This is a genomic window from Kitasatospora sp. NPDC015121 (assembly GCF_055562955.1).
The window spans coordinates 57,672-167,629 of the sequence record NZ_JBVHEH010000016.1 but is presented as its reverse complement, the minus strand read 5'-3'; the positions used below and the strand labels follow the sequence as shown (position 1 = coordinate 167,629).

The window sequence follows — 109,958 nt, the reverse complement described above, 5'->3', positions numbered from 1 at the left end:
AGAGGTGGATCGGATGGCGCAGCTGGTTCGAAAGCCGGTTCGGGCACCGGCTCGAAGGGCGGTCATACCCGGACCGGTTCGGGCCCAAACCGGGCGGTCGCCGGTGGCGCTGCTCACAGGGCATTTCCGACATACGACCCGGGATAGGAGGTTTGGGACGCGAAAAGCCTCGCCGCCCGAGGCCTCGGGGTGGCCTAGCACCCGCTCCACGCACTATCGGCCGTCGTAGGTCACACTCTTGGGCCTTCGCATCCGGGTCGTTTACACCGGAGTCGTTCACCAGTGCGGCGGGCCCTCACCGGCCCGGCCCCGCTCTGGCCCCGTCCGTGAGGTACCGACTCCCGATGCGTTCTCTCCCCGCCACCGGCCGCCGGCTTCTCCAGGCGATCAGCACTCGCCACGTCCGTTCGGTCCTGGCGGCCGGCCCGCACACCACGGCCCGGCTGGCCCCCGCCAAGGCGCTCGCCTCGGGCGCCGCGGTGGTCGCCGCCGGCGCGCTGCTGATCCCGACCGGACAGGCCATCGCGCAGACCGCCCACCCGGACGCCCCGGTCGCCGTCACGGCCACCGCCGAGGGCGCCCCCGCCGAGGTCTCCGGCTTCCACCTGCCGGACCCGGCCGCGCACCAGGGCGAGCGGGCCGAGGCCGCCAAGGCGGCGCTGGTCGCCTCGCTGGAGCAGGTTGGCCAGGCCCAGCCCCAGGCCCCGGAGCAGGACCAGCACCAGGACGAGCAGGCCTCCCGCGGCGAGGAGCGCGTCGAGCTGCGGGCCGACGAGCAGCAGCAGCAGGACGACGGGCAGCAGCAGGCGGACGCCGAGCGGGCCGCCGCCGAGCAGCAGGCCGCCGCCGAGAAGGCCGCCGCCGACCAGCAGGCCGCCGCCGAGAAGGCCGCTGCCGAGAAGGCGGCCGCCGAGCAGCAGGCCGCCGCCGCCGCTGCCGCCGCCGCCGCGCAGGCGAAGCCGGACTGGTCCTCGCCCGCGCCGGGCGCGACGATCAGCAACCCGTACCACAAGACCAACGCGGCGTACGCGGCCGGCTACCACACCGGCACCGACTTCGCGGTCTCGGTCGGCACCCCGGTGCTGGCGGTCGGCGACGCGACCGTGGTGTCCTCCGGCTACGCGGGCGCCTACGGCAACCAGATCGTGCTGAAGCTCGCCGACGGCCGCTTCGCCCAGTACGCGCACCTGTCGCAGCTGGGCGTGAAGGCCGGGCAGCACGTGGACGCGGGCCAGCAGGTCGGCAAGTCCGGCAACACCGGCAACTCGCACGGCCCGCACCTGCACTTCGAGATCCGCACCGCCAACCAGTACGCGAAGGTGATCGACCCGGTCGGCTACCTGAAGCAGCACGGCGCGACCAACTTCTGATCCGCCGCTCCCCCGCTCCGCCCCGAGCCGTCCGCGCCTACCGCGCGGGCGGCTCGATGCGTGCCGCGACCTCCAGGGCGACCTCCAGGGCGGCCTCCATGGCCTCCTCGACCGTGGTGGGGGCGGGCTCGCCCGGGGTGCCGGGCTCGCAGAAGTCGGTCTTGAGCAGGAACATCGCCGAGTGCACGGAGGTCAGCGCCACGGTGGCGCGCAGCCGGTCGCGGAAGGTCGGCTCCGGCCCGTGCAGCAGGCGGATCATCCGGATCATCCGCTCCTTGAACGCCAGCCCGGCGGCGGACTCCCGCAGCGCGGGCTGGTTCTCGTGGAAGAAGCGCAGCAGCGGGGCCCGCTCGCCCATCCCGGCCGCGAACCGGCGCAGCAGTTCGTCGCGCAGCTCGGGCGACCAGGGCCGGTCCTCGCCGTAGGCGATGGCGTCGTCGAGCGGGGCGGCCATCTTCTCGACGATGCCGCGGACGATGTCGTCCTTGGTCTTGAAGTGGTAGTAGAGGGCGGCCTTGGTGACGCCGAGCCGGTCGGCGATCTCCCGCAGCGAGGTCTTCTCGTAGCCGTTCTCGGCGAACAGCTCCAGCGCCACGTCGATGATCCGCGCTCTGGTGTCGCTGCGGGGGCTCTGGGTGGTGGTCATCGCTGGCGGCCTGCCTCGGGGAGCGGGTGCGGAGGGGTGTCAAGATCCGGTTCTGCTGGCATTGTCCCTGCCCAGCGGGGCTGCATCGAAACTGGCTTGACGACCGGCTAGTGAACAACCTACCGTGCCGGACGGCGATTAACTAGCCGGTCGTCAAGTAAGTACCGCCGCGGCACCCCGCGGCACCTGCGCCCCGGGAGAGACGCACCATGACAACCCAGCAGTCAGCGGCGGTTCCGGAGGAACCCGTCGTCGCACTCGGGAAGCCCGACGAGTTCGAGCAGCGCCCGCACCGCGAGATCCGCCTGGTGATGATCGGCCTGGTCATCACCATGCTGCTCGCCATGCTCGACAACCTGATCGTCGGCACCGCGATGCCCACCATCGTCGGCGAGCTGCACGGCGCCGAGCACATGTCCTGGGTGGTGACCTCCTACACCCTGGCCACCGCCGCCTCCACCCCGATCTGGGGCAAGGTCGGCGACCTGTACGGCCGCAAGGGCTCGTTCCTGGTCTCGATCGCGATCTTCCTGCTCGGTTCGGCGCTGTCCGGCCTGTCGCAGAGCATGACCCAGCTGATCGCCTTCCGCGCCGTCCAGGGCCTGGGCGCCGGCGGCCTGATGGTCGGCGTGATGTCGATCATGGGCGCGCTGGTGCTGCCCCGCGACCGCGGCAAGTACCAGGGCATGTTCGCCGCCGTGATGGCGCTGGCCACCGTCGGCGGCCCGCTGATCGGCGGCTTCATCACCGACCACCTGAACTGGCGCTGGACGTTCTACGTCAACCTGCCGCTGGGCGCGATCGCGCTGGCCTTCATCGTCGTCGTGCTGAAGCTGCCCAAGGTCCGCTCCGACGCGAAGATCGACTACTTCGGCGCGGTCCTGCTCACCGTCGGCATCGTCTCGGCCGTGCTGGTCACCACCTGGGGCGGCCACGAGTACGCCTGGGGCTCGAAGCAGATCCTCGGCCTGGGCGCGCTCGGCGCGGCCTCGCTGATCGGCTTCTGCTACGTCGAGCAGCGGGTCGCCGAGCCGATCATCCCGCTCCAGCTGTTCCGCAACCGGAACTTCACCATGGTCTCGATCATCGGCTTCATCGTCGGTTTCGCCATGTTCGGCGCGGTGACCTTCCTGCCCACCTACCAGCAGATCGTGCAGGGCGCCTCGGCGACCAACTCCGGCCTGCTGCTGATGCCGATGATGTTCGGCATGCTGGTGATCTCGCTGGTGGTCGGCCAGGCCATCACCAAGACCGGCAAGTACCGGATCTACCCGATCATCGGCACCGCGGTGATGGCCGGCGGCTCGCTGCTGCTGTCCACCCTCGCCGTGGACACCAAGAGCTTCACCTCCTCCTGCTACATGGTGGTGCTCGGCGCCGGCATGGGCTTCCTGATGCAGGTCACCATGCTGGTCGCGCAGAACAGCGTGGAGATGAAGGACATGGGCGTCGCCTCGTCCTCCGCCACCCTGTTCCGCACCATCGGCGGCTCCTTCGGCGTGGCGCTGTTCGGGACCCTCTACGTCAACCGGCTCAACGAGACCCTGAAGGACGCCGGGATGCCGGTCGGCGGCGAGTCCACCGGCTCGATGAGCCCGGAGACGCTGAAGAGCATGCCGCCCGAGGCGGTCTCGGTGCTCCAGCACGGCATCGCCAACGGCATGCACACCGTCTTCCTGTGGGGCACCGTGATCAGCGTGGTCGCCGTCGTCGCCTCGCTGTTCATCCGCGAGGTCAAGCTCCGCGGTGGCGCGGACGCCGCCGAGGCCAAGGCCGAGGCCGCGCTGGAGGGCGCGGTCTGAGGTCCGCCCGTCCGGGCCCGAGGACGGCCCGCCTCCCCCGCTCCGGGGGCGGCGGGCCGTTCCGCGTTCCCGCGCTACCCCGGCAGCCGGTAGGTGCCCGGGCCGACCGGCTCGACCAGCCCGTCGGCGACCAGCCCGTCCAGCGCCCGGGCCCGCTGCACCGCGTCCGGCCACACCACGTCCAACTGACCCTGGGCGACCAGCCCGTGGGCCTCCCGCAGCACCGCCAGCAGCTTGCCGCGCACCTGCCGGTCGGTGCCCTCGTACGTCTGGCCGCGCCGGGCCGGGCCCTGGTACGGCGGGCGGCCGGCCCGCTGCCAGGCGCAGTCGGCGCGCAGCGGGCAGGCGCCGCACTCCGGGCCGCGGGCGGTGCAGACCAGGGCGCCCAGCTCCATCACCGCGACCGCCCAGGTCGCCGCCCGCTCGTCGCCGGCCGGCAGCAGCTCCCGCGCGGTGCGGCGCTCGGCGGCGGTGGTGGCGTTGGCCGGGTACTCGACGCCGGTCACCGCCCGGGCGAACACCCGGCGCACGTTGGTGTCCAGCACCGGGTGCCGCTGCCGGAACGCGAACGAGGCGACCGCGGCCGCCGTGTACTCCCCCACCCCCGGCAGCGCCAGCAGCTCCGCGTGGTCGCTCGGCACCTCGCCGCCGTGCCGCTCGGTGATCGCCACCGCCGCCCCGTGCAGCCGCAGCGCGCGGCGCGGGTAGCCGAGCCGGCCCCACATCCGCACCGCCTCGCCCGGCGCGTCCGCGGCCAGGGCGGCGGGCGTGGGCCAGCGCTCCAGCCAGGCCGCGTAGGCGGGCAGCACCCGCTTCACCGGCGTCTGCTGGAGCATGAACTCGCTGACCATCACGGCCCACGGCGAGGCGTCCGGCGCCCGCCAGGGCAGGTCGCGGGCGTGGGCCTCGTACCAGCCGATGACGGTCGAGTGCAGCGCCTGGACGGCGCCCGGGGCGAGGGGGGAAGCAGTGGCAGCCATGGTTCTCCCGATCCTGCCACGTCCCGGCCCGCGGGCTTAAAGCCCCAGGTCGTCGAGCTCCTTGAGCAGGTCCGCGCGCGGGCTGGCCGGCGCTTGGCCGGACTTCCCGCCCGGGGCGGGCAGCGGCAGGGCGCCACCGTCCGGGACGGCGGGCGCGGCGGCCCGCCGCGGGTGCCGGTCGCGGAAGACCCAGGCCCCGGCCAGGCCGCCGACCAGCCCGCCGAGGTGGCCCAGCCAGGACACCCCGGGGGTGCCGGGCACCGCCGTGGTCAGGATGTAGGCGAAGGACGCCCCCATCACCACGCCGATCAGCGAGTCGATCAGGTTCCGGTCGAACAGGCCGCGCAGCACCACGTAGCCGAAGTACCCGAAGACCATGCCGCTCGCGCCGACGGTCACCGCGTCCGTCCGCTCGAACAGCCACACCGCCGTCCCGCTGGTCACCACCACCAGCGCCGTCAGGCCGAGGAACTTGCGCACCCCGCGGTAGGCGGCGAGGAAGCCGAACACGAACAGCGGGCCCGAATTGCTCTCCAGGTGCTGCCAGTTCAGGTGCAGCAGGGGCGCGGTCAGCAGGTAGCCGAGACTGTCCGGGTCGTGCGAGCGGATGCCGTGCTCCAGCGCCACCTCACCGTCCAGCAGCCAGTTCACCAGCTGCACGGCCCACACCAGGCACAGGAAACCGAACATGACGAAGAACGCGCGCCGCGCCTCGGCGATCATCCGCGCCGGGTCGAGGCCGGCGCCGGTGGCGGTGGGAGCGTGGTCGTGCGGGGAGGCCATGAGGGCGACTATAGGGGGACGCGCCGCCGTGTCGGGTCCCTCTTCCGGAGCAAATGGCGGATCATGTGAAAGAAGTGGTCCCGGTGCGGTGTTGATGCGTCAACAGGTGCACAAGGTCTCGTAGAGTTTGCGCGTGCCCTCTCTGCGCCAGCCCGTCGGACCACTGCCCGCCTCGATCTACTGGCGGCGCCGCGTCGTGGTCCTGTCCGCCCTCGCCGTCGTCCTCCTCGTGGTGGGCTGGCTCGCGTTCGGCCCCGGCGGCGACGGCGACAAGCAGAAGAAGGCCGGCGGGAACAGCCCGCTGCCCGCGCCCGCACAGTCCATCACCCCCGGCGCGTCCCCGACCGGGCCCGCGATCACCACCCGTCCCGGCGGCTCGTCCGGCGGCAGCGGTGGCGGCGCGGCGAGCGGCGGTGCGGCGAGCGGCGGCGCGGGCGGCGAGATCAGCGTCACCGGGGGCGGCTCCTCCTCCGGCGGCGGGGGCTCGGCCTCCGGCGGCGCGGGTGGCGGCACCGGCGGCGGTGGCGGCACCGGCGGCGGCGGTTCCCGGACGGGCGGCGGGGCCTCGCCCGCCGTCAACACCACCGAGGTGATGGCGCTGCCGGTCTGCACCACCTCGCAGCTCACCCTCGAACTCGCCTCCGCGCAGAACTCGTACGCGCCGAAGGACAAGCCGAAGCTGGCCCTGACGATCCGCAACTCCTCCGGGTCGGGCTGCCGGATCAACCTCTCGCACGAGTTCTCCTTCCTGACGGTCACCTCCAGCGCCAACGAGCGGGTCTGGTCCTCCGCGGACTGCATCGCCGAGCGCGTCGACGCCTGGGCCCAGATCGCCGGCAACAGCGGCGTCACCGAGACCTTCACCTGGGACCGCACCCGCTCCAAGCCCCAGTGCGCCACCCCCGACCCGGCCCCCGCCCAGCCCGGCAACTACCTCGTCCAGGCCGACCTCACCGGCCCGGCCGGCGGACCGCTCTCGGCCCGGGCGTCGATCCGGCTGGAGAGCTGAGCGGACGTCCCCGACGGGGCACCGCCCTAGTCCGCCCAGCTGGTGCCGCGCAGGGTGCGGCCGAGGGTGAGGGGGAGCAGGGCGACGGCGAGGGCCGTGGCGAGCAGGGTGAGGACGGTGGGGGCGGGGAGGCGGTCGAGGAGCAGGCCCGCGGTCATCGTGCCGAGCGGGAGGCCCGCCATCAGGAGGGTCATGGTGCCGGCCATCGCGCGGCCGCGCATCGCCTCGGGGACCCGCTGGAAGACCAGGACGTCCAGCAGGACCCGCAGGGACGGGGCGCCGAGGCAGCCGAAGGCGAGGGCGGCGAAGACCTGGAGCGGGCCGGAGGCCGCCGCGCAGGCGGCGAAGGCGGCCGCGCCGGCCCAGCCGACGGCGAGCATCAGCCGACCGGGGCTGAGCAGGCGGTGCAGGCGGGGGACGAGTAGCGCCCCGAGCAGGCCGCCGACGGCCTCGCCGGTGAGGACCAGGCCGATGCCCGCCTCGGAGGTGCCGTGCTCGCGGAGCAGGACCATGACGGCGAGCAGGATCGCCGAGCCGGTGAGGTTGAGCCCGGCGGCGATCAGCACGGCACCGCGCATCGTCCGGTGGGCGAGCAGGTGGCGCAGGCCGGCCAGCGCGGCGCCCCTCTCCCTGCCCCCGGTCGTCCCGTCCGCCCCGGGACGGGAGTCGAACCGGACGGCGACGCTCGCACCGAGGGCCAGGCCGGAGGTCAGGACGGTGGTGAGGAAGGGGACCGCGCTGCCGAGGCCGAGCAGGAAGCCGGCCAGCGGCGGTCCGGCCAGCGCGGCGCCGTTGACCCGCAGTTCGTCCTGCGAGAGGGCCTGGCGGAGCTGCTCGGGCGGGACGACGGCGCGCAGCGCGAGCATCCGGGAGGGGCCGCCGTAGGCCATGGTGGCGCCGATGACGGCGGCGGCGAACAGCGCGTGCGGGACGGTCAGCAGGTCGGCGACCAGGGCGAGCGCGACGCTGAGCGCGGTGAGCAGCCGGACGGTGTCGGCGACGATCAGGATCCGCCGCCGGTCGTGCCGGTCGGCGACCGTGCCGCCGTGCAGGCCGAACAGCACGGACGCCCCGAACTGGACGGCGCCGAACGCCCCGGCCACGGTCGGGGAGCCGGTCATCGCGAGCAGCAGCAGCGGGTACGCGGTGTCGGCGAGGCAGGTGCCGAGCATCGCGGACGCGGAGCCGGCCCAGAGGGTCTGGAAGCGGCGGTTGCGGCGCAGCGGCACCACGACGGCTTCCGGTTCGGCTGTGGTGCTCATCCCTCGTACCCCGTTCATGCTTCCGCCCATGTTCATGTCGCAGCAACCATTCACGTGCACATGAATGGTTGCACCAGAGGGAATGATTGCGCAAGCGTTGACGCTATGGCTGAATGTGAACGTGGCTGAACAGATGAAGGAGCGCGAGGTCACCGACGTCGCGACGCTCAAGGCGCTGGCCGACCCGCTGCGGCTGGCCGTGCTCGGGGTGCTGATGAAGCGCGACCCGGAGCCGGTCTCGGTGAAGGAGGTCGCCGCGGCGCTGGAGGAGGCGCCGACCAAGCTGTACCGGCACGTCAAGCAGCTGGAGCAGGCCGGGCTGGTGTACGTGGCGGAGACCCGGCTGGTCTCCGGGATCGTGGAGAGCCGCTACCGCTCCGCCCAGCGGTCCCTGCGGCTGTCGCCGCAGGTCTACGCGGAGGGCGACGAGCCGCCCGGCGCGCTGGGGGCGATCCTGGCGGCGATGGACCTGGTGCGCGCGGACTTCCGGCGCGACTTCCTGGCGGGCCGGATCGACCTGACCCCGGCGGCGCAGGGCAACCCGCACCCCGGCAAGTTCGCGCACGCCACCTTCCGGCTCAGCCCCGAACGGCTGCGGCGGCTGCGCGCCCGACTGGACGAGGCGCTGGACGAGGTGTTCGCGGAGGGCGACTCCACCGACCCGGACGCCGTCGAGGTGGCGCTGTTCGCCCTGCTGTACGCCGTCCGGCCGCCCGCGGAGGACTAGACGTACCGCTCCAGGATGGAGGACTCGGCGAGCCGGGACAGCCCCTCGCGCACCGAGCGGGCCCGGGTCTCGCCGACGCCCTCCACGGTCTGCAGGTCGTCGATGGACGCGGCGAGCAGCTTCTGCAGGCCGCCGAAGTGGTCGACCAGCCGCTCGATGACGGTGTTCGGCAGCCGGGGCACCTTGGCGAGCAGCCGGTAGCCGCGCGGGGAGACCGCGGAGTCCAGCGACTCGGGGGTGCCGGTGTAGCCGAGCGCCTTGGCGACGGTCTGCAGGTCGAGCAGCTCGGCGTGGGTCAGCGCCTCCAGGTCGGCGAGCACCTCGGTGACCGTGCGGCCCTTCTTCGCCGCCCGGTCCGGGAAGTAGTCGCGCACCACCAGCTCGCGCTCGGGCTCGACGCCGGCGATCAGCTCGTCCAGCTGCAGCGACAGCAGCCGGCCGTCGGTGCCCAGCTCCAGCACGTACCCGGCGATCTCACCGGCGATCAGCCGGACCATCTCCAGGCGCTGCACCACCGCCGAGACGTCCCGGACGGTGACCAGGTCCTCGATCTCCAGGGCGGACAGGGTGCCGGCCACCTCGTCCAGGCGGAGCTTGTAGCGCTCCAGGGTGGCCAGCGCCTGGTTGGCCCGGGACAGCACCGTGGTGGAGTCCTCCAGCACCCGCCGGGCGCCGTTGACGTAGATCGCGATCAGCCGCATCGAGTGCGAGACCGCGACCACCGGGAAGCCGGTCTGCCGGTTGACCCGCTCGGCGGTGCGGTGGCGGGTGCCGGTCTCGTCGGTGGGGATGTTCGCGTCCGGCATCAGGTGGACGCCCGCGCGCAGGATCTTGGCGTGGTCCTTGTCCAGGATCACCGCGCCGTCCAGCTTGCACAGCTCGCGCAGCCGGGTGGCGGTGAACTCGACGTCCAGCACGAAACCGCCGGTGCACAGCGCGTCCACGCTCTTGTCGAAGCCGAGCACGATCAGGCCGCCGGTGTTGGCCCGGAGCACCCGCTCCAGGCCGTCACGCAGTGCCGTGCCCGGCGCGATCGCACTGAGGGAAGCCCGCAGCAGGGCCTCCTCGCGGGAGGACTTGTCCGCCCGGTCGATGGCTGCCACGTGACTCCTTGGGCCGACCCGAACCGTGTGCCGCGGCGGCCGACGGTCTGTCTGTTGTTGCTGCGAATGATGCCGATGAGCAGCTGAAGTCTAACTGCGTACGGCCGCGACGGGGCGTGGGTCAGGCCAGTTCGTCCGAGTCGACCGGCTCCCAACCCGCCATCAGCTCCTCCGGGTAGGCCTGGACCGGGGCCTGGGCGCGGGCCCGGGCGAGCGCCTGGGCGCCCGGATCGCCCGGCGTGCGGGCCGACGGCGCGGTGTCCGCCTTCGGCTTCGAGCGGGGGCGGCGGCCGGGGATCGCGCGCAGCGCCTCGCCGATGTCGGAGACCTCCACCACCTGCATGCCGGCCGGGACCTTGCCCGGGTCCGGCGGGACGAGCGCGTGGGTGAAGCCGAGCCGGTGGGCCTCCGCCAGGCGCCGCTGCACGCCGGTCACCCGCCGCACCTCGCCCGCCAGGCCGACCTCGCCGATCGCCACCAGGTTGTTCGGCAGCGGCGTGTCGGTCGAGGACGAGGCCACCGCCAGGGCGATCGCCAGGTCGGCCGACGGCTCGGTGAGCTTCACGCCGCCGACCGTGGCCGTGTAGATGTCCTGCTTGCCGAGCTTCACGCCGCCGTGCCGCTCCACCACCGCCAGGATCATCGCGATCCGCGGCGACTCCAGACCCGAGGTGGTGCGCCTCGGCGAGGGGATCTGCGAGTCGACCATCAACGCCTGCACCTCGGCCACCAGCGGCCGCTTGCCCTCCAGCGTGACGGTCAGGCAGGTGCCCGGGACGGCCTTGTCGCGGCGGGTCAGGAACAGGCCGGACGGGTCGGCCAGGCCGACGATGCCCTCGTCGTGCAGCTCGAAGCAGCCGACCTCGTCGGTCGCGCCGTAGCGGTTCTTCACGCCGCGGATCAGCCGCAGCCGGGCGTGCCGGTCGCCCTCGAAGGAGAGCACCACGTCCACCAGGTGCTCCAGCAGGCGGGGGCCGGCGATCTGGCCGTCCTTGGTGACGTGGCCGACCAGCAGGGTGGCCATGCCACGCTCCTTGGAGGCCCGGATCAGCGCGCCCGCCACCTCGCGGACCTGCGCCGGACCGCCCGGGGCGCCGTCCAGCTCGGCGGAGGCGATGGTCTGCACCGAGTCCAGGATCAGGAGCGAGGGGTTGACCGCCTCGATGTGGCCGAGCACCGCGCCCAGGTCCTGCTCGGCGGCCAGGTAGAGGTGGTCGGAGAGCGCCTTGATCCGGTCCGCGCGCAGCCGGACCTGGCCGGCCGACTCCTCGCCGGTGACGTACAGCGTGCGGTGCCGGTCGCTGGCGGCCTTGGCCGCGACGTCCAGCAGCAGGGTCGACTTGCCGACGCCGGGCTCGCCCGCGAGCAGCACCACCGCGCCCGGCACCAGGCCGCCGCCGAGCACCCGGTCCAGCTCCGGGACGCCGGTGGAGCGGGCCGTCGCCACCTGCCCGTCGACCTGCCCGATCGGCTTGGCGGGCGCGGAGACCGGCCCCGCCGCCGTCGTCCGGACCGGGACCGCGCCGTGCTCCTCCACCGTGCCCCAGGCGTTGCACTCGGGACAGCGGCCGACCCACTTGAGCAGTTGGGCGCCGCACTCGGTGCAGCGGTACGACGGGCGCGGCTTCGCGGTGGTCTTGGTACGGGCAGCCATGCGGGCCACGGTAGCGCCTCGCACCGACAACGCCCGGACCTCACCCGAACGGCGTCAACCGGGCGAACAAGGAATCGGTCCTGTTACCCGAAAGAAGGACAAATGGCGGAAACCTTCGGGGCGGCGGGTTTCGGCTGCCTACCGTCGGTTCCGTGACCACCGGCCAGCCCCCCCACCCCGTCGACCCGACCCCGGCCCTCCGGGCGTACGGCGCGTGCGTCGACGGGCTGTTCACCTACTGCCTGTCCGTGCTCTGCGAGCACGAAGCCGCGACCTCGGCCGTCCTGGAGGTCCGCGACCTGGCCCTGCGCCACGGCGACCGGGTCGACGACCCGGCGCTGCTGCGCGCCTGGCTGTACGCACTGGCCCGGCACCGCTGCCTGGCCCGCCTCGAAGGCGACCGCGGCGCGGACGGCGCGTCCCCGCCCGGCTCCCCGGGCGCGCTGCGCGAGCGGCGGCGCGAACTCGCCTCGCTGGCCTGGCCCGAGGCGGCCGGCACCGACCCCGAGCAGCGCGAGGCGCTGGAGCTGGCGGTGCGCCACCGGCTGGACGGCGCGGAGGTCGCGGCGGTGCTCGGCCTGAGCGCCGAGGACGCGGCCGCGCTGCTGGACGCGGCGGGCGCCGAGGTCGGCCGGACCAGGACCGCGCTGCTCGTCCTCGGCGTCGGCTCCTGCCCCGAACTGGCCCAGCTCGGCGGCGTCGGCGCGGAGTCCTGGCGGGGCTGGGTGCTCGGCCCGGCGCTGCGCCGCGAACTCGTCCTGCACCTGGTCGAGTGCCCGACCTGCCGGGGCACCGCCGAACGGGTCGCCGGGCAGCTCGGGCACGGCCTGGCCGGACTGCCCGGGCTGCCGCTGCTGGCCGCGCCCGGGCCGCTGCGCCCCGGCGCGGCGCCGTCCGGCGGGACGGCCTTCCTGACCGGCGCGGCCGCGGGCCGGCGGGCCGCGCAGGGCCCGGCCGAGCCCCGCTTCGACCAGCGCGGCTTCCCCCGGCACCGGATGCCCCCGGCACCGCGCGGCGCGGCGGTGCGGCAGCGGGTGGTGACCACCGGCGTGCTGGCGGCGGTGCTGGCCGCGCCGGTGGTGGCGCTGTGGAGCGCGCACCGGGGCGGCGCCGAGGACCACGCCGCGGCGGTCTCCTCGGTGCGGGTGGACCCGACGGCGGCGCCCGGGCGGCGGGTGCCGGTGCCCGAGCCGACGCCGGCCGCGGTCGCCGCGCTGCCGCCGGCCGCCCCGGTGCAGGTGCTGGAGCTGGTCGGCGCGGTGGCCGCAGAAACGTCCCTGCCGACGGTTCAGGGCCCCGCCGTGCCGGTGCCCTCGCGCGGCGCCACCCCGCTCTCCAGTCCCGCCCTGACCCCCGAACCCGCCCCGGCGCCGTCCGCCGCGGACCGGCTGACCGTGACGGCCGGCGCGTACGGCAACCGCACCGTGCTGACCCTCACCAACACCGGGGACGGGCCGCTCGCCTGGCACGCCGTGCTGGACGTCGACTGGCTGCGGCTGAGCCGGGACGCCGGCACCCTGGAGCCCGGCCAGCGGATCACCGTCACCGTCACCGTCGACGAGGCGCGCGCCCCGCAGTCCCGCTGGACCGCGCGCCTGGCGCTGCCGCCGTCCACCGCCGTGGTGACCCTGGAGGGCGGCAGCGACCACCGCGGCGTCCCCACCCCGGACCCGACCGGGAGCCCGACGCCCGCGCCCTCGCCCTCCCCGTCCGCGAGCACGGGCGACCCGACCCCGGCCGACCCCTCGCCGTCCGCCTCGGCCTCCGCGCCCGCCTCGCCCCCGGCCCCGGCCTCGCCGTCGTCCGCGCCGTCGTCCTCGGCCTCGTCCGCTCCGACGCCGAGCCCGTCCGCGTCCGCACCGCCCGCGTCCGCACCGCCCGAGTCCCCGGCCGGCTCTGCCGCGCCGTGACGGCGGGTCAGTCCGCCGCGGTGCGCCGGCCCGCCAGCCAGCGCTCACCGCGGGCCACCGCCTCCTCCAGCGAGGCGTCCAGGACGGGGTCGGCGGGAACGACTCCGTCCGCGCCGAGCGCGCCGGCCAGCCCGGTGTGCTCGGTGAGCCGGACGAAGGAGGGCTGCGCCCCGGCGACGATCAGCCGTCCGCCGCGGGCGCCCAGCTCCTCGTTCCGGCGGCGCAGCAGCTTGACCACGCTGGACGAGGGGACGTCGGGGACGGCCCGGACCACCAGCACCAGCACGGCCGGGCCGTCGGGCGCCCCCGGCCAGGCCGACTCGATCAGCGGGAGCTCCGCGAACAGGCTGACCCCGCCGTAGGCGAGCACGGTGACCCGCCCGGCGGGCAGCTCGGCGGGCACCTCGGCGGTCCGCCAGTGGCCGTCGCCGGTCGGGACGAGCGCGGTCAGCCGGGCCTGCCGGGAGGCCTGCACGCAGTAGAGCAGCAGCGAGAGCACCACGCCGAGGATGATCGCCTGCTGCAGCGGCAGCTGGGTGGTGCCCAGGAAGGTGACCGCCATCGCGGCGGCGGACAGCGGCGAGGTCCGCAGCACCAGCCTGACGTCCGGGACCTTGCCGACGATCAGTTCGCCGCCGACCACGATGATCAGCCCGCCGATCACCGGCATCGGGATGTGCTCGGCGAGCGGCGCCAGGGCCAGCACGACCAGCGCCAGCCAGACGCCGGAGAACACGCCCGCCCAGCGGGTGCGGGCCCCGGCGGAGACCGCGACGCCGGTGCGCGACAGCGAACCGCCGACCGGCAGCGACTGGAACAGCGCGCCGGTGACGTTGGCGAGGCCCTGCGCGGTGAAGTCGCCGTTGACGCTCGACTTCGAGCCGTCCGGGTTGGGCACCGACGGGCTGATCCCGGCCGCCTGGGCGAGCGCCACCAGCGCGATCGACAGCGCCCCGCCGAGCAGGTGTCGGGCCGCCGACCAGTCGGGCGCGGTGAAGTGCGGCAGCGCGGCCGGGATCCCGGCGATGCCGCCGACCAGCTCCACGTCGGTGCCGAACACCGCCACGCCCGCGCTGACCAGCACCATCGCCACCAGCAGCGCCACCGTCCGCAGCCGCTCCATCGCGTGCGCCAGCGCCCACACCGCGACGGTCGCCGCCGCCACCAGCGTCGCCGCGAGCTCCCAGGACCCGGCGTGCAGCAGCCAGTCGCCGAGCTGCACCAGCTTGTTGTGGCCCTGCGGCCGGTACCCGGTGGCGTCCTTGAGCACGCCGACCACGATCTGCAGCGCGATGCCGGCGGAGAAGCCGACCATCACCGCGTTGGAGACGAAGCTCAGCACCACGCCCAGCCGCAGCACGCCCATCAGCAGCATCACCACGCCGGACAGCACGCCCAGCAGCGCGACGTTCCCGGCGTCGGAGGGGTCCAGCCCGGCGTCGCTCAGCACGCTCTGCGAGGTCAGCGCGACGGCGCTGGTCAGCGTGGTGACCATCAGCACGGTCCGGGCGGTCAACGAGCCGACGACCGCCGGGACGACGCCGGAGAACAGGCCCGCGACCGGGTTGAACCCGGCGATCGACGCGTACGCCATGCCCTCCGGGATCGAGAACAGGCCGGTGACCAGTCCGGCGGTGACGTCGCTCGGCTTCGGCCGGCCCAGGCCGCGCGGGCGCCGGGGCCGGGGCCAGGAGTGGGGTCGGGGCCAAAGGTGGGAGTGGGGACGGGGGTGGGGCCCGGGCCGGGGTCGGCCCATCAGGCCAGCCCCGACACGGCGTCGCCGACGTACTTCACGCCCAGGACCAGCAGCAGCACGACCATGATCGCCGAGTTGTGCGCGGACATCCACGCCTTCCAGCCGCCCAGCACCTCGGTCGCCCGCGCCCCGCCGAGCAGGTAGACGCCCAGCGGCAGCAGCGTGCACAGCGAGCCGATCAGCACCAGCAGCACCCCGGCGACCGCCTTGCCGCCGCCGCTCGCGCCGCTGGTGGCGACGGAGACCGCGCCGCCGACCGCCAGCACCAGGTTCTTCGGGTTGGCGGCGACCAGCACCGCGGCCAGCCCCGCCGACTTCGGCGGGGTGAACCGGTCGATCGCCCGCATCCACCCCGGCGCCTCGGCGGCCCGGCCCTCCCGCGGCCGCGCCCGCCACTGCCTGACCGCCAGCAGCAGGAACAGCACGCCCAGCGCGAGCTTCACCCAGTACGACCAGTCGGGCGTCCCCGCGGCGCTGTCGATGCCCGAACCGGCCAGCACCACCGCGGTGGTGACCGCGCCCAGCGCCACCACCCAGCCGGCCGCGAACGCGATGCCGTTGGACCGCCCGCGCGGGGTGGCCAGCATCAGGATCACCGCGATCAGCGGCAGCGGGCTGATCGCGATGCCGACCGCCGAGGCCAGCATCTGCCCGATCGCGTCACCCATCTCCGTCCCCTCTCCGTTCCCCCGCGTGCCCCTGCTCCGGTCGGCCCGCTCCGGTCGACCCGCTCCGGTCAGCGCAGCCGGATCGCGGGCAGCCGGTAGCTGCCGTCCAGCACCTCGTCCTTCGGCTGGTACATCCGCACCATCGGTCGGAAGCCGCCCTCCGGCGCGGGCAGCCAGTTCGCGAACTCGTCGGCGTCGGTGGGCCGTTCGTGCTGGAGGTGGAGCGTCAGCGAGCCGTCCTCGCCGTACACCAGGCCGGGCGTGCGGTCGCCGATCGAGTACCGGTCGATCTCGTTGGCGACCAGCAGGTACTCCGGGGTGCCGTACATCGTCACCGACCAGAACGCGCCCACCGGCGGGGTCCGCTCGAACCGCAGGGTGTACGCGTGCGCGCCGGTCAGCGGGACGCCGTCCGCGTCGTTGTAGGTGGTGGCGTACGCGGCCTCGTAGGCGTGGTTGCCCCACAGGCCGGTCCGGGCGGCCACCGCGCGGGACAGGTAGGCGGAGCGGCGGTCGGCGATCCGCCACTGCGGCTCGTCGCGGGTGCCGGGGCCGAGGTGGTCCAGGTTGTAGTCGAACAGGTGCAGGTTGGCGGCCCACTCGCCGGTGGGGTCGTCGGTGCCGGCGGTCGCGGCCTCCACCCGTTCGCGGCCCGCCGCCAGGCCCTTGGCCAGCGCCGCCGCCCACTCCGGCGGGCCGTCCAGGTAGGGCGAGCGGCCCTGGTCGAGCAGGCCGATCGGGGCGAAGCGCTGCTGGAACTCCACGTCGGCGGCGGCGGGCGGGAACGCGGCCGCCCAGACCCGCAGCCGTTCCAGGAACAGCAGCTCCGCGGGGACGTCCGGCTCCGGCTCCGGCAGGCCCGCGCCGGCGTTCCCCTCCACCGGGGTGAGCGTCAACTGCCGCTGCAGCTCCCGCACTCGGGGCAGGTCGTCCGGCCCGGAGCAGGAGTTGCGCCCCAGGATCACGGCGACCGCCGTCGGGGAGGTGATCACCGGTACGCCCTCCGGTGCCGTCCCGCGCCAGCCGGGCGGGGCGACCAGCCAGGTCTGCTCGGCGGTGCCGGACGAACGGCGGCCCACGTAGGCGAAGTTGTTCGTCCAGGCGTCGATGAACTGCAGCACGTCGTACGCGCCGCCGGTGTCCGGGACGTGCAGCAGCAGCGGGCCGGCCGACAGGTCCAGCGGGGCGATCGAGTACACCGTGTCGTTGTTCACCGACACGAAGTGCGAGGAGGCGTCGCCGAGTTCGGTGGCGTGGCCGAAGGTGTTCCACGGCGTCGGACCGATCGAGGCCAGCCCGCGGCGGACGATGCCGTCCACCGCGGTCAGGCCGGCCACCAGCGGGGAGCCGTACACGTGGGCCTCGGCGGCCAGCATCTCGGGCGTGGCGTCAGCCATCCGAACGTCCTTGTCTGGTCGGGTACTTCAGCGGGTGGTGAGGGTGGGGAGCTGCCAACTGCCGTCCAGCAGCTCGGGCTTCGGGCCGTAGGCGCGCACCGCGACGAAGTACGGGCCTTCGGGGGCAGGCAACCAGTTCGCGAACTCGTCCGGTTCGGTGGGGCGTTGGTGCTGGAGATGGAGGGTCAGCGAGCCGTCCGCGCCGTACACCAGGCCGGGCGTGCGGTCACCGATCGAGTACCGGTCGATCTCGTTGGCGACCAGCAGGCGCTCCGGGAGGCGGTACACCGTCGCCGACCAGAAGAACCGGGCCGGCGGCAGCCGGCCGGCCGGGAAGTGCAGCACGGCCGGCTCCCGGCCGCCCGCCGCCGACTCCCAGCCGCCGTACCAGGCCTCCTCGGCCGGCAGCCCGTACAGGCCCTTGAGGGCGCCGCAGGCCCGGTCCAGGTAGCGGGTGCCCAGCTGCTCGCGGGTGCCGAACAGGGCGGTGCCGGTGGCCGCGCCGTCCGTCGCCGCGACCAGCTCGGCCCGGCCGTCCGCGATGCCCGCGAGCAGTGCCTCGCGCACCTCGGCGGGCAGTGCCGCCGGTTCGAAGTCGCCGCCGCCGATGCCCAGTTCGGCGAGTCGGCCGCGCAGTTCGGCGTCCGCGGGCAGGGTCGGGAAGAAGCCCAGCAGGAAGTCGAGCAGGGCGAAGAACTCCAGCGTGCCGAGCGCCTCCTCGCCCCGCCAGACCGGCCACACCGGTTCGGCGGCGACCGGCCGCGGCGTGCCCAGGTGCTCGCTCAGCGGCTTCAGCACGTACCCGGCCTGCACCCGCTCGACCTCCGGCACGTCCGCGGGGCCCGCCGAGAACGTCCGCCCGAGGATGCCGACCAGGTTGGTGTCGGCCCGCAGCACCCCGTCGAAGCCCTCCGGCGGGTGCGCCTCGTGCCCCGGGCCCGCGATCAGGTAGCGGCCCGCGCCGTCGCCGGTGGCGCGCGAGCCGACGAAGCCGACGTACGCGGTGTCCAGGTCGTGCACCGGCAGCACGTGGTAGCGGTCGGTGGCGGGCTTCTCCAGCACCCAGGGCTCGGCCCGCAGGTCCAGCCAGGCCCACGAGTACGGGGTGTCGTTGTTGGGCGTCACCACGTCCGTGTTGGCCGGGGTGAACGGCCGCGGGTAGTGCCGGAACACGCCGAAGCCCCCGACGTACCGGGGGTCCGCGTCGTCGATCGCCTGCGGGTAGATCGTCCGGTAGTTCTCCACCAGCGGGTAGCCCCAGACCCACGCCCGCGCCGCCGTCCGCCGCACCGCCGCCGGATCCGCGCCGACCGGGTTCCCCATCTCGCCCACCCTTCTCCCCCCGAAAGGGAACAATCAGACATACCGGTACACCGGGATGCTATGTGCTCCCTTTTCGATCGGCACTCCGACGGCGGGCCGGGGCGGGTGACGCGCCGTCCGCCGACGGCGGGCCGGGGCGGGTGACGCGCCGTCCGCCAGCGGCGGGCCCGAGCCGGTGACGCGCCGTCTGCCGGCGGCAGAACCGCTCCGCCGACGGCGAACCCGGCACATGGACGGCCCCCCGGGCGGAGACCCTCGGAGGCATGGACATCCTTCTGCTCGGCGGATCCAAGTTCCTCGGCCGCGCCTACGCCGCCGAGGCCCTCGCCCGCGGCCACCGCGTCACCACCTTCAACCGCGGCGTCAGCCGCGCCGACCTGCCCGGCGTCGAAGCCGTCCACGGCGACCGCGCCGACCCCGACGCGATCGCCCGCCTCGTCGACGGCCGCCACTGGGACGCCGTCATCGACACCTCCGGCCAGCAGCCCCACGACGTCGCCACCACCGCCCGGCTGCTCGACGGCCGGGCCGGGCACTACGGCTTCGTCTCCTCGATCCACGCCTTCGCCGACTGGCCCGCCCACCCCGTCGACGCCGACTCCCCCACCCTCGACTGCGCCGGCGACCTCCCGCCCGACCAGCCCTTCGCCAACGCGCTCAAGGCCGGCTGCGAGCGCGCCCTGGCCGCGAACTTCGGCGGGCCGGCCGCGATCCTCAACTGCGGCCTGCTGATCGGCCCGCACGAACCCATCGGCCGCCTCCCCTGGTGGCTCGACCGGATCGCCCGCGGCGGCCGCGTCCTCGCCCCCGGCGCGCCCGACCGTCCGCTCAGCCTCGTCGACGCCCGTGACTTCGCCGCGTTCGGCCTCGACCTCGCCGAACGGAGGGCCGCCGGACGCTACGTCACCACCGCGCCGATCCGCTCCGCCACGACCGGCGAGTTCCTCGACGCCTGCCGCACCGCGACCGGCTCCGACGCCGAACTCGTCTGGACCCCGGACGCCGACCTGCTCGCCGCGGACGTCTCCCCCTGGGTCGAACTCCCCCTCTGGGCGCCCGCCACCGACGGCTGGCACGGCACCTGGCAGGCCGACCCCGCCACCGCCCTCGCCGCCGGCCTGCGGATCCGCCCGCTGCTCGACACCGTCACCGACACCTGGGCCTGGCTGGAGTCCGGCGGCCGCGCGGAGGTCGCCTACCGGCAGCTCGACACGCCGCTGGGGATCGACCCGGCGAAGGAGCGGGCCATCCTCGACGGGCGGTAGGCGGCCCGGGGCGCCGGGCCCTCAGTACGTCCGGCGGGTGACCAGTTCGGCGAGGGCCAGCAGGTCGTCGGCGCGGGACGGGTCCGGCACGGCGGCGGCCAGGTGCGCGATGGCGGCGGCCATCCGGTCGCAGCTCTCGGTCTGGGCCCAGCCGCGGCCGCCCGCCCGGTCGACCGCGTCGGCGGCCGCGGCGAGCTCGGTGGGGCTGAGCGGGCGGCCGGTGGCGTAGAGCGCGGCGAGTTCGGCGCCGGCCGGGGTGCCGGAGGAGAGGGCGTGGACGACCGGGAGGGACTTCTTGCGGGCGGCCAGGTCCGCGCCCACCGGCTTGCCGGTGACCGCGGGGTCGCCCCAGATGCCGATCAGGTCGTCGATCAGCTGGAAGGCCAGCCCGATCTCGCGGCCGAAGGCGTCCATCGCGTCGGCGGTCTCCGCGTCCGCCCCCGCGTACAGCGCGCCGAGCGCGCACGCGCAGCCGAGCAGGGCGCCGGTCTTGCCCTCCGCCATGGTCAGGCACTCGGCCAGGGTGACGTCGGTGCGCTGTTCGAACGAGCAGTCGGCCTGCTGGCCCGCGCAGAGCTCGACCACGCAGTCGGCGAGGCGGCGGACCGACGCGGCGGCCGCCGGGTGCGGGTCCTCGGCGAGCACCCGCAGCGCCAGCGAGTGCATGGCGTCGCCGGCCAGGATCGCCCCCGTGGTGCCGAACACCCGCCAGGCGGTGGGCCGGTGGCGGCGGGTGTGGTCGCGGTCGAGGACGTCGTCGTGCAGCAGGGTGAAGTTGTGCACCAGCTCGACGGCGGCCGCGGCCCGGACCGCGTCCTGCGGGCGGCCGCCGACGGCGGTCGTCGCGGCCAGCACCATCGCCGGCCGGATCGCCTTGCCCGCACCGACCGCGCTCGGGGCGCCGTCGGCCTCCAGCCAGCCCAGGTGGTAGCCGGAGATCAGCCGCATCGACTCCGGGAGGGTGTCGACGGCGGCCCGCAGCGCGGGGTCGACGACGGCGCGGGCCCGGCCGAGCAGGGCCATCGCCTCGGCGGTGTCGCGGCCGCCGTCGACCGCCCCGACGGCCTCGGTCTCGACCGTCGTGCTCTCGCCGTGCTGCCCGCGTTCGGGCACGGTGATGGCCATGCTGGATCCTCCCCCTCGACGGCCCCGGCTGCGGGGCGGCGGGAATGTGCTCTGACGGTCCGTCAGGCGGTGGGACGGGCGGGCCCAGGACGGTGGGCCCGCCCGGTGGTCAGTGCTGCCAGTGGGCGACGTCCACGTTCTCCAGGACGCCGATCGCGTCGGGGACGAGGATCGCCGCCGAGTAGTAGGCGCTGACCAGGTACTTGACCACGGCCTTCTCGTCGATGCCCATGAAGCGGACGTTCAGCCCGGGCTCGACCTGGTCCGGGAGCGCGCCGGGCCGCAGGCCGATCACGCCCTGGTTGTCCTCGCCGACCCGCATCGCCAGGATCGAGGTGGTGCCGTCGACCACCGGGATCTTGTTGCAGGACAGGATCGGGACGCCGCGCCAGCTCGGCACCGTCTTGCCCTCGTACCGGATCGCCTCCGGGTACAGCCCGCGGCTGTTGCACTCCCGGCCGAAGGCGGCGATCGCCTTCGGGTGGGCCAGGTAGAACTTGGTGCTGCGGCGGCGGCAGAGCAGTTCGTCCATGTCGTCCGGGGTGGGCGGGCCGGAGTGGGTCTGGATCCGCTGGCCGTACTCGGCGTTGGCCAGCAGGCCGAACTCCGGGTTGTTGACCAGCTCGTGCTCCTGCCGCTCGCGCAGTGCCTCGACGGTCAGCCGCAGCTGGTGCTCGGTCTGGTCCATCGGCTTGTTGTAGAGGTCGGCGACCCGGCTGTGCACCCGCAGCACCGTCTGCGCGACGCTCAACTCGTACTCGCGCGGCGAGAGTTCGTAGTCCACGAAGGCGGTCGGCAGGTCGTGCTCGCCCTGGTGGCCGGCCGACATGCCGATCGCCGCCTCGCCCTTGTGGGTCTGCGGGAGCTGCGAGTCGGCGATGAAGGCGAGGATCTGGTCGCGTAGCGCCTCGGAGCGGTCCGCCAGCTCCTGGAAGGCCGGCCAGGCCAGCACCAGCGCGGTGCCCGCGGTGGCCGCCTTGACGCTGTAGGGCCAGCGGCGGTCGGCGACGGTGAGCGCCTCGTCGCCGATGTGGTCGCCGTCCGCGAAGGTGCCGAGCACGGTCGGGTCGCCGTACTTGCCGATGCCGATCTTGTCGACCTTGCCGTGCGCGACCAGGAACACCTCGTCGATCTCGGCGCCCTGCTCGATCAGCACCTCGCCCGCCGCGAAGTCGCGCTGGACGAAGCGGCCGGCCAGCTCGACGAGCAGCGCGTCGTCCTCGAACCCGCGCAGCACCGGGACCTCGCGCAGCGTGGGCGGGACGACGCTGACCCGGCGACCGCTCTGCGCGAAGCTCACCCGGCCCCGGCCGACCGCGTACGAGAGGCGCCGGTTGACCCGGTAGGTACCGCCCGAGACCTCGACCCAGGGCAGCGCGCGGAGCAGCCAGCGGTTGCTGATCTCCTGCATCTGCGGGGCCGACTTGGTGGTCGACGCGAGGTTCTTGGCGGCCGCCACCGAGAGGCTGCTCTGCTGCCTCGTCTGGGGAGTTCCGGCGGTCGTTTCGGTCGTCATTTCGGCGGGGCCCCTGATCTGATCGTGTCGACGGCACGTTGCGGCAACCATGCTGACGGCCGTTCAGGTGAGGCGGCAATCACTCGTGGGGGTGATTCAGGTGCGTGCGCGCAATAGTGCGACCAGCGCACTGGATCGATCATCGGTCGATCCGCGCGCCGCCCGGGCGGGGTCGCGGGGGCTGCCGCGAAGGCTCGCGCGGTGGCTTTCCGGATGGCCTTCCGGGCGGCCTTCCGGACGGCTTTCCGGGTGCTTGTCGGGACCCCCTCAGGACCCCCTCGTTTCGGGCGTCCGCGCAGCTCACCCACCCCCTGTTCGAATCGACTCGGAACAGCGCTATGGTGGCCCCCTCACCGCGTGGTGACCGCCGCCACAGCGCAGGCGAACCGGTCGGTGACCTCCCATCGGCACGCCCTTCTCCAGGGAGACCCCTCGTGACCGCGCCCGTCCGCGTCTGGCTGAACCGCACCTACGCCGAGAACGTCTTCTTCATCGATCTGCTGCGCTCCGCGCCGCGTCCCGTTCACGTCCTCGCCACCCACGTCGACCCCGACTCCCCCGTCCTCGCCGCCGCCGACCTGGGTGCCCTGGAACCCGACGGCCTCTCGGCCGAGGCGTACGTGGAGTTCGCGCTGGCCTTCTGCGCCCGCCACGACGTGGACGTCTTCCTGCCCCGCCTGCACCAGCTCGCGATATCGCTGCGCCACCGCGACTTCGAGGCCCTGGGCACCGCCCTGGTCTGCCCGCCCGCCTCGGCGATCTCCCTGTTCGCCAGCAAGACCGACGGCTACCGGGCGCTGGACGCCGCCGGACTGCCCACCCCGCTGTGGCGGCACGCCGACACCTCGGCCGAACTGCTCGCCGCCGTCGAGGAGATCGAGGCGACCGGCGTCCCCGCCTGCCTCAAGCCGGCCTCCGGCGCGGGCGGCGAGGGCTTCCGCGTCCTGACCCGCGAGCCGTTCAGCCTCCGCCGACTCGCCGGGTACGTCGACTCCCGGGTCCAACTCGACCAGGTACTGGGCGCGTTGGAGGACTCGCCGGCCCCCGCCGATCTGCTGGTGATGCCCTACCTGGACGGCCCCGAGGTCTCGGTCGACTGCCTGGCCGAACGGGACGGACGGGTGCTGGCCGCGGTCGGCCGCACCAAGCAGGGCCGCCGCCGCGGCTTCACCGTCGACCCCGCCTACCTGGAGCCGGCCCGCCGCCTGGTCGAGGAGTTCGGCGTCGGCCACCTGTCGAACGTCCAGTTCCGGCACGAGCGGCACACCGGCCGTCCGGTCGTCCTCGACATCAACACCCGCCCGTCCGGCGGCCTGCACCAACTCCGGGTGTGCGGGCTGAACCTGCCCGCCGCCGCGCTCGAACTCGCCCTCGGTGCCCGGCCCGTGCTCCCCGCGGCGGAGGAACTCACGCTCGGCGAGTACACCCTGGTCTCCACCATCCAGGCGCTGCTGCCCCGGCAGTCCGCCGTGCCCGCGCTGGAGCGGATCGAGAGTACCGAGGCCACCGCCGGCACCGCCCCCGTGGCCGCCCCCGGCGCCGTCGCCGTCCCTGTCACCACAGCCGTCGACACCGGTGCCGCCGGTGCCGTAGCCGGTGCCGAACTCCTTTCCGCGGCAGGCTAGTTCGACTCCGCCGGCCCGGACCAGTCCAGGGTCGGCGGCAGCACGCCCTCCAGGGTGAGCAGCCAGCGCTTCGTCTCCACCCCGTGCCAGGCCCCGCCGAAACCGCCCAACCCGTCCGCCGCCACCACCCGGTGGCACGGCACCAGCAGCGGCAGCGGGTTCGCACCCATCATCTGCCCCACCGTCCGGGCCGGTACCCCCGGCTCGGACGGCTCGGCGAACACCCCGCTGCGGGAGGCGAGTTCGCCGTAGGTGACGGTCCGGCCCCAACCGACGGTCGCCAGCAGGCAGCGCAGCACCACCAGATGCGGGCCACTGGCCAGCGACCAGTCGATGGGCAGCTCCAACTCCCGCCGCACGCCCGCGAAGTACTCACCCACCCGGGCCCGCACCAGCTCCACCCGCCGCGGATCCGTGCACTCCGGCCCGGCCGTCCCGGCCGCCCCCGTGTAACTGGCGGACGCCACGCCCCGGGCGGTCACCCCGAACCGCATCGGCCCGCTCGGCAGGGGGGTCGGGACGGTCACCCAGGAGAGCTCCATCCCTCCACTCTAGAACCCGTAGAACCCCGTCCCTCCGGCCCTATGGCCTCCGCCGGAGGGACGGAGGAGCCCTACAGGTGGTCGCGGAGGTAGCCGGCGAGGGTGCGGGACCAGGTGGCGAGGGCGGCCCGGTCGGGGGCTTCGCCGGCGCCCAGCGCGGCGAGCTGCTCGGTGGAGAGGTGTCCGCTCGCGGCCAGCGCGGAGAGGCCCGCGAGGACGGCCGAGAGCCGTTCGGCGTCGCCGTGGCCGAGCATCACGAGGGTGTCGGTGTGGCCGATGGTCATGGAGCCGGGCATCGCGTCCTCCTCGGTCGGTCCCTGCTGCGGTCCGCTACCGGCCTTCGATCACTCCTCGACCGGCACTCCGTCCACCGTACGACCGCCGGAGCCGGGTCGCGCGGGGGACCGCTCGCCCGTTCGGACCACCCGGATGGCCGGGGGCGGGGCGGCCGTCGGACGGTCGGAGCACGTGTGTCCGCCGGGTGACAGGGAGCGCAGATGCCAGCAGAGGCCGCCGGTCCGTCCCAACCGCCCAGTCTGCGGGAGCTGCTGCGCAGTCCCGGCTACGGGCGGTTGCTGTTGGTGTCGGCCCTGGTCGGGGTGCCGGTCTCGCTGGCGGCGTTCGGCTTCGTGAGCCTGGAGCACGAACTGCAGCACTGGGTGTGGGAGTCGCTGCCGGACCGGCTCGGCTACGAGCGGGCGCCGTGGTGGTGGCCGCTGCCCGCGCTGGCCCTGGCCGGTCTGCTGCTGGCCCCGATCGTGACCCGGATGCCCGGCCGGGGCGGACACACCCCGGTGCTGGGGCTGGGCGGCCCGCCGACCCTGCCGGTGGAGGTGCCGTCGGTCGTCCTGGCGGCCCTGGCCTCGCTGCCGCTGGGCGCGGTGCTCGGCCCGGAGGCGCCGCTGATGGCGCTGGGCAGCGGGCTGGCGCTGTTGACGGTGAGTGCCGCGAAACGGGCGACCAGTCCGATGGTGGGACCGATGCTGGGCGCGGCCGGGTCGACGGCGGCGATCGCCACGATCTTCGGGAGCCCGCTGGTCGCGGCGGTCATGATGATCGAGGCGGCGGGCCTGGGCGGGGCGCAGCTGACCCTGCTGCTGCTGCCGTGCCTGCTCTCCTCCGGCGTGGGCGCGCTGGTGTTCACCGGGTTCGGACACTGGACGGGCCTGTCGATCGGCTCGCTGAACCTGCCGTCCGTCCCGAAGGCGCACCTGCCGGACGCCGGGGACTTCCTGTGGGGTGTGCCGCTGGCGATGGTGATCGCGGTGGTCCTGGTCGCGGGGCAGACCCTGGGCCACCGCTTCGCCGCCTTCACGGCGCACCGGACGGCGACCCGGACGGTGCTGTGCGCGGTGCTGGTGGGCGCCTGCATCGCCGGGTACGCGCTGGTGACCGGACGCTCGCCCGAGGAGGCCGCGCTGTCCGGTCAGGCCGCGCTCGGAGAGCTGGCGGCAGACCCGCGGAGCTGGTCGGTGGGCGCCCTGCTGGCCCTCGTGCTGTTCAAGGGCCTGGGCTGGGGCGTGGCCCTCGGGTCGCTGCGCGGTGGCCCGATCTTCCCGGCGGTCCTGCTGGGCGCCGCCCTCGGCGTGGCGGCCGGCGGCCTGCCGGGCCTGGGCATCGAGGCGGGACTGGCCGCCGGCCTGGCCGCGAGCGGCGCGGCGGTCATGCGGCTGCCGGTGACCAGCACGGTGCTCGCGTCGGCGCTGCTGGGCGACCAGGCGGCGGATTCGATGCCCCTGCTGATCGTCTCGGCGGTGGTGTCGTTCCTGACCGCGACGTTCGTGCACCGGGTGGCCGCGCCACGGCCTGCGGCGGAGGAGCGGGTGGCGGCCTGAGGTCGGTGTCGCGACATCGGTGACGCGACATCGGTGACGCGATATCGGTGTCGTGGCATCGGTGACGCGACACCGATGACTTGGCATCGGTGCGCCAGCATCCATGTCACGGCATCGATGCCGCAGCATCTGTGTCACGGCATCCGTGTCGCGACATCGATGACTTGGCATCGGTGTTCCGGCATCGGTGTCGTGACACCGGTGCCACGACACCAATGCCGCAGCACTGCGGCGAGTGCGGCGGCTGTCCGGTGCGGGCGGGGCGGTCTGCCGGGCATCCACGCCGGGCAGGGCCGGGCGGCCGGACGTCGGCCGCGAGGGGGCGCAGGGGCGGCGAGCGATCGGCGGGTGGTCTCGGGGAGGGAGAGCGCCTCCCCGGCCGGGACGTCGACGGCGCCGCCGATCCGGCCGGTGGTGGCATCCGGGGGCGCGCGTCTCCCCGGCCCACGGCACTCCTGTGGGCCGGCCTCGCGCGCCCCCGGCGCTCCGTCCAGGACGGTGGCTCCCCTCTAGACCACCGTCCTGCTGGTCCGCCGTCCGCGCGGCTCCGGCGAGCGGCTGCCGGGGGCGCGGGGGCGGCGGGACGCGGCCGGTGCCGGGGTTCAGGCGGGCCGCGGGTCGGAACGGGGCCCCGGCCGGTCGCGGCGGGGCCCTGGGCGGGGTCAGGACCAGGCGATGTCCCGGCGACCGGAACGGGCCGGGGTGGACTGGGCGTTCGCCATGCTGTTCTCCCTACTGTGCCGGGCCGGTACTGCCCCGGTGGATGGTTCGCGGTGTGACGGAGCAAGCCTGGAGGGACCCGGCAACCGGCCGATAACATCGGCCTAACGTGCACCGACGGAGCGTCGGACGGGGGGCACGCGGACGGGGAGCAGCACGGTGCGCTTCGGTTTGCTCGGCACTCTGACGGTCCACGACGGAGTGGCCGACCGTCCGATCCGCGGCCCCAAGGCCCGTACCCTGCTGGCCGTCCTGCTGCTGAACGCCGACCGGCCCGTCTCGCTCGACCGCCTGGTCGACGCCCTCTGGGGCGACCGGGCTCCTGCCACCGCCGAGGCCTCGCTGCGCAACCTGGTCTCCCGGCTGCGCCGGGCGCTCGGCGACGAGGACGGGCAGCGGCTGCGGGCCACCCCGTACGGGTACCAGCTGTCGCTGGCGGAGGACGAGCTGGACACCCGGGAGTTCGAGGCGGCGGTCCGGCGGGCCCGGGCCGCCCACGAAGCCGGTGACCCGTCCGCCGTGTCGGCCGAGACCGCCGTCGCGCTCGACCTCTGGCGCGGCGAACCGCTGGCCGACCTCCCGGAGGCGGCCGGGGGCGGCGCGGCGGCCGAACAGTGGCGGGAGAGCCGGTTGCAGGCCCTGGAGTGGCGCTTCGACGCCGAGCTGCGCCAAGGCCGCCCGCACGCGCTGCTGCCCGAACTCACCCGCCTGGTCCGCGAACACCCGCTGCGCGAGGTCTTCCACGCCCAGCTGATGCTGGCCCTGCACCTGACCGGCTCCCGGGCCCGGGCGCTGGAGGTGCACCAGCACCTGCGCACCGCCCTGGTCGAGGAGTTGGGCGTCGAGCCCGGCCCCGCCGTCCGGGCCGCGCACCGGCGGATCCTCGCCGAACCGGCGGCCGAACCGCCTGTCGGGACACCCACCGCAGCACTCACCGCAACGCCCACCGAACCGTCCGCCGCCACGCCCGCCGCTCAGGCCGCCGCTCAGGCTGCCAAGACACCAGCCGAGCCGACCGCCGAAGGGGCCGGCGGAGGGGCCGCCGAGGGAGCGGTCAAAACGTCGGCCGACCTTCCGAAGCCGTCCCAACTCCCGCCCGTCTCGCCCTACTTCGTCGGCCGACAGGACCAGCTGGCCACCCTCCGGGACGCGCTGCTCACCGAGTCGGACCGGGCCGCGGTCGTGGTGGTCAGCGGCCTGGCCGGGGTCGGCAAGTCCGCCCTCGCGGTGCGCTGCGCCGCCGACCTGCAGGACGAGTTCCCGGACGGCCAGCTGTTCCTGAACCTACGCGGCGCCACCCCCGGCCTGGTCCCGCTCACCGTCCGCGCCGCGCTCACCTCGCTGCTGCCCGCCCTCGGCACCGCCCCCGCCGGCATCCCCGAGGACACCGACAGCGCCGCCGCCCTGCTGCGCACCGCCCTGGCCGGCACCCGCACCCTGCTGGTCCTGGACGACGCCGCCGACCTGGCCCAGGTCCGCCCGCTGCTGCCCACCACCCCCGGCTGCGCCGTCCTGGTCACCAGCCGCACCCCCATGCACACCCTCGACCACGCCCTGCACCTGCGGCTGGACGTCCTCTCCGAGCGCGACAGCATCGCCCTGGTCGAACGCGCCGCCGGCCGCACCACCGCCGACCGGTCCGTGGTCGCCATCGAACGGGCCGACCTGGCCCGCCTGGTCCGGCTCTGCGGCCGGCACCCGCTCGCCCTGCGCATCGCCGGCGCCCGGCTGGCCGCCCGCCGCACCCTCCCCGTGCGGCACCTGGTCGGGCGGCTGGAGGAGCACGAGGACCGGCTCGACGAACTCGAACTCGACGACCTGAGCATCCGCCGCTCGCTCGCCCTGACGTACGACTCGCTGCGCGGCTCCACCCGCCGGCCGGACGTCCGGGCCGCCGCCGCCCTCGCGGCGATCGGGACCCTCGACCTGCCCGACTACTCCGCCCCGCTGCTCGCCGCCGTCCTGCGGATCACCCCCGCCCAGGCCGGCACCGCCCTCGACCGCCTGGTCGAGGTCGCCCTGCTCGACGAGCCCCGTCCCGACCGGTACGCCCCGCACGACCTGGTCCGCGACTACGCCCGTGAACTCGTCCCCGACCCGGCCGAACGCACCGCCCACGCCCGGGCCGCGCTCGACTGGTACTGCTCGCTCTCCGCCCGGATCGCGTTCGCCCTCGACCCCGGCGGCTACTCGCTCAGGAACCTGCCGCCGCTGGACGACGCCGACCGGACGGACGAGGAGACCGCGCTGGCTGCCGGCGACGCCGAATTCGACAACCTGCTGCCCCTGGTCGAACAGCTCGCCACCGCGGACTGGGCCACCGCCGCCGAGGTCTCGCCGCTCGTCCGCTCGCTCAACCCCTACCTCCGGATCCGCCCGCGCGCGGAGTCGTTCCGGATGAACGAGCTCGTCCACCACCTGGCGGTCCGGGACGGCGACCGGGACGCGCAGGCGTACGCGCTCAGCGACATGGCCCACGCGCACTACGCCTCCGGCCGGAACCTCCTGGCGCTCGAACTCATCGACCGCTGCCTCCTGCTGATCGACGACCTGGACTGGCGACGGCGGGTGCTCGGCAACCGCGGCCTCGTGCTGTCCGACCTGGGCCGCACCGAGGAGGCGAAGACCTGCCTGGAGGAGGCCCTGGGTCTCGCCCTCCAGATGGGCGACGTCCGTTCCGAGGCCATCGTGCACAGCGTCCTCGGCAACCTGCTGGAGGCCGAGGACCCGCACCTCGCCATCGACCACCACCGGCGCAGCATCGACGCCGCCCGCCGCTGCGGCTTCGAGTTCGGCGTCACCACCGGTCTGGGCAACATCGGGTTCGCCCACCTCAAACTGGGCGAACCCGCCGAAGCACTGCACCACTTCGAACTGGCCACGGGCCCCTCGCTGCAGATCTCCGCCTGGCGGGTCGGCTCGGAGGTCTGGCGCGGCCGGGTCGAGGCCCTGCGCCGGCTGGGACGGCTGGACGAGGCCCTGGCCCTGGCCCGGCACCTGCTCGGACAGATCATCCCGCTGCAGGACACCTTCGCCGCCGGCACGATCGAGCACACCCAGGGCCTGGTCCTGCGCGACCTCGGCCGCCCCGCCGAGGCCCGCGCCGCCTGGCGCTCCGCCCTGGAACGACTCGGCGCCGCCGACCACCCGGTGGTCGGCGAACTCCACGACCTGCTCGCCACCGGCTGAACCCCCGACCCCGGAACGCGGAAGGCCCCTCCGCCGCGACGACGGAGGGACCTCCGGCCGACGGGCCCGGCGCAGCCCCCTGCCGGGTTCGAACCGACGACCCCGCCTGACAGGGATCGGCGTGCTGCAAGCCGTCGGACATGAGCACCTGTCGTCTGGCCACCCTCCCGAGCCTTTTACCTCGTAGCTGCCGTGACTGCCCGCAAGGGACCACTCGACCTGGCACGGCTACGGCACGCAGCCTCCGCGCCGGCCGGAGCCGGCACGGCTCAGCGCGAGTCCCTGCTCGCGTTCTGGTCGGCAACCGCCGCCGCCAGGGCGAGGAGGGCTTCGACCTGGGCAAGGGCTATGCGCGCCTCGGCAGTGAGCTTGCCCCTCCTCGTGTCCACGTTTTCCAAGATCTGCTGTGCGTTGTTCGCATGGGTGACGTAGTCGGTCACAGGAGCCTCCGTGATCGCTGATCGGCGTGGCTGCGATTCTGTACCGCGGTGAGCGAGGGCGAGAGGCAGTCGAGAAGATCGGTTCCTGAGCATCGATCCGGAACGCGTCTGGCACGCCGGTGGCACGGCCGGACCGACCGCCCGCACAGCTCGAACAACGACCAAGGGCCAGGCTGCCGGGAAAACCCCGGCGACCTGGCCCTCGTCGCGCGTCTTGCGGCCTTGCTCGCTGAGCCCCCTGTCGGGTTCGAACCGACGACCCCCGCTTTACAAGAGCGGTGCTCTGGCCAGCTGAGCTAAGGAGGCGCGGTGGCCGTCCGCGGGATCCACGGCGGCACCAGTGGGCAGTGTACCGGGCGGGGGCGTGGGGATGCGGGTGGTTGGCGGGGGCGGGCGGCGGGGAGCGGTGGGGGCGGGTGTGACCGGATCGATGCCAACTCGGGGGCGGCGGAGGGCTGACAAAAGGATGAACTGCCAGGTAGCGTCACGGGGAGCCGCGTTCCACCGTTGTGGTCCAGACCAATTCCGGGCCCGTCGGGGCGGCGGCGAGAACATCCACCTTTACTCGGATCGTCCGGCACGTTCCTGCCGGTGAAGGAGCGAAGCACCATGGCTTCTGTGACGTACGACAAGGCCACCCGTGTGTACCCGGGTGCCGACAAGCCCTCCGTCGACCAGCTCGACCTGGAGATCGCGGACGGCGAGTTCCTCGTCCTGGTCGGCCCCTCCGGCTGTGGCAAGTCCACCTCGCTGCGCATGCTGGCCGGCCTGGAGGACGTGAACGAGGGCGCCATCCGCATCGGCGACCGCGACGTGACCCACCTGCCGCCGAAGGACCGGGACATCGCGATGGTGTTCCAGAACTACGCGCTGTACCCGCACATGACCGTCGCCGAGAACATGGGCTTCGCCCTGAAGATCGCCGGCGTGAACAAGGCCGAGATCCGCACCAAGGTCGAAGAGGCCGCGAAGATCCTCGACCTGACCCAGTACCTGGACCGCAAGCCGAAGGCGCTCTCCGGCGGTCAGCGCCAGCGCGTCGCGATGGGCCGCGCGATCGTCCGCCAGCCGCAGGTCTTCCTGATGGACGAGCCGCTGTCGAACCTGGACGCCAAGCTCCGCGTGTCCACCCGCACCCAGATCGCCTCGCTGCAGCGCCGCCTGGGCATCACCACGGTCTACGTCACCCACGACCAGACCGAGGCCATGACCATGGGTGACCGCGTCGCGGTCCTCAAGGACGGTCTGCTCCAGCAGGTCGACGCCCCGCGCGCGATGTACGACCGCCCGGGCAACCTGTTCGTGGCCGGCTTCATCGGCTCCCCGGCGATGAACCTCATCGAGGTCCCGCTGGTCGACGGCGGCGTCAAGTTCGGCGGCTCGGTCATCAGCATCGCCCGCGAGGACCTGGCCAAGGCCGGCGACGCGAAGAGCGTCGTGGTCGGCATCCGCCCCGAGCACTTCCAGGTCGTCCCGGCCGGCGGCCTCGAGGGCGTCGCGGTCACCGTCAACGTGGTCGAGGAGCTCGGCGCGGACGGCTTCGTCTACGGCACCACCCAGGTGTCCGGCGAGGACAAGGACATCGTGGTCCGCGTGCACAGCCGCGAGATCCCGCAGCGCGGCGAGACCATCCACGTCGTGCCGGTCGGCAACGAGCCGCACGTCTTCACCACCGAGGCCAACGGCGGCGTGCGCCTGAGCCGCTGACGACGGCACCGGACGAGCGCCGCACCTGACGGCGGCGCCCGTCCCCCGTTCTCCACGGAACCCCCTGCCCACGGCGGTCGGCAGGGGGTTCCGGCGTTGCCGGGGGTTCCTCCGGACACGGATCGTCAACCCGATGGTGGAACAAAACGGGACAGCGCTCACCCGATGGGGTAACGGGGCGCGCCCGAGCCGCCACGCAGCGCTACTCTCCTGTGCGTGAAACAGCTCGTGCGCCGCATCGCCCAGACCGTTGCCCTCACCCTGCCGGTGATCCTGGTGACCACCGGCACGCTCGCCGTCACCCGCGTCCCGTGGGCCCCGCCGACCGGGCTGGACCAGCAGGTGGTCGCGGCCTCCAGCGGCGACGGCACCATCGGCCGCACCTCCACCGTGCCCAGCACCGAGGGCCTGGCCCCGCAGGACGCCCTCCGGGTGGACCTGATGGAGGAGTTGAAGAACCACAACCCGGGCACCGCGCTCGACCTGCTGGAGCGCACCATGCGGGAGAAGCCGTCGCTGACCCCGTACTGCAGCGCGCTGGCCGGCGAACTCGGCCGCGCCGCGGTGAAGAAGTACCAGGGCGACGTGCAGCGCGCCCGCTCCTTCGCCCGCCCGGTCTGCGACGGGTCGTTCGCCGCCGGCGTGGTCGGCTGAGCCCGGAGGGCCGTCGAGCCACCGGGAGAGCCGTCGAGCCGCCCGGAGAGCCGTCGAGCCCGGTGGAGTCGTTGAGCCCCGTGGACCGCTGAGCCCGGCACGGGCCCGGTGCGCGTCCGCGCCCCCGGGACGGGCCCGTCCCCGCCGGGGCGGGCCCGCTAGGGTGGCGCGCATGACAGCAGACACCGGCATCCCCCCGGGCGCCACCGCCCCCGTCGTCACCCAGGCGGTGATCCTGGCCGGCGGGCAGGGCTCCCGGCTGCGGCCGTACACCGACGACCGGCCCAAGCCGCTGGTGGAGATCCCCGGCACCGGGACGCCGATCATCGGGCACCAGCTGGAGTGGCTGGCCGCCGAGGGCGTCACCGACGTGGTGATCTCCTGCGGTCACCTGGCCGAGGTGCTGCAGGAGTGGCTGGAGCAGGCCGACCTGCCGCTCCGCGCCCGGACCGTGGTGGAGGCCGAACCGCTGGGCCGCGGCGGCGGGTTGAAGTACGCGGCAGCCGCCCTGCCGCGCCCCGCCGAGCCCTGGTACGCCACCAACGGCGACATCTGGACCAGGTTCAGCCTCCGCGAGATGGCCGCCTTCCACCACGAGCGGGCCGCCGTGGCCACCCTGGCGCTGGCCCGGCCGCGGATCCCGTGGGGCGCGGTGGAGACCGACCGGTTCGGCAACGTGCTGGACTTCATCGAGGCCCCGCCGTCCCCGTTCCTGATCAACGCGGGCCTGTACGTCTTCGCGCCGGGCTTCCGCGAGCTGCTGCCCGAGGTCGGCGACCACGAGCGCACCACCTTCCCGCAGCTCGCCCGCGACCGCCGCCTGGCCGGCTACCAGCTCCCGCAGGGCTGCTACTGGCGCGCCATCGACACCGCCAAGGACCTCACCGAGGCCGCCAAGGAGCTCGCCGCCTCCCGGCAGTGAGGGAACGGGCGCAGGACGTCCGACAAGGGCCCGGTACGGAGTGCGTCTCCGTACCGGGCCCTTCTGGTCGTTCCCGCGGTCCCGCGCCGGGCCGTCAGACCCCGCCCGCGGGCTGCTGCGGGCTCATGCCGAGCTCCAGCAGCGGCGGCCCGCTGCCCAGCAGCCCGCCGATCACCCCGTGCGAGGGCTGCGCGGTGCGCGGAGTGCCGGCCGGGGCGCCGCCGGAGCCGGTGCCGCCGGCCGAGCCGCCGTTGCCGGTGCTGCCCGTCCCGCCGCCCGAGCCGGCGGTGGGGGTGCCGGCCCGCGGGGTCGACGCGGCGCCGCCCGTCGGGGTGCCGCTCGACTTGGGCTTGGCGCCGCTGCGGCCGGCCGTGGGCGACGGCGAGGGGGCCGACGAGCCCGGGGCCCTGCCCTGGCCCGCGCTGCCGCTGGGCGACGGCGCGGGTGCCGACGGGGACGGCGACGGCGACGGGCTGGTGCTCGGCCAGACCGGGGAGCCGTAGTCGGTGGGCCGCTTGGCCGGCGCCTTGGGGTCGCCGGTGCGGACCGCCGCGCCGAGCAGCGAGCCGGACAGCAGGGTCAGGCCGACCACCACGGCGGTGACCACACCGCGCCGGCGCAGCATCCGCCGTCGGACGGCGCCGGGCTCGGCGGGCCCGTGCCGGCGGAAGGCCTCCAGGGCGATCCGCCCGTCCAGCGAGGCGAACGGGGCGCCGGCGATCAGCAGCGGGCTCCAGGCCGCGAGGAAGATCAGGTCGGGGGTGTCGTAGACCGGCACCGCCTTCCAGCTCACGGTGAACAGCAGCGCCGCGGACAGCGCCATCGCGGTGCCGGCGGCCAGCCGCTGCCACAGGCCCAGGATGGACAGCACGCCGACCACGATCTCCAGGAAGGAGACCGCGAGCCCGGCGCCCACCGGGTGGGACATCGCGAAGTCCAGCAGCGGCTGGGCGACCTTCCACGGGTGCAGCGAGGACAGCCAGCGCATCATCGAGCCGCGCTCGCCGCCGTCGAAGTACACCGGGTCGCACAGCTTGCTGAACCCGGCGTACACCGACAGCGAGCCGAGCAGCACCCGCAGCGGCAGCAGCACCAGGCCGAGGTCGACCCGGCGGCCCGGGTACCAGGCGTGCCTGGAGCCCTCGCTGAGCGACGGCACCTCGGGCAGGTCGCCCTCGGGCTGCCAGCTGCGCCCGGCCCCGATCCGGACCGACTCGTCCAGCACGTCGGGCACGCCGACGTGCGGGGTCTCGCCCGCCGCCGGGCCGGTCGGCCCGTACTGCCGCGGGACGCCCTGCAGCTGCTGGGTGTCGTCGCCGACGAAGCCCTTGGCGGGCGCGGGCACGGTGGTCAGCCGGACGGCTTCCAGCAGCTGGGTCGCGGCGGTGTCGCCGGGCCCGGCCTGGCCGCTCCAGGCGGTGACCACCCGGGCCTTGCGGCGCGGCGCCGCGCCGGCGACCGAGGCGGCGGTGATCCCCGCCAGCGCGGGCACCGACGAGGCGGGCACCACGACCTGCGGGGTGACGCCGCCGCGCAGTCCGTACGGGTCACCGAAGGCGGCACCGGCCGGGGCGTCGATCATCGGGGCCACCGGGGCGGAGAGCCTGACCCGGAAACTGGCCTGGGTGCTGCTGAGCCTCGACGGGTCGGACGGCACCCGGACCGTGTTGAGGACCGGTCCGTCGTCTATCCCCGCGGGGCGCTGCCCGAGGCGCAGAGGTGTTCTGGTGTCCACACCCCTCTAACCGGGTGACGGGCCCGGAGGACACTCTCCCGGGTGGATTCCGGGAGAGGATTTGAAGTGATCATGAGAAAACCGACCGGGCCCGACCGGACCCGACCGGTTCCCCCACCAAAACGACGGGACGGACCCCGTCAGCGCTTGGCGCGCAGCCGGGCGGCCTCGTACAGCACGATGCCCGCCGCGACGCCGGCGTTCAGCGACTCGGTCAGGCCCGGCATCGGGATCCGCACCAGCAGGTCGCAGGTCTCCGAGACCAGTCGGGACAGGCCCTTGCCCTCGGAGCCGGCCACGATCACCACCGGCCCGTTCAGCGCGTCCAGGTCGCCGATCTCGGCCTCGCCGTCGGCGGCCAGGCCGACCACCATCAGGCCGGCCTTCTGGTACGCCTCCAGCGCGCGGGTCAGGTTGGTGGCGCGCGCCACGGGCAGGCGCGCCGCCGCGCCGGAGGAGGTCTTCCAGGCGCCCGCGGTCATGCCGGCCGCCCGGCGCTCCGGGATCACCACGCCGTGCGCGCCGAACGCGGCGGCGGAGCGGACCACGGCGCCCAGGTTGCGGGAGTCGGTGACGCCGTCCAGCGCGACGATCAGCGCGTCCTGCCCGGAGTCGGCCGCGCCCTCCAGCAGGTCGTCGGGGTGGGCGTACTCGTACGGCGGGACCTGCAGCACCAGGCCCTGGTGGTTCAGGCCGCCGGTCATCTGGTCCAGCTGGGCGCGCGGCGCCTCCATCAGCGGGACGCCGCGCTCGTTGGCGGCCTGGAAGGCGTCCCGGACCCGGTCGTCGGTGTCCAGGAACTGCTGCACGTACAGCGCGGTCGCCGGGACGCCGCCCTGCAGCGCCTCGACCACCGAGTTGCGGCCCACGACCAGCTCGGCCGCGCCCGCGCCGCCGCGCCCGCTGCGCGAGCCCGCGCCGGAGCGGCGCATGCCCGCGCGGGACTTCGCGTCGCGCTCGCGCTTGAGCGCCGCGTTGGCGGCGCGCTGCTTGGGGTGACCCTTGCGGGCCTCGCCGGGCGGGGTCGGGCCCTTGCCCTGGAGCGCCTTCCGGCTGTGGCCGCCGGTACCGACACTCGCGCCCTTCTTCGATCCGGCGTTGCGTCGGTTCCTGCGCTGGCTGTTGCCGGCCATGGCTGTACTTCCTGTCTCTGCGTCTGCTTCGTGCGTCGGGGCCGCACCCCTACAAAGGTACGGCCCCTGCGCGCCCCGGAGGGCTACTGGTTGTTACTGGCTGATCGTCCAGCGCGGGCCGGACGGGGTGTCCTCGATCGCCAGCCCGGCGGCGCCGAGCTGGTCGCGGATGGCGTCCGCGGTCGCGAAGTCCTTGCGGGTGCGGGCCGCCTGGCGCTGCTCCAGGACCAGCCGGACCAGCGCGTCGACCACGCCGGTGAGCTCCTCGCCCTGGCCGGAGCCGTCGGCCCACTGCTCGTCCAGCGGGTCCAGGCCGAGCACGCCGAGCATCGCCCGGACCTCGGCCAGCCGGGCCGCGGTCGACTCCTTGTCGTCCGCGCCGAGCGCGCTGTTGCCCTGCCGGACGGCGGTGTGCACCACGGCGAGCGCCTGCGGGACGCCCAGGTCGTCGTCCATCGCCTCGGCGAAGGACAGCGGCACCTCGGGCGCCGGGTCGACCCGGCCGCAGCGCTCCACGGCCCGCTCGATGAAGCCCTCGATCCGGGCGAACCCGGTCTCGGCCTCGCGCAGCGACTCCTCGCTGTACTCGATCATCGAGCGGTAGTGCGGTCCGGCCAGGTAGTAGCGCAGCACGATCGGCCGCCAGCGCCGGACCATCTCGGAGACCAGCACCGAGTTGCCCAGCGACTTCGACATCTTCTCGCCGGCCAGCGTCACCCAGGCGTTGTGCACCCAGAAGTTGGCGAAGTCGTCGCCGTACGCCCTGGACTGGGCGATCTCGTTCTCGTGGTGCGGGAAGATCAGGTCGAGCCCGCCGCCGTGGATGTCGAAGGCCCGGCCGAGGTACTTGTGCGCCATCGCCGAGCACTCCAGGTGCCAGCCCGGACGGCCGCGGCCCCAGGGCGTCTCCCAGCTCGGCTCGCCGGGCTTGGCGGCCTTCCACATCGCGAAGTCGCGCGGGTCGCGCTTGCCGGTCTCGTTGTCGCCGGAGGGCTGCCGCAGGTTCTCCAGCTCCTGGTTGGACAGCTCCAGGTAGTCCGGGAAGGTGGTGACCGCGAAGTACACGTTGCCGTCGGCGGCGTACGCGTGGCCGCGCTCGATCAGCCCGCGCATCATCTCGACCATCTCCGGCACGTGCCCGGTGGCGCGCGGCTCGGCGCTCGGCGGCAGGCAGCCGAGGACGGTGTAACCCTCGTTGAAGGCGCGCTCGTTGGCGTACGCGATCTTCCACCAGTCGGTGGACTGCTCACGCCCCTTGGCGATCACCTTGTCGTCGATGTCGGTGACGTTGCGGACGAACGTGACGTCGTAGCCGCGGTAGCGGAACCACCGCTGCATCACGTCGAAGTTCAGGCCGGACCGGATGTGCCCGATGTGCGGCGGTGCCTGGACCGTGGCGCCACACAGGTAGATCGAGACACAGCCCGGCACCAGCGGGACGAAGTCGCGTACCTGGCGGGTCATGGTGTCGTACAGGCGAAGGCTCACAGCGACCAGGGTAGTGGGCGGCGGGGGGTGCCCCGCCACCTTCCCGCCCCTTTGGCGTGCCCTCGTTCAGAGGTTGTTCCCCACGACCTTGCGCGGGCTCAGCCGAACCACCACCCGCACCGCGTCCGGCCCGTCGAAGCGGTAGTCCTCACCTCGGTACTTGCGCGACAGCTCGTCGATCAGCTCCCGGCCGCCTTCGGTGGTCATCGTCACCTCGCCGCGCGCCTCGAAGTAGGTGTACGGGTCGTCCGCCGGATTGACCAGCAGGCTGATCCGCCCGTCGCGCACCAGGTTGAGGTGCTTGCGGCGGCCCTGGACGGTGGAGAACAGGATGTCGTCCCCGTCCCGCCGCACCCAGACCACGGACGACTGCGGGCTCCCGTCGGGCTGCACCGTGGACACCACGGCGTAGCTCTTCGCGTCCAGCAACTCCTTGACCTTGTCGCTGAGTTCGACGCCCATTTCTCCTCCAGTGCCCGATTTCCGAGGTGCGGTCGGACATCAGGCTAGGCGCCGGGCCGTTCGTAGACCAGCGCCGTGGCGATCGCGGCGAGTCCCTCCGCCCGACCGGTCAGGCCGAGGCCGTCGGTGGTGGTACCGGAGACCGAGACCGGGGCGCCGACCGCCGCCGACAACGCGGCCTGCGCCTCGGCGCGGCGCCTGCCCACCTTCGGGCGGACGCCGATCACCTGGACCGACACGTTGCCGATCTCGAAGCCGGCCTCCCGGACCAGCCGGGCCGCCTCGGCCAGCAGCGCCACCCCGGCCGCGCCCGCCCACTCGGGGCGGGAGGTGCCGAAGTGCGCGCCCAGGTCGCCGATGCCGGCGGCGGAGAACAGCGCGTCGCAGGCGGCGTGCGCGGCGACGTCGGCGTCCGAGTGCCCGGCCAGGCCGGTCTCGCCGGGCCAGTCCAGGCCGGCCACCCGCAGCGGGCGGCCCTCCTCGAAGGCGTGCACGTCGGTGCCGATGCCGACCCGGGGGACGACCGGTCGGTCAGTAGCCATCGGTGGCCCTCCGGCGGGCGAGTACGGCCTCGGCGAGCACGAGGTCCAGCGGACGGGTCACCTTGAACGCCTCCTCGTGGCCGGGCACCACGACCACCCGGCCGCCGAAGCGCTCGACCAGCCCGGCGTCGTCGGTCACCTCGACGCCCTCGGCCAGCGCCCTGTCGTGCGCGGCGACCAGCCCGGGCAGGTCGAAGCCCTGCGGGGTCTGCACCGCGCGCAGGGTCGAGCGGTCGGGCGTGTCCAGCACCGGCTCCGGCCCGGACGGCTGCGGCTCGACCCGCTTGACGGTGTCCGCCAGCGGCACCGCGGGCACCACCGCCCCGGCCCCGGCGCGGACGGCGGCGGCCACCGCGTCCACCACCTCGACCGGCACCAGCGGGCGGGCCGCGTCGTGCACGAGCACCACCCGGGTGCCGTCGGGGACCGCGGCCAGGCCCAGGCGCACCGACTCCTGCCGGCTCGCGCCGCCGGGCACCACCCGGACGTCCTTGCCGTCCAGGCCGTGGCTGTCCAGCAGCGAGACCACCTCGGCCACCCCGTCCGGCGGGGCGCACACCACCACCAGGCCGACCGCCCGGCTGCGGGCCAGGGCCCGGACGGCGTGCACCAGCAGCGGCACGCCGCCGAGTTCGCGCAGCGCCTTCGGGGCGCCGGGGCCGAGTCGCTCGCCGCGCCCGGCGGCCGGGACGACCGCCGCCGCGAGCTGTACTGAGGCGTTCAGGTTTGGCTCCTCGGTAGTGATGGGTATGGCCCGTCCCGAGCGCGGATGACGCGAGCGGGCAGGCCCCCTTCCTGACTGCACGTTAGTGGAACCGCGCCCGCCGTTCCGCCATGCCACCGACCCCTTCCGGGCATGGCGAAGCGCCCGAGGTGCCGTTCGGGCACCACCGGGCGCTGCGTCACAGCTGGATCGACCTCACACCGGCGTCGACCGGGCTTCCGTACCCACGGCTCAGGAGGCGAGGACCTCGTCGAGCAGCGTCTCGGCCTTGTCCTCGTTGGTGTTCTCGGCGAGCGCCAGCTCGCTCACCAGGATCTGGCGCGCCTTGGCCAGCATCCGCTTCTCGCCCGCGGACAGACCGCGCTCGCGCTCGCGGCGCCACAGGTCGCGGACGACCTCGGCGACCTTGATCACATCGCCGGAGGCGAGCTTCTCGAGGTTCGCCTTGTACCGGCGAGACCAGTTGGTGGGTTCTTCGGTGTACGGTGCCCGGAGCACCTCGAAGACGCGGTCCAGGCCTTCCTGGCCCACCACGTCGCGGACGCCGACGAACTCGGCGTTCTCCGCGGGAACGCGAAGCGTCAGATCTCCCTGCTGCACCTTCAGCACCAGGTAGGTCTTGTCCACACCTTTGATCTGGCGAGTTTCGATGGCCTCGATCAGCGCAGCCCCGTGATGGGGGTAGACCACCGTGTCGCCAACCTTGAACGTCATGTGACAGGACCCCTTCCGTGGCTTTCCAGAATAACACGCTTTTCGGCTGACTCGAAGGGCGTTTTCGCAGGTCAGGGCCGGTCCCAGGGCTTGACAACCACCCCCGTCGCATGCTGCGACCGGTGTTCGATGCGGGCTTCCCGCAGGTCGGAGGCGGTCTGACCGCGCGACGAAACCTCTGGTCACACGCCCGAAACCATGATTGGATCTTGAGTTTTTGCCCACGACGCGCCGGACGCCCCGGATCGTGATCGGACCGCGACACGGGGCCACCCCGTGAGAGCCGGATATGTGTGGTCGGTAGTCTGACCCTCGACCACCGACCGTGATCCGTTTTCCGCCGGATCGTCCCCCGTATCAAGGAGAAGTCGCCGCCGTGAGCCGGAGCCTTCGACGCGGCGCTGCCGCCGCCATCGTCCTCGCCGCGATCGTTCCGCTGGCCGCCTGCGCCGCGGGCAACGACGCGAGCACGCTGGAGATCAAGCCGGACAACGCGGCCACCTCGATCGGCGAGAAGGTCAGGCTCAACAACATCGTGGTGGTCACCCCGGCCGGCACCGCGGGCGAGCACCAGGGCCCGGCGACCGTCACGGTCAACATCGCCAACACCGGCACCACCGACGAGGTGCTGACCTCGGTCAGGATCGGCGACGTCGCCGCCAAGCTGACCGGCGAGGACGGCGCCGCCGTCACCGGCATCCCGATCAGGGCCGGCCAGTCGGTGCTGCTCGGCGGCGCGGACGGCCCGAGCGCCCAGGTGCCCTCCTCGGACCTGTCGGTCGGCGGCTACGCCGCGACCACCTTCGGCTTCCAGCAGGCCGGCGAGGTCTCGGCCGACGCCAACGTGCAGCCGGCCACCGGCCACTACGCGGGCTTCGGCCCGAAGGCCGCCGCCAGCCCGTCCGCGTCGGCGTCGGCCTCCGCGTCGGCGTCGGCCGGCGCGTCCGCGTCCTCCTCGGCGTCGGCCTCGGCCGGTGCCACCGCGAGCGGCTCGGCGTCCGCCCCGGCCAGCCCGTCGGGCTCGGCCTCGGCGCGCTGACGCGTCCCCCGCACCACGGGAAGGGCCCCGCCGAGGCGGGGCCCTTCCTGCTGTGCCGGGCCGGCCTACGGCTCGAACTTGTAGCCCAGGCCGCGGACCGTGACCAGGTAGCGCGGGGCACCCGGGTCCGGCTCGATCTTCGCCCGCAGGCGCTTGACGTGGACGTCCAGGGTCTTGGTGTCGCCGACGTAGTCCGCGCCCCAGACCCGGTCGATCAGCTGCATCCGGGTCAACACCCGGCCCGCGTTGCGCAGCAGCATCTCCAGCAGGTCGAACTCCTTGAGCGGCAGGTCGACCTTGGCGCCGTCCACCGTCACCACGTGCCGGTCGACGTCCATCCGGACCGGGCCGGCCTCCAGCGCGCCGGGGGCGGCCGCGCCGTCGCCGCCACCGTCCTCGCCCCGGCGGCGGAGCACCGCGCGGATCCGGGCGACCAGCTCGCGGGTGGAGTACGGCTTGGTGACGTAGTCGTCGGCCCCTATCTCCAGGCCGACCACCTTGTCGATCTCGCTGTCCTTCGCGGTGACCATGATCACCGGGACGTTGGAGCGGACCCGCAGCTGGCGGCAGACCTCGGTGCCGGGCAGCCCCGGCAGCATCAGGTCGAGCAGGACGAGGTCGGCTCCGTTGCGCTCGAACTGCTCCAGCGCGTCGGGGCCGGTGGCGGCGACCGCCACCTCGAAGCCCTCCTTGCGGAGCATGTACGACAGGGCGTCGCTGAACGACTCCTCGTCCTCGACCACCAGTACACGGGTCACGATCGGGCCTCCGGGGCAGGAAGTGTGGTTGCTGCTTGGTTGTCGGCGCTCCCGACCGGGGCCTGCCCGGCGGGGAGCCGCAGAGTGAAGGTGGAACCCTGTCCCTCGACGCTCCACACCGACACGGTGCCGCGGTGCGAGGCGGCGACGTGCTTGACGATGGACAGGCCGAGGCCGGTGCCACCGGTGAGGCGGGAGCGGGCGGGGTCCACCCGGTAGAAGCGTTCGAAGATCCGCTCGCGGTCCTTCTCCGAGATGCCGATGCCCTGGTCGGTCACCGAGATCTCGATCAGTTCGCCGTCCGCCTCGCCCAGCGCCGCGGCGCTGGAGATCCGGCGGGTGGCGAGGGCGACCCTGGTGCGCGGCGGGCTGTAGTTCACCGCGTTCTCCACCAGGTTGCCGAGTGCGGCGGCCAGCTGGCCGCGGTTGCCGACCAGGTACAGGCCGGTGGTGCCGCCCGCCGCGATGACGATCTGCTTGGCGGCGGCGGTCTGCCGGCAGCGGTCGATCGCCTCGGCGATCAGCTCGTCCACCGCGACCGGCTCCGGGTCGACCTTGAGCTGGTCGTCCTGGACCCGGGACAGGTCGATGATCTCCTGCACCAGACTGGCCAGCCGGGTCGCCTCGACCTGCATCCGGCCGGCGAAGCGCTGCACCGCCTCCGGGTCGTCCGAGGCGTCCGCGACGGCCTCGGAGAGCAGCGAGAGCGCGCCGACCGGGGTCTTCAGCTCGTGCGAGACGTTCGCCACGAAGTCGCGGCGGATCGCCTCGATCCGGCGGCGCTCGGTGCGGTCCTCGACCAGCACCAACACCAGCCGGGAGCCCAGCGGGGCGACCCGGACCGAGACCGCCAGCGGTTCGGCGGTGCGGGCCGAGGCGCCGGGGCGGGTCAGCTCCAGCTCGATCTGCCGGATCTCGCCGTCCCGCCGGGTGGAGCGGGCCAGCGCCAGCATCTGGTCCACCGCCACCTTGCCGCCGCGGACCAGGCCCATCGCGTAGGCGGCGGAGGAGGCCTTGACCACCTCGTCGCCCTCGCCGAGCACGATCGCGCAGGAGCGCAGCACCGAGAGCACGGTGTCCACTCCCGGGGGGAGGGCCGGCTCCTGGTCCAGCTCCGTCGATGCGCCGCCCCTGCCGCCCCTGCCGGTCCTGCCGGTCCTGCCGCCGTTCCGGTCCCGCGCCTGCTCGCGCTCGCTCCAGCGGAAGGCGATGGAGGCGGTGAGACCGACGCCGAGCCCGGCTACGGCGCAGGCAGCGGCGGCGGCCACGTTCACGTCCATGCCTGCCAGCGTAAATGGTGCCCGGGCGCGCTCCGTAAGGGTGCGATCAAGGCATCGGCCTGACGTTGCCGAGAATTCACCTTCAGGATTCCGCCGATTCACCGCAGCGGCCGTGGGAGGTCGCCCGAACGGCTCAGTCTGGGCCGGGCAAGCCCGTGCGGGCGGTGACGCGGCTACCATTCGCGCCACCAGCAGCGGCCGCCCGCACCCTCCGCCCTCCGGCGGACCGGTCCGGGGCGTCCGGTCGGCACCGCCACCGACACCGGTACTGGAGGAGAAGAGCGCATGCGCGACGCGTACCACGAGGAACTCGACTCGATCAGCGACAGCCTGGTCGAGATGGCCCGTCTGGTCGGCTCCGCGATGGGACGGGCCACCACCGCCCTGCTGGACGCGGACCTGGCACTGGCGGAGAGCGTGATCGCCGCCGACGAGAAGATCAACGGCCTGCACCACGACCTGGAGAACCGCGCCATCGACCTGCTGGCCCGCCAGCAGCCGGTCGCCACCGACCTGCGGATCGTGGTCACCTCGCTGCGGATGAGCGCCGACCTGGAGCGCTGCGGCGACCTGGCCCGGCACGTCGCCAAGGTCGCGCGGCTGCGCTACCCGGAGACCGCCGTCCCCCTCGACCTGCACCCGATCGTGCTGGAGATGGGGCAGCTCGCCCAGCGCCTGGTCGCCAAGGCGGGCCTGGTGATCGCCACCAAGGACGTCGACAAGGCGCTGGAGCTGGAGGCCGACGACGACGCCATCGACGCCCTGCACCGCGAGCTGTTCTCGCACCTGCTGGACGACCGCTGGCACCACGGCATCGAGACCGCGGTGGACGTCACCCTGGTCGGCCGCTACTACGAGCGCTTCGCCGACCACGCGGTCTCGGTCGCCAAGCGGGTGGTGTACCTGGTCACCGGCGAGCACGTGGCCGACTTCGTGGCCACCGCCGAGTCCGCCGAGTAACCGCCCCGCCCGGGAGGAGGCGAGGGGCGCACGCGGGTGCGACCGGCAGCCTCCGCGCGCCCGTTGACGCACCGTCGGCCGCCGCGTTTCACTCGGAGGGACGGGGTGGCTCCTCCGGGCTGCCCGGCTCCGCCCGGACGAGAGGCAGCGCGATGAAGACGACCGCCGGCACCCCGACCACTCCCCAGCCCGGCCCGGCCGCCCCGGCGGCGGTGCGGCTGCTGCCCGTCCTCGCGGCCGGCTGCAGCTGCAGCCCGGGGTGCGGCTGCGGCTGCCAGTCGGGCGCGCCCTGCCAGTGCGGCGGCGTGACCGGGGGCTGCTGCGGCGGCCACTGACGCCGCCTCCGCCGGGCCGGTCCGGCCCGCACCGACGCCCGCACGACCGGACGGCCGGGCACCCCTCCCGCTGGGGTGCCCGGCCGTCCGGCGCGTGCGGGCCGGCTCCGGGCCGGCCCTCGTGGGTGCCGGCGTCAGGAGAAGTTGACGTCCATGCACTGGTAGAAGGCGTTGCCGGTGTCCGCGACATCCCAGACCGCCAGGATCACCTGGTGGCCGGTCAGCCCGGTCGGCAGGGTGGCGGTGTGGCTGAGCGTGGCCGGGGGCTGCTTGCCGCCCATCGGGACGGTCAGGATCGGGGTCAGGTTCAGGTTCGACCTGGTGATCTTGGTGGTGGCGTCGTAGCCCGGCTTGGTGACGAAGTACCGGAACGAGGTGGTGGCGTGCCGCGCCTCGATGCTCCAGGTCAGCGTCAGCTGCTGCCCGGCGGTCACCTTGGTGGCCGGCCAGGCCCCGGCGCGCGGGTTGTCGAGCGGCGCCCAGCGGGCGTCGCCGCCGGCACACAGCGTGCCGTCGGCCGGGCCGCGGGTCGGGAAGCCCTTGGGGCCCTCGACGCTCTGCGGCTCCCACTGGATGTCGCCGCAGTTCTTGACCACACCGGCACCGCACAGCCCCGCCCGGCTGGGCGGCGTGGTGATGTACCCGTGCGAGCTGGCCGGGAGGGCGGTGGCCAGGACCGCCGCGGCGGCGGCGAAGCCGACCGCCAGGATGTTGCGCTTGCGCATGGTGCTCCTCCGTGGGGGTGGATGGAGTACACGACCGCGGGCACGCGGATGGGCCGCGTGGGGGGCGACCAAGATTGTCATGCCCGCGCCGACAGTGCTCCCACGCTAAGAGCAGGCGCCGCGTGGCGTCAATGGTCTGAACCATTCTTCCCCGTGGACCAAGCTTTACCACCCGTGAGTTGACACCCCGTCCGACCGCCTCCCCCGGAAACGGCACAGCCCCCTGGGCCGGGGCGTCGTTGCGCCGGGCAGGGGGCTGAGAGGTGGGTGAGGGCGAGCGGGTGCTACTTCTTGCCCTGGTTCTTCACGGCCTCGATGGCGGCGGCGGCGGCCTCGGGGTCGAGGTAGCGGCCACCGGCGGCGACCGGCTTGAAGTCGGCGTCGAGCTCGTAGACGAGCGGGATGCCGGTCGGGATGTTGAGGCCGGCGATGGCCTCGTCCGAGATGCCGTCCAGGTGCTTGACCAGGGCGCGCAGGCTGTTGCCGTGCGCGGTGACCAGGACGGTGTTGCCCGCCGCGAGGTCCGGCACGATCGCGTCGTACCAGTACGGGAGCATCCGCTCGACGACGTCCTTGAGGCACTCGGTGTTCGGGCGCAGCTCGGACGGGATCTCGGCGTAGCGGGCGTCGCCGGCCTGGGAGTACTCGGCGTCGTCGGCGAGGGCCGGCGGCGGGGTGTCGTAGGAGCGGCGCCAGAGCTGGAACTGCTCCTCGCCGAACTCGGCGAGGGTCTGGGCCTTGTCCTTGCCCTGGAGGGCGCCGTAGTGGCGCTCGTTCAGGCGCCAGCTGCGGCGGACCGGGATCCAGTGGCGGTCGGCCTTGTCGAGGGCGATCTGCGAGGTGCGGATCGCGCGGCGCAGCAGCGAGGTGTGCAGCACGTCCGGCAGCAGGCCCTCGGCGAGCAGGAGCTCGCCGCCGCGGGCGGCCTCCTTCTCGCCCTTCTCGTTGAGGTCGACGTCGACCCAACCGGTGAACAGGTTCTTCTGGTTCCACTGGCTCTCGCCGTGGCGGAGCAGGATCAAGCGATAGGTCGTGTCAGCCATGGGGCCAAGCCTAGTGGAGGGGTATATCGGATCGCTTGGCCGTCCCCCTCGGATGTAATGTTCGCTCATCGGTTTCGACTCTTACCGTTCCACCCGCCCCGCGGGCGGCCGCCCCACCCTGCCCGCGGCCGGCCCGACCGGGGCCCGTACCGTCCGGGAGCCCCCATGCCCCTGCTCGCCCGTCTGGCCGCCGAAGCCCGCAGAGCGGGTGGCGGGCTGCCCCGCCAGTTCTGGTGGCTGTGGACGTCCACCCTGGTGAACCGCCTCGGCGGCTTCGTGGTGACCTTCCTGGCGATGTACCTGACCCAGCAGCGCGGCTACTCGGCGGCGTACGCGGGCCTGGTGGCCTCGCTGTTCGGGCTCGGCTCGGCGGTGGCGGCGCTCGGCGCGGGGGTGCTGACCGACCGGCTGGGGCGGCGGCCGACGCTGCTGGCGGCGCAGCTGTCCACCGCCCTGTTCACCGCGCTGCTGGGGTTCACCGACGGGCCGGTGGCGATCGCCGCGGTGGCCTTCCTGGTCGGCCTGGCGAGCAACGCGTCCCGTCCGGCGGTGAGCGCGATGATCGCCGACCTGGTGCCGGCCGTCGACCGGGTGCGGGCGTACGCGCTGAACTACTGGGCGATCAACATCGGCTTCGGCGCGTCCGCCGCGGTGGCCGGGCTGATCGCCGTGCACGGCTACCTGACGCTGTTCCTGCTGGACGCGGTGACCACGCTGCTGTGCGCGGTGGTGGTGTTCGTGAAGGTCCCGGAGACCCGGCCGGAGGCCTCTCCGGCGGCCGCGCCGGAGGAGGCGCCTCGGGTCGGGCTGGGCACGGTGTTCCGGGACGGGCCGTTCATGGCGGTGGTCGCGGTGAACCTGCTGCTGGCGCTGGTCGTCCAGCAGGGCTCCACCACGCTGCCGGTGGACATGGGCGCGCACGGGCTCTCGGCCGCCGAGTTCGGCCTGGTGATCAGCCTGAACGGGGTGCTGATCGTGCTGCTGCAGCTCCCGCTGACCCGGCTGATGGAGAACCGCGACCGCACCGCCCTGCTGGTGGCCGGCGCGCTGCTGACCGGCTGGGGCTTCGGCCTGACCGCGCTGGCCGGCTCGTCCGCCGCGCTGTACGCGCTGACGGTGGCGGTCTGGACGATCGGCGAGATCGTCACCGCCCCGACCATGATGGCGCTGGTCGCCGAGCACTCCCCGGCCCGGGCCCGCGGCCGCTACCAGGGCGTCTATTCGCTCTCCTGGTCGCTGGCCTCGTTCGCCGGGCCGCTCGGCGGCGGCCTGCTGCTGCAGTACGCGGGCAGCTGGGCGCTGTGGGGCGGCTGCGCGGCGGCGGGCACGCTGGCCGCGGCCGCCTTCGTGCGGATCGGCCGCCGCCCGGCCCGCCCGTCGGCTCCGGAGGGGGCGGTGGACGTCCGGACGGCGCAGGCGGGGGCCGTGGCGGGCTAGGCCCTCTCTTTCGGATCTTGTCGGATCAGCGCGCGGCGTCGGGCGCCCGGCAAGATCCGAGAGAGAGGGTCTAGGCGTCGGTCAGTCGGCGGTGCCGCCGGCCTCGCTCTGGCGCAGCCGCACCCAGGAGTCGTGGTCGTCCTCCAGGATCGCCTGGTACTCGTCGACCAGGACCGCCAGCCGGGACGCCTCCGGGACCGCGTCGCCGTACTCGGCCTTGAGCAGGCCGAGGCGGCGGCGCAGCGAGGTGAGCCGGTGCACGGTGTCGGAGCGCTGGATCCACAGCGTGCGGTAGCCGAAGAACGCGGCCCAGGCCGCGAGCACGGTCACCAGCGCGCCGGAGACCAGGGCGGCGTCCGCCAGCCGGCCGGCCGCGGGCTCACCGACCTTCAGGCCGAGCAGCACGGTGACCAGGGCGGACAGGCTGACGGTGGCCAGCTGCAGGGTCAGTGCCCGGCGCCGGTCCCAGTCGCGGCGGCGCCGGCGTTCCTTCAGCTCGGCCGCGAGCTCGGTCTCCAGCCAGGCCAACTTCCGTGCCGAGGCGGCGGATCCGGGGGATCCGAGGCGTTCGGTGTCCATGGTTTCCTCCCCGGCCGGGAGGATACCCGGCTCAGCCCTCGGCGGGAGGGGGCCCGCTCACCAGGTGGGCGAACGCGGCCAGGTTGCGGGTGGACTCGCCGCGCTTGGTCCGCCACTCCCACTCGCGGCGGATCGCGGTCGCGAAGCCGAGCTCCAGCAGGGTGTCGAACGGCTCGTCCGCGTTCTCCAGCACGCTGCCCAGCAGCCGGTCCACCGCCCCCGGCGTCAGCGCCTCCAGCGGCAGCCGCCCCGTCAGGTAGACGTCGCCGAGCCGGTCGACCGCGTACGCGACGCCGAACATCCGGGTGTTGCGCTCCAGCAGCCAGCGGTGGAACGCCTCGTGGTTCTCGTCCGGCCGCCGGATCACGAACGCGTTCACCGACAGCGTGTGGTCCCCGACCCGCAGCGCGCACGCGGTGGAGAGCTTCCGCGTCCCGGGCAGCGCGGCCACCACGGTGTACGGGTCGGCGGCGGCCGGCTCCCAGGCCACACCGGCCTCGTCGAGCGCGGCACGCAGCAGGGTCAGGGCGTCGTCCTTGGGAGCCATGACCCCACGCTAGTCCCTCCGGGGCGGGCGGGAACGGTGAGCAACACGACACCGGGACGGTGCGGGGCCCCGGGAGGGGCCCGCCGCGCTCAGGCCCGCACGGCGGCCATCGCCCCGCGGTAGACCTCCGCGGTGGCGCCGGCCGCGGTGAGCCAGCCGAAGGCGGCGGCGTGGGCGGCGGCGGCGGCGCCGCGGGCGGGACTGAGGGCGGGGTCGGTGACGTAGGGGAGCAGGGCGCGGGCCCAGGCGTCCGGGTCGTGGCCGGGGACGAGGGTGCCGGTGCGGCCGTCCCGGACGGCGACCGGGAGGCCGCCGACGGCGGCGGCGACCACGGGGGTGCCGCAGGCCTGGGCCTCCAGCGCGACCAGGCCGAAGGACTCGCTGTGCGAGGGCATCACCAGGGCGGTGGCGGCCCGGTACCAGTCGGCGAGGCGGTGCTGGTCGACCGGCGGGTGGAAGCGGACCACGTCGCCGATGCCGAGCTGGGCGGCGAGCTTGTGCAGGCTCTCGGGGCGGGCCAGGCCGGTGCCGGAGGGGCCGCCGACGATCGGGACGACGAGCCGTTCGCGCAGCCCGGGGTGCCGGTCGAGCAGCCGGGCGACGGCCTTGAGCAGCACGTCCGGCGCCTTGAGGGGCTGTATTCGGCCGGCGAACAGCAGCACCGCGGCGTCCTGCGGGAGGCCGAGCCGGGCGCGGGCGGCGGCCCGGCCGTCGGGGCGGAAGACGTCGAGGTTGACGCCGGGGTGGACGACGGCCAGCTGGTCGGGGCGGGCCGCGTAGTGGTGGGCCAGCTCGGCGGCCTCCTCCGCGGTGTTGGCGATCAGCCGGTCGGCGGCGCCGACCACCTGGGTCTCGCCGATCACCCGGGCGGCGGGCTCGGGGGTGTCGCCCTCGGCGAGGGCGGCGTTCTTGACCTTGGCCATGGTGTGCATGGTGTGCACCAGCGGGACGCCCCAGCGCTCGGCGGCCAGCCAGCCGACCTGGCCGGACAGCCAGTAGTGCGAGTGCACCAGGTCGTAGTAGCCGGGGCGGTGGCCGGCCTCGGTGCGCAGCACGCCGTGCGTGAAGGCGCACAGCTGGGCGGGCAGGTCCTCCTTGATCAGGCCCTCGTACGGGCCCGCGGTGACGTGCCGGACCAGCACGCCGGGGGCGAGCTCGACGGTGGGGGCGTCGTCCGAGCTGACGGCGCGGGTGAAGACCTCGACCTCGACGTCCAGGTCGGCGAGGCGCTTGGCCAGCTCCACGATGTACACGTTCATGCCGCCGGCGTCGCCCGTGCCGGGCTGGTGCAGCGGCGAGGTGTGGACGCTCAGCATCGCGATCCGGCGCGGCCGGCGGGCGGGCCCGGCGGGCGCGGCGGACGGGACGGCGGGGAGCGCGGGGGCGGCCGTGGCGGTGGCGGCCCACCGCGACTCCCGGCGGGGCCTGCGGACGAGGTGCTGGGTCACCTGCGGATGCCTCCCTGGGTGCCGGCCGTCTGGTCTGGTCTGTTCGCGCCGCCGCCCGCGGCCGGCGGCAGCGGGCGGATGACGTCAAGGGGGGAACGGAGCTGGAGCTTCCCTCTATTCCCGGTGGAGGGCACCGGCATGGGGGCCATGTCCGGCTGCGTACGCTTGGTGACCATGGCAGCGAGCGACACGCCGTCGTCCCGGGGCCGGTCGGTCCGGCCGGTGGGGACGATCACCCGGGGCACCACCAACACCAACCGGCTGCGGCGGATGGACCGCTGGATCGCGCACACCGCGGGCCGGGCGCTGCGGGCGGCGGTGGAGCCGCCGGTCGCGGTCGACCTGGGGTACGGCGCGGCGCCGTGGACGGCGGTGGAGCTGTCGGCCCGGCTGCGGGCGGTGCGGGCGGACGTCCGGGTGGTGGGGATCGAGATCGACCCGGCCCGGGTGGCGGCGGCGCTGCCGATGGCCCGGCCGCCGCTGCTGGAGTTCCGCCGGGGCGGCTTCGAGGTGCCGCTGGACGGCGGGGCGCGGGCCCAGCTGATCCGGGCGGCGAACGTGCTGCGGCAGTACGACGAGGAGCGGGTCGCCGAGGTGTGGGCCCGGCTGTGCGGGCGGCTGGCGCCGGACGGGCTGCTGGTGGAGGGCACCTGCGACGAGGTGGGCCGGCGGCACGTCTGGGTGGCGCTCGGCCCGGAGGGGCCGCGCACGGTGACCTTCGCGGCCCGGCTGGCCGGTCTGGAACGGCCGTCCGACCTGGCCGAGCGGCTGCCCAAGGCGCTGATCCACCACAACGTGCCGGGGCGCCCGGTGCACTCCTTCCTGCGCGACTTCGACCGGGCCTGGGCGGCCGCCGCGCCGCTGGGCGCGTTCGGGGCCAGGCAGCGCTGGGCGGCGGCCTGCGCGGCGCTGGCCGCGGACTGGCCGCTGCGGGACGGGCCGGGCCACCGGTGGCGGCAGGGCGAGCTGACGGTGGACTGGGCCGCACTGGCCCCGCGCTGAGCGGCGCGGCGGTGCCCGGCGGTGCCTCGCAGCGCCCCGCAGCCCCCGCCGTCCGATCGCCCGTTCGACCGTTCACTCGAACGAGTTATCGAATTCCTCTGGCGTGTTGACGCCCCCTCAGGCCACCATGGAGCCGTTCGGAGGACGGTCCTCGGACGGTTGCCGGCGCAGCCGCCCGGGCACCCGCCCGTCCGCACGCCCACTACCGCACGTCCCCGCACGCTCCCCGCACGTCCTCCCCGCAGGCCGCTCCGACCGGACGCCCGCCGCGGTCGGCTGTTCGCGCAGCCGCCCCGGCACCCGTCAGTCGGCCGGTCCGCCCGTCCCGCGCCGGGCCCGCTCGAAGGCCTCGTACGCGTCCGCGCCGAACAGCACGAACCGCACCTCGTCCAGGTCCGGGCCCTCCTCGGCCACGGTCGCCAGGGCGATCCGCGCGGCGTCCTCCAGCGGCCAGCCGAAGATCCCGGCCGAGATCGCCGGGAAGGCCACCGTCCGCGCGCCCAGCCCGACCGCGACCCGAAGGGACTCCCGATAGCAGGAAGCCAGTAGCCCGGCGCGCTCCGGGTAGTCCTCCGCCCGGTACACCGGACCGACGGTGTGCACCACCCAGCGGGCCGGCAACCGTCCCGCCGTGGTCGCCACGGCCCGGCCGGTCGGCAGGCCCCCGCCGTAGTGCGAGGCGCGCAGCCTGCGGCACTCGGCCAGGATCTCCGGCCCGCCCCGCCGGTGGATCGCCCCGTCCACCCCGCCGCCGCCCAGCAGCGAGCTGTTGGCGGCGTTCACCACCGCGTCCACCTGCTGTTCCGTGATGTCACCCTGCACCAGCGTGATCTGCGTCACCGCGGCACTCCTCCGGTCGATTCCGGCCCGCCCATGGCGGAAACCCGCGGAAACCCTAGGCAGAACCGCCACCAGACGCGTGGCAATAACCACATCGGCGCCGCTCAGTCGAAGAAATCCACGGAGATCACGTTATGGTCGCGGGAAGCCCCCCGATGCCCGGCGCCGCCCGGGCACTGCGGACGGACACCAGCCGTTGGTCCGTCGGGGAAAGGAAGGACCGACCGATGCCCGCTACGGGAGACGGGCGGGCACCCGACGCGACCAGTAGCGCCGGTACCGCCGAACGCAGCCGCAGCCGCCGCGCCCACAGCGCCCAGCGCCCCGGCCAGAGCGCCGCCCAGGCCAGCGGCGCCACGCCGATACCGCATCCGCGCAGCATCCCGGCCGCCGCCGAACCCGCCCGGCCCGCCGCCGAGTTCCGGGTGCTGGTGGTCGAGGCCGACGGTCCCGGGCACACCCTGTTCGACTCGCTCGCCGCCGAGCTGGGGCTGCACGCCGAACTGCACCGGGTGGACGGCATCCGCGAGGCACTGGCCGCGCTGCCCCCGCCGCCCGGCTCCGGCCGGCGCGGACAGCGCCACCTCGACTTCCAGTGCGTCCTGCTCGACCTCGGCACGCCCGACGGGCCCCGCGACGACCCGTCCGAAGACCCCTCCGACCGGCTGGACGGGCTGCGCGAGCTGCTGCTGCGCGCCCCGCACACCGCCGTCGTGGTGCTCACCGACGCCGCCGGGGCCGAACTCGGCGCCGCCGCGGTCGCCGCCGGCGCCCAGGACTTCCTGCTCCGGCAGGACACCGGCGGCCCGCTGCTGGCCCGCGCCCTGCGCTACGCGGTGGAGCGCAAGCGCGCCGACGAGTCGCAGCGCCGGCTGGTCGAGGCCGAGATCCGCGGCCAGGAGAACGCCCGGCTCCAGCGCCACCTGCTGCCCACCCCGCTGCTGGACGGCGCCGACCTCGCCTTCACCCGCCGCTACCGCCCCGGCCGCCGCCGCGCCCTGCTCGGCGGCGACTTCTACGACGCCGTCCGCACTAAGGACGGCCGGGTGCACGTGGTGATCGGCGACGTCTGCGGCCACGGCCCCGACGAGGCCGCGCTCGGCGTCGCGCTGCGGATAGCGTGGCGCACCCTGGTGTTCGCCGGGCTGACCGGCCAGCACCTGCTCACCACCCTGCAGCACGTGCTGGAGCACGAGCGCCGCAGCGACGAGATCTTCGCGACCCTGTGCATGGTCGTGCTGGACGCCCCGGCCGAGCCGGGCGGCCCCGAGTCCGCCGAGCTGTACCTCGCCGGGCACCCCGCGCCGCTGCTGCTCGCCCCCGACGGCCCGCCCGTCCTGCTCCCGCTCGACCAGGCCGGCCCCGCGCTCGGCCTGCTGCCCTGCGACGCGACGCACTCGGTCTGGCCCGCGCTGCGGGTCGACCTCTCCCCCGGCTGGCGGCTGCTGATGTACACCGACGGCCTGGTCGAGGGCAAGGTCGGGGCGGGTTCGCCGCGGCTGGGCCAGGAGGGCCTGATCGACCTGATCGCCGACCACCAGGCCGCCGGGCTGACCCGCGGCCGGCTGGTCGACTCGGCGATCGCCGAGGTCGAGGAGCTGAACGGCGGCGCGCTCACCGACGACGTCGCGGTGCTGCTGCTGGAGCGCAACCCCGTCCCGGTGATCATGGGCTGAGCGGCGCGGCCCCGGCACGCGGAGGGCGGCCCCGGTTCCCCGGGGCCGCCCTGGTGCGTTCGTCGTCGGCTACCGCTCCGTCACCAGGGGCCGTACGGGCCCTGGTTGCTCCGCCCGCCGCGGCCCCGGCCGTCGGTCAGCAGCTTGATCGCGGGGCGGACGTCCACCACGTAGACGATCGCGGCGACCAGGCCCGCCAGCGTCAGCAGGCCGGTGACCGGGTTGGCGCCGAAGACCAGGTCGCAGACGAGCGCCAGGGCCAGGACGATCACCCAGAAGCCCTTGCTCTTCTTGTCGGCGGCCCGGTACGCGTCCTCCTTGCGGAACACCGCGTCGCCGAGCGCGAACACCTTGAAGCAGATGATCGCCGTGGCGATCCACCAGAACGGGTCCAGGAGGTCGACGTACAGGATCAACCGGGGCTCCTCACTCTCTCGTTCCATCCTGGCACGGACGCCGCAGCAGTCAACGGCCCCCGTCGGCGCGGCGTTCCCGCACCGGTCGCGCGCCCCGGCTCACTCGCCCTTCGGCGCGGCGCCCTTCCGGGACCGGGTCGCCTTCTTCGCGGCCGGCTCGGACGCGGCGGCGTCCTCCTCGTCCAGCACGACCTCGGCGACCACCACCTCCTCGACCACGACCTCCTGGACCTCCGCCTCGTCCTCGGCGGCCGCCGGCTCCTCGGCCTTCGGAGCGGCCGCGGCGGCGTCGACCACGGTGCGGCCGCGGACCGCCAGCTCGTCGTAGACCTCCTTGGCCTTCACCGCGAACTCCAGCGCCCGGCCGACCTGCTGCAACGCGAACTCCTGCGCCTTCGCCTGGAGTTCCTTCACGTCGGTGGGCAGCGCGGTGACCGCCTCGGTGACCTTCGCCTGCGCCCCGGCCAGCGCGGCGCCCGCGTCCTGCAGCGCGGCGGCGGCCTTCTCCTGGGTGCCCTTGCGGTCCGCCGCGAGCGCCTCCAGCTGGGCGGGCACCTCGCGGAGCTTCTCGTACGCGAGGTCGCCGGCGCCGGCCAGCGCGTACAGCGGGGTCGGGTCGGTCAGGGTCTTCTTCAGCTCGTCGCTGATCGGCATGTCGGGTCCTCCCGGTCGGGGTGCCGCCGCACGGTCGGGTCGCACGGGGCCTCGGTCACGCAGGTCTGTCTCGTTCTGGCCCGGTCTCCCGGGGTCTCGCTCACGCGGAGCCGCTGGGACGCCCCGCCTGGTTCTCCTGCAGGAACGCCTCGTACACCGACAGCAGCGCCTGCTTCTGCCGCTCGCTGATCAGCGGGTCGGCCAGGATCGCGGCCCGCAGCCCCGGCCCGTCCTCGCCCCGCTCCTCCAGGATCCCGGCCTGCACGTACAGCGTCTCCGCCGAGATCCGCAGCGCCTTGGCGATCTGCTGGAGGATCTCCGCGCTGGGCTTGCGCAGCCCGCGCTCGATCTGGCTCAGGTACGGATTCGACACCCCGGCGACCTCGGCGAGCTGCCGCAACGAGTACTGCGCGCTCCGCCGCTGCTCCCGGATGTACTCGCCGAGCGAGCCCACGTTCAGTGACGCCATGAGGGCAGTCTGCACCGATCTGCTTGCAATTGCAAGCAGGCTGCTAGCAGCCGCGAACACCGCCCGGCGGGGGCGCGGCGCCCCCGGTGCGCGCGCCCGCCCGGCGGCCCGCCGGGACCTCCGGGGCCCGTCCGGTAGCGTCGGCCGTCCACGACGGGAGAGGGGTCGGGCGGGATGGCGGTGGGGCGGCGGGTCGGGGCGGTGCTGTGCGACCTGGACGGGGTGCTGCGGCTGTGGGGGGACCTGGCGGAGGTCGACCGGGAGCGGGGGCTGCCGCCGGGGACGGTGGCCGGGGCGGCGTTCCGGGCGGAGCGGCTGCTGCCCGCGGTGACCGGCGCGGTCAGCGACGAGGAGTGGCGGGCGGGTGTCGCGGCGGACCTGGTGGCGGCCTGCGGCTCGCTGGCGGCGGCGCGGGAGGCGGTGGCGGCCTGGGGGCGGCAGCCGTGCCGGGTGGACGCGGACGTGCTGGCGCTGGTCGCCGGGGTGCGGCGGCGCGGCGTCCCCGTGGTGCTGGTGTCCAACGGGACGACCCGGCTGGAGGCCGACCTCGCCGCGCACGGGCTGGACACCGCCGTGGACGCCGTCCTCAACACCGCCCGGTTCGGGTGCGCCAAGCCCGACCCCCGGGTGTACCTCGCGGCCGCCGGGCTGGCCGGCGTCCCGGTGGAGCGCTGCCTGTTCGTCGACGACTCGGCGGGGAACGTCGCCGCCGCGACGGCGCTCGGCATGCACGGCCACCGCCACGACGGGGCGGACGGGCTGCGAGCCGTGCTCCACGGCCACGGCCTGCTCGGCTGACCGCCCGGTGGAATCCCCTGCCGGGAGCGGCCCCGGCGTGCCACCATCCGGGCCATGACGATCTTCCCCGGGTACGACGGCACCGCCCTGCACTACGAGCGGCTGGGCGACGGGCCGCCCCTGGTGGCCGTCCCCGGCGGCCCCGGCATGGACGCCCGCTACCTCGGCACCCTCGGCGGGCTGGACGCCCGGCGGCGGCTGGTCCGGTTCGACCCGCGGGGCTGCGGCCGCTCGGCGGTCCCCGCCGACCGGGCGAGCTGCGCGTTCGGCGCCCAGCCGGCCGACCTGGAGGCCCTGCGGGAGCACCTCGGGCTGGACGCCTTCGACCTGCTCGGGCACTCGGCGGGCGCGCTCACCGCGCAGCGGTACGCCGCCGAGTTCCCGCACCGGGTGCGGTCGTTGGTGCTGGTCACGCCGGTCGGCCGGGCGGCCCGGGAGCCGGACGCGGCGGAGCTCGCCGCGATCAGGGCCGCCCGGGCCGCCGAGCCCTGGTACCCGGACGCGGCGGAGGCGGACGCCCTGCTGGCCTCCGGCACCGGCCCGAACGCGGAGCTGACCCGGCGGATCACCCCGTTCTTCTGGGGCACCTGGAACGAGGCGGCCCGCGCGGCGGCGTTCGACCCCGCGCCCGCCCCGGCGGCGCCCTGGATGCGGGAGGCGTTCTACGCGGGCTCCGGCGGGGGGCGGCCGGTGCCGGTCCCGGTGCTGGTGGTCGCCGGCGAGCGGGACGGCATGATCGGCACCGCGCCCGCGCGGCTGGTCGCCGACCTCCACCCCGGTGCCCGGCTCGCGGTCCTCCCGGGGGTCGGCCACCGGCCGTGGGTGGAGCGGCCGGAGGCGTTCGCGGACCTGGTGAACGGGTTCCTGGACGAGCCGCGGGGCGGAGCGGGGGGCGCCGGGGCCGCTACTGCTCCGTGAGGTGGCGGTAGAGCGGGGCGAGGAGGTCCGCGAACTCCGGCGGGAGGTCGGGCGGGGCGGGGGGCTCGGGCGGGGTGTCCCGGAGGGTGAAGTCGCCCTGCCAGAAGGTGTCGAGGGCGTGGTCGAGGGGCTGGTCCACGGCGGTCAGGGGCCTGTCGGGTCGGCGGAGAGGGTGAGGAGTTCGCGGAGCCGGTCGGTGGGCAGCTCGGTCAGCCACCGCTCGCCGGGGGCGACCACCGCCTCCGCCAACTCGCGCTTGCTGTCGATGAGTTCGACGATCCGCTCCTCGATGGTGCCGGTGCACACCAGCTTGCGGACCTGGACGTCGCGGTGCTGGCCGATCCGGTGGGCGCGGTCGGTGGCCTGGTCCTCGGCGGCGGGGTTCCACCACCGGTCGAGGTGGACGACCTGGTTGGCGGCGGTGAGGTTGAGGCCGGTGCCGCCGGCCTTCAGGGAGAGCAGGAACACCCGTGGCCCGTCCGGGGACTGGAAGTCGTCGACGAGTTCCTGGCGGCGCGGCGCGGCGAGCCCGCCGTGCAGGTAGGGGACGGGGGTGCCGAGGCGGCGGCGCAGGTGCGGCTGGAGCAGGGCGCCGAACTCCGCGTACTGGGTGAAGACGAGGACCCGGTCGCCTTCCGCCAGGGCCTCCCGGAGCAGCGCGACCAGGCGTTCGACCTTGCCCGAGCGGCCGCCCAACGGACTTGTGTCGCGCAGGAGTTGGGCGGGGTGGTTGCAGACCTGCTTGAGCCGGCCGAGGGCGGCCAGCACCGCGCCCTTGCGTTCGACGCCGCGGACGCCGCCGAGGCGGTCGAGCAGGTCGGTGACCACGGCCTGGTAGAGGCCGGCCTGCTCGGGGGTGAGGTCGCAGCGGACGGTGAACTCCTGCTTGGCGGGCAGCTGCCGGCCGATCTCGGGGTCGCTCTTGAGGCGGCGCAGCAGGAACGGCGCGGTGAGCCGCCGGAGGGCGGCCGCGACGTCCTGGTTGCCGGACTGCTCGACCGGGACGGCGTAGTGCTCGCGGAAGGACTCGGGGGTGCCGAACAGGCCGGGGTTGGCGAAGTCGAGGACGCTGTGGAGTTCGGCGAGGCGGTTCTCGACGGGGGTGCCGGTGAGGGCGATCCGGGGGCCGGAGCGCAGCGAGCGGAGGGCGCGGGACTGGCGGGCGGCGCGGTTCTTGACGTGCTGGGCCTCGTCGGCGACGATCCGGCGCCAGTGAACGGCGCGCAGCAGGGCGGCGTCGCGCTGGAGCACGCCGTAGGTGGTGACGACCAGGTCGGCGGTCGGGTCGGGGAGGGTGCGCCCGGGGCCGTGGTGGAGCTGGACGCGCAGCCGGGGGGCGAAGCGGGCGGCCTCCCGGTGCCAGTTGCCGACCAGCGAGGTGGGGCAGACCAGCAGGACGGGACCGCGAGCGCCCCGGTCGTGTTCGAGGGCGAGCAGGGCGAGGGTCTGGACGGTCTTGCCGAGGCCCATGTCGTCGGCGAGGACGGCGCCCAGGCCGAGTCGGCCCAACGCGTCCAGCCAGGCCAACCCGCGCTCCTGGTACGGGCGGAGGGTGCCGGTGAAGCCGGGCGGGGGCGGGGTGCGGCGGGCGCCGGGGAGGCGGCCGAGCCGGCCGGCCAGCAGGTCGCCGAGCGGGCCCCGGGCGTGCACGGCGGTGACCGGGAGGCCGTCGACCACGGCGCCGTCGGTGGCGGCGAGGCGGAGCAGCGCGGCGGCGTCCAGCCGCGGGTCGTCGCGGCGGGCGGCGAGGAAGCGCAGGGCGGCGGCGAGCTGTCCGGCGTCCACCTCGATCCACTGGCCGCGGAACCGGACCAGGCCGGCCTGGGCGGCCGCGATCTCCGCCAACTCGGCTTCGGTCACCGACTGTTCGCCGACGGCGAGCTGCCAGCGGAAGTCCAGCACGGCGTCCCGGTCGGCCTGGGCGGCGCGCCGGACGGAGCCGGGGGCGGGGGCGGTGTGCCCGGTGGCGGCGAGGCCGAGGCGGGGGCGGCGCTGCCACCAGGCGGGCAGCAGGACGCCGTGCCCGGCGGCGGCGAGCGCGGGGGCGGTGTCGCGCAGGAAGGCGAGCGCGCCGGCCCGGTCGAGGTCGATCCCGGCGGGGCGGGTGCGGTGCAGGGCGGCCCGCAGGTCGGGGAACAGCCGGGCGGCGCGGTCGAGTTCGGCCAGGTAGGCGGCGACGGGGTCGTCGACCGTCCGGGCCAGCGCGGCGGAGCCGGGCCCGGCGGACCAGAGTGCGGCGGCGGGCAGCAGCAGCGAGGGCCGGTCGACCGGGCCGAGCAGCACGTCGAGCCGCCAGGTCTCGTCCGGGACGGTGGCGTCCGGGTCGTCGGCGGCGGTGCCGAGCGGTTCGGCCAGCCGGAAGGCGAGCCGGACCGGGCCGGCCGGACCGGTGCCGGCCGTGCCGGCGGCGAGGCGGGCGACCAGCGCGGGTGCGGGCGGGGCGGGCAGCCGGGCGTCCGGGCCGCGCAGCGCGGTGAGCCAGGCCGGGGCGGTGGCGGGCGGTGGCGGGGCGTCGGCCAGCGCGGTGCGGGTCTCGTGGTCGGTGAGCGCGTCCAGCACGGTGTCGAACAGGGCGCCCGGGGTGGGTGCGCGGCCCTCCTCGGCGCGGGCGACCGGGGGGCAGCCGGCGGCCAGCGCGAGCGCCTCCCGGTGCGCGGGCGGGTCGTACGCGGGCCGCCAGCGGGCCGCCCAGCCGTCGGGCTCCGGCACCAGCGCGGGCAGCACCCGGCCGCGCCCGGCCAGCCGCCACGCCAGGTCGTGCACGCCGGTCAGCCAGCGCAGCGACGCCCCGTACGCGAGCTCGGCCGTCCGGCCGTCCGGCAGCTCGACGGTGGTACCGGGCCAGTACGGGTCGAACAGCTCGCCGAGCAGCTGTGCGGCCTCCGCCAGGTCGAACAGCAGCGCGGGCACCCGCCACGGCCGCAGCACCGGGCCCTTGGCGGTGGAGCCCACCGGCAGGTCGGGCGAGGGCGTCGGCCGGGCGCCGAGGGTCGGCAGCCGCAGCGTCAGCCACCGCTCGTCGCCCCGCTCCGCGAGCCAGGCCGGGCCGGGCCCGACCGCCGCGAGCAGGTCCGCCACCTCCTGCGCCGCGCAGGCGAACGGGTGCCGCACCCCCTCCACCGCCCGGCCGCGGAACGCCCCGGCGTCCTCCGCCCAGACCCCGAGCCGCGCGTCGGCCCGCCACTGGGCGTGCAGGACGTACATCGGACCTCCGGGGGACGGTGCGGGGGCCTTCCAGGGTAGGTCGGTCCGCCGACAGGTCCTGCGGGCGGCGGCGTAGGAGGCGATCGCGCCGAGCGCCTTGCCGAGCAGGGTGCGGTCCATCGAGCCGGAGGCGTCGAGGAGGACGGCGACACGGTGACGGCGGACTGCACAACTCTCCCGGGTGGGCGCACCCGGTTTTCGGCGCGGTGGCGGCGCTGTCCACAGGCTGGGGACAACGCTGTGGGTGGCGCCCCACCCCGGGATGTAGAACAACTTTCAACTTCATGGTTGAAAGTTGAACCAGATCGGCGTACGGTGAACCACGTGAACAAGTTGAAGCCTCAACAAACGGCTTCGACTCCCAAACCGAGGAGAGAAGCCATGGGCATCTTCAACCGCAGCAAGAACACCGCCACCGCCGCCCCGGCCGCCGCCGCCCAGGGCCCGGACCTGGCCCACCTGACCGGCGACTACACCATCGACCCGGCCCACTCCCGGATCGGCTTCGCGGTCCGCCACGCGATGGTCACCAACGTCCGCGGCGAGTTCGCCGAGTACGAGGGCAAGCTGCACCTGGACGGCGAGAACCCGGCCGCGTCCACCGCCGAGCTGGTGATCAAGGTCGCCTCGATCAGCACCGGCCAGGCCCAGCGCGACGAGCACCTGCGCACCGGCGACTTCTTCGACGCCGCCGCGCACCCGGAGATCACCTTCACGTCGACCGCCGCCGAGCGGGTCGACGGCGACACCTACCGCCTGCACGGCGACCTGACCATCAAGGGCACCACCCGCCCGGTCGTCCTCGACCTGGAGTTCACCGGCGCCGCCACCGACGTGTACGGCGCCAACCGGGTCGGCTTCGAGGGCGGCACCAGCGTCGACCGCACCTCCTGGGGCCTGACCTACAACGCCGCGCTGGAGACCGGCGGCGTGCTGATCGGCGAGAAGGTCAAGCTGACCCTGGACGTCTCCGCCGTGCGAGCCTCCTGAGCCCGCCCGCCCGGGCCGCCGCGCGGCCTCCCCGGTCCCGCCCCCGCCGTCCCCTCCGGCGGGGGCGCCGCCGTCTCCGGAGACGCTCAGGCGTTCAGACGGGCAGGCGTTCAGGCAGGGCGGGCAGGCGTTCAGGCCGGCAGCAGCGCCGCGTCCTCGGCCGGCAGCCAGCTGCCCGGCGGGCGGCGCAACCAGCCCTCGGCGGCGGCGAGTACGGCCGCGCAGGCGCGCAGCGCGACCAGCCCCGGATGGCGCGCCCCCGGCCGGTGCACCAGGCCGACCAGACTGAGCGGCACCGGCTCCACCAGCGGGCGGACCACCGCCCCCGGGAAGTCCCGCGCCCCGACCGCGGTCAGCACCGGATCGCCGTGCCTGGCCAGGTAGCGGGCGAACTCGGCCGCCCCGACCGGCGGGGTCCGTCCGGGCGCGGCGGCCAGACCGTGCGCGGCCAGCAGCCGCACCCCGAGGTCGGTCCACTCGGCGGTGGCCGGCTGCCCGGCGAACACGTCCACCGGGTGTCCGGCGAGCGCCGCCAGCGGAACCGCCGCCAGCCCGGCCAGCGGGTGCCCCGCCGGGAGGAAGACCGCCAGCGGCTCCAACCGCACCGGCAGGTGCGCCAGCCGCCCCCGGTCGACGGCGGGCAGCCCGGCGTACCGCCCGAACGAGGCGTCCAGCCGGTGCGCGGCCAACTCCCTTGCCGCGGCGGTGAGTCCACCGCAGTACCGGGCCAGCAGCTCGGCCTCGGGACAGCGCCGCCGCGCCGCCGCGAGCACCCGCTCGGCGGCGTGCTCCGGCCCCCAGTCCTGGCTGTTCAGGTCCACCAGCAGCGCCCGGGCGTCCCCCAGCGCGGTGATCTCGGCCTGCAGCTCCAGCAGCTGCCGCGCCTTCGGCAGCAGCGCCGCCCCCGCCTCGGTCAACTCCACGCTGCGGGTGGTGCGGAGCAGCAGTACGCACCCCAGCTCCCGCTCCAGCGCCTGGACGTCCCGGCTCACTGCCTGCTGCGCCAGGTGCAGCCGCTCGGCGGCCCGCCCGAAGTGCAGCGTCTCGGCGACGGCGGCGAAACTGCGCAGCAGGCGGGGGTGGACGTCTCGGGGCACGCCCGGCAGATTAACAACGGGGAGCGGTGAACGCGGCGGAGCAGGTGTTGGACGCCCCCGCTCCCCCGGCCCGAGGCTGGTGGCATCCCACCACCCCCTCGGAGTCCCCCCTTGTCGCTGCCGCTCGCCCACTACCGTCCGGTGTTCGCCGCGCCCGGCGCGCTGACCTTCACGCTGTCCGGGCTGCTCGGCCGGCTCGCCACGGCGATGCACGGCGTCTGCGTGGTGGTGCTGGTCGCCGACCGGCGCGGCTCGTACGCGCTGGCCGGGGCGGTCTCGGCGGTCGGGGTGCTGGCCGGGGCGGCGCTGCTGCCGCCGCTGGGGCGGCTGGTGGACCGGTGCGGGCAGGCCCGGGTCGCGGTACCCGCCGTGCTGGCCACCGCGCTGCCGACGGCGGCGCTGCTGCTGTGCGTGCGCTCCGGCGCGCCCGCCTGGACGCTCTTCCCGTGCTGGGCGCTGGCCGGCAGCAGCCCCGACCTGGGCGGCATGGCCCGGGCCCGCTGGGCGCACCTGCACCGGGCCGACCCGGCCGTGCTGCACCGGGCCAACGCGCTGGAGCAGGCGCTGGACGAGCTGTGCTTCATGGCCGGGCCGGTGCTCGGCATGGTCCTGTGCACCGCCGTCGCCCCCGAGGCCGGGCTGCTCGCCGCCTGGGCGCTGGGCACCGCCGGCACCCTGCTGTTCGCCGCCCAGCGCGCCACCGAGCCGCCGGTCGGCCCGCGGCGCGCCTCCCGGGCGAGGGGGTTGGTGCGGACGCCCGGCCTGCCCGCGCTGCTCGCCGTATTCCTCGCCGCCGGGGTGCTGTTCGGGGCGCTGGAGGTGACCACCCTCGCGTACGCCGACGCGCTCGGCCGGCAGTCGGCCGGCGGCGGGCTGCTGGCCCTGGTCGCGGCCGGGTCCTGCGTCTCGGGGCTGGTGTTCGGCGCCGTCCGTCCGCGCCGCCCGGCGGCGGTGCGGCTCGTGCTCGGCACCGGCGCGATGGCCGCGCTGATGCTGCTGCCACTGGCGGCGGGCCTGGCCGGGGCGGGTCTGCCGGTGCTGGGCGCGGCGCTGCTGGCCGCCGGGTCGGGCACCGCGCCGACCATGGTCAGTGGCATGACGCTGGCCCAACGCCTGCTGCCCGCCGACCGGTTGACCGAGGGCATGGCGCTGGCGGTCTCCGCGATCCTGGTCGGCATCTCCACCGGCGCGACCCTCGGCGGCGCCCTCGCCCAGCACACCGCCCCCGGCACCGGCTACCTGCTGCCGGCCGGCGCCGCCGCGCTCGCCCTGACGGCCGCCCTCCGCCTCACCCGGAGGGCCGGTTGACGTCCCGTCAGTTCCAGCCGTACGCGTACTCCGGCAGCTCCGTCCCGTCCGAAAAGCGCGCGGCGCCCCGGCCGAGGCGGCGGGCGCCGTGCCGCTCGTAGAACGCGACCGCCCGCCGGTTGGCGGCCAGCACCTCCAGCCGGACGGGCGCCCCCTCGGCGCGCTCCAGCGCGGCGCGCAGCAGCCGGGTGCCGATGCCGCCGCCGGTCCGGCCGGGGCGGACGTGCAGCTGCTCCAGCCGGACGAGGCCGCCGTCCGGCACCAGGTAGGCGAAGCCGAGCAGGTCGCCGGCGGCCTCGGCCAGCAGCAGGACGGGCGTGTCGGCGGGCGTCCCGTAGTCGGCGTCCAGGCGCAGCGTCCAGAGCAGCTCCTGCTCCGCGGCCTCGGCCGCCAGCACCCGGTCGGGCACCAGCCCGGCGTACGCGGTGCGGCGGCTCGCGACGTGCAGCGCGGCGACGGCCGCCGCGTCCGCGGTCCCGCCCTCGCGCAGGACGGGCGGGTGGGGCGGCGGGCTGGCGGCGGCAGACATCCGGCCAGCCTTCCACACCTTCCCGCGGCTTTTCCCGCCGAGGAGTTGAGCGTGCCCGAACCGGTGCCCTAGAGTCGCTCCCGCAGGATTTTGAACGCGTTCGAAAAACCTGCCCCCGGCCGTCGGAGGGGAGCGGTCCGCCGTGCCCGGCACGCCGGACCGGCAGTCGGCCGACCCGCGGGACCGCCCCGCGGTCGCGCCCGGCGCCGGGGGGCACCGGGCGCGACGGCGGACTTCCGATTCGCCCTCCCGGTCCGGAGTTGTCCCGGTCCGGCGCTAGGCTCGGGCCCGTAGGCGACCGCGACAAAAGCGAATCAGGCGGGGCGAGGTGCCAGAGAACGGCCAGGAGCGGACTCATCAGCGCCCGGTAGGGTCGGGCGGCGTGGAGAACGCGAGCGACAAGGGCGAACCGGGCACCGGCCTGCCCGCGTCCGGCGAGCTGGCGGGCGGGCGGGCCCAGCCGAAGACCGACAAGAGCGAGGCCACCCGCGCGCTGATCCTGGAGACCGCGATGCGGCTGTTCCAGGAGCGCGGCTACGAGAAGACCACCATGCGCGCGATCGCCACCGAGGCGGGCGTCTCGGTCGGCAGCGCCTACTACTACTTCTCGGCCAAGGAGTTCCTGATCCAGGGCTTCTACGACCTGATGACCCACGACCACGCCGCCGACGCCAGGGCCCGGATGGCGCACACCCGCGACTTCGGCGACCGGCTGCAGATCGCGCTGGAGTCCTGGCTCGACACCGCCGCGCCGTACCACGAGTTCGCCGCCCAGTTCTTCCGCACCGCCGCCGACCCGACCAGCTCGCTCAGCCCGTTCTCCAACGAGTCCCACCCGGCCCGGGCCACCGCCGTCGACCTCTTCCGCGAGGTGCTGCAGGGCTCCGAGCTCGCCCCCAAGCTGGACGCCGAACTGGTCGAGCTGCTCCCCGACGTGCTCTGGCTGCACCTGATGGTCGTCGTCCTCTACTGGGTCTTCGACCGCACCCCCGACACCGAGCGCACCCGCGAGTTCGTCCGCCGCTCCACCCCCCTGGTCGCCCGCCTGATCAACCTCTCCCGCTACCGGGTCTTCCGCCCCCTGGTCCGCGACGCCAAGGGCCTGATCCAGGACTTCGTACTGCCCACCATCGGCAAGTCCGTCGTCAAGTAGCCCGCCCGGCAGGCCCGTTGGCCCGGCACTGGGGTCGGGCCGGACCGGGGGACGGATACCGGTGGCGGACCGGGAGGCAGCCCGGCCGGTCGTCGCCGCCCACCTCGGCCGCCTGGTGCCGCACGCCCGCGAGTACGGGCAGCGGCCGCCGCGAGTCGACGTGTCGATGTGTCGATGTGTCGTCGAATCCTCCCCGGTCCGGTCCGTCACGCCCGCGCCCGCGCCCGCACCACCCTGGCCACGGCCCGGACCGGAACGGCCGGGCCGTGCACGACCGGCAGCCGGGGCATGATCGTGCGCCGCAGCGCGTGCACGGACAGCGGCCGGTGGAACCTGGAGCAGGCCGGCAGCGGGTGCGGCGGCGGCCCGGCGACCACCGGCCGGACGGGTTGCACCGGCCGGACGGCTCGGACCGGCGCCGGCCGGGGCGGCGGCCCCCACACCGGCACCGGCCGGACCGGCGCGGGCCGGGCGACCACCGGCCGGACCGGCACGGACCGGACGGTCGGCGTCGGCACGGGCGGGGTGCGGGCGCCGCCCGCCCGGTGGCGGCCGGTCGGCGGCTCGGCCGAGGCGGAGAGCAGCCGGGCGATCGCGGCCACCAGCAGGAGCGCGACGAAGGCGACCAGGGCCGTCGCCCAGAGGTCGGAACGGGACACGTCGATGCCTTCCGGGGTGGGGGGAGCTTCGGCCGCGCCCCGGGGTCGCACCGCGGCCGCCGGGGCGTCTCTTCCGGCCCGAACGCCCCGAACGCTAGGCAGTGCGGAGGGAGCTGTCGACCCGCCGGGATTCGAACAGGGGCGTCCGGGTCGGACTCGCGTTCACCCCTCCGGGTGGCCGTCGGCGGACGCCTCCCCCAGCTCACCGGCGGTCCGCCAGTGCCGCACCCGCCCCGCGCCGCCCCCGCGCCACCGCACGCGCGTTCGGCACCCGCCGGGGTGGTCACACGGGACGCGCGTTGACGCCGCCGCGGCACCCCCAGGCGCTGTCGTCGTCGCCCCGGGCCGCCCGGCGGCCGGGGCCGCCCCCCGCGGCCGGAACGGCGTGGTGGACGTCGGGACGCGGGGCGTGCGGAGGCATGGCGGTACTCCAGTGGGGGCGTGGTGTCGGTCGGGGGCCGCGTCGGCGGCCGGCCGGTGGGCGCCGGCGGCTCCGCCGCAGGTGCGGCCGGGGCTGCGGTCCGGTGGCGCTGCGGAGCGGGAGGGAGGGGAGGGGGTGCGGGCCGTTCAGTGCTCGGCGCGGTCCGTCACGGCCGGCGGCTCCGGCGGGAGGTACCGGCGGCGGAAGCGGGGCGAGGCCCGGTAGGTGTCGGCGATCAGCCGGCGGGCGGCGGTGGCCGCGGTGGTGGTCGGGGCGCCGGTCGCGGCGTCCGGTTCCGGGGCGGTGCGGGTCAGGTAGTAGAGCAGGAAGTCGATCCGGTCGACGGAGGCCTGCGCGGTGATGTGCTGGAGTCCCCCGCCACGGTCGGCATGGGCCCAGAGCACGTCCACGGCTTCGGCTTCCTCGACCGCCGGTCCGGTGTCCGGCGGGGGTAAGCGGCGGGCCAGGCCGACGTGCACGATGTCCATCCGCGGATCAGCCGCCCCAGCCGATGTTGCCGTCGGCGACGACCGAGGTGGAGGAGGAGCCGGTCGAGGGGGAGACGGCGGCGGGGACGACCAGGAGCGCGGCGAGGGCGAGGGCGGAGACCGCGGCGGCCTTGACGAGGCGGGTGGCGTTCATGGTGGTGATCCTTCCGGTGGCTGTGACGCGTGGGTGTCGATTCCGGTCCGGCGCCCCGCGGTTGGCGCTTCGTCCCGCTGCCGTCCGGGCTGTCTCCCGGCCGGCGATGAACAGCTTCGCCGCTCGCCGGAGCGGGTGGAAGGAGTTCCGGATGGCGCCAATCGGCCTGTCCGGATCCAGACAGGATGTCATGAGCGCATCAGCAAGGATCGGCCGACCCGAACCGGCTGTCCGGTATCGGCCGGGACGGGCGAAAGATGATCTTGCGCTTACGGCGGGTTGCTGTTTGGATGCCACCGGTTACCCGCCCGGAGGCGGGTTCACATCCATGGGGGGGATGCAGTGCTGGAGGTTCTCGGCCTGACGGCCGGAGCGGCCGAGGTCTACCGCGCGATGCTCGACCACCCCGGCCACGGGGTGGACGGACTCGCCGCGCACTGCGGACTGTCCCCCTCCGACGTCCACTCCGCGCTCGACGAGTTGGGCCGCCGCGCGCTCGTCCGGGCCTCCGCCGAACGGCCGGGCCAGGTCCGCGCGGTCAGTCCGGAGATCGGACTGGCCGACATGCTCGCCGAGCAGGAGGCCGAACTCGCGGCCCGGCAGGCCCAGTTGGCCGCCTCCAAGGCCGCCGTCACCCGACTCGTCGCGGACCGCGCCGAGCACCGGGCCTCCCACGGCGAGCGCCTGATCGGCATGGACGCCATCGTCGGCCGGCTGGAGCGGATGGGCCGGGAGGCCACCACCGAGGCGCTCGGCTGCCAGCCCGGGGTCAAGCGTCCCGAGGACCTCGACGACAGCCGGCTGCCCGACGCCGAGGCACTGGGCCGCGGGGTCTCCATGCGCAGCCTCTTCCAGGACTTCACCCGCAACCAGCCGCACGTCTCCACCTACGCCCACTGGCTGCTCAGCCAGGGCGGCGAGGTCCGCACCGCGGCCACCCTGCCCTCCCGCATGGTGATCATCGACCGCCGGCAGGCCCTCGTCCCGATCGACCCCGAGGACAACCGCAAGGGCGCGCTGCACGTCACCGAGCCGGGCATCATCGCCGCCCTGCTCGACCTCTTCGAGCAGGCCTGGAACACCGCCGTCCCGCTCGGCACGATCGCCCCCGGCGACCCCGCCACCGGCCTCAGCGCCACCGAGCGCGAGCTGCTGCGCCTGCTCGGCGGTGGCCTGACCGACGACGCCGCCGGGCAGCGGCTGGGCATCTCCTCCCGCACCGTCGGCCGGCACATGGCCTCGATCATGGAGCGGCTGAACGCCGCCAGCCGCTTCGAGGCCGGCATCAAGGCGGCCCAGCGCGGCTGGATCTGACGGGACGGGTCCGCTCAGAAGCTGTCCTGGTTCCAGGGCGCGCGGGCGGTGCGCAGCAGGCCGTCCGCGCGGACGGCCGCGCCCGGGGTCAGCTCGGTGAGCAGGCCGGCGTCGACGAGGGCCGCCGCGCTGCCGCCGCCCAGGTAGAGCGAGCCGAGCCGGGAGACGTCGAGCGCCAGGTCGGCCGGCTCCTCGGTGCGGACGATCCGGCCGGCGCCGTCGGCGGCGGCCTCCAGCGCCCAGCGCCCGGCCGTCCAGCCCGCGCGGTCGGCGACGTCCAGCACCAGGCGGCCGGGGGCCTCGTAGCGGCGGGCGGCGAACGCGGCGGGCAGGTCGAGCAGCCGCAGCCAGGTGAAGTCGGCGGCGTCCTCGTGCTGCCTGGCGCCGCGCGGGTCGTTGAGCAGCAGCGGCAGCGGGTCTCCGGGGCCGAGGTGGGCGGCGACCACCTGGCGCACCCAGTCGACCGAGAAGGCGAACGTCCAGAGCGCGTTGGCGGTCTTCCGGTCGAGCGCGACGAAGTCCCGGACGGTCAGCGGGCAGTCGGGGTAGGCGCCGTCCCACTTGTCGTCGACGGTGTAGTCGATCATGCCGGTGAGGGTGCCGTCGGCGGTGCGGTGGAAGGCGGTGAAACCCTGCCGCCGGTCGAAGCCGGGCAGTTCGATCTCGCCGGCCCGCAGCCGCCACCAGGCGTCGAACCGGCCGATCGCGCCGGGCTGGGTGGGCCGCCAGCGCTCGTGCAGCCCGGGGCCGAGCTCGCGGAACTCCGCGGGGGTCGCGAAGTCGATCCGGTGGCCCTCGTGCACCGGCAGCCCCGCCCGGATGCCGCCGGAGCGCAGCACGTCGACCCGCAGGCCGCCCAGGGGGGCGGCCGAGCCGAAGCCGAACCGGCCGTAGATGTTGTGCTCGGCGGCGATCAGGATCGCGGCGGCCGAGCCGCGCTCGCGGGCGGCGGTCAGGTCGTGGCGCATCATGCCGCTGAGCAGGCCGCGCCGGCGGTGGGTGGCGTTGACCGTGACGGCGGTGATCGCGTCCACCGGCAGCAGCCGGCCGCCGGGCACCGTCAGCCCGGTGTCGAAGCTGCGGAACGTCGCGACGCAGCGCGGCCGCCCGTCCGCCGCCGGCACCTCGTGGTCGAAGGCCCCCAGCATCCGCCCGGGCTCGAACAGCGCCTCCCGCCACTCCCGCGCGGGGGCGACGTGCGGCCGCATGAACCCGAGCGCGACCGCCCGGTCCCAGTCGGCCAGTTCCTCCCGCGCGATCGCCCGGATCTCGACGCCCCGCCCGGGGCCCTGCTGCACGTCGTTGCCCATCGGGCCACCGTACGACGCCCCTCCCGCCCCGGCATCCGGTTTTCCCGCCGCCCGGCCCGGCGGGCCCGTGGCGTCAGGGGCGGGCGTAGAAGTCCGGGCGGCCCATGATCCAGAGGCTGGCCTGCTTGATCGCGGTGCCGGGGCGGGGGGCCTCGATCATCTGGTCGTCGCCGAGGTAGATCGCGACGTGGTGGATGTCGGCGGCGCGGCCGGTCTTCGTCCAGAACACCAGGTCGCCGGGGCGGAGTTGGGCGTAGCTGACCGGGGTGGACTCGGCGTACTGGTCGGCGGCGAAGTGGGTCAGGTTCTTGCCGCCGAGGCGCCAGGCCATCATGGTCAGGCCGGAGCAGTCGTAGCCCTGCGGGCCCTCGCCGCCCCAGATGTAGGGCAGGCCGATCACCGAGCGGGCGAAGGCGAGGGCGGCCGCGGAGCCGCCGGCCGACCAGGCGCTCTCGCGCTGCTTCGGGACCGCGTGGTGCCGGGCGGCCGCGGCGGCCGCTGCGGCGGCGGCCGCTTCGGCTTCGGCCTCGGCGCGGCGGGCGGCCTCCTCGGCCTCGCGGGCGGCGATCGCGTCGAGGGCCTGCTGGCGCTGGCGCTCCAGTTCGACGGTGGTCTCGCGGGCGGCGGCGAGTTCGGCGAGCAGCGCCTCCTGGCGGCGGGCGGTGTCGGCGACCCGGGTCTGCTGGTCGGCGACCCGGCGCTGGGCCTGCTCCTTGGCGGTGCGGACGGTCTCGGCGGCGGTGCGGGCGGCCTCCTCGGCGGCGCGGGCCGCGTCGGCGGCCTCGGCGGCGGCCTTCGCGGTGGCGGTGGCGTCGTCGAGGATCTGCCGGGTCTGGGCGCCGGCGGTGCCGACGGCGGCGGCCTGGGCGGACAGCGGGGCGGTGCCGCGGGCGCCCAACAGGGCGTTGATCGCCGAGAGTTGGGGTGAGGCGCCCTGCCGGTAGATCTCGGCGAGCAGGCCGGCGGCCCGGTCGGCGGCCTCGGCGTGGGCGGCCTCGGCGGCGGCCGAGCGCTCGGCGGCGGCCTTCGCGGCGTCCCGGGCCCGGGCGAGGTGGACCAGCGCGCCGTTGTACGCCTCGACGGCCTGCTCGGCGGCCTGCCCGGCCCGGTCGAGCTCGGCCCGGTCGGCGGCCAGCCTGGCCTGCGCGGCGTCGGCGTCGGCGGCCCTGGCGTCGGCGTCGGCCCGGGCGCGGGCGACGTCGTCGGCGGACGGGTAGTCCGGCGGCGGGTCGTCGGCGGGCCGGGACACGGGCCCGAGCACCGGCCCGAGCACCGGCCCGAGCACCGGCCCGAGCACCGGCCCGAGCGCGGGCGCCCCCGCGGCCCGGGCGGCGTTCGCGGCCGGCGCCGCGGGGGCGTTCGCGGCGGGCAGCAGGGCGAGCAGGGCGGTGGTGGAGAGGAGGAGGACGGGGAGGAGCCTGCGCGGCATGACGGATCCTCTCTCGGCGGGCGGCACGGGGGTCTGGCGATCAACCGGACATCGCATGAGGTGATCATCCGGTCACGCACCGCAAGATTGTCAGACCTGGTGGCGCCCCGGCGCCATCGCCATGCGGCCGTGCGGGTGAGATGTCGGATTGTCTGAGCGGGCATATGCGCCGGGCGGATCGAACGTCCACGAACCCTACCGGTCCGCAGCCGTGCCACCCCGGCTTTCAACAGCCCTTCAACGCCCTTTCCACGCGCCTCCGACGTCCCGCCCGACGGCTTCAGCGCGCCCGCCCCGACGGCCGCCCCGCCCCGGTCGCGGTGGTCCGCGGCCGCCCGGCCCGGACGGTGCGGCGGCGGCGCTGCGCCCGGGCCCGCCGGGCCGGGTCGCCGCTCCGGTCGGCCGGCCCGCCCGGTCCGTCCCCGGTGCCCGTTCCGGCCGTGCTCGCGCCCGGTCCCCGCCGGTGCGGGCGGGGCCGGTGGGCGAGGGCCCGGGCGGCCATCCGCTCGGCCACCGCCTGCGCCTTGGGGTGCCCGGCCGGGACCTTGTCCGGCGCGCCCGCGATCAGGTCGAACAGCCAGGTGCGGGCCCGGTCCGTCCGGGCGTGCAGCCGCCGTTCGCGCCGGATCGCGCGCGCCATGCGCCGGGGGCGCCCGGTGTAGCGCCAGCGCGCCCAGGGGCTGGCGGGGCGGGCCAGCCGGATCGCGCCGATCCAGGACAGGCCGGGCACCATGATGCCGAGCAGGCCCGTCCAGACCTTGCCCTTGAGCAGCGCGAGCAGGCAGACCAGCGCGTTGACGCCGATCACCGCGACCAGCCCCCAGCGGGTGTCCTGCCCGGGCACCACGCCGAGCGGCACGTACCCGGTGAGCAGCAGCGCGGTGAGCAGGATGCCGAGGATCACCGCGTCCACCGACTTGCGGCCCTGCTCGCTCCAGTACACGTCGTCCAGGTGCAGGATCAGCGCGAACTCGTCCAGCACCAGCCCGCAGCCGATGCCGAAGGACAGGCCGAACCAGTCGATCCAGGGGTGGCCGCCGTCGGTGGCGAAGGTGCCGGTGCCGCCGAGCAGCAGGAAGCCCAGGCCGAACACCATGTGGTGGATGTGCAGCCCGCCGGGGGTGATGTTGCCCGGCCACCAGCGGACCTGGGCGCGGATCATCCGGGTGCTGAACCGGATGAACGCGAACGAGGTGATGAACCCGACCAGCAGCAGGAACAGCGGCTGCTTGTGGGCGTCCACGATGTGGTGGCGGTAACCGTCCAGCAGTGCGCTGATCATCTGGTGGTGCCTCTATCCGACGGTTCGACGGGGGTGCTCAGAAGCCGCGGGTGCGCTTCGCCGCCCGGCGCGGGATCAGCACGTGCGGGGTGTCGCGGTCGCTCGCGCCGGGGTTCTTCAGGAACAGCCGGGCCACCTCGCCGCCGAGGTTGACGCCGATCGCCAGCGCCAGCGCCAGCGCGACCGCCCGGGAGGCGGAGACCAGTCCGGAGCCGGCGTGGCCCTGGGCGAACGCCAGCATGCCCAGGTAGAGCGCCGAACCGGGCATCAGCGGCCCCAGCGCGGCGGTCACGTACGGCAGCGCGGAGGCCGCCCGGTAGCGGGCCAGCAGCTGGCCGAACAGGCCGACCAGGCCGGCCGCGACGCCGGTCGCGACGATCGCCGAGACGCCCGCGTTGCGGGTCAGCACGCCGTACGTGGACCAGCCGATCGCCGCGTTTATCACCACCATCGGCAGCGAGCGCCGGTCGGTCTGCAGCAGCATCGCGAACGCCAGCGCCAGCACCGTCGCGGCGACCAGCTGGACCGGCGGGTTGGCGGTGCCGCCCAGGCTCTCGTCGGGCCGCAGCCGGGCGTTGTAGTTGACGCCGACGTACAGCACCAGCATCACGCCGATGACGATGCCCGCGATCAGGTACACCACCTCCAGCAGCCGGGCGGCGGCGGTGATGTAGAAGCCGGTCAGGCCGTCCTGGACGGCGGCGACCATGGCCCGGCCGGGCAGCAGCGCGAACAGCCCACCGGTGATCACCACCGAGCCGCGCAGGTGCAGTTCGTTGAAGGACAGCAGGATGCCGCAGAGCGCGGCGGGCATCGCCGCGATCACGAACTGGTAGAACTCCGGCAGCCCGCGCCGGGCGATCGAGGAGGCCAGCCGGTCGCCGACCACGGCGGTGGTGAACGCGGAGACGAACACCAGCCAGGCCGTGGAGTCGATCCGCCCGCCGACCAGGAACGACGCCGCGCCGGCCAGCAGCCCGGTGGCCGCCGACATCAGCCACGCCGGGTACGGGTGCCGGTTGCGGCGGATCCCGGCGAGCCGCCGGTACGCGTCGTTGACGGTGATCCGCTCGGCGGTGATGTCGGCGACCAGCTCGTACACGGCGGCCAGCCGGGTGTAGTCGGAGGTGCGGCGGCGCACCACCCGGTCCGCGGTGACCGGCGGGTCGATCAGCGAGGGCTGGTGCGAGATCGAGATCAGCGTGAAGGTGACCTGCGGTTCGCAGTGGTCGAGCCGGTAGGCGTGCGTGATGCCGAGCATCGCCGCCTCCACGTCCTCGGCGGCCTCGCCGCTGGCCAGCAGCAGTTCGCCGATCCGCAGCGACAGGTCGAGGACCCGCGGCACGTTGCGCTGGGTCTGCGCCCCGGCGGCGGGGTGCAGTTCGCGCGGGGTCCGCTCGAACGCCGGGCGCTCGGCCATCGGCGTCCGCAGCAGGGTGCGCATCCGGTCCGGCCAGGGGGCGTCGCCGGGGGCGCCCTTGTGCAGCTCGGCCAGCTCGATGCCGTGGGACGGGGTGTAGCCGGCCGCGTTCCACTCCTCGGGCGTCAGGGTGTCCTGGGCCAGCGGGTTGCGGCGGGCCCGGACCGACTCGGCGACCTCGGGCACCGGCGGGTGGCCGAGCAGGCCCTCGGTCTGCGTCGGCTCCGGCGCGTGCGGCACGGTGACGGTCCGTTCGATCGGCGGCGCGTCCGGCCCGAGCAGCCCCTCGGTGGGCGGCGCCTCCTGCGCCGGTACGCCCTCCGGCTCTCGATCGGACACGCGCCGCCTCCACCACCCCGGCCGCCCGTCCGGTCGGGTCGGCCTCCTGGCCTCCACCTTGCCCGATCAGCGGCGGAGGTGCGAACAGCCGGTCGCCCGGGCCCGGCCGTCCCCGGGCGGCCGCCGGCGAAACCGGACATAATGACCGTCCATGGGCGAGCAGCGGGCGGCGGTCGACAGCGCGCGGGACGACGACGGCAGCGGCGGCGACGCACCGGGCGGTGGCGGCGAGAGCGTCACCACGGTGGTCGTCGCGGGCGCCTGCAACCTCGGCATCGCCCTCGCCAAGGCCGTCGCGGGCGCGGTCAGCGGCTCCAGCGCGATGCTCTCCGAGGCCGCGCACTCCTTCGCCGACACCGTCACCGAGGTGCTGCTCTTCCTCTCCCTCAAGCGCAGCACCCGCCCCGCCGACGCCGCGCACCCGCTCGGCCACGGCCGCGAGCGCTACCTGTGGGCGCTGCTCGCCTCCTTCGCGACCTTCGTCGGCGGCGCGGTGTTCTCGGTCCACGACGGCGTCCACACCCTGCGCCACGGGGAGGAGCTGGGCAGTCCGGCGGTCTCCTACCTGGTCCTGGCGATCGCCTTCGTCCTGGAGTCGGTCTCGCTGGCCCGGACGGTCCGTCAGCTGCGCGGCGAGACCAGCCGGCTCGCCGTCAGCGGCTACCGCTACCTGCGGCGCACCTCCGACACCGCCGTGAAGGCCGTCTTCCTGGAGGACTCCGCCGCCCTGGTCGGCCTGCTGCTCGCCTTCGGCGGCCTGCTCGGCGCCCAGCTCACCGGCGACCCGCTCTGGGACGGCCTGGCCTCCGTCCTGATCGGCGCCCTGCTCGCCTGGGTCGCCTACGTGCTGGCCCGCGACAACGCTTCGCTGCTGATCGGCCGCTCGCTCCCCGAACGCTACGAGCGGGCCATCACCGATGCCCTCGAAGCCCAGCCCCGGGTGGTCCGGGTCCTCGACCTGGTGACCAGCGTGTACGGCCCGGACGACGTCCTGGTCGCCGCCAAGGTCGACTTCGCCGACCTGGCCACCGCCGCCGAGGTCGAAACCGCCTGCGACCGGGCCGAACGCGCCGTCCGCCGCGCCGTCCCGGCGGTCACCCGGGTCTACCTCGACCCGACCCCGCCCGCGTCCTGACGGTCGACCGGCGGGGCGCGGACGGGGCAGCGGGGTCAGAGTCCGTAGGCGTCGACGATCTCCTGGTGGCGGGCGGTGTCGGCGCCCGCGGCCTCGGCCAGGGCGGGCCAGGCCAGGGGGTGGGCGAGGCGGGCGGTGAGGGTGGTGAGGAGGGCGTCGGCGTCGGCGGCGCTGCTGGTCGGGGGGACGCCGAGGGCGGCGTAGACGCCGGGGAGGCTGCCGTCGGGGTCGGCGGGGTCGGCGATCCGGTACTCGTCGCCGCTGTAGACCCAGACCGCGTGGCCGGCCTCCCGCAGGGCGTCGCGCAGCGCGTACCAGTCGTCCGCCGGGGGGCGGCCGCCGTCGAGCCAGTAGGTGGTGTAGCCGGCCGGGTCGAGGAGGGTGAGGTGCTCGAAGACCGGGCGCCAGTCCTCGGCCCCGTCGCTGCCGGGTTCCGGACGGTCGTTCAGGACGGCCGGGGCGAACACCACGACGTCGCCGTGGTTGAGGTCGAGGTCGTCGCCGAGCACCGGCAGCACCCTGGCGGTGGCCGGGCCGGTGCGCAGCGCGGGCAGGTCGGTGGTGGTGCCGTTGGCGCGGCGCACCCGCACCTCGACCAGCTGCCACTCCTCCTCGACCGGGCCGCTGTCGGTGTCGAACTCGATGCCGAGCCGGGCGCCGGCCGCGCGGACGGCCGCCCAGTCGCGGTTGGCGGTGGCGGCGGTGACCAGGTGCCACAGGTCGGGCCCCTGGACGGTGCGGTGCTCCTGGTCCTGGCCGGCCTCGGCCGGGTCGAGGGCGTGCGCCAGCAGCTCCTCGTACAGCCGCTGGGCCTCGGCGTGGTCGCCGCGCCGGGTGGCGGCGGAGGCGGCGAGGCGGCGGGTGTTGAGCGCGTCGGGCGAGTGGGCCAGGACGGCCGCGCACTGCTCGCCGACCTCGGCCCAGCGGCCCTGGGCGGCGGCCCAGCGGGCGCGCAGCCAGTGCGCGTCGGCCGGGTCGGCGGTGGCGATCCGGGTGGCGAGGCGGTCGACGCCCTCGCCGTCCTCGGCGTCGATCAGCAGCTGGCCGAGCATGCCGGTGAGGTACTCGTGGCCGGGGTCCAGCTCCAGCTGGGCCCAGGCGAGTTCGGTGACGGCCCGGGTGTGTCCGAGGACGCCGAGCACGGTGGCCAGGTTGACCACCAGGACGGTGTCGGGCCGCTCCCCGGCCGCGGCGGCGGCGGCCAGCGCGGCGGCCAGCAGGTCGGCGCCCGTCTCCGGGTCGGGCTGGTTCTCGCCCAGCCAGCGCGGCAGCTCCTCGGCCGGGACCGGGAGCGGAGGGTGCGGCAGGGCTTCGGCGGCGGCCCGCAGCGCGGCGACCCGTTCGGCGACGCCGGCGGTGCTGCGGAGCCGGCCGAGCTTGCGCTCGCCGGTCCGGGCCAGGGTCAGGGCGACCTCGCGGGCGCCCCGGCCGAGGGCGAGCGTCCCGGCCCGCAGCACCAGGTCGAGGCACGGCCGGTGCGAGCCGGCGACGTCCAGCTCGCCGGCCCAGGAGGCGAGCCGGGCGCCGAGCCGGGCGTCGTTCTCGAACTCCCCGGCGGCCACCAGCAGTTCGACGGCGGAGGACCAGCGGTGCCGGATGTCCGGGTACCGGTCGGCCTCCTCGGCGTCCGGCAGCAGCTCCAGCGCGGTGCCGGTCCGGCCGAGCGCGGCGTGCTGCAGGGCGCGGCCGACCGCGAGCTTGCGCCGGTCGTCGTCATCCAGCCGGTTGCCGGCCGCGACGTAGGCCCGCTCGGCGGTGTCGAAGGCGTCCAGCGCGTCCTGGTGGCGGCCGAGCCGGTGCAGGGCGGAGACCCGGCTGTGCGCGAAGGAGAGCGAGGCCCGCTCGCCGGCCGCCCGGATCCGGGTCTCGGCCCGGTCCAGGTGGGCCAGCGCGTCGGCGGGGCGGCCGTCGTCCTCCAGGGTGTCGGCGTACTCGCGGGAGAGGCAGTCGAAGCAGGCCCGGGCCGGCTCGACCCGCTGCAGCGCCTCCTCCAGCACGGCGAGCCGCTCCGGGACGTAGCCGGGGCCGTCGATGTTGGCGTGGCAGATGGTGAAGTCCTGGACGGCGCACACCGACTGCGGGCAGGACGCGGTCTCCTCGCGGTGCGCGAACTCCAGCAGCGACACCGCCTCGGACATCGCGGCCTCGCCCTGGTGGCGCTTGTTCAGCAGGTTCTGCAGCCGCCAGTGCCGCAGGAACACCTCCACCCAGGGCAGGCCGAGCGCCCGCGCGGAGGCCAGCGCCTCCGGGTACATCGCGTCGAGCTGCTCGTTGCGGCCCTCGACGGCGTGGCCGGCGATCTCGACGAGCGCGTCGGCCAGCCGGTGCTGCCCGGACTCGGCGAGCTGCCGGTGGGTGTCCTGCACCCAGGACCAGATGTCGGTGGTCATCGTTCCTCGTCCCCCTGCGGAAGGTCTGCGGTGAAGATGGTGTCGGGCAGCGCCGACGGGCCGTCCGCGGGGACGGCGGCGGTGAGCGCGGCCACCGCCGTGGAGATGCCGGACAGCGCCGCGCCGAGGTCGCCGGCGGCCGAGCCTGCCGCCGCCGCCATGATGACCTTCAGCGAGCGCAGCAGCGCGGCCGCGGTGGCCGCGCCGGTGTGCCCGGCCCGGTAGGCGGCCAGCAGGTCGCGGACGGCCGGCGAGGCGAGGTTCAGGTACAGCCGGGCCTTGACCTCGCCGTCGGTGCGCGCGGTGAACGCCCGCGCCAACTGCAGGGCGGCGGACGGGATCCGGGCGTCCGCCCGGTCGTCCTCGATCCGCGCCTTGAGCTCGGCCTCGCGGTCCGGCACCAGCACCAGCGGCAGGCCGGGCGGGTCGAAGCGGGCGGGTACCAGCTGCTCGCCGTCGTCGGTCAGCGCGGCCGCCAGCCAGGCGTGCTGCTCGGCGGGCAGCGGCAGGTCGGGGGCCCGGAACAGCTCCCGGTTGCCGCTCTCGCTGCCCAGTTCGACGATCCGGCAGTCCCGCAGCTGGGCGTAGCGGCGCAGGAACGGCAGCACCGCGTACCGGTCGCCGCGGGCGATCGGCACCTGCATCGCCCGGTACAGCATCTCCTCGAAGCCGCCGCCGCTGCCCAGCGCCACGTGCACCGCGCCGGAGCCCGCCGCCCGCAGCGCGCCCGCGGTCAGCTCGCCCTGCGAGGTCGGCACCGGGACGTCGTCGGCGAGCAGCGTGAACAGCCGGTCGTCGCAGAGCGCCGCGCCCAGCAGGTCCTGCCCGTGCCGGGCCAGGATCCGCCGCCAGGCCGCCGGGTGCAGCCGGGCGGTCTCGTACAGGCCGTCCACGATCGCGTCGGCGAGCGCCCGCTGCAGCGCCCGGTAGTGCTCGTCGCGCTGCAGGTCCTCGCGGCTGGCGGTGGGGGTGAGCCGGGACGACTCGACCACGCCGCCGATGAACCCGGCCCAGCTGGGCAGCAGGTCGCGGGCGTCGTCGGCGAGCAGCATCCCGCGCAGGTAGACCGCGAGGTCCCGGTTGTCGCTCGACCCGTAGGTGCCGCCGTCCTGCACCCAGAGCAGCCCGACCGCGTCGGTCCGCTCGTCGGCGGGCGCCACCGGGAAGGCGGTCAGCGGCTCGAAGCTGCGGGCGAACGCGGTGGCGAAGCGCATCCGGTGCAGGTGCGGCGAGCCCGGCACGTCCTGCCGCCAGGGCACCACCACGTCGTTGACCGGCTCCTCGTCCGCGCCGACGTACACCGCGATCGGCAGCAGCACGCAGTACCGGACCAGCACCTCGCGCAGCGCCTCCTCGTCGGCGAGGTGCGCGTGCTCGGCCTTCAGCCGCAGCCGCACCACCGTGCCCGGGCCGGGCCGCGCCGGGGCGGGCTCCACGCTGTACTGCTCGCCGCCCCGGCTGCGGTAGGTGTGCGCGGCCGACGGCTCGCGGTGCGAGGCGGTGGTGACGGTCACCTCCTCGGCCACCGAGAACGCCGAGAGGAAGCCCAGGCCGAAGGCGCCGATCAGCTCCTGGTTGCCGGTCAGGTCGCGCAGCATCCGGGTGTAGCCGGTGCCGACGGTCGCCAGGTACGCGTGGATCTCCGGTTCGGTCAGCCCCGCCCCGTTGTCCTCGATCGACACCGTCCGCGCGGCGGCGTCCCCGGTGACCCGGATCAGCGGGCGGTAGGCGCCCTCCGGGTCCTCCAGCCTCCGCCGGGTGTGCGAGTCGTGGGCGTTCTGCACCAGCTCGCGCAGCGCCACCAGCGGCGTCGAGTACAGGTGGGTGGCGAGCACCCCGACCAGGCCGCCGAGGTCGACCTCCGTGGTGCGGAGATTCGCCGAGTTCTCGGCGGCGGGGAATTCGGCGCCGCTTCCGCCGGCACCGGAAGCGGGGGGAAGAGCATCAGACATAAGGCCACAGTGTGCCAGTACGACAATCGGGCGACCAGGGTTTTAAGATTCCCCGTTCCTGTCGATCCTCGGTCAACCAATCGTTGACGCCCGAAGGCCCGCCGGCGCCCCGGACGAACGGGCAACTCCCCACGTCAGAGGGGTATTCAGCCGACCGCGGTCCGCCGTCAGCCTATTCCACCGGTACGACACCTTCGGGCGAACCCGCGTGCCCGCGCTGGAACCCGATCGGCCCCGTGGGCAATCCTGAGGGGGCGACGTCAGGAACCGGCGCGAACGGGGCGGCCACCCCGGAGCGTCACATTCGCACCAGTTAGCAGGGAGACCACCGTGTCCCGTATTCGCGCAGCCGCCGTCGTCACCGCCCTCGGGGCGTTCCTCCTGGCGGGCGTCGGCACCGCCGCCGCCGACAACGGCGCCGGCGCCGACCACTCCTCCACCAGCAGCGTGGTCGGCAACATCGGCTCCTCCAACGTCGTCGGCCCGGTGCACGGCAACGCCAACGGCACCCAGCAGACCGCCACCGGCTCCGGCGCGAGCAACCAGAACAACACCCTCGGCGTGGCCGGCGACTCCGGCGGCGTCGGCGCCCTCCAGTCGAACGCGAACTTCGCGCACACCGTGTACTACCCGTTCGTCCTGTACTAGGCCGGGCGCGCGACGACCGCGAACGCACCGCGAGGCCGCGACGGGCTCCCCGTCGCGGCCTCGCCGCCGTCCCCGCCGTCCGCCCGCTCGGCCCGGTGCCGCTCAGCCCAGCGCGGCGGCCGCGTACGCCGCCACCGCCGCCGGGCCGTTCGCGCCGCCGCGGGCGGTGTCGATCGCGACCGCGATCATCGCGTGCACCCGGACCCGGGTCTCGGCCGCCGACTCGCCCCCCACCGCCGCGATTCCGACCCACGCGCGGACGAACTCGCGGCGGAACTCGGCCGCCGCCCGGTGCCCGCCGGGGGCCAGCCGCCCGGTCTCGGAGAGCATCGCGCCCAGGTAGTCGCGCTCCCGCCAGGCGAAGTCGGCGAAGGCCGCCACCGCCGGGTCCGTCCCGGCCGCGAGGACGGGCAGCACCTCCGCGCGCAGCCGGTCCCGGCCGCGTTCGAGGACCGCCGCGAGCAGCCCGGCCTTCGTCCCGAAGTGCTTGTAGACGCTGGGCCCGGCGATGCCGACGGCGGCCCCCAGCTGCTCCATCGAGACGTTGTCGAAGCCCCGCCGGTGGAACAGCCGGGTCGCCGCCGTCACCAGCTCGTCCCGCCGCCCCGCCCCGATCGGCCCGGCCGCCCCGACCGGCCGGGCCGCCGCCGCCGCTGCCGCTGCCGCTGCCGCCGGGAACGCGGATTCGTCCACCGCCAGCAGCCGTTCGCGCATGCCGAGCAGCAGTTCCAGGCTCCGCCGCCGGGGCGGCGCCGCGCCGTGGTGGCTCAGGCTGCCGTAGCCGGAGAGCACCGCCCACCAGGCCGGTTCGCGCGCCCCGCCCGCGGCCTCCCGGACGGCCGCGCGCAGCCTGCGCCGCAGCACGGCCCGCTGCCCGGGCGGCAGCAGCCGCCCGTCGCGCTGCCAGAGCATGCCGAACTCGCGGCGTTCCAGCGCGAGTTCGGCGAGTTCGCGGGGATCTTCGGCGGCCAGTGCGGCGCACAGCGCGTCCAGCCCCGACTCGACGACGCGCAGCAGCAGTTCGGGCTTGCCGCGGAAGTGCCGGTAGAGCGCGGGAGCGGTGATGCCGACCTCGGCGGCGAGCTCGGCCATCGAGACCCGGTGGTAGCCGTCGCGGTGGAAGCGCCCGGCCGCGACGTCCAGGATCCGGGCCCGCCGCCCGGGCGGCCGGCGCACCACAGGGCGCTGCTCCACCACCGCGCTCCCCTCCCCCCGGCCACCCCGTGCCAGGCTAGCAACGGTTCACTTAACCCCCGCCGACGCCCGCCCGCAAGCCCTGGACACCGGAAGCTACCGGCGATTAACTTGACTGCGCGATCAGCCGCCGCCGAAGGGAGCGCACCGTGCGCCGCACCGTGTACAACGAGGACCACGAGGCGTTCCGGGAGACCATCCGGGACTTCATCGCCAACGAGGTCGTCCCGGTCTACGAGAGCTGGGAGGAGGCCGGCCACCCGCCGCGCGACTTCTACCGCAAGCTCGGCGAGCTCGGCGTCTACGGCATCGAGGTCCCCGAGGAGTACGGCGGCGCGGGCGAGACCGGCTTCAAGTACCAGGCGGTGATCTACGAGGAGACCGCCCGCGCGGGCGTCACCTTCGGCTCCTCGGGCGTGCACACCGGCCTGGTGCTGCCCTACCTGATGGAGTACGCCACCGAGGAGCAGAAGCGGCGCTGGCTGCCGGGCTTCGTCTCGGGCGACATCATGACCGCGATCGCGATGACCGAGCCGGGCGCGGGCTCCGACCTCGCGGGCATCGCCACCACCGCGAAGCTCTCCGCCGACGGCACCCACTACGTCCTCAACGGCGCCAAGACCTTCATCACCGGCGGCGTGCTCGCCGACCTGGTCCTGGTGGTCTGCCGCACCGCCCCCTACGACCCGGCGGACCGCCGGGCCGGCCTGTCCATCCTGTGCGTGGACACCGCCTCCGAGGGCTACGCGGTCGGCCGCAAGCTGCAGAAGATCGGCCTGCGCACCTCGGACACCGCCGAGCTGTCCTTCACCGACGTCAAGGTGCCGGTGGAGAACCTGCTCGGCGAGGAGGGCAGGGCCTTCTCGTACCTGACCCACAACCTGGTGCAGGAGCGGCTGGCGATCGCCGTCGGCGCGTACGCCTCGGCCGCCGCGGCCGTGCGGTTCGCGGTGGCGTACGTCAAGGAGCGCAAGGTGTTCGGCAAGGCCGTCGCCGAGTTCCAGAACACCAAGTTCTCGCTGGCCGACTGCCAGGCCCAGGTGCTCGCCCAGCAGGCGATGGTCGACCAGGCGCTGGAGCTCTACCAGCACGGCGAGCTGACGGTGGCGGACGCCGCCGCGGCCAAGCTGTTCTGCACCGAGTCGGCCTCCGAGGTGATCGACAAGTGCCTCCAGCTGCACGGCGGTTACGGCTACATCCTGGAGTACCCGATCGCCCGCCTCTACACCGACAACCGGGTGTTCCGGATCTACGGCGGCACCAGCGAGGTCATGCGGACGATCATCGCCAAGTCGCTCGGCCTGTGACCGCCGGCCGCCGGTCGCCGGTTGAGCGCTGAGCACTGAGCACGACGGAGGCGGGCGCCCCCACCGGGCGCCCGCCTCCGTACCGTTCCGCCGCCGTCCCCGCCGGTCAGTTGGCGTTGGCGCGCCAGGCCTCCCGTCCGGCCGCCGAGGCGGCCTTGGCCTGCTGGAAGGCGCGCTGCGCGAGCTCGGCGGGCTGGGTCTCCAGGGACTGGATCCACCCCCGGCCCGCGTTCGCCAGGGCCGCGCAGACCAGGACCGTGCCGGTCAGTCCGACGACGGCGCCGAGCCCGGTGAGGGCCGCGCCGGCGGTGAGCATGCCGCGGTTCACCTGGAAACCGCCGAAGGTGATGCTGTGATTGGTCGCCATGGGGCCACCCTCGGCCCACCCGCGCGGGCGCGCACGCCGAGCGGCCCACTCCTTGACCCCTACGCGTGAACCCGGCGCGCGACACGCCGGACGGCGGCCTAGGTTCGTCCGAGGGGCCCGGTCGGCGGCCCCGGTGGCGCGGGGGGTCCGACGGAGGAGAACGCGATGACCGAGCAGTCCGCCCGGATCGACCTGAACGCCCTGGCCGAGGAGCACGCCGCGAAGGCCGCCGCCAGCCCGCACGGCCGCAGCGCCCACCTCCTGCTGCACGACGGCGTCCTGCGGCAGACCGTGATCGCCCTGCGGGCCGGCGCGGTGCTGGACGAGCACAACGCCCCGGTCGCCGCCAGCCTGCAGGTGCTGCGCGGCCGGGTGGCGCTGACCGTCGAGGGCCGTCGCCAGGAGGCCGGCCCGGGCGAGCTGCACACCGTCCCGCAGGAGCGGCACGGCCTGCTCGCCCACACCGACGCGGTGGTGCTGCTCACCGCCGTCACCGCCTGACGCCTGACGCCCGGCCTCCGGGGCGCTCGGCCCGTCGGCCCGTCAACCCCGTCGGCCCATCAGCCCGCCAGCACGTCGCCGGAGACCAGCGACAGCCCGCGCAGGAACTCCTCTCCGCCCGGCGCCAGGGCCGGGTCGATCAGCCACTGGGCCGCCTGGCCGAGCAGCAGCGACTGGTAGAAGACGCCCCGGGCCAGTTCGTCCGGGGTGTCCTCCGCCTCGGTCTTGCCCTGGAACAGCGCGGCCAGGCCGAGCCGGCCCGCCTTCTGCGCGGCGGCCAGCCGCTCGGACAGGCCCGGCAGGTGGGCGAGCTGCCCGAGCAGCTCGAACTGCACCGTCCACAGGCCCCGGTGGGTGGTGAAGCTGTCGCGCACCGCGTCCCAGGCCCGGACGAAGCGCTCGCGCGGGTCGTCGACGTCCGCGGCGGAGGCCAGGGCCGCGCCGATCGAATCGCCCCACTCCCCCATCGCCTGCACCAGGGCCTGCACCAGCAGGGCGTCCTTGGAGCCGTAGTGGTAGCCGATCGCGGCCAGGCTGACGCCCGCGCCGGAGGCGATGTCCCGGGCGGTGGTGCGCCCGTAGCCCTTCTCTTGCAGGCAGCGGGCGGCACTGGCCAGCAGGTCCTCGCGATTTCCCATGGCGCCGATGCTAGCCGCGCTCCAGACGCTTGTCTTGCTCGAACGTCTTGGACGAATGATTTAGACGCTTGTACTAGACAGGTGTGCAAGACGCTCGTACAGTCATCGTCATGACCACCGACCGCCGTGCCTGGCTGGGCCTCGCCCTCCTGCTGCTTCCGACCCTCGTCCTCGCCATGGACATGGGCGTGCTGTTCTTCGCCGTCCCCTTCATCGCCACCGACCTGCACCCCAGCGGCACCCAGCAGCTGTGGATCATGGACATGTACTCGTTCCTGCTGGCCGGACTGCTGATCCCGATGGGCGCGCTGGGCGACCGGATCGGCCGGCGCAAGCTGCTGATCGGCGGCACCGCCGCCTTCGCCGCCGCCTCGCTGGTCGCCGCCTGGTCGGACGGGGCGGACCGGCTGATCGCCGCCCGGGCCCTGCTCGGCGTCGCGGGGGCGGTCTTCGGGCCCTCCACGCTGGCCCTGATCCGCAACATGTTCCCCGACCCCAAGCGGCGGCAGGCCGCGATCGGCGCCTGGAGCGGCGTCATGATGGCCGGTGCCACCCTCGGGCCGGTGATCGGCGGGCTGCTGCTGAACCACTTCTGGTGGGGCTCGGCCTTCCTGATCGCCGTCCCGGTGATGCTGCTGGTGATGGTCGCCGCGCCGTTCCTGCTCCCCGAGTACCGCGCCCCGCGGCAGGGCCGCTTCGACCTGCTCGGCGCCGCGCTCTCGATCGCCACCGTGCTGCCCGTCGTCTACGGCATCAAGACCCTCGCAGTGGACGGCTGGAGCCCGCGCCCCGCGCTGGTGCTGGCCGCCGGGCTGCTGGTCGGCGGCGCGCTGGTCGCCCGGCTGCGGACGGCCGCGCACCCGCTGGTCGACACCACCCTGTTCCGGATCCGCACCTACACCGGGGCGATCACCGTCAACACCATCGCGATGTTCGCGATGATGGGCTTCACCCTCTTCACCTCCCAGTACCTGCAGCTGGTCAAGGGCTACAGCCCGCTCGCCGCCTCGCTCTGGGCCCTGCTGCCCAGCGTCGGCGTCGGCGCGGCGGTCGGCGGGTTCGGCGCGCTGGCCGGCCGGGTGCGGCCCGCCGTGCTGCTGGTCACCGGGTTCCTGGCGGGCGCCGCCGGGTTCGTCGCGATGGCCCTGGTCACGCCCGGCTCCTCGCTCGCCCTCCCGCTGGTCGCCGCCGGCGTGATCGCGGCCGGCTCGGTCGGCACCGTCAGCGTCACCGGCGAGATGGTGCTCTCCGCCGCCCCCGCCGACCGGGCCGGCGCGGCCGGCGCCACCGCCGAGACCGCCCAGGAGCTCGGCGCCTCGCTCGGCATCGCCGTCCTCGGCGCGGCCGGCGCGGCGATCTACCGGGCCCGGATGGACGGCGCCGCCCCCGAGGCCGCCCGCGACACCCTCGGCGGGGCCGTCACCACCGCCGCCCACCTCCCCGCCGACGCCGCCGCCCAGCTGCTGACCACCGCCCGCGCCGCCTTCGCCGACGGCATGCAGGTCGCCGCGGTGGTCGGCGTGGTGGTGATGCTCGGCGCCGCGCTGGCCGCCCACCTGCTGATGCGGCACCTGCCGGTGCCGGGCGCGGCGGAGGCGCCGCGGGAGGAGGCGGCCGAGACGGCGGAGGCAGCCGAGGCGCTGACCGCGTAGACCCGGGGCCCGGCGGGACGGCGGGACGGTCGGGGAGGCGGCGGGAGGCGGCGGGACCGCCCCCGTCGCCTCCCGCCGCGCGTGCGGGGCGCACCCGCCCGGCCTAGGGTCGCCGTATGGCGGAGGAGCCCGGGGAGCCGGAGGAGGACGAGCGGCCGGACGAGCTGGACTACCGGTTCACCCTCGCGAACGAGCGGACGTTCCTGGCCTGGATCAGGACGGCGCTGGCGCTGCTGGCGGGCGCGGTGGGGCTGGACCAGCTGGCGCCGGACCTGGCGCCGGTGCCGGTGCGGGTGACGCTCGCGGTGCTGCTGGCGGCGGGCGGGGCGGGGCTCGGGGCGGCGGCGTACCACCGCTGGACGCGGGTGGAGCGGGCGATGCGGGCGGGCGGCCCGCTGCCGGCGACCCGGATCATGCTGGTGCTGACGGTGTGCGTGGCGGTCGCGGCGGCGGTGTTCTCGGTGCTGATCGTCGGCTGGTCGCGTTGACCGCCGCCCCGCGCGACCCGGGCCTGCAGCCGGAGCGGACCCTGCTGGCGTGGAGCCGCACCGCGCTGGTGCTGGCCGTCGACGCGCTGCTGGTGCTGCGGACCGGCTGCGTCCGCCGGCTGCCCGGACTGGCCGCGCTGGGCGGGGTGTTGGCGCTGTCGGCGGTGGGCCTGTACCTGCACGGGATGCGGCGGCGGAGTGCGGTGGAACACAGTCCGCGCCTCCCGGCCGACCGCTGGTGGCTGCGCGGGCTGACCGCCGCGGTGGTGCTGGCGGCCGTCGGGACCGCCTGGTCGGTGCTGGTGAACCGGGGTGGCTGAGGCGTCCGGGCCCCGGGCGGCGGCCCTCCAGGTGGTACAGACCACATGACTGGGATCACCTGTTTTTCGACCGCTGTTTGCCGACGGGTGTATACGTTCGCCGACCGGGCCAGGCATACTGGCCGGGTCGGGCGTTGTGTCCGGCTCCGACGTCACAGCGAGAACCTCCACGAAAGGACCGGTGGTCAGGGATGTTCCGTAACGGTCTTGAGCCCTGGCACCTCATCATCGTTCTGGTGGTGCTGGTCCTGCTGTTCGGCTCGAAGAAGCTGCCCGAGATGGCCCGTGGCCTCGGCAAGTCGATGCGCATCCTGAAGGCCGAGACCAAGGCCCTGCGCGAGGACGACGCCCCCGCCGAGGCGCAGAACGGCACCGCCGCCTCGCAGGCCGAGCAGCCGCGCCAGGCGGTCGAGCCGACCAACGTGACCAAGGCCGCCGAGCCCACCAAGTCGACCACGGCCTGACGTCCGGCCGCCCGGCCGACCCCGTCCCGCCGTACCGGAGCCCCCGGACCGTCACCCCGACGGACCGGGGGCTCCGGCGTGTCGGCTCGCCCGGGTGGCCGCCCCTTTCGTCCCGTTGTCTCCTGGTACCCACCTGACGGCGGATCACAGGGAGGCACCGGATGGCGGCGGACCCGTCGGACGAGCGGGAGCTCGCGGAGCTGCGCGAGCGGATCGCCCTCCTGGAGCGGCGGGAGGAGCGGGGGCCCGCCCGGCGGGAGCACCACCGGGTGCGGTCCTTCTTCGCGGTGCTGCTGATCGTGCTGGCCTCGGTGCTGACCCCGCTCGGGGTGGTCGCCGCGTGGAGCAGGTCGCAGGTCACCGACACCGACCGGTTCGTGTCGACGATGGCGCCGCTGGCGTCCGACCCGTCGGTGCAGAACGCGCTGACCGACCGGGTGACCGGCGCGGTGATGGAGCAGCTGCCGATCACCGCCCTGCTGAACGAGGTCGCCCCCGCCGACCGGCCGCTGCTGGACGCCGCGCTGGGCAGGGTCGGCCCGGCGCTGACCAGCGGGCTGACCGGCTTCGTCCACGACCAGGTGCTGCGGTTCGTCCAGTCGGACGCCTTCGCCACGGTCTGGACGGGCGTGCTGCGCAACGCGCACGCGGCGTTCGACAAGGTGCTGACCGGGCAGGGCGGCGGGGCCGTGCGGGTCGAGGGCGACACCGTCAGCCTCGACCTGGGGCCGGTGGTCGCGGCGGTGAAGGACCGGCTGGTGGCCGACGGCCTCGGTCTCGCCTCGAAGATCCCCGAGGTGCACACCGACTACACGCTGGTGCAGTCGGAGTCGGTGCGGAAGGCACAGACCGGGCTGCGGCTGCTCGACCTGGCCGGGTTCTGGGTGCCGGTGCTGGCGCTGCTCTGCGCGGTCGGCGGGATCGCGCTGGCGGTGCGCCGCCGCCGGGCCACCGTCGGCGCGGCGCTCGGGATGGCCGCCGGCGCCGGGGTGCTGGGCATCGGGCTGACCGTGTTCCGGGCGCTCTACCTGGACAAGCTGCCCGCCGACGTCGACCAGGCCGCCGCGATGGCGGTGTACGACACCCTCGTGCGCTACCTGCGGGCCGCGGTCCGGATGCTGCTGGCGCTGGGCGTGGTGGTCGCGCTGGCCGCCTGGCTGACCGGCCCGGGCCGCCGGGCCGGCTGGGTGCGGCACCTGTGGGGGTCCGGCCTGGGGGCGGTGCGGCAGGCCGCCGAGGGCATCGGCCTGCGGCTCGGCCCGGTCGGCCCGTTCGTGCACCGCTGGAAGGCCTGGCTCGGCTGGGGCGCGGTCGCCGTCGCCGCCGTGGTGGTGCTGACCTGGAGCTACCCGACCGTCGCGGTGGTGCTGTGGACGGCGCTGGTGCTGCTGCTCGTCCTGGCCCTGCTGGAGTTCCTGGACGCGCCGCGCACCGGGGCCCCCTCGGACGGCGGGGCCGCACCGGCGTGAGGGAGCTGATCCGGACCTACGTGGGCCTGCTGGCGGGCCCGGTGCTGCTGATGGTGCTGTACTTCACCCTCCCGACCGGCTGGTTCGGGCCGCGCCACCCGGTGGTCAGCTGGACGGCGTTCGGCGTGCTGCTGACCGTGCTCGGGGTGGGGCTGCTGCGCGAGGTGCGGATGCAGGTGCTCGGGCAGTCCCGGCACCCGGTGCCGCGGATCCTGATCCTGCTGTGCAGCGCGCTGGTGGTGTTCGCCAGCGCCTACCTGGCGATGTCCCGGGAGCCGGGCGAGCTGGAGGGGCTGTCCACCAAGATCGACGCGCTGTACTTCACGGTGATCACCATGGCGACCGTCGGGTACGGCGACATCCACCCGGCCGGGCAGGCCGCCCGAGTCGTGGTGATGCTCCAACTCCTGTACACCGTGGTGTTCCTGACCACCGGGGTGACCGCGCTGACCCGGCAGGTGAAGACCCGCGCGGTGAAGCGGGCCCGGCACGAGGGCTGAGCGGGTCAGTCCTCCTGCTGGACCGCCTGGGCGTGCACGGCGGTGGTCAGGGCGGCGAGCCGGGCCTGCCAGCCGATCAGGGTCGCGGCGTCGACGGCCTTGCGGCGCTGGAGGTCGCGGACCAGCTTCTGGGCGTCCTTGAGGCCGTCCTCGGCGTCGGCGGGCTGCCGGTCGTTGACCGCCTGGGTGGCCCGGTCCAGCAGCCGGGTCAGGTCGTCCTGCTTGTCCCGCTCCTTGCTGAACGGGGTCTGCGCGACCTCGCCGCGCAGCTGGATCAGCTGGGTGACCACGGCACCGCCCTTGAGGGTGGCGGAGGGCTTGGGCGAGGCGCTGGGCTTCGCGCTCGCGGACGGGGACGGGGAGGGGGACGGCGAGGCGGTCGGGGTCGCGGGGGCGGCCGAGGTCGGGGCGGGGGCGGGCGCGGCCTTCGGGGCCGGGTCGCCGCCGCCGAGCGAGAACGCGGCGATGCCCGCCACGCAGGCGATCACGGCCGCGCCGACGCCCGCGTACACCAGCGGGTTGCGGCCGCGCCGGGGCTCGGGCTCCTCGTCCTGGTAGCGGTCCCGGTGGTCGGCCCGGGGCAGCAACGGGGCCTGCACCGGCGGCAGCACCGAGGTGCGCTGCTGCTCGGTCCAGGGCTGCCGCGACGGCGGCGGGGGCGGCGGCGCGGCCGGAAAGGCGGTGGCCGGGACGGGCGGCAGCACCTGGGTGGCGGCGCCGAGCAGTTCGGCGGTGCGGTCGACCGGGGCGGCCGGGACGGCGGCGAGCAGCTCGGCGGCGGCCGAGGGCGCGTCGGCGGGGCGTTCGGCCGGGTGCTTGGCGAGCAGCCGCAGGATCGCGGCGTCCAGCGCGGGCGGCACGTCGGGCCGGTGGGCGGACACCGCGACCGGGTACTCGGTGACGTGCTTGAAGGTCACCGCGACGGGCGTGTCGGCGGTGAACGGCGGCGTGCCGGCCAGCATCTCGTACAGCACGCAGCCGACCGCGTACAGGTCGGCGCGGCCGTCGACCGGGGCGGCGGTGGCCTGTTCCGGGGAGAGGTAGGCGGCGGTGCCCAGCACCGTGGCGGTCTGGGTGAGCTGCTGGCCGGAGGAGGAGCCGGCCCGGGCGATGCCGAAGTCGACGACCTTCACCCCGCCGTCCTGGGTGATCATCACGTTGCCGGGCTTGATGTCGCGGTGCACCAGCCCCTGGGCGTGCGCGGCGGCCAGCGCGTCCAGCACGGCGGCGGCGACGCCGACGGCGCGCTCCACCGGCAGCACGCCCTGGTCGGCGAGCACCCGGCCCAGGGTCGCGCCGTGCACCAGCTCCATCACCAGGTACGGGGAGCCCTGGTCGACGCCGGAGTCGAAGACGGTGACGATCCGCGGGTGGGAGAGCAGCGCCGCCGACCGGGCCTCGCGGGCGAACCGCTCGGCGAACCGGGGGTCGTCGGCCAGGCCGCCGTTGAGCACCTTGACCGCCACCGGGCGGCCCAGCTGGTGGTCCAGGGCGCGGTAGACGGTGGCCATGCCGCCGACCCCGAGGATCTCCCCGAGTTCGTAGCGCCCGTTCAGCGCGCGTCCGATCATCGGATACTCCTCTCAACCCCGGGCGGGCACCCGTGAACCATAGCGGGCCGCTGCCACCGGACTTCAGGGGCGCTGGACGAGCAGGACGGCGGCCAGCGCCGCGAGGGCGGCGGCCAGCAGCGCCCGGGGGAGGCCCCGGGGGGCGCGGCGGGCCCGGCGGACGGCGCGACGGGCGGCGCGGGCGGCGGCGGGCGTGGTGCGGGGGAAGGTCATCGTGGTCAACTCCGGTTCGCCGGGGCCTGGAGGGAGCCGTAGCGCTGCATCCGCTGCCAGCGCAGCCGGTTGCCGGCCAGCGCCGTCCACACCGACTGGATCACCACCAGGTACATCAACTGACGGTAGACCACCTGCTGGAGCGGCAGCGTCCACAGCGGGCCCGGCCGTTCGCCGTCCAGGCGGAACGCGTAGCAGGCCGACAGCGCCTGCAGCGCCACCTGGCCCGCCGGGCCCTGCGGAGTGGCGTCGGCGACGATCTCCGCGACGCCCGGGCGCCGCCGGTCCTCGCTGTCCAGGGTGGTCAGCACGGTCGGGCGACCGGCCCGCCCGGCCTGCCGGACGGCCTGCCAGTCGGCCTGAGCGAAGGTGCGCAGGCCCAGCCGGTGGCCCTCGGCAAGGGTCCGGCGGGCCGGCTCGGGGTGGTCGGCGCCCCGGGTGCCGACCACGAAGAAGGTGGCGTGCACCCCCTGCCGCTTGAGGACGTCCGGGACCTTCGGCGTCCGGACCGGGTCCGGCCCGTCGTCGATGGTCAGCGCGACTGCGCCCGGGGCGGCCGGGTCGGCGTCCCGCGCCGCGAGCGGGGTTTCGGTCACCGTGGCTCCAGGGGTGCGGGCGGGTCGGGCCCCGGACGGACGGTGGACCCGGGGGAGTTCAGCCGTCCGTCCGGAGCGGGTTCCCCGACCGGCTGCGGACCCGGGGGAGTCTTCTGCCGGTCGGAGCCGTTCCCGGACGGGCGGGGGCCCGGGGGAGCCCGCCGCCCGTCCGGAGGTCCGGTCCGGGCGGGCGACGGGTACAGGGGCCCGCCGGCCGCCCGGAGGCGGTGCCCGGTCGGACGCGGAGCCCGGGGGAGCCCGTCGTCCGACCGGAGTTCGGTGTCAGTCCTGGTCGCCGCCCCCGTCCGACCGCCTGGACTGCTGGCTGTCGCCGCGCCCGGTCCTCCCAGGCGTCGGCGTCGAGGCGGAGGGCACGGCCGGCTGGCTCGGGCCCGCCGACGGCCGGCCGCGGCCGGCCGCGTCGGACGGCTCCCCGCCGCGGGCGGCGAGCAGCGCGCAGAAACCGGTCACCCGCTCCGCGCCGCCGGCCTGCCGGAGCAGTTCGGCGAGCGCCGGGTCGGCGGCCGCGTCCCTGGGCTTGCCGCCGGCCGCGACCCGCCCGGCGAAGCCCTCGCACAGCCGCACCAGGTCGGGCACGCCCGCCGGGTCGGTGGCGGGGGCGCCGGACGTCCTGGCCGGGCCGCCGCTCGGACGGCCGCCGGACGGGGTCGCGGTCGCGGACGGCCGGCCGGTGCGGTCGGCCGGGGGGCTCGCGGACGGGGTGGCGGGCACCGGGTCGGACGGTGCGGGCGCGGCGCTGGTGGCCGCCGGGGTCGGGGCGGGGCCGCCCAGCACCTCCGGCAGCCGGCCGGTGCCGGCCGCGACCGCGACGCCGCCCACGGCGGTGACGCCCAGCGCGACGGCCACGGCCTTCGCGCTGAGGGCACGCGCGAGCGCGGTGTCCGCCATCTTTCGTCTCCGGTGCTGCTGGGGGGTGGGCCGGCGACGAGCCTCCCGGAACGCGGCCAGGGCCCCCTCCTCACCGGGCAGCGGGCCGTCGCCGGCCGCCTCGCTCGTCGCAGCGGCGGCGAGCAGGGCGGCGAGCTCCGGCCGTCCTGGCGCGGACCGCTGCCCGGTGGAGGGGTCCTGACCGGCCTCCGGGTCGACCGTGACGCCGCCGAGCAGTCGCTCGGCGGTGGCGCGATCGATCCGGCGGGATCGGTTGGTGCTCATCTCATGTCCTTAAGCGTCGGCACCTGCGCCGGTGTCACACCCTGCGCGGAAATTTTTCCCCCCGACCTCCGCCGGGGTACCCCGGCGGCCGCTCCCCCGCTCTGCTCCAGCACCTTGGCCAGCCGTTTCAGCCCCCGGTGGGCGGCCATCCGGACACTGCCGGAGCGCTTGCCGAGCACCTTCGCCGCGCTCTCCGCGTCCAGGCCGAGCACCACCCGCAGCAGCACCGCCTCGGCCTGGTCGGGCGGCAGTCCGGCGATCAGCGCGAGCGCGTCGGAGGTGGCGACGGTGGTCATCGCCTGGCCCGCGGTGTCCTCGGCGGCGGCCAGCTCGGCCAGGTACTCCACCGGCAGGTCGGCGACCGGGCGGCGGCGCATCCGGCGCAGGTGGTCCATCGCCCGGTTGCGGGCGACCGTCGCGGCCCAGCCGCGGAAGGCGTCCGCGTCGCCGCGGAAGCCCGGCAGGTCGCGGGCGATCTGCAGCCAGGCCTCGGAGGCGATGTCCTCGGCGTCCTCGGCCCGCCCGCCGACCAGGACCCGCAGGTAGCGCAGCAGCCCCGGCTGGACGGCCCGGAACAGGACCCGGAACGCCTCCTCGTCACCGTCCTGGGCCGCGCGGACGGCGGCGGCGAGATCGGCCCGCCGGGCGGGCGGTCGATCCGGTGCGTACGGACGGCCGACCCGGTCCCCGGCGTCCGCCCCCTGGTGTTCAGCTCTGTGCACCCGCCCCATCATGCGCCATCCGGGGGAACGCTCCCACCGCCGGGGCGGTGCCCGACCGGTGGCGGACCGGTGTCCGTTCCGTGTGGACCGACACCCGCCCGCCCCCGCCCTGCGGCCCGGGCCGCAGGGCCCGGAGCGGGGCGACCTTCGTCCCGCCGGCCGCTGTCCTTCGCCCACGGTCCGCCCGCACCCCCTCGCCATACCGTGCAAATACGGGGCATTCCACCCCGATTCCCCCATCGGACGAGGAGGCCGGAGCCGGCATGCGCACCGCCCAGGAGCTGTACACCGCGGGGATCCGCGACCACTTCGCGCCCGCGCTGCGCGGGCTCGGCTTCCGGGGCTGGCGGCACTCCTTCTCGCTGCCGGACCGCGAGCGCTGGGCGGTGCTCGGCGTGCGCGCGGTGTCCGGCGACGGGCGGGTCCGGTACACCGTGAACCTCTCCGTCACCGACAAGTCGGCCTGGGACAGGCGCAGCATCCGCCCCGACGCCAACTCCCCCACCGGGCTGGAGCGCTGGCACTCCCCGATCGGCGAGCTGCTGCCGGTCGGCGGCGAGGTCTGGTGGGAGGTGGCGCCCGGGCCGCGCTGGCTGATCGCCGTCGAGGACTCGGTGGCCGCCGTCCGCGGCTACGCGCTGCCCGAACTGCGCCGCCGGCTGCGCGCCGAGGACCGCGAGCCGTACCTCGGCCAGGCCGAGCTGGACGGCGTCAACGGCGCCCTCGCCACGGCCGCCGTCGCCCGCATCCAGCGGGCCGAACTCACCGGCGGCACACTGGAGTTGCACGGCGCCTGGAGCCGTCACGACCCGGCCGCGCACGCCGTCCTGGCGGGCGCCGCCCGCGGCTTCCTGTCCGCCCGGGACGCCCGTTTCGGCGCCGTCCGGGTGCTCGACACGCTCGGCCGGACGCTCTGGGAGTTCGCCGACCACTCCGCCGGGGACACCGGGGAGGCCAGGGACGCCGGGGACGCCGGGAACCATCCGGAAGCGGACTGAGTCCCTGTCAGTGGTGGTGCGCAGCGGCACCGGTGTGACGCACGGGGCGAGAACGGCACGGGGGAGCGGGAACATGGCGGGGGACGGCGTGACGGGGACGACGGCGATACCGCACGAGGCGCGGCTGCTCGACTGGGACGGCTGCCTGAACGTCCGCGACCTCGGCCTGCTGCCCACCCGGGACGGGCGGACCACCCGCACCGGCGCGGTGGTCCGCGCCGACAACCTCGACCGGCTCACCGCCGAGGGCCAGAACTCGCTGCTCGCGTACGGCGTGCGCACCGTCGTGGACCTGCGCGACCCGGTCGAGTACCGGCCGCTGCTGCCCGCCCCCGACGGCGTCGACCTGGTGCGCGTCCCGCTCGACGCGCTGGCCGGGCCCGACTGGTGGTCCCGGTTCGGCGCCCTGGACGGCACCCCGCTGTCCTTCCGCCCCTACCTCGACCACTGCCGGCAGGCCGTCGCCGACCTGGTCGCCGCCGTCGCCCGGGCCCGTCCCGGCACCGTCGTGGTGCACTGCGGCGCCGGCCGCGACCGCACCGGCCTGGCCGCCCTCGTCCTGCTCGCCCTCGCCGGGGCCACCCCCGCCGCGGTCGCCGAGGACTACCTGCTGTCCGCCGCCAACCTGCGCCCGCTGTGGAGCATCCTGGACCGGCCCGAGGAGGAGGCCGGGATCGCCCGCGTCCTCGCCGACGCCGGCACCACCGCGGAGCAGGCGCTGCACGAGGTCCTCGCCGAGTTCGACGCCGAGCGGTGGCTGCCCGCCGCGGACGTCGCCGCCGTCCGGGCCCGGCTGCTCGGATAACCGCTCGCGGTGGGGCCGGATCGCCGCCGATACTGCCCGGCATGACGAACTTCTCCCCGTTCGACACCCGCGGCTACCCCACCGTCGATGTCCGCACCGGCTACGCCGGGTGGGTCGACAGCTACGAGGACACCGTCCAGGACGCGATGGACGTCGACGTGCTGGCCCGGCTCACCGTCCCGCGCTGGGCCGAGGCCGCCACCGCCGCCGACCTGGGCTGCGGCACCGGCCGCACCGGCGCCTGGCTGCGCGCCCGGGGCGTCGGCGCGGTCGACGGCGTCGACCTCACGCCCGAGATGCTCGCCCGCGCCCGCGCGCGCGGCGCCCACCGCACCCTGGTCGAGGGCGACCTCGCCGCGACCGGCCTGGCCGCCGACGGCTACGACCTCGCCGCCTGCTCCCTCGTCGACGAGCACCTCGCCGACCTCGCCCCGCTCTACCGCGAGGCCCACCGCCTGGTCCGCCCCGGCGGCCTGTTCGTCCTGGTCGGCCTGCACCCCGCCTTCATCACGGGCGCCGGCATGCCCACCCACTACGACGGCCCGTCCGGCCCGGTCGCCATCACCACCCACGTCCACCAGGTCAGCGACCACCTCACCGCCGGCCTCGCGGCGGGCTGGCAGCTCGCCGAGATGCGCGAGGAGCTGGTCGGCGACCAGTGGACCGCGATCAAGCCCAAGTGGGAGCGCCACCGCGGCCGGCCGGTCTCGGCGGCGTACGTCTGGCGCAAGCCGTAGGAGCGGACCGCCGGGCCCAGAAGCGGTCCGGGCGGCGCGCACTCCTGCTCAGAAGCCCGAGTTCGGCGCGGTCACCAGGCGGGTGCGGCCGTCCGCCCGGGCGGCGAGGCCGGCTTCGAGGCGGAGGGCGCGGGCCGGGCCGAGCAGGGCGAGCGCCTCGGGGACGGGCGCCCAGCGGTGGTCGTCGAGTTCGCCGGGCGGCAGGACGACGGGGGTGTCGGCCGGGAAGACGCCGAGGTCGAAGAGGAAGTGGCAGGCGGGGTGGTCGAGTTCGCCGCTGGGGTTGGTCCAGGCGACGACCAGCAGCTCGCCGGCCTCGCGGCGCAGCCCGGTCTCCTCGTGGAGTTCGCGGGTCGCGCACTGCCGGGGGTTCTCGCCCAGGTCGACGGTGCCGCCGACGAACTGCCAGGCGTCGCGGTAGCCGGCCTTGACGATCAGGACGCGGCCGTCGGGGTCGGTGATCAGGCAGCCCGCGGCGGCGTACACCCGGTGCAGGGAGGCGAGCCACTCCTCGCGGGAGGCGAATTCGGGGTCGGCGGACATGGCACTCCTTGGGCGGGGCGGGAGTTCGTGGCACCCACTCTCCCACCCCGCCGGGGGCTCAGTGTGCCGAGTGCCGTTCCGCGCCGCGGTGCCGGTGGCCCGGCAGGTCGGGGTGCGCGACGGGGCCGTCGGCCGGGCCGGCCGTCGCGAGCGCGGCCGGGTCGGCGGCCATGCCCCGGCGGTCGAGGAGCTCCTGGGTGCCCCGGCGGAGCCCGGTCATCCTGTCGGTCGATCGCCTGGTCATCTTCCGACCTCCTCCATCAGTCCGATATGCCCGCTATCGACCGGTATACACCTCGACGCGTGAACTCCCTTGCCGGAACGGCCGGATCAGGGTCGGAGCGGTGTGGGACCATGCCGCGTGGCCACGGTGATACAAGCCGAAGAATCCCAGGGTTCTGCTCCGCTCCCGCCCCCGCGGCGGCCCCGGACCGGGCGCGCCGAGCGCGTCCGTCACCCCGCCGCGCTGATCAGACTGGTCGCGGGGACGTGCTGGATCGTCCTGGTGCTGCTGCTGGCCGGCTACGCCCGCTCCTCCGCGCTCGGCCTCGACCTCGACGTGTCCCGGGGCGTCGAGCTGCTGCCCTGGCCGCCAGCCCAGCTCACCGCCGCGCTGTGCGGCGGCGCGCTGCTCACCGTGCCGCTGGCCTTCGCCGTCGACCGGACGCTGGGCTCCGAGGGCCGCCGGGTCGCCGACGGCGTGCTCGCCGCCGTCCTCGCGTACGGCCTCTCGCTCGGCCTGGACCTGCTGATCGGCGGCGCCACCACGCTGACCCACCCGCTGTCGGACCGGCCCGGCAGCACCGACCCGGTGTACGGGCACCTGGCGCCGGTGCTGGCCTTCATGACCGCCGTCGGCACCACCGGACGCCGCCGCTGGCGCACCGCGCTGGGCGTCACGCTGGCGCTGTCCGCGCTGTCCGGCCTGGTCACCGGGTACGCCACGCCGCTGTCGCTGGTCCTCGCGCTGCTGCTCGGCTGGACCACCGCGCACGCCACCCGGTACGCCGTCGGCGAGCCCGTCGGCTCCCCCACCGAGGGCCAGATCGCCACCGCCCTGGCCGGCACCGGCGTCCGCCCGAACGCGGTGCTCGCCCTCGGCCCCAGCCGCTACCTGGTCACCCAGCACGAGGGCCGCCCCGAGCTGGACGTCCACCTGCTCGACCGGTACGCGCAGGCCAGCGGCCTGCTCGGCCACCTGTGGCTGGCGCTGCGGCTGCGCACCGCGCCCCGCCCGCTCGGCCTGCGCCCGCTGCGGGACGGCCTGGAGCACCAGACCCTGCTCGGCCACGCCGCGACCGCCGCCGGGGTCCGCACCCGCACCCCCGTCGCGGTGGTCGAACTCGGCCCGGACGCCGCCCTGGTGGCGTACCGGCGGATCGACGCCCGACCGTTCGCCGAACTCTTCGACGAGGACCCCGGCCAGGCCCCGGACCGCCCCGTCGGCCCCACCGACGCCGAACTGCGCGACGCCTGGCGGCAGCTGGCCCTGCTGCAGCGCCGCCGGATCGCGCACCGCTCGCTGGCGCCGAACACCGTGCTGCTGGACGCCGAGGGCCAGGTCCACCTGGTCGGCCTGGCCCGCGGCGAGATCGCCGCCGGCGAACTGCTGCTGCGCCTGGACGTCGCCGGGCTGCTCGCCGTGCTGGCCGTGCACGCCGGGCCGCGGCGGGCGGTGCGGGCCGCCGTCGAGGTGCTCGGGCCCGGGCCGGTCGGCACCGCGCTGCCGCTGCTCCAGCCGATCGCGCTGGCCCGCGACACCCGGGCCGCGCTCGCCCGGCACAAGTCGCTGGCCGCCGACCTGCGCGCCGAGGTGCAGCGGCAGACCCCGCAGGCCATCGCCGTCCCCGTCCGGCTGGAGCGGCTGCGCCCGCGCACCCTGCTGACCGTCGTCGCCTGCGTCGCGGTCGGCTACGCGCTGCTGCAGTTCCCGAACCCGGTCTCGGTGGTCAGCGGGGCCGATCCGCTGTGGCTGACCGGCGCGGCGCTCTGGGCCGCGGTCAGCTACCCCGTGGCGTCGTTCGCGTTCAGCGGCTTCGTCCCGGAGAAGCTGTCGTTCCGCTCCACCCTGGCGGTCCAGACGGCCGGTTCCTTCGTCAAGGTGGTCGCGCCCGGCGGCGTCGGCGGCCTCGCCCTGAACACCCGCTACCTGCAGTGCGCGGGCGTCCCCACCGCGCAGGCGATGTCCAGCATCGGCGTCAGCCAGCTGTTCGGCCTGGTGCTGCACATGCTGCAACTCGCCGTGTTCAGCGCCCTGGTCGGCGCGGACGCCGCCGCGGCCGGCGGCGAGTCCTCCGCGCTGCCCAGCGGCTGGGTGCTCTGGCTGGCGCTCGCGGTCGGCGCGGTGATCGCCGTGTCGGTCGCCGCGGTGCCCTCGCTGCGGCGCCGCGCCCAGACCCTGCTGCGGCCGCTGCGCGCCGAGGTGCTGCCCCGGCTGCTCGACCTGGCCCAGCGGCCCGGCCGGCTGGCCACCGGCGTGGCCGGGCAGCTGCTGGTGTCGATGTGCTTCGTGCTGTGCCTGTACTGCTGCGTCCGCGCGGTCGGGCGGGCGCCGGACTTCGACGCCGTCGCGGTGACCTTCCTGGCCGGCAACGCGGCGGGCAACGTGGTGCCGACGCCCGGCGGCCTGGGCGGCGTCGAGGTGCTGATGCCGACCCTGCTGGCCACCACCGGGCACCTCGACGACCGCAGCGCGGCCGCGGCCGTCCTGCTGTTCCGGCTGCTCACCTTCATCCTGCCGGTGCTGCCCGGGTGGGCGGCCTTCGCCTGGATGAAGCGCCGGGGGCGGATCTGAGGCCGCGCGGCCGGGCTACTCGCGGTAGTCCTCGTCCTCCAGCGCGACCTCGCGGACCTGCTCCACCGCGTCGCCCTCGTCCGCGGGCTCCGCGCCGCGCTCGTGCCGTCGTCGCAACACCTCCAGGTCGTCCACCTCCGGCTCGACCACCGGCCGGTCCGGGTCGGGGGTCTCCAGCACGGCCGGGGACAGCTCGTCCTCGTCCTCGGGGTACTCCGGGTTCTCCGCATTGACACGCATGACGCCAGTATCCGACCGGAGCCGCGCGAACCCGAGCCTTTGCGGCGGCGGGTCCCGGATCCGGCCGGATCCGTCCTCAGGCCCCGGCGGCCGGAGCGACCCCGACGGCCCCGGCGGCCGGGGCGGCCGGGGCGGCCGGGGCGGCCGGGGCGGCCGGGCGGGGCGCGGCCGGGACGACCAGCGGGGTGCCGGTCTCCGGGTCGGGGATGACCCGGCAGGGGAGCCGGAAGACCTCCTCGACGAGTTCGGCGGTGACCACCTCGCCCGGCGGGCCGGCCGCGACCAGCTTCCCGTCGCGCAGCGCGACCAGGTGGGTGGCGTACCGGGCGGCCTGGTTGAGGTCGTGCAGGACGGCGACCAGGGTGCGGCCCTGCTCCCGGTGCAGCCGGGCGCACAGGTCGAGGACCTCGACCTGGTGCGCGATGTCGAGGTAGGTGGTCGGCTCGTCGAGCAGCAGCAGCGGGGTCTGCTGGGCCAGCGCCATCGCGATCCAGACCCGCTGCCGCTGGCCGCCGGAGAGCTCGTCCACCGGCCGGTCGGCGAGCGCGCCGACCCCGGTGTCGGCCATCGCCCCGGCGACCACCCGCTCGTCCTCGGCCGACCACTGGCGCAGCACGCCCTGGTGCGGGTAGCGGCCCCGGGAGACCAGCTCGGCGACGGTGATGCCGTCCGGGGCGACCGAGGACTGCGGGAGCAGGCCCAGCGTGCGGGCGACCTGCTTGGCGGGCAGCGTCGCGATCGACCGCCCGTCCAGCAGCACCTGCCCGGCCACCGGCTTCAGGGTCCGCGCCAGCGCGCGCAGCAGCGTCGACTTGCCGCACGCGTTCGGGCCGACCACCACGGTGAACGAGTGGTCCGGGACCTCGACGGTCAGGCCCTCGGCGATGGTGCGCCGGTCGTACGCGAGGGTCAGGTCGCGACCGGCCAGGCGCGGCTCGGACTGGGCCATCGGGGACTCCGTTCGGGACGTTCGGGGCGGGACGGTGCCGGGCCGGGCGGTGCCGGGCCGGGCGGGCGGGGCGGTCACAGCCGGCCGGCCCGGCGCTGGGAGGCGAGCAGCCAGACCAGGTAGCCGCCGCCGAGCACGCCGGTCACCACGCCGACCGGCAGTTGGCGCTCGCCCAGCAGGTGCTGGGCGGTGAAGTCGGCGCCGACCAGCATCGCGGCGCCCACGCACATCGAGGCGGCCAGGTTCGGGCCCGGCGAGCGGGTGAGCCGGCGGGCCAGCTGCGGCGCGGTCAGCGCCAGGAAGTTCACCGGACCGGCCGCGGCGGCGGCCAGCGAGGCCAGCAGGACGGCGGCGGCCAGCAGCGCCGTCCGCAGCCGCTCCGGGCGCACGCCCAGGCCGCTCGCCGCGTCGTCGCCGAGCTCCAGCGCGCGCAGCGCGGGCCCGCAGCCCAGCAGCACCAGCGGGACCAGCGCCGCCAGCGCGAGGGCGAGCGGCCGGGCCTGCTCCCAGCCCCGGCCGTCCAGGCTGCCGGTCAGCCAGAGCACGGCGCGGGCCGCGTCCATCAGCTGGGTGCGGGTCAGCAGGTAGCCGTTGACGCCGGTCAGGATCGCGGCCGTGCCGATCCCGACCAGCACCAGCCGGGCCCCCTGCACGCCGCCACGCCACGCCAGCGCGTGGATCAGCGCGCCGGTGGCCAGCCCGCCCGCCACCGCGCCGCCCGCCAGCGCCGCGCTCGAACCGCCGGCCACCACCACCAGCAGCGCGCCGGTCGCCGCGCCCTGGGTGAACCCGAGCACGTCCGGGCTGCCCAGCGGGTTGCGCACGAGCGTCTGGAACAGCGCCCCCGCGAGCGCCAGCGCCGCCCCGACCAGCAGCGCGGTCGCCACCCGGGGCAGCCGCAGCCCGTTGACGATGAAGTCCTCCGCCGGACCGCCCCCGCCGAACAGGGTCCGCACCACCTCACCGGGCGCGATCGGGTAGTCCCCGCGCCCGAGCGCGAGCACCCCGACCAGCAGGGCGGCCGCCAGCGCCCCGACCGTCACGGCCAGCGCCCGCGGCCGGTACCGCACCGAGAACCGGGAGAGCCTCAGGGTCTTCATGCGCGGGCCTTCCCCCGTCGTGCGAAGTACAGGAAGAACGGGCCGCCGAGGACGGCCGTGACGATGCCGACCTGGAGTTCGCCGGGGCGGCCCAGGACGCGGCCGAGGACGTCGGCGCCGAGCAGCAGGACGGGTGCCAGCACCGCGCAGTAGGGCAGCAGCCAGCGCAGGTCGGGGCCGGTGAGGGCGCGGACCAGGTGGGGGACCATCAGGCCGACGAAGACGATCGGGCCGCAGGCGGCGGTGGCCGCGCCGCAGAGCAGGGTGACGGCGGCGATCGCGGCGGCGCGGGTCGCGGCGGGCCGGGCGCCCAGGGCGCGGGCCGTGTCGTCGCCGAGGGCGAGCGCGTTGAGCGGGCGGGCCAGCGCGAGGGCGAGCAGGGTGCCGAGGGCGACGAACGGCAGGACGCCGAGCACGGTGGAGGTCTGGGCGCCGGCGAGCGAGCCGACCGTCCAGAAGCGCATCTTGTCGAGCGAGGCGGTGTCCAGCAGCATCACGGCGCTGACGTACGAGTACAGGGTGGCGTTGAGCGCGGCGCCGGCCAGCGCGAGCCGGGCGGGGGTGGCGCCGCGGCCGCCGCCGACGGCGTACACCAGGGCGGAGACCAGGGCGGCGCCGGCCAGCGCCCACCAGACGTAGCCGGTGAAGGAGGTGACGCCGAGCAGGGTGGCGGCGGTGGCGACGGCGGCGGAGGCGCCGGCGTTGATGCCGAGCAGGCCGGGGTCGGCGAGCGGGTTGCGGGTGAGGGCCTGCATGACGCCGCCGGCCAGGCCGAGCGCGGTGCCGGCGAGCAGTCCGAGCAGGGTGCGGGGCAGCCGCATCTCGTGGACGGCGGTGTAGCCGGGGGCGTCCGGGTCGAGCAGGCCGTGCCAGACCTCGGCAGGGCCGAGCTGCCGGGCGCCGAGGCCGAGGCTGAGCACCAGGACGGCGAGCAGCACGAGGAGGCCGGCGGCCAGGCCGAGGGCGCGGGGCGAACCGCGGCGGGCGGTGGCGGCGCCCGGTGGCGGGAGGGAGCCGGTGGTGCTCAAGGGTGCTCCGGATCGGTCGGGGATCGGGTCGGCGGACCCGGAGGACCCCCGTACCGCAACTTAGGTTAGGTTAACCTACGTACGCCCGGCGGCTACCGCCGGGTACCGCACGCCGGGCCCGCTCCGGCGTGCCCCTCCCCCCTGCCCCGAAGCGCCCGAACCGAGGTACCGCCATGCCGTCTTCCCCCCGCCTGACCCGCCGCGGCCTGCTGGCCGCGGGCGGCGCCACCGCGCTCGGCGCGGTCCTCGCCGCCTGCGGCTCCTCCGGTTCCTCCGGCGCGGACGGCAAGGCGTCGGGCGACCGGGCGTCGGACGGCCGGGCCGCCGGCGGCGCCTGGTCGTTCACCGACGACCGGCCGCAGACCGTCACCGCCAAGAGCGTCCCGTCCCGGGTGGTCGCCTTCACCGGCGCGGCCGCCGCGCTCGCCGACTTCGGCCTGGACAAGCAGCTGGTCGGCGTCTTCGGCGAGACCAAGGGCGCCGACGGCAAGGCCGACCCGCAGGCCGGCGGCCTGGACGTGGACAGGGTCGAGATCATCGGCAACGCCTGGGGCGAGTTCTCGATCGAGAAGTACGCGGCGCTGCGCCCCGAGCTGCTGGTGACCCACATGTACGACCCGGGCGCGTACTGGTACGTGCCGGACGAGTCCAAGGACAAGATCCTGCCGCTCGCCCCGCAGGCGCTGGTCTCCACCGGCCGGGTGTCGATCACCAAGCCGATCGAGCGCTACGCCGAGCTCGCCGCCTCGCTGGGCGCCGACCTGAAGGCGCCGAAGGTGGTCGACGCCAGGGCCAGGTTCGAGAAGGCCTCCGAGGAGCTGCGCCAGGCGGTCAAGGCGGCGGGCGGCGTCAGGGTGATGGCCTGCTCCGGCAGCGCCGACCTGTTCTACGTCTCCAACCCGAAGGTCTCCTGCGACCTGATCTACTTCGCCGAGCTGGGCGTGGAGTTCGTCCAGCCGGAGAAGACCGACGGCGGCGACTACTACGAGGGCCTGAGCTGGGAGAACGCCGGCAAGTACCCGGCCGACCTGCTGCTGCTCGACCAGCGCTCCACCGCCCTGCAGCCCAAGGACCTGGCCGCCAAGCCCGCCTGGGGCCAGCTGCCCGCCGTCAAGGCCGGACAGGTCACCCCCTGGGACGCGGTGCCGCGCTTCTCGTACGCCGGGTTCGCCCCGCTCGTCGAGCGGCTGACCGCCGCGATCCAGAAGTCCCGCAAGCTGAGCTGAGAGGCACACCGGTGACCGGACGGACCCAGGAGTACGACTTCTTCCCGGCGCACGTGGTGCGCACCCGGCGGCTCGGCCCGACCCTGCTGCGGGTCACCTTCGGCGGCGGGGCGCTGCGCTCCTTCGCGAGCGGCGGGCGCGACCAGTCCTTCTCGCTGTTCCTGCCGCACCCCGGGCAGGACGAGCCGAACCTCCCGTACGCCGAGGGCGAGGGCTGGTTCGCCGCCTGGCGGGCGCTCCCGGCGGACGAGCGGGCCGTGATGCGCTCGTACACGGTCCGCGCACAGCGGGCCGAACCGCCCGAGCTGGACGTCGACTTCGCGCTGCACGGCACCGGGCCGGAGGCCGGTCCCGCCTCCGCCTGGGCGGCCGCGGCCGGGCCCGGCGCGCGGGTGGTGCTGCTCGGACCGGCCGTCGCCGACAACCGCTCGGTGGGCTTCCGGCCGCCCGCGGACGCCGACTTCGCGCTGCTGCTGGCCGACGAGACCGCGCTGCCCGCGGTCGGCGGCATCCTGGAGTGGCTGCCGGCCGACACCCGCACGGTGGTGTGGATCGAGGTGCCGGACGCCGCCGACATCCAGGACCTGACCGCCCCGGACGAGGCGGAGGTGCACTGGCTGGTCCGTCCCCCCGGCACGCCGTCCGGCCTGCTGCCCGCCCTGCGCGCGGCCGATCTGCCCGCCGGCGCCCCGTACGCGTGGATCGCCGGCGAGTCCGGCACCGTCAGGGAGCTGCGCCGGCACCTGGTGCGCGAACGCGGCGTCGACCGGCGCGCGGTGACGTTCTCCGGCTACTGGCGGCGCGGCGCGTCCGAGGACCGGCTGCGCGAGGAGGCGTACGCCGGGCAGTCCTGAACGGCCGCACGGCGGAGGCCCGCCCCGGGTGCCCGGGGCGGGCCTCCGTCACGCGGCGACACCGAGCCTTAATGCCCCGCTACTGCTCCTGCAACCGACTTGCAATAAGGTGGCACTCGCAACTGACCCTCCGTCGACCGAGAAGGGCTGCTCAGCCATGGGTGCCTACACGCTGCCTGACCTCCCGTACGACTACTCCGCCCTCGAGCGCGCGATGTCCGCCGAGATCCTGGAACTGCACCACTCCAAGCACCACCTGGCCTACGTCAACGGCGCCAACCAGACCCTGGAGCAGCTCGCCGAGGCCCGCGACAAGGAGCAGTTCGGCTCGCTGGTCGGCCTGCAGAAGACCCTCGGGTTCCACCTCTCCGGCCACGTGCTGCACTCGCTGTTCTGGGAGAACCTCTCCCCCGAGGGCGGCGACCGGCCCGAGGGCGACCTCGCCGACGCCATCACCGAGCACTTCGGCTCCTTCGAAGCCTTCCGCGGCCAGCTCACCGCCGCCACCGTCGGCGTCCAGGGCTCCGGCTGGGGCATCCTCTCCTGGGAGCCCCTCGGCAGGCGCCTGATCGTCGAGCAGGTCTACGACCACCACGGCAACGTCGGCCAGGGCACCACCCCGCTGCTCGCCTTCGACGCCTGGGAGCACGCCTACTACCTGCAGTACAAGAACGTCCGCCCCGACTACGTCACCCGGCTCTGGGACGTCGTCAACTGGCAGGACGTCAGCGCCCGGTACGCCGCCACCCAGGCCTGACCGCAGCCGGAGGCCGGGGCGGCGGGGGCTCAGCGGAAGGCCGGCAGCGCCCCCGCCGCCCACTCGGCGAAGGACCGGGCCGGACGGCCCAGCACCCGCTCGACGTCCGGCCGGACGGCGGACTCCGCGGGCAGCGGCGCGCCCAGCACCTCCAGCGTGCCGTCCACCACCGGCGGCGGCATGAAGCGGACCAGCTCGGCGCGCGCCTGCTCGCGGGTCTGCTCGACGAACTCGACCTCCTCGCCCAGCAGTTCGCCCAGCACCTCGACCTGCCGGCGGGGCCCGATCACCTCCGGGCCGGTCAGCTCGTACACCCGCCCGAGGTGCTCCCCGGTGTCGTCGCGCAGCGCCGCCGCCGCGACGGACGCCACGTCCGCCGGGTCCAGCACCGGCAGCCCGACCCCGCCGAACGGCGCGGACACCGTGCGCCGCTCGCGCACCGACCCGGCCCAGACGTAGGCGTTGCTGGCGAACGCGCCCGGCCGCAGGATCGTCCACTCCAGGCCGCCGGCGCGCACCGCCGCCTCGAACTCGGCCATCCGCCCGTGCCAGGTCTCGTCCGGCCGGGTGCCGGTGACCAGCGAGGAGAGCAGCACCACCCGGCGCACCCCCGCCTCCGCCGCCAGCTCCAGCAGACCGGCGGCCGGCGGCGCGTCCGGGCCCGGGGCGTTCAACTCCGGCGACAGCATCAGGAACAGCGCCCGCGCGCCCGCCAGCACCGGCCGCAGCCCCGCGAAGTCCGCCAGGTCCGCCCGGGCCGCCACCACCCCGTCCGGCACCCCCTCGGCCGTCACGTTCCGGGAGACCGCGACCACCCGCTCCCCCGCCGCCGCCAGCTCCGCCACCAGCGGCCGCCCGACGTTCCCGGTCGCCCCCGTCACCACGATCATCTTTCCCCAACTCCCTTGTTGTCCATGCCAGTTGACCTGGGGTTCGGCGCTCTTCGCCGCCCGCCGAAGCGACGTTAGCATCGGGAAGACAGTAGGTACCTAGAAGATAGTGACTACCCCGTGCGACCCCGCTCCGACGGCGGACGGGGGGAGCGGACCGCCCACCGGGCGCCACCCCTTAGCGTGGGCGGCATGGACCAGGCGAACACGGAACGGGAAGCCGCGGCCCGGGAGTTCGAGCGGCACCGGCAGCGGCTGTTCTCCCTCGCGTACCGGATGCTCGGGTCGGCCGCCGAGGCCGAGGACGCGGTGCAGGACGCCTACCTGCGCTGGCACGGCACCGAGGCCGGGCAGGTGGCCGCGCCCGGGCCCTGGCTGAACAAGGTGCTCGCCAACCTCTGCCTGAACCGGCTCACCTCGGCCCGGGCCCGGCGCGAGGAGTACCCGGGTACCTGGCTGCCCGAGCCGGTGGCGGGGGCGGCGCTCGGACCGATGGAGCGCGCCGAGCAGCGCGAGGCCGTCTCGTTCGCGGTGCTCACCCTGATGGAGCGCCTCACCCCGCCCGAGCGCGCCGCCGTCGTGCTGCGCGACGCCTTCGCCTACCGCCACCGGGAGGTGGCCGACGTCCTGGACTGCACCGAGGCCGCCGCCCGCCAGCTCTACCACCGGGGCCGCGGCCGGCTGGCCGACGGGGCCCCGCCGACCGGCCCCGTCGACGCCGAGCAGACCGCCGAACTGCTCGGCCGCTTCCTGCGGGCCGCCGCCGACGGCGCCCTCGACCAGCTCGAACAGCTCCTCGCCGCCCAGGTCGTGGTCTGGTCCGACGGCGGCGGCAAGGTCCGCGCCGCGCTCCGGCCGGTGCGCGGCCGCGGCGACGCCGCCCGCTTCCTGACCGGCCTGTTCGCCCGGTTCACCGACGGCGTCCGGTTCGAACTCGCCGAGGCCAACGGCGGCCCGGCGGTGCTCGGCTGGGAGGGCGACGCGCTCACCTCCGTCGGCCTGCTGGAGGCCGGCCCGGACGGCGTCACCACCGTCCGGATCCTGCGCAACCCCGACAAACTCGCCCACTACGCGCACCGGCACCGCGCGCTGTCACAGAACGGCTGACCGTCCGGTTCCTTCCGGTGAGCACCCCTCCCCCGACAGGAGCCGCACCCCATGACCACCCCGTCCGCCCCCTCCTCCGCCGCCTCCTCCTCTGCCCTCCCCCTGCTCGTCACCGGCGCGACCGGCGTCCTCGGCCGCGAGGTGCTGCGCCACGCCCTGGCCACCGGCCGTCCCGTCCACGCCCTCACCCGGCGCACCGACCACCCCGCCACCGACCACCCCGCCACCGCCCCCGGCGCCCACTGGCACACCGGCGACCTCACCTCCGGCACCGGCCTGGACGAGGCGCTGTCCGGCGTCGACGCGGTGATCCACTGCGCCAGCGACCCGCGCCGCCCCCGGCACGACCTGCCCGCCCTCCGCCACCTGCTGGCCGCCGCCCGCCGGGTCGGCGTCCGACACGTCGTCAACGTCTCGATCGTCGGCGTCGACCGGATCCCGTTCCGCTACTACCGGACCAAGCTGGCGGGCGAGCAGCTGCTCGCCGCGTCCGGCCAGGGCTGGACCAACCTGCGCGCCACCCAGTTCCCCCAGCTGCTGGACGGCATGCTCGCCGCCCTCGGCCGGCTCCCCGTCCTGCCGATGCCCTCCGCCACCCCCGTCCAGCCCGTCCACCCGGACGAGGTCGCCGCCCGCCTGGTCGCCCTCGCCCTCGCCGAACCCGTCGGCCACGCCCCGGACTTCGCCGGCCCCGAGACCCGCCTCGCCACCGACCTCGCCGCCGACTGGCTCCGCGCCCGCGGCCGCCGGCCCCGCGTCCTGCCCCTCCACCTCCCCGGCCGCACCGGCCGCACCCTGCGGGCCGGCGGCCTCACCGCCCCCGACCACGCCCACGGCACCGCCACCTGGGCCGACCACCTCGCCGCCACCGCCTGCGTAAAGTAGCTGCCCCGCACGTCCGCACCCGACGGGAGGCCCCACCGTGACCGCACCCGACAGCCCCCCGCCCCCGGGTGTCCCAGGGGCCTGCCCGATCACCCCGGTCCTCGACATCGTCTTCAGCCGCTGGACCACCCCCATCCTGTGGACCCTCCACCACCACGGCCGCCAGCGCTTCGTCGAACTGAACCGCAACGTCGGCCCGATCACCGCCAAGGTCCTCACCCAACGCCTGCGCCAACTCGAACGCGACGGCCTCGTCACCCGCACCTACCACCCCGAGGTCCCGCCCCGGGTCGAGTACGAGATCAGCGAACTCGGCCTCAGCCTGGCCCCCCTCTTCGCCGCCCTCACCGACTGGTCCACCACCCACCTCCCCGCCGTCGAACACGCCCGCACCACCTTCGACGGCACCACCCCCTGACACCCGGGCAACGCGAAAGGCCCGGATCCAGTAATCCCTGGATCCGGGCCTTTCGTCGACGAGCCGCCTATGGGATTCGAACCCATGACCTACGCATTACGAGACCATGAACGATCGTCACGGCTGGTCCCGTCTCGTGCTCCGTAGTGCCGTTTTTCCTGATCAGGGCACGTACGACTGTTCGGCCTCGTCCACCTGGTGTCACCTCGTCCAAAGGCGTCCGGCCGCACACCGGCCGCACATGGCCACACCGAGGCGAACGATTCGGCCAACACCCGGCATGTGGGCACTCCACAACCGACACCGCGAAGGGCATTGCTGCGTTTGCCGCTGCCCGCCGGGCGGCATGCCGGGGTCGGCTACGGCGTCGTCGTAGCCGTAGGGGCGGTTAGGGCCACTTCAGGGGCTTGTGAAGGCAACGGGGCAGGCGGGGTTGTCTGTTCGGCAAGTTTGCGGTAGGCGGTCTTGGTGATCGCGCGCCATGTGAAGTAGAAACCGGCTGCGGCCAGCGCTCCGGTGGCCGTCATAAGAGTGACGAGCACTGGACGACCTTCGAGGGGATAGCGCAGCAGGGCAGC

106 protein-coding genes and 1 tRNA gene (1 of these 107 only partly in view) are annotated in these 109,958 nt (G+C 75.2%); 44 read left to right on the top strand and 63 right to left on the bottom strand.

What is annotated here, in order from left to right; all coding sequences use genetic code 11:
* Nucleotides 1-344 precede the first annotated feature (344 nt).
* The gene (locus tag ACZ3J7_RS24920; protein ID WP_465624855.1) at nt 345-1,370 is read left to right on the top strand and encodes a M23 family metallopeptidase; all 1,026 of its coding nucleotides are present in this window, start codon (nt 345-347) and stop codon (nt 1,368-1,370) included.
* A 37-nt stretch (nt 1,371-1,407) separates the two neighbouring features.
* On the opposite strand, the gene ACZ3J7_RS24915 is transcribed toward ACZ3J7_RS24920, so the two are convergent.
* The gene (locus ACZ3J7_RS24915) at nt 1,408-2,016 is read right to left on the bottom strand and encodes a TetR/AcrR family transcriptional regulator (protein ID WP_465624853.1); all 609 of its coding nucleotides are present in this window, start codon (nt 2,014-2,016) and stop codon (nt 1,408-1,410) included.
* 209 nt (nt 2,017-2,225) lie between these two features.
* On the opposite strand from ACZ3J7_RS24915, the gene ACZ3J7_RS24910 reads away from it, so the two are divergent.
* Nucleotides 2,226-3,818, top strand: a complete 1,593-nt coding sequence (locus ACZ3J7_RS24910; protein ID WP_465624851.1) for an MDR family MFS transporter — start codon at nt 2,226-2,228, stop codon at nt 3,816-3,818.
* 74 nt (nt 3,819-3,892) lie between these two features.
* Here ACZ3J7_RS24910 and ACZ3J7_RS24905 read toward each other — a convergent pair whose 3' ends face one another.
* Nucleotides 3,893-4,798 (bottom strand): HhH-GPD family protein, encoded by a 906-nt coding sequence (locus tag ACZ3J7_RS24905; protein WP_465624849.1) that lies wholly within the window; start codon nt 4,796-4,798, stop codon nt 3,893-3,895.
* Nucleotides 4,799-4,834: 36 nt separating this feature from the next.
* The gene (locus ACZ3J7_RS24900; RefSeq protein ID WP_465624847.1) at nt 4,835-5,581 is read right to left on the bottom strand and encodes a rhomboid family intramembrane serine protease; all 747 of its coding nucleotides are present in this window, start codon (nt 5,579-5,581) and stop codon (nt 4,835-4,837) included.
* 133 nt (nt 5,582-5,714) lie between these two features.
* On the opposite strand from ACZ3J7_RS24900, the gene ACZ3J7_RS24895 reads away from it, so the two are divergent.
* A complete protein-coding gene (locus tag ACZ3J7_RS24895) occupies nt 5,715-6,590 on the top strand; it encodes a hypothetical protein (RefSeq protein ID WP_465624845.1) in 876 nt (291 codons plus the stop codon).
* Nucleotides 6,591-6,616: 26 nt separating this feature from the next.
* Here ACZ3J7_RS24895 and ACZ3J7_RS24890 read toward each other — a convergent pair whose 3' ends face one another.
* Nucleotides 6,617-7,852, bottom strand: coding sequence for an MFS transporter (locus ACZ3J7_RS24890; RefSeq protein WP_465624843.1), 1,236 nt, complete (start codon nt 7,850-7,852; stop codon nt 6,617-6,619).
* Between the two features lie 121 nt (nt 7,853-7,973).
* Between ACZ3J7_RS24890 and ACZ3J7_RS24885 the strand changes: the two genes are divergently transcribed.
* On the top strand, nt 7,974-8,579 hold the full coding sequence (locus ACZ3J7_RS24885) for a helix-turn-helix domain-containing protein (RefSeq protein WP_465624841.1): 606 nt from the start codon (nt 7,974-7,976) through the stop codon (nt 8,577-8,579).
* Here ACZ3J7_RS24885 and disA read toward each other — a convergent pair.
* Together disA and radA are read right to left on the bottom strand one after the other, a co-directional pair.
* Nucleotides 8,576-9,682 (bottom strand): DNA integrity scanning diadenylate cyclase DisA, encoded by a 1,107-nt coding sequence (disA, locus tag ACZ3J7_RS24880; RefSeq protein WP_014136538.1) that lies wholly within the window; start codon nt 9,680-9,682, stop codon nt 8,576-8,578. The genes ACZ3J7_RS24885 and disA overlap by 4 nt on opposite strands.
* Before the next feature lie 121 nt (nt 9,683-9,803).
* Nucleotides 9,804-11,336, bottom strand: coding sequence for a DNA repair protein RadA (gene radA, locus ACZ3J7_RS24875; protein ID WP_465624839.1), 1,533 nt, complete (start codon nt 11,334-11,336; stop codon nt 9,804-9,806).
* 152 nt (nt 11,337-11,488) lie between these two features.
* On the opposite strand from radA, the gene ACZ3J7_RS24870 reads away from it, so the two are divergent.
* Nucleotides 11,489-13,246: a BACON domain-containing protein gene (locus tag ACZ3J7_RS24870; RefSeq protein ID WP_465624837.1), complete on the top strand. Its 1,758-nt coding sequence runs from the start codon at nt 11,489-11,491 to the stop codon at nt 13,244-13,246.
* Nucleotides 13,247-13,253: 7 nt separating this feature from the next.
* On the opposite strand, the gene ACZ3J7_RS24865 is transcribed toward ACZ3J7_RS24870, so the two are convergent.
* From ACZ3J7_RS24865 to ACZ3J7_RS24850, 4 genes are all read right to left on the bottom strand, one after another.
* Nucleotides 13,254-14,840 (bottom strand): SulP family inorganic anion transporter, encoded by a 1,587-nt coding sequence (locus tag ACZ3J7_RS24865; protein ID WP_465624836.1) that lies wholly within the window; start codon nt 14,838-14,840, stop codon nt 13,254-13,256.
* Between the two features lie 161 nt (nt 14,841-15,001).
* Entirely contained in the window at nt 15,002-15,670 is a 669-nt protein-coding gene (locus ACZ3J7_RS24860; RefSeq protein WP_465624834.1) for a GAP family protein, read from the bottom strand.
* Between the two features lie 68 nt (nt 15,671-15,738).
* Nucleotides 15,739-17,067 carry a DUF1254 domain-containing protein gene (locus tag ACZ3J7_RS24855; RefSeq protein ID WP_465624832.1) on the bottom strand — a complete coding sequence of 443 codons (1,329 nt, stop codon included), beginning with the start codon at nt 17,065-17,067 and terminating at the stop codon, nt 15,739-15,741.
* Nucleotides 17,068-17,094: 27 nt separating this feature from the next.
* Nucleotides 17,095-18,390 carry a DUF1254 domain-containing protein gene (locus ACZ3J7_RS24850; RefSeq protein WP_465624831.1) on the bottom strand — a complete coding sequence of 432 codons (1,296 nt, stop codon included), beginning with the start codon at nt 18,388-18,390 and terminating at the stop codon, nt 17,095-17,097.
* Nucleotides 18,391-18,653: 263 nt separating this feature from the next.
* On the opposite strand from ACZ3J7_RS24850, the gene ACZ3J7_RS24845 reads away from it, so the two are divergent.
* Nucleotides 18,654-19,655, top strand: coding sequence for an NAD-dependent epimerase/dehydratase family protein (locus ACZ3J7_RS24845; RefSeq protein ID WP_465624829.1), 1,002 nt, complete (start codon nt 18,654-18,656; stop codon nt 19,653-19,655).
* Nucleotides 19,656-19,676: 21 nt separating this feature from the next.
* Here ACZ3J7_RS24845 and ACZ3J7_RS24840 read toward each other — a convergent pair whose 3' ends face one another.
* On the bottom strand, nt 19,677-20,780 hold the full coding sequence (locus ACZ3J7_RS24840; RefSeq protein WP_465624827.1) for a family 2 encapsulin nanocompartment cargo protein polyprenyl transferase: 1,104 nt from the start codon (nt 20,778-20,780) through the stop codon (nt 19,677-19,679).
* Nucleotides 20,781-20,889: 109 nt separating this feature from the next.
* Complete coding sequence (locus tag ACZ3J7_RS24835; protein ID WP_465624825.1) at nt 20,890-22,296, bottom strand: family 2B encapsulin nanocompartment shell protein; 1,407 nt, start codon at nt 22,294-22,296, stop codon at nt 20,890-20,892.
* Nucleotides 22,297-22,730: 434 nt separating this feature from the next.
* Here ACZ3J7_RS24835 and ACZ3J7_RS24830 point away from each other — a divergent pair, with 434 nt between their 5' ends.
* Entirely contained in the window at nt 22,731-23,921 is a 1,191-nt protein-coding gene (locus ACZ3J7_RS24830; RefSeq protein WP_465624824.1) for an ATP-grasp domain-containing protein, read from the top strand.
* Here ACZ3J7_RS24830 and ACZ3J7_RS24825 read toward each other — a convergent pair.
* Both ACZ3J7_RS24825 and ACZ3J7_RS24820 read right to left on the bottom strand, forming a co-directional pair.
* Nucleotides 23,918-24,463, bottom strand: a complete 546-nt coding sequence (locus tag ACZ3J7_RS24825) for a methylated-DNA--[protein]-cysteine S-methyltransferase (RefSeq protein WP_465624822.1) — start codon at nt 24,461-24,463, stop codon at nt 23,918-23,920. The genes ACZ3J7_RS24830 and ACZ3J7_RS24825 overlap by 4 nt on opposite strands.
* A gap of 71 nt (nt 24,464-24,534) precedes the next feature.
* The gene (locus ACZ3J7_RS24820) at nt 24,535-24,759 is read right to left on the bottom strand and encodes a hypothetical protein (RefSeq protein WP_465624820.1); all 225 of its coding nucleotides are present in this window, start codon (nt 24,757-24,759) and stop codon (nt 24,535-24,537) included.
* Nucleotides 24,760-24,960: 201 nt separating this feature from the next.
* Between ACZ3J7_RS24820 and ACZ3J7_RS24815 the strand changes: the two genes are divergently transcribed.
* Nucleotides 24,961-26,298, top strand: coding sequence for a chloride channel protein (locus ACZ3J7_RS24815; protein WP_465624818.1), 1,338 nt, complete (start codon nt 24,961-24,963; stop codon nt 26,296-26,298).
* Nucleotides 26,299-27,177: 879 nt separating this feature from the next.
* The gene (locus tag ACZ3J7_RS24810) at nt 27,178-30,207 is read left to right on the top strand and encodes an AfsR/SARP family transcriptional regulator (RefSeq protein ID WP_465624816.1); all 3,030 of its coding nucleotides are present in this window, start codon (nt 27,178-27,180) and stop codon (nt 30,205-30,207) included.
* Nucleotides 30,208-30,476: 269 nt separating this feature from the next.
* Here ACZ3J7_RS24810 and ACZ3J7_RS24805 read toward each other — a convergent pair whose 3' ends face one another.
* Entirely contained in the window at nt 30,477-30,647 is a 171-nt protein-coding gene (locus ACZ3J7_RS24805; protein ID WP_465624814.1) for a hypothetical protein, read from the bottom strand.
* A 232-nt stretch (nt 30,648-30,879) separates the two neighbouring features.
* Nucleotides 30,880-30,953 (bottom strand) — tRNA-Thr (locus tag ACZ3J7_RS24800).
* 303 nt (nt 30,954-31,256) lie between these two features.
* Between ACZ3J7_RS24800 and ACZ3J7_RS24795 the strand changes: the two genes are divergently transcribed.
* The 3 genes from ACZ3J7_RS24795 (at nt 31,257) to ACZ3J7_RS24785 (ending at nt 33,930) form a co-directional block, all read left to right on the top strand.
* On the top strand, nt 31,257-32,354 hold the full coding sequence (locus tag ACZ3J7_RS24795) for an ABC transporter ATP-binding protein (RefSeq protein ID WP_465624812.1): 1,098 nt from the start codon (nt 31,257-31,259) through the stop codon (nt 32,352-32,354).
* A gap of 216 nt (nt 32,355-32,570) precedes the next feature.
* Complete coding sequence (locus ACZ3J7_RS24790; RefSeq protein WP_465624810.1) at nt 32,571-33,008, top strand: hypothetical protein; 438 nt, start codon at nt 32,571-32,573, stop codon at nt 33,006-33,008.
* Between the two features lie 172 nt (nt 33,009-33,180).
* The gene (locus ACZ3J7_RS24785) at nt 33,181-33,930 is read left to right on the top strand and encodes a nucleotidyltransferase family protein (RefSeq protein WP_465624808.1); all 750 of its coding nucleotides are present in this window, start codon (nt 33,181-33,183) and stop codon (nt 33,928-33,930) included.
* Between the two features lie 94 nt (nt 33,931-34,024).
* Here the strand turns inward: ACZ3J7_RS24785 and ACZ3J7_RS24780 are convergent, their stop codons facing one another.
* The 7 genes from ACZ3J7_RS24780 to ACZ3J7_RS24750 form a co-directional block, all read right to left on the bottom strand.
* A complete protein-coding gene (locus tag ACZ3J7_RS24780; protein ID WP_465624806.1) occupies nt 34,025-35,665 on the bottom strand; it encodes a DoxX family protein in 1,641 nt (546 codons plus the stop codon).
* Between the two features lie 140 nt (nt 35,666-35,805).
* Nucleotides 35,806-36,798, bottom strand: coding sequence for a 23S rRNA (guanosine(2251)-2'-O)-methyltransferase RlmB (rlmB, locus tag ACZ3J7_RS24775; protein WP_465624804.1), 993 nt, complete (start codon nt 36,796-36,798; stop codon nt 35,806-35,808).
* A gap of 93 nt (nt 36,799-36,891) precedes the next feature.
* Entirely contained in the window at nt 36,892-38,286 is a 1,395-nt protein-coding gene (gene cysS, locus ACZ3J7_RS24770; RefSeq protein ID WP_465624802.1) for a cysteine--tRNA ligase, read from the bottom strand.
* Between the two features lie 66 nt (nt 38,287-38,352).
* On the bottom strand, nt 38,353-38,748 hold the full coding sequence (locus ACZ3J7_RS24765) for a PPOX class F420-dependent oxidoreductase (protein WP_465624800.1): 396 nt from the start codon (nt 38,746-38,748) through the stop codon (nt 38,353-38,355).
* 44 nt (nt 38,749-38,792) lie between these two features.
* A complete protein-coding gene (gene ispF / locus ACZ3J7_RS24760; RefSeq protein WP_465624798.1) occupies nt 38,793-39,290 on the bottom strand; it encodes a 2-C-methyl-D-erythritol 2,4-cyclodiphosphate synthase in 498 nt (165 codons plus the stop codon).
* Nucleotides 39,280-40,035: a 2-C-methyl-D-erythritol 4-phosphate cytidylyltransferase gene (ispD, locus tag ACZ3J7_RS24755; RefSeq protein ID WP_465624947.1), complete on the bottom strand. Its 756-nt coding sequence runs from the start codon at nt 40,033-40,035 to the stop codon at nt 39,280-39,282. The genes ispF and ispD overlap by 11 nt, the downstream gene beginning before the upstream one ends.
* Nucleotides 40,036-40,245: 210 nt before the next feature.
* On the bottom strand, nt 40,246-40,728 hold the full coding sequence (locus tag ACZ3J7_RS24750; RefSeq protein ID WP_014136563.1) for a CarD family transcriptional regulator: 483 nt from the start codon (nt 40,726-40,728) through the stop codon (nt 40,246-40,248).
* 376 nt (nt 40,729-41,104) lie between these two features.
* On the opposite strand from ACZ3J7_RS24750, the gene ACZ3J7_RS24745 reads away from it, so the two are divergent.
* Entirely contained in the window at nt 41,105-41,767 is a 663-nt protein-coding gene (locus tag ACZ3J7_RS24745; RefSeq protein WP_465624795.1) for a DUF461 domain-containing protein, read from the top strand.
* Nucleotides 41,768-41,832: 65 nt separating this feature from the next.
* Here ACZ3J7_RS24745 and phoP read toward each other — a convergent pair whose 3' ends face one another.
* Both phoP and ACZ3J7_RS24735 read right to left on the bottom strand, forming a co-directional pair.
* Nucleotides 41,833-42,525: a two-component system response regulator PhoP gene (gene phoP / locus ACZ3J7_RS24740; protein WP_033250991.1), complete on the bottom strand. Its 693-nt coding sequence runs from the start codon at nt 42,523-42,525 to the stop codon at nt 41,833-41,835.
* Nucleotides 42,522-43,805, bottom strand: coding sequence for a sensor histidine kinase (locus ACZ3J7_RS24735; RefSeq protein WP_465624793.1), 1,284 nt, complete (start codon nt 43,803-43,805; stop codon nt 42,522-42,524). Before ACZ3J7_RS24735 ends, phoP begins: the two co-directional genes overlap by 4 nt.
* 285 nt (nt 43,806-44,090) lie before the next feature.
* Between ACZ3J7_RS24735 and phoU the strand changes: the two genes are divergently transcribed.
* The gene (gene phoU / locus ACZ3J7_RS24730) at nt 44,091-44,765 is read left to right on the top strand and encodes a phosphate signaling complex protein PhoU (RefSeq protein WP_465624791.1); all 675 of its coding nucleotides are present in this window, start codon (nt 44,091-44,093) and stop codon (nt 44,763-44,765) included.
* A gap of 152 nt (nt 44,766-44,917) precedes the next feature.
* Complete coding sequence (locus ACZ3J7_RS24725; RefSeq protein ID WP_465624789.1) at nt 44,918-45,100, top strand: hypothetical protein; 183 nt, start codon at nt 44,918-44,920, stop codon at nt 45,098-45,100.
* Nucleotides 45,101-45,234: 134 nt separating this feature from the next.
* On the opposite strand, the gene ACZ3J7_RS24720 is transcribed toward ACZ3J7_RS24725, so the two are convergent.
* Together ACZ3J7_RS24720 and ACZ3J7_RS24715 are read right to left on the bottom strand one after the other, a co-directional pair.
* Nucleotides 45,235-45,825: a lytic polysaccharide monooxygenase auxiliary activity family 9 protein gene (locus ACZ3J7_RS24720; RefSeq protein WP_465624787.1), complete on the bottom strand. Its 591-nt coding sequence runs from the start codon at nt 45,823-45,825 to the stop codon at nt 45,235-45,237.
* Nucleotides 45,826-46,109: 284 nt separating this feature from the next.
* Nucleotides 46,110-46,868 (bottom strand): phosphoglyceromutase, encoded by a 759-nt coding sequence (locus ACZ3J7_RS24715; protein ID WP_465624785.1) that lies wholly within the window; start codon nt 46,866-46,868, stop codon nt 46,110-46,112.
* 165 nt (nt 46,869-47,033) lie between these two features.
* Between ACZ3J7_RS24715 and ACZ3J7_RS24710 the strand changes: the two genes are divergently transcribed.
* Complete coding sequence (locus tag ACZ3J7_RS24710) at nt 47,034-48,305, top strand: MDR family MFS transporter (protein WP_465624783.1); 1,272 nt, start codon at nt 47,034-47,036, stop codon at nt 48,303-48,305.
* An 81-nt stretch (nt 48,306-48,386) separates the two neighbouring features.
* On the opposite strand, the gene ACZ3J7_RS24705 is transcribed toward ACZ3J7_RS24710, so the two are convergent.
* The 3 genes from ACZ3J7_RS24705 to mshA all read right to left on the bottom strand — a co-directional run bounded on the left by ACZ3J7_RS24705 (nt 48,387) and on the right by mshA (nt 50,879).
* Nucleotides 48,387-48,884, bottom strand: coding sequence for an SLATT domain-containing protein (locus ACZ3J7_RS24705; protein ID WP_465624781.1), 498 nt, complete (start codon nt 48,882-48,884; stop codon nt 48,387-48,389).
* Nucleotides 48,885-48,915: 31 nt separating this feature from the next.
* A complete protein-coding gene (locus tag ACZ3J7_RS24700) occupies nt 48,916-49,431 on the bottom strand; it encodes a type III secretion system chaperone family protein (protein ID WP_465624779.1) in 516 nt (171 codons plus the stop codon).
* Nucleotides 49,432-49,520: 89 nt separating this feature from the next.
* Nucleotides 49,521-50,879, bottom strand: a complete 1,359-nt coding sequence (mshA, locus tag ACZ3J7_RS24695; protein WP_465624778.1) for a D-inositol-3-phosphate glycosyltransferase — start codon at nt 50,877-50,879, stop codon at nt 49,521-49,523.
* A 174-nt stretch (nt 50,880-51,053) separates the two neighbouring features.
* Between mshA and ACZ3J7_RS24690 the strand changes: the two genes are divergently transcribed.
* On the top strand, nt 51,054-51,881 hold the full coding sequence (locus ACZ3J7_RS24690; protein WP_465624776.1) for a methyltransferase domain-containing protein: 828 nt from the start codon (nt 51,054-51,056) through the stop codon (nt 51,879-51,881).
* A 303-nt stretch (nt 51,882-52,184) separates the two neighbouring features.
* On the opposite strand, the gene ACZ3J7_RS24685 is transcribed toward ACZ3J7_RS24690, so the two are convergent.
* A complete protein-coding gene (locus ACZ3J7_RS24685) occupies nt 52,185-52,721 on the bottom strand; it encodes an O-acetyl-ADP-ribose deacetylase (RefSeq protein ID WP_465624774.1) in 537 nt (178 codons plus the stop codon).
* A 227-nt stretch (nt 52,722-52,948) separates the two neighbouring features.
* Here ACZ3J7_RS24685 and ACZ3J7_RS24680 point away from each other — a divergent pair, with 227 nt between their 5' ends.
* Nucleotides 52,949-54,397: a PP2C family protein-serine/threonine phosphatase gene (locus ACZ3J7_RS24680; protein ID WP_465624772.1), complete on the top strand. Its 1,449-nt coding sequence runs from the start codon at nt 52,949-52,951 to the stop codon at nt 54,395-54,397.
* An 80-nt stretch (nt 54,398-54,477) separates the two neighbouring features.
* On the opposite strand, the gene ACZ3J7_RS24675 is transcribed toward ACZ3J7_RS24680, so the two are convergent.
* The 3 genes from ACZ3J7_RS24675 to ACZ3J7_RS24665 all read right to left on the bottom strand — a co-directional run bounded on the left by ACZ3J7_RS24675 (nt 54,478) and on the right by ACZ3J7_RS24665 (nt 55,936).
* The gene (locus tag ACZ3J7_RS24675) at nt 54,478-54,813 is read right to left on the bottom strand and encodes a DUF2516 family protein (RefSeq protein ID WP_465624770.1); all 336 of its coding nucleotides are present in this window, start codon (nt 54,811-54,813) and stop codon (nt 54,478-54,480) included.
* 99 nt (nt 54,814-54,912) lie between these two features.
* A complete protein-coding gene (locus ACZ3J7_RS24670) occupies nt 54,913-55,467 on the bottom strand; it encodes a hypothetical protein (protein WP_465624768.1) in 555 nt (184 codons plus the stop codon).
* A gap of 100 nt (nt 55,468-55,567) precedes the next feature.
* Nucleotides 55,568-55,936: a helix-turn-helix domain-containing protein gene (locus ACZ3J7_RS24665; RefSeq protein WP_465624767.1), complete on the bottom strand. Its 369-nt coding sequence runs from the start codon at nt 55,934-55,936 to the stop codon at nt 55,568-55,570.
* 174 nt (nt 55,937-56,110) lie between these two features.
* Between ACZ3J7_RS24665 and ACZ3J7_RS24660 the strand changes: the two genes are divergently transcribed.
* On the top strand, nt 56,111-56,734 hold the full coding sequence (locus tag ACZ3J7_RS24660) for an HAD-IA family hydrolase (protein WP_465624765.1): 624 nt from the start codon (nt 56,111-56,113) through the stop codon (nt 56,732-56,734).
* 54 nt (nt 56,735-56,788) lie between these two features.
* The gene (locus ACZ3J7_RS24655; protein ID WP_465624763.1) at nt 56,789-57,652 is read left to right on the top strand and encodes an alpha/beta fold hydrolase; all 864 of its coding nucleotides are present in this window, start codon (nt 56,789-56,791) and stop codon (nt 57,650-57,652) included.
* On the opposite strand, the gene ACZ3J7_RS24650 is transcribed toward ACZ3J7_RS24655, so the two are convergent.
* Both ACZ3J7_RS24650 and ACZ3J7_RS24645 read right to left on the bottom strand, forming a co-directional pair.
* Nucleotides 57,639-57,791: a hypothetical protein gene (locus ACZ3J7_RS24650; protein ID WP_465624762.1), complete on the bottom strand. Its 153-nt coding sequence runs from the start codon at nt 57,789-57,791 to the stop codon at nt 57,639-57,641. The genes ACZ3J7_RS24655 and ACZ3J7_RS24650 overlap by 14 nt on opposite strands.
* A gap of 5 nt (nt 57,792-57,796) precedes the next feature.
* Nucleotides 57,797-60,976, bottom strand: coding sequence for an SNF2-related protein (locus tag ACZ3J7_RS24645; RefSeq protein WP_465624761.1), 3,180 nt, complete (start codon nt 60,974-60,976; stop codon nt 57,797-57,799).
* A 261-nt stretch (nt 60,977-61,237) separates the two neighbouring features.
* On the opposite strand from ACZ3J7_RS24645, the gene ACZ3J7_RS24640 reads away from it, so the two are divergent.
* Nucleotides 61,238-61,846: a YceI family protein gene (locus ACZ3J7_RS24640; RefSeq protein WP_465624759.1), complete on the top strand. Its 609-nt coding sequence runs from the start codon at nt 61,238-61,240 to the stop codon at nt 61,844-61,846.
* 131 nt (nt 61,847-61,977) lie between these two features.
* Here ACZ3J7_RS24640 and ACZ3J7_RS24635 read toward each other — a convergent pair whose 3' ends face one another.
* Complete coding sequence (locus tag ACZ3J7_RS24635) at nt 61,978-62,943, bottom strand: LysR family transcriptional regulator (RefSeq protein ID WP_465624757.1); 966 nt, start codon at nt 62,941-62,943, stop codon at nt 61,978-61,980.
* Between the two features lie 111 nt (nt 62,944-63,054).
* Between ACZ3J7_RS24635 and ACZ3J7_RS24630 the strand changes: the two genes are divergently transcribed.
* The gene (locus ACZ3J7_RS24630; RefSeq protein WP_465624756.1) at nt 63,055-64,251 is read left to right on the top strand and encodes an MFS transporter; all 1,197 of its coding nucleotides are present in this window, start codon (nt 63,055-63,057) and stop codon (nt 64,249-64,251) included.
* Nucleotides 64,252-64,258: 7 nt separating this feature from the next.
* Here the strand turns inward: ACZ3J7_RS24630 and ACZ3J7_RS24625 are convergent, their stop codons facing one another.
* The gene (locus ACZ3J7_RS24625) at nt 64,259-64,780 is read right to left on the bottom strand and encodes a GNAT family N-acetyltransferase (RefSeq protein WP_465624754.1); all 522 of its coding nucleotides are present in this window, start codon (nt 64,778-64,780) and stop codon (nt 64,259-64,261) included.
* A gap of 382 nt (nt 64,781-65,162) precedes the next feature.
* Here ACZ3J7_RS24625 and ACZ3J7_RS24620 point away from each other — a divergent pair, with 382 nt between their 5' ends.
* The gene (locus tag ACZ3J7_RS24620) at nt 65,163-65,933 is read left to right on the top strand and encodes a TetR/AcrR family transcriptional regulator (RefSeq protein ID WP_465624752.1); all 771 of its coding nucleotides are present in this window, start codon (nt 65,163-65,165) and stop codon (nt 65,931-65,933) included.
* A 206-nt stretch (nt 65,934-66,139) separates the two neighbouring features.
* Here the strand turns inward: ACZ3J7_RS24620 and ACZ3J7_RS24615 are convergent, their stop codons facing one another.
* The 3 genes from ACZ3J7_RS24615 to ACZ3J7_RS24605 all read right to left on the bottom strand — a co-directional run bounded on the left by ACZ3J7_RS24615 (nt 66,140) and on the right by ACZ3J7_RS24605 (nt 67,655).
* On the bottom strand, nt 66,140-66,592 hold the full coding sequence (locus ACZ3J7_RS24615; protein WP_465624750.1) for a hypothetical protein: 453 nt from the start codon (nt 66,590-66,592) through the stop codon (nt 66,140-66,142).
* Between the two features lie 567 nt (nt 66,593-67,159).
* Nucleotides 67,160-67,501 (bottom strand): hypothetical protein, encoded by a 342-nt coding sequence (locus ACZ3J7_RS24610; protein ID WP_465624748.1) that lies wholly within the window; start codon nt 67,499-67,501, stop codon nt 67,160-67,162.
* 7 nt (nt 67,502-67,508) lie between these two features.
* On the bottom strand, nt 67,509-67,655 hold the full coding sequence (locus ACZ3J7_RS24605) for a hypothetical protein (protein ID WP_465624746.1): 147 nt from the start codon (nt 67,653-67,655) through the stop codon (nt 67,509-67,511).
* 342 nt (nt 67,656-67,997) lie between these two features.
* Here ACZ3J7_RS24605 and ACZ3J7_RS24600 point away from each other — a divergent pair, with 342 nt between their 5' ends.
* The gene (locus tag ACZ3J7_RS24600) at nt 67,998-68,969 is read left to right on the top strand and encodes a TrmB family transcriptional regulator (protein ID WP_465624744.1); all 972 of its coding nucleotides are present in this window, start codon (nt 67,998-68,000) and stop codon (nt 68,967-68,969) included.
* Between the two features lie 14 nt (nt 68,970-68,983).
* Here the strand turns inward: ACZ3J7_RS24600 and ACZ3J7_RS24595 are convergent, their stop codons facing one another.
* The 4 genes from ACZ3J7_RS24595 to ACZ3J7_RS24580 form a co-directional block, all read right to left on the bottom strand.
* Complete coding sequence (locus ACZ3J7_RS24595; protein WP_465624742.1) at nt 68,984-70,279, bottom strand: GNAT family N-acetyltransferase; 1,296 nt, start codon at nt 70,277-70,279, stop codon at nt 68,984-68,986.
* Nucleotides 70,280-70,352: 73 nt separating this feature from the next.
* Nucleotides 70,353-71,708: a C40 family peptidase gene (locus tag ACZ3J7_RS24590; RefSeq protein ID WP_465624740.1), complete on the bottom strand. Its 1,356-nt coding sequence runs from the start codon at nt 71,706-71,708 to the stop codon at nt 70,353-70,355.
* A gap of 280 nt (nt 71,709-71,988) precedes the next feature.
* On the bottom strand, nt 71,989-72,990 hold the full coding sequence (locus ACZ3J7_RS24585) for a hypothetical protein (protein ID WP_465624738.1): 1,002 nt from the start codon (nt 72,988-72,990) through the stop codon (nt 71,989-71,991).
* 37 nt (nt 72,991-73,027) lie between these two features.
* Nucleotides 73,028-74,749: a threonine/serine exporter family protein gene (locus tag ACZ3J7_RS24580; protein ID WP_465624737.1), complete on the bottom strand. Its 1,722-nt coding sequence runs from the start codon at nt 74,747-74,749 to the stop codon at nt 73,028-73,030.
* Between the two features lie 151 nt (nt 74,750-74,900).
* Between ACZ3J7_RS24580 and ACZ3J7_RS24575 the strand changes: the two genes are divergently transcribed.
* Entirely contained in the window at nt 74,901-75,884 is a 984-nt protein-coding gene (locus ACZ3J7_RS24575; protein ID WP_465624735.1) for a cation diffusion facilitator family transporter, read from the top strand.
* A 35-nt stretch (nt 75,885-75,919) separates the two neighbouring features.
* Here the strand turns inward: ACZ3J7_RS24575 and ACZ3J7_RS24570 are convergent, their stop codons facing one another.
* Together ACZ3J7_RS24570 and ACZ3J7_RS24565 are read right to left on the bottom strand one after the other, a co-directional pair.
* Nucleotides 75,920-78,274: a tetratricopeptide repeat protein gene (locus ACZ3J7_RS24570; RefSeq protein ID WP_465624733.1), complete on the bottom strand. Its 2,355-nt coding sequence runs from the start codon at nt 78,272-78,274 to the stop codon at nt 75,920-75,922.
* Nucleotides 78,271-80,226 carry an ATP-binding protein gene (locus tag ACZ3J7_RS24565; protein WP_465624731.1) on the bottom strand — a complete coding sequence of 652 codons (1,956 nt, stop codon included), beginning with the start codon at nt 80,224-80,226 and terminating at the stop codon, nt 78,271-78,273. The genes ACZ3J7_RS24570 and ACZ3J7_RS24565 overlap by 4 nt, the downstream gene beginning before the upstream one ends.
* A 330-nt stretch (nt 80,227-80,556) precedes the next feature.
* Here ACZ3J7_RS24565 and ACZ3J7_RS24560 point away from each other — a divergent pair, with 330 nt between their 5' ends.
* Complete coding sequence (locus ACZ3J7_RS24560; protein ID WP_465624729.1) at nt 80,557-80,874, top strand: hypothetical protein; 318 nt, start codon at nt 80,557-80,559, stop codon at nt 80,872-80,874.
* 102 nt (nt 80,875-80,976) lie between these two features.
* On the opposite strand, the gene ACZ3J7_RS24555 is transcribed toward ACZ3J7_RS24560, so the two are convergent.
* Nucleotides 80,977-82,068, bottom strand: coding sequence for a TetR/AcrR family transcriptional regulator (locus ACZ3J7_RS24555; RefSeq protein WP_465624727.1), 1,092 nt, complete (start codon nt 82,066-82,068; stop codon nt 80,977-80,979).
* Between the two features lie 149 nt (nt 82,069-82,217).
* On the opposite strand from ACZ3J7_RS24555, the gene ACZ3J7_RS24550 reads away from it, so the two are divergent.
* Nucleotides 82,218-83,375: an acyl-CoA dehydrogenase family protein gene (locus ACZ3J7_RS24550; RefSeq protein WP_465624725.1), complete on the top strand. Its 1,158-nt coding sequence runs from the start codon at nt 82,218-82,220 to the stop codon at nt 83,373-83,375.
* 106 nt (nt 83,376-83,481) lie between these two features.
* Here the strand turns inward: ACZ3J7_RS24550 and ACZ3J7_RS24545 are convergent, their stop codons facing one another.
* Nucleotides 83,482-83,742, bottom strand: coding sequence for a hypothetical protein (locus ACZ3J7_RS24545; RefSeq protein WP_465624723.1), 261 nt, complete (start codon nt 83,740-83,742; stop codon nt 83,482-83,484).
* A gap of 165 nt (nt 83,743-83,907) precedes the next feature.
* Between ACZ3J7_RS24545 and ACZ3J7_RS24540 the strand changes: the two genes are divergently transcribed.
* Nucleotides 83,908-84,243, top strand: coding sequence for a cupin domain-containing protein (locus ACZ3J7_RS24540; protein WP_465624721.1), 336 nt, complete (start codon nt 83,908-83,910; stop codon nt 84,241-84,243).
* A 59-nt stretch (nt 84,244-84,302) separates the two neighbouring features.
* On the opposite strand, the gene ACZ3J7_RS24535 is transcribed toward ACZ3J7_RS24540, so the two are convergent.
* Nucleotides 84,303-84,881, bottom strand: a complete 579-nt coding sequence (locus ACZ3J7_RS24535; RefSeq protein WP_465624719.1) for a TetR/AcrR family transcriptional regulator — start codon at nt 84,879-84,881, stop codon at nt 84,303-84,305.
* Nucleotides 84,882-84,991: 110 nt separating this feature from the next.
* Between ACZ3J7_RS24535 and ACZ3J7_RS24530 the strand changes: the two genes are divergently transcribed.
* The 6 genes from ACZ3J7_RS24530 (at nt 84,992) to ACZ3J7_RS24505 (ending at nt 89,774) form a co-directional block, all read left to right on the top strand.
* A complete protein-coding gene (locus ACZ3J7_RS24530) occupies nt 84,992-86,533 on the top strand; it encodes an MFS transporter (RefSeq protein ID WP_465624717.1) in 1,542 nt (513 codons plus the stop codon).
* A 116-nt stretch (nt 86,534-86,649) separates the two neighbouring features.
* Nucleotides 86,650-87,021 (top strand): YidH family protein, encoded by a 372-nt coding sequence (locus ACZ3J7_RS24525; protein ID WP_465624715.1) that lies wholly within the window; start codon nt 86,650-86,652, stop codon nt 87,019-87,021.
* A complete protein-coding gene (locus ACZ3J7_RS24520) occupies nt 87,018-87,341 on the top strand; it encodes a DUF202 domain-containing protein (protein ID WP_465624713.1) in 324 nt (107 codons plus the stop codon). Before ACZ3J7_RS24525 ends, ACZ3J7_RS24520 begins: the two co-directional genes overlap by 4 nt.
* Nucleotides 87,342-87,532: 191 nt before the next feature.
* Nucleotides 87,533-87,805: a Sec-independent protein translocase subunit TatA gene (gene tatA / locus ACZ3J7_RS24515; RefSeq protein WP_465624711.1), complete on the top strand. Its 273-nt coding sequence runs from the start codon at nt 87,533-87,535 to the stop codon at nt 87,803-87,805.
* Between the two features lie 161 nt (nt 87,806-87,966).
* Nucleotides 87,967-89,274 carry a hypothetical protein gene (locus tag ACZ3J7_RS24510; protein WP_465624709.1) on the top strand — a complete coding sequence of 436 codons (1,308 nt, stop codon included), beginning with the start codon at nt 87,967-87,969 and terminating at the stop codon, nt 89,272-89,274.
* The gene (locus ACZ3J7_RS24505) at nt 89,271-89,774 is read left to right on the top strand and encodes a potassium channel family protein (RefSeq protein WP_465624707.1); all 504 of its coding nucleotides are present in this window, start codon (nt 89,271-89,273) and stop codon (nt 89,772-89,774) included. The genes ACZ3J7_RS24510 and ACZ3J7_RS24505 overlap by 4 nt, the downstream gene beginning before the upstream one ends.
* A gap of 5 nt (nt 89,775-89,779) precedes the next feature.
* Here ACZ3J7_RS24505 and ACZ3J7_RS24500 read toward each other — a convergent pair whose 3' ends face one another.
* The 5 genes from ACZ3J7_RS24500 to ACZ3J7_RS24480 form a co-directional block, all read right to left on the bottom strand.
* The gene (locus tag ACZ3J7_RS24500) at nt 89,780-91,345 is read right to left on the bottom strand and encodes a protein kinase domain-containing protein (RefSeq protein ID WP_465624705.1); all 1,566 of its coding nucleotides are present in this window, start codon (nt 91,343-91,345) and stop codon (nt 89,780-89,782) included.
* A gap of 63 nt (nt 91,346-91,408) precedes the next feature.
* Nucleotides 91,409-91,558 (bottom strand): hypothetical protein, encoded by a 150-nt coding sequence (locus tag ACZ3J7_RS24495; protein ID WP_465624703.1) that lies wholly within the window; start codon nt 91,556-91,558, stop codon nt 91,409-91,411.
* Nucleotides 91,559-91,563: 5 nt separating this feature from the next.
* Nucleotides 91,564-92,154, bottom strand: coding sequence for a polysaccharide deacetylase family protein (locus tag ACZ3J7_RS24490; RefSeq protein ID WP_465624701.1), 591 nt, complete (start codon nt 92,152-92,154; stop codon nt 91,564-91,566).
* Between the two features lie 282 nt (nt 92,155-92,436).
* Nucleotides 92,437-93,327 carry a hypothetical protein gene (locus ACZ3J7_RS24485; protein ID WP_465624699.1) on the bottom strand — a complete coding sequence of 297 codons (891 nt, stop codon included), beginning with the start codon at nt 93,325-93,327 and terminating at the stop codon, nt 92,437-92,439.
* The gene (locus tag ACZ3J7_RS24480) at nt 93,324-94,058 is read right to left on the bottom strand and encodes an RNA polymerase sigma factor (RefSeq protein WP_465624945.1); all 735 of its coding nucleotides are present in this window, start codon (nt 94,056-94,058) and stop codon (nt 93,324-93,326) included. The genes ACZ3J7_RS24485 and ACZ3J7_RS24480 overlap by 4 nt, the downstream gene beginning before the upstream one ends.
* Before the next feature lie 254 nt (nt 94,059-94,312).
* Between ACZ3J7_RS24480 and ACZ3J7_RS24475 the strand changes: the two genes are divergently transcribed.
* The 3 genes from ACZ3J7_RS24475 (at nt 94,313) to ACZ3J7_RS24465 (ending at nt 96,589) form a co-directional block, all read left to right on the top strand.
* Entirely contained in the window at nt 94,313-95,047 is a 735-nt protein-coding gene (locus tag ACZ3J7_RS24475) for a DUF4304 domain-containing protein (RefSeq protein ID WP_465624697.1), read from the top strand.
* Nucleotides 95,048-95,120: 73 nt separating this feature from the next.
* Nucleotides 95,121-95,852 (top strand): tyrosine-protein phosphatase, encoded by a 732-nt coding sequence (locus ACZ3J7_RS24470; protein ID WP_465624695.1) that lies wholly within the window; start codon nt 95,121-95,123, stop codon nt 95,850-95,852.
* A 41-nt stretch (nt 95,853-95,893) separates the two neighbouring features.
* The gene (locus ACZ3J7_RS24465) at nt 95,894-96,589 is read left to right on the top strand and encodes a class I SAM-dependent DNA methyltransferase (protein WP_465624693.1); all 696 of its coding nucleotides are present in this window, start codon (nt 95,894-95,896) and stop codon (nt 96,587-96,589) included.
* Between the two features lie 48 nt (nt 96,590-96,637).
* Here ACZ3J7_RS24465 and ACZ3J7_RS24460 read toward each other — a convergent pair whose 3' ends face one another.
* Nucleotides 96,638-97,132, bottom strand: coding sequence for an NUDIX domain-containing protein (locus tag ACZ3J7_RS24460; RefSeq protein WP_465624691.1), 495 nt, complete (start codon nt 97,130-97,132; stop codon nt 96,638-96,640).
* Between the two features lie 58 nt (nt 97,133-97,190).
* The gene (locus ACZ3J7_RS24455) at nt 97,191-97,376 is read right to left on the bottom strand and encodes a hypothetical protein (RefSeq protein ID WP_465624689.1); all 186 of its coding nucleotides are present in this window, start codon (nt 97,374-97,376) and stop codon (nt 97,191-97,193) included.
* A 117-nt stretch (nt 97,377-97,493) separates the two neighbouring features.
* On the opposite strand from ACZ3J7_RS24455, the gene ACZ3J7_RS24450 reads away from it, so the two are divergent.
* Nucleotides 97,494-99,926, top strand: a complete 2,433-nt coding sequence (locus ACZ3J7_RS24450; RefSeq protein ID WP_465624687.1) for a lysylphosphatidylglycerol synthase transmembrane domain-containing protein — start codon at nt 97,494-97,496, stop codon at nt 99,924-99,926.
* 15 nt (nt 99,927-99,941) lie between these two features.
* Here the strand turns inward: ACZ3J7_RS24450 and ACZ3J7_RS24445 are convergent, their stop codons facing one another.
* The 4 genes from ACZ3J7_RS24445 to ACZ3J7_RS24430 form a co-directional block, all read right to left on the bottom strand.
* On the bottom strand, nt 99,942-100,166 hold the full coding sequence (locus ACZ3J7_RS24445; protein ID WP_465624685.1) for a hypothetical protein: 225 nt from the start codon (nt 100,164-100,166) through the stop codon (nt 99,942-99,944).
* Between the two features lie 76 nt (nt 100,167-100,242).
* A complete protein-coding gene (locus ACZ3J7_RS24440) occupies nt 100,243-101,115 on the bottom strand; it encodes an ABC transporter ATP-binding protein (RefSeq protein ID WP_465624683.1) in 873 nt (290 codons plus the stop codon).
* A gap of 74 nt (nt 101,116-101,189) precedes the next feature.
* A complete protein-coding gene (locus tag ACZ3J7_RS24435; protein ID WP_465624681.1) occupies nt 101,190-102,215 on the bottom strand; it encodes a FecCD family ABC transporter permease in 1,026 nt (341 codons plus the stop codon).
* Nucleotides 102,212-103,243: a FecCD family ABC transporter permease gene (locus tag ACZ3J7_RS24430; protein ID WP_465624679.1), complete on the bottom strand. Its 1,032-nt coding sequence runs from the start codon at nt 103,241-103,243 to the stop codon at nt 102,212-102,214. Before ACZ3J7_RS24430 ends, ACZ3J7_RS24435 begins: the two co-directional genes overlap by 4 nt.
* 173 nt (nt 103,244-103,416) lie before the next feature.
* Here ACZ3J7_RS24430 and ACZ3J7_RS24425 point away from each other — a divergent pair, with 173 nt between their 5' ends.
* The 3 genes from ACZ3J7_RS24425 to ACZ3J7_RS24415 all read left to right on the top strand — a co-directional run bounded on the left by ACZ3J7_RS24425 (nt 103,417) and on the right by ACZ3J7_RS24415 (nt 106,080).
* Nucleotides 103,417-104,469, top strand: a complete 1,053-nt coding sequence (locus ACZ3J7_RS24425; protein ID WP_465624677.1) for an ABC transporter substrate-binding protein — start codon at nt 103,417-103,419, stop codon at nt 104,467-104,469.
* Nucleotides 104,470-104,480: 11 nt separating this feature from the next.
* Nucleotides 104,481-105,323, top strand: a complete 843-nt coding sequence (locus ACZ3J7_RS24420; protein WP_465624676.1) for a siderophore-interacting protein — start codon at nt 104,481-104,483, stop codon at nt 105,321-105,323.
* Between the two features lie 157 nt (nt 105,324-105,480).
* The gene (locus tag ACZ3J7_RS24415) at nt 105,481-106,080 is read left to right on the top strand and encodes a superoxide dismutase (protein WP_465624674.1); all 600 of its coding nucleotides are present in this window, start codon (nt 105,481-105,483) and stop codon (nt 106,078-106,080) included.
* Between the two features lie 29 nt (nt 106,081-106,109).
* Here the strand turns inward: ACZ3J7_RS24415 and ACZ3J7_RS24410 are convergent, their stop codons facing one another.
* Entirely contained in the window at nt 106,110-106,970 is an 861-nt protein-coding gene (locus ACZ3J7_RS24410; protein ID WP_465624672.1) for an SDR family oxidoreductase, read from the bottom strand.
* A 192-nt stretch (nt 106,971-107,162) separates the two neighbouring features.
* Between ACZ3J7_RS24410 and sigJ the strand changes: the two genes are divergently transcribed.
* The 3 genes from sigJ to ACZ3J7_RS24395 are packed head-to-tail and all read left to right on the top strand — an operon-like array spanning nt 107,163 to nt 109,380.
* Nucleotides 107,163-108,077, top strand: coding sequence for an RNA polymerase sigma factor SigJ (sigJ, locus tag ACZ3J7_RS24405; protein ID WP_465624669.1), 915 nt, complete (start codon nt 107,163-107,165; stop codon nt 108,075-108,077).
* A gap of 51 nt (nt 108,078-108,128) precedes the next feature.
* Nucleotides 108,129-108,962 (top strand): SDR family oxidoreductase, encoded by an 834-nt coding sequence (locus ACZ3J7_RS24400; protein WP_465624667.1) that lies wholly within the window; start codon nt 108,129-108,131, stop codon nt 108,960-108,962.
* Between the two features lie 37 nt (nt 108,963-108,999).
* Nucleotides 109,000-109,380 carry a winged helix-turn-helix transcriptional regulator gene (locus ACZ3J7_RS24395; RefSeq protein ID WP_465624665.1) on the top strand — a complete coding sequence of 127 codons (381 nt, stop codon included), beginning with the start codon at nt 109,000-109,002 and terminating at the stop codon, nt 109,378-109,380.
* 359 nt (nt 109,381-109,739) lie between these two features.
* On the opposite strand, the gene ACZ3J7_RS24390 is transcribed toward ACZ3J7_RS24395, so the two are convergent.
* Nucleotides 109,740-109,958, bottom strand: partial view of a hypothetical protein gene (locus tag ACZ3J7_RS24390; RefSeq protein ID WP_465624663.1) — the end only. Its footprint extends 372 nt past the window's final position; only the last 219 of its 591 coding nucleotides appear in the window; its start codon lies off the right edge, out of view; it ends in the stop codon at nt 109,740-109,742.

Bases quoted from the DNA above. Each gene is read 5' to 3' on its own strand.
- ACZ3J7_RS24920 (WP_465624855.1), top strand. From the start codon at position 345: ATGCGTTCTCTCCCCGCCACCGGCCGCCGGCTTCTCCAGGCGATCAGC.
- ACZ3J7_RS24915 (WP_465624853.1), bottom strand. From the start codon at position 2,016: ATGACCACCACCCAGAGCCCCCGCAGCGACACCAGAGCGCGGATCATC.
- ACZ3J7_RS24910 (WP_465624851.1), top strand. From the start codon at position 2,226: ATGACAACCCAGCAGTCAGCGGCGGTTCCGGAGGAACCCGTCGTCGCA.
- ACZ3J7_RS24905 (WP_465624849.1), bottom strand. From the start codon at position 4,798: ATGGCTGCCACTGCTTCCCCCCTCGCCCCGGGCGCCGTCCAGGCGCTG.
- ACZ3J7_RS24900 (WP_465624847.1), bottom strand. From the start codon at position 5,581: ATGGCCTCCCCGCACGACCACGCTCCCACCGCCACCGGCGCCGGCCTC.
- ACZ3J7_RS24890 (WP_465624843.1), bottom strand. From the start codon at position 7,852: ATGAGCACCACAGCCGAACCGGAAGCCGTCGTGGTGCCGCTGCGCCGC.
- radA (WP_465624839.1), bottom strand. From the start codon at position 11,336: ATGGCTGCCCGTACCAAGACCACCGCGAAGCCGCGCCCGTCGTACCGC.
- ACZ3J7_RS24865 (WP_465624836.1), bottom strand. From the start codon at position 14,840: ATGGCGTACGCGTCGATCGCCGGGTTCAACCCGGTCGCGGGCCTGTTC.
- ACZ3J7_RS24860 (WP_465624834.1), bottom strand. From the start codon at position 15,670: ATGGGTGACGCGATCGGGCAGATGCTGGCCTCGGCGGTCGGCATCGCG.
- ACZ3J7_RS24855 (WP_465624832.1), bottom strand. From the start codon at position 17,067: ATGGCTGACGCCACGCCCGAGATGCTGGCCGCCGAGGCCCACGTGTAC.
- ACZ3J7_RS24850 (WP_465624831.1), bottom strand. From the start codon at position 18,390: ATGGGGAACCCGGTCGGCGCGGATCCGGCGGCGGTGCGGCGGACGGCG.
- ACZ3J7_RS24845 (WP_465624829.1), top strand. From the start codon at position 18,654: ATGGACATCCTTCTGCTCGGCGGATCCAAGTTCCTCGGCCGCGCCTAC.
- ACZ3J7_RS24840 (WP_465624827.1), bottom strand. From the start codon at position 20,780: ATGGCCATCACCGTGCCCGAACGCGGGCAGCACGGCGAGAGCACGACG.
- ACZ3J7_RS24835 (WP_465624825.1), bottom strand. From the start codon at position 22,296: ATGACGACCGAAACGACCGCCGGAACTCCCCAGACGAGGCAGCAGAGC.
- ACZ3J7_RS24825 (WP_465624822.1), bottom strand. From the start codon at position 24,463: ATGGAGCTCTCCTGGGTGACCGTCCCGACCCCCCTGCCGAGCGGGCCG.
- ACZ3J7_RS24820 (WP_465624820.1), bottom strand. From the start codon at position 24,759: ATGCCCGGCTCCATGACCATCGGCCACACCGACACCCTCGTGATGCTC.
- ACZ3J7_RS24815 (WP_465624818.1), top strand. From the start codon at position 24,961: ATGCCAGCAGAGGCCGCCGGTCCGTCCCAACCGCCCAGTCTGCGGGAG.
- ACZ3J7_RS24795 (WP_465624812.1), top strand. From the start codon at position 31,257: ATGGCTTCTGTGACGTACGACAAGGCCACCCGTGTGTACCCGGGTGCC.
- ACZ3J7_RS24785 (WP_465624808.1), top strand. From the start codon at position 33,181: ATGACAGCAGACACCGGCATCCCCCCGGGCGCCACCGCCCCCGTCGTC.
- rlmB (WP_465624804.1), bottom strand. From the start codon at position 36,798: ATGGCCGGCAACAGCCAGCGCAGGAACCGACGCAACGCCGGATCGAAG.
- ACZ3J7_RS24765 (WP_465624800.1), bottom strand. From the start codon at position 38,748: ATGGGCGTCGAACTCAGCGACAAGGTCAAGGAGTTGCTGGACGCGAAG.
- ispF (WP_465624798.1), bottom strand. From the start codon at position 39,290: ATGGCTACTGACCGACCGGTCGTCCCCCGGGTCGGCATCGGCACCGAC.
- ACZ3J7_RS24750 (WP_014136563.1), bottom strand. From the start codon at position 40,728: ATGACGTTCAAGGTTGGCGACACGGTGGTCTACCCCCATCACGGGGCT.
- ACZ3J7_RS24735 (WP_465624793.1), bottom strand. From the start codon at position 43,805: ATGGACGTGAACGTGGCCGCCGCCGCTGCCTGCGCCGTAGCCGGGCTC.
- phoU (WP_465624791.1), top strand. From the start codon at position 44,091: ATGCGCGACGCGTACCACGAGGAACTCGACTCGATCAGCGACAGCCTG.
- ACZ3J7_RS24725 (WP_465624789.1), top strand. From the start codon at position 44,918: ATGAAGACGACCGCCGGCACCCCGACCACTCCCCAGCCCGGCCCGGCC.
- ACZ3J7_RS24720 (WP_465624787.1), bottom strand. From the start codon at position 45,825: ATGCGCAAGCGCAACATCCTGGCGGTCGGCTTCGCCGCCGCCGCGGCG.
- ACZ3J7_RS24715 (WP_465624785.1), bottom strand. From the start codon at position 46,868: ATGGCTGACACGACCTATCGCTTGATCCTGCTCCGCCACGGCGAGAGC.
- ACZ3J7_RS24710 (WP_465624783.1), top strand. From the start codon at position 47,034: ATGCCCCTGCTCGCCCGTCTGGCCGCCGAAGCCCGCAGAGCGGGTGGC.
- ACZ3J7_RS24705 (WP_465624781.1), bottom strand. From the start codon at position 48,884: ATGGACACCGAACGCCTCGGATCCCCCGGATCCGCCGCCTCGGCACGG.
- ACZ3J7_RS24700 (WP_465624779.1), bottom strand. From the start codon at position 49,431: ATGGCTCCCAAGGACGACGCCCTGACCCTGCTGCGTGCCGCGCTCGAC.
- ACZ3J7_RS24690 (WP_465624776.1), top strand. From the start codon at position 51,054: ATGGCAGCGAGCGACACGCCGTCGTCCCGGGGCCGGTCGGTCCGGCCG.
- ACZ3J7_RS24680 (WP_465624772.1), top strand. From the start codon at position 52,949: ATGCCCGCTACGGGAGACGGGCGGGCACCCGACGCGACCAGTAGCGCC.
- ACZ3J7_RS24670 (WP_465624768.1), bottom strand. From the start codon at position 55,467: ATGCCGATCAGCGACGAGCTGAAGAAGACCCTGACCGACCCGACCCCG.
- ACZ3J7_RS24665 (WP_465624767.1), bottom strand. From the start codon at position 55,936: ATGGCGTCACTGAACGTGGGCTCGCTCGGCGAGTACATCCGGGAGCAG.
- ACZ3J7_RS24660 (WP_465624765.1), top strand. From the start codon at position 56,111: ATGGCGGTGGGGCGGCGGGTCGGGGCGGTGCTGTGCGACCTGGACGGG.
- ACZ3J7_RS24655 (WP_465624763.1), top strand. From the start codon at position 56,789: ATGACGATCTTCCCCGGGTACGACGGCACCGCCCTGCACTACGAGCGG.
- ACZ3J7_RS24645 (WP_465624761.1), bottom strand. From the start codon at position 60,976: ATGGACCGCACCCTGCTCGGCAAGGCGCTCGGCGCGATCGCCTCCTAC.
- ACZ3J7_RS24640 (WP_465624759.1), top strand. From the start codon at position 61,238: ATGGGCATCTTCAACCGCAGCAAGAACACCGCCACCGCCGCCCCGGCC.
- ACZ3J7_RS24625 (WP_465624754.1), bottom strand. From the start codon at position 64,780: ATGTCTGCCGCCGCCAGCCCGCCGCCCCACCCGCCCGTCCTGCGCGAG.
- ACZ3J7_RS24610 (WP_465624748.1), bottom strand. From the start codon at position 67,501: ATGGACATCGTGCACGTCGGCCTGGCCCGCCGCTTACCCCCGCCGGAC.
- ACZ3J7_RS24605 (WP_465624746.1), bottom strand. From the start codon at position 67,655: ATGAACGCCACCCGCCTCGTCAAGGCCGCCGCGGTCTCCGCCCTCGCC.
- ACZ3J7_RS24595 (WP_465624742.1), bottom strand. From the start codon at position 70,279: ATGGGCAACGACGTGCAGCAGGGCCCCGGGCGGGGCGTCGAGATCCGG.
- ACZ3J7_RS24590 (WP_465624740.1), bottom strand. From the start codon at position 71,708: ATGCCGCGCAGGCTCCTCCCCGTCCTCCTCCTCTCCACCACCGCCCTG.
- ACZ3J7_RS24585 (WP_465624738.1), bottom strand. From the start codon at position 72,990: ATGATCAGCGCACTGCTGGACGGTTACCGCCACCACATCGTGGACGCC.
- ACZ3J7_RS24575 (WP_465624735.1), top strand. From the start codon at position 74,901: ATGGGCGAGCAGCGGGCGGCGGTCGACAGCGCGCGGGACGACGACGGC.
- ACZ3J7_RS24570 (WP_465624733.1), bottom strand. From the start codon at position 78,274: ATGACCACCGACATCTGGTCCTGGGTGCAGGACACCCACCGGCAGCTC.
- ACZ3J7_RS24565 (WP_465624731.1), bottom strand. From the start codon at position 80,226: ATGTCTGATGCTCTTCCCCCCGCTTCCGGTGCCGGCGGAAGCGGCGCC.
- ACZ3J7_RS24545 (WP_465624723.1), bottom strand. From the start codon at position 83,742: ATGGCGACCAATCACAGCATCACCTTCGGCGGTTTCCAGGTGAACCGC.
- ACZ3J7_RS24540 (WP_465624721.1), top strand. From the start codon at position 83,908: ATGACCGAGCAGTCCGCCCGGATCGACCTGAACGCCCTGGCCGAGGAG.
- ACZ3J7_RS24535 (WP_465624719.1), bottom strand. From the start codon at position 84,881: ATGGGAAATCGCGAGGACCTGCTGGCCAGTGCCGCCCGCTGCCTGCAA.
- ACZ3J7_RS24530 (WP_465624717.1), top strand. From the start codon at position 84,992: ATGACCACCGACCGCCGTGCCTGGCTGGGCCTCGCCCTCCTGCTGCTT.
- ACZ3J7_RS24525 (WP_465624715.1), top strand. From the start codon at position 86,650: ATGGCGGAGGAGCCCGGGGAGCCGGAGGAGGACGAGCGGCCGGACGAG.
- tatA (WP_465624711.1), top strand. From the start codon at position 87,533: ATGTTCCGTAACGGTCTTGAGCCCTGGCACCTCATCATCGTTCTGGTG.
- ACZ3J7_RS24510 (WP_465624709.1), top strand. From the start codon at position 87,967: ATGGCGGCGGACCCGTCGGACGAGCGGGAGCTCGCGGAGCTGCGCGAG.
- ACZ3J7_RS24500 (WP_465624705.1), bottom strand. From the start codon at position 91,345: ATGATCGGACGCGCGCTGAACGGGCGCTACGAACTCGGGGAGATCCTC.
- ACZ3J7_RS24495 (WP_465624703.1), bottom strand. From the start codon at position 91,558: ATGACCTTCCCCCGCACCACGCCCGCCGCCGCCCGCGCCGCCCGTCGC.
- ACZ3J7_RS24485 (WP_465624699.1), bottom strand. From the start codon at position 93,327: ATGAGCACCAACCGATCCCGCCGGATCGATCGCGCCACCGCCGAGCGA.
- ACZ3J7_RS24480 (WP_465624945.1), bottom strand. From the start codon at position 94,058: ATGGGGCGGGTGCACAGAGCTGAACACCAGGGGGCGGACGCCGGGGAC.
- ACZ3J7_RS24475 (WP_465624697.1), top strand. From the start codon at position 94,313: ATGCGCACCGCCCAGGAGCTGTACACCGCGGGGATCCGCGACCACTTC.
- ACZ3J7_RS24470 (WP_465624695.1), top strand. From the start codon at position 95,121: ATGGCGGGGGACGGCGTGACGGGGACGACGGCGATACCGCACGAGGCG.
- ACZ3J7_RS24465 (WP_465624693.1), top strand. From the start codon at position 95,894: ATGACGAACTTCTCCCCGTTCGACACCCGCGGCTACCCCACCGTCGAT.
- ACZ3J7_RS24460 (WP_465624691.1), bottom strand. From the start codon at position 97,132: ATGTCCGCCGACCCCGAATTCGCCTCCCGCGAGGAGTGGCTCGCCTCC.
- ACZ3J7_RS24455 (WP_465624689.1), bottom strand. From the start codon at position 97,376: ATGACCAGGCGATCGACCGACAGGATGACCGGGCTCCGCCGGGGCACC.
- ACZ3J7_RS24445 (WP_465624685.1), bottom strand. From the start codon at position 100,166: ATGCGTGTCAATGCGGAGAACCCGGAGTACCCCGAGGACGAGGACGAG.
- ACZ3J7_RS24440 (WP_465624683.1), bottom strand. From the start codon at position 101,115: ATGGCCCAGTCCGAGCCGCGCCTGGCCGGTCGCGACCTGACCCTCGCG.
- ACZ3J7_RS24435 (WP_465624681.1), bottom strand. From the start codon at position 102,215: ATGAAGACCCTGAGGCTCTCCCGGTTCTCGGTGCGGTACCGGCCGCGG.
- ACZ3J7_RS24425 (WP_465624677.1), top strand. From the start codon at position 103,417: ATGCCGTCTTCCCCCCGCCTGACCCGCCGCGGCCTGCTGGCCGCGGGC.
- ACZ3J7_RS24415 (WP_465624674.1), top strand. From the start codon at position 105,481: ATGGGTGCCTACACGCTGCCTGACCTCCCGTACGACTACTCCGCCCTC.
- ACZ3J7_RS24410 (WP_465624672.1), bottom strand. From the start codon at position 106,970: ATGATCGTGGTGACGGGGGCGACCGGGAACGTCGGGCGGCCGCTGGTG.
- sigJ (WP_465624669.1), top strand. From the start codon at position 107,163: ATGGACCAGGCGAACACGGAACGGGAAGCCGCGGCCCGGGAGTTCGAG.
- ACZ3J7_RS24400 (WP_465624667.1), top strand. From the start codon at position 108,129: ATGACCACCCCGTCCGCCCCCTCCTCCGCCGCCTCCTCCTCTGCCCTC.